Source organism: Serratia sp. 25CWL12, from assembly GCF_055790885.1.
On record NZ_CM147698.1, the window covers coordinates 2,824,041 to 2,939,383 of the forward strand.

At 49.8% G+C, this 115,343-nt stretch carries 108 protein-coding genes, 10 tRNA genes, 2 pseudogenes and 1 riboswitch (2 of these 121 cut by a window edge); of the genes and pseudogenes, 70 read left to right on the top strand and 50 right to left on the bottom strand.

Features of this window, described 5'->3' with window-relative positions; all coding sequences use genetic code 11:
• The 5 genes from ACX9GV_RS12080 to gpmA form a co-directional block, all read left to right on the top strand.
• Positions 1-745, top strand: partial view of a lysostaphin resistance A-like protein gene (locus tag ACX9GV_RS12080; protein ID WP_473195695.1) — the 3' portion only. The gene continues 77 nt to the left of window position 1, outside the view; 745 of the gene's 822 nt are visible here — the last part of the coding sequence; its start codon lies beyond the left edge, outside the window; it ends in the stop codon at positions 743-745.
• 265 nt (positions 746-1,010) lie between these two features.
• Complete coding sequence (gene galT, locus ACX9GV_RS12085) at positions 1,011-2,057, top strand: galactose-1-phosphate uridylyltransferase (RefSeq protein WP_023489204.1); 1,047 nt, start codon at positions 1,011-1,013, stop codon at positions 2,055-2,057.
• A gap of 2 nt (positions 2,058-2,059) precedes the next feature.
• The gene (gene galK, locus ACX9GV_RS12090) at positions 2,060-3,211 is read left to right on the top strand and encodes a galactokinase (protein ID WP_023489203.1); all 1,152 of its coding nucleotides are present in this window, start codon (positions 2,060-2,062) and stop codon (positions 3,209-3,211) included.
• Positions 3,205-4,260, top strand: coding sequence for a galactose-1-epimerase (gene galM, locus ACX9GV_RS12095; RefSeq protein ID WP_473195696.1), 1,056 nt, complete (start codon positions 3,205-3,207; stop codon positions 4,258-4,260). Before galK ends, galM begins: the two co-directional genes overlap by 7 nt.
• A 78-nt stretch (positions 4,261-4,338) precedes the next feature.
• Positions 4,339-5,091 carry a 2,3-diphosphoglycerate-dependent phosphoglycerate mutase gene (gene gpmA, locus ACX9GV_RS12100; protein WP_473195697.1) on the top strand — a complete coding sequence of 251 codons (753 nt, stop codon included), beginning with the start codon at positions 4,339-4,341 and terminating at the stop codon, positions 5,089-5,091.
• Positions 5,092-5,412: 321 nt separating this feature from the next.
• Here gpmA and aroG read toward each other — a convergent pair whose 3' ends face one another.
• From aroG to sdhC, 25 genes are all read right to left on the bottom strand, one after another.
• Positions 5,413-6,465 carry a 3-deoxy-7-phosphoheptulonate synthase AroG gene (aroG, locus tag ACX9GV_RS12105; RefSeq protein ID WP_473195698.1) on the bottom strand — a complete coding sequence of 351 codons (1,053 nt, stop codon included), beginning with the start codon at positions 6,463-6,465 and terminating at the stop codon, positions 5,413-5,415.
• 155 nt (positions 6,466-6,620) lie between these two features.
• The gene (gene nadA / locus ACX9GV_RS12110; RefSeq protein WP_023489199.1) at positions 6,621-7,667 is read right to left on the bottom strand and encodes a quinolinate synthase NadA; all 1,047 of its coding nucleotides are present in this window, start codon (positions 7,665-7,667) and stop codon (positions 6,621-6,623) included.
• Positions 7,668-7,936: 269 nt separating this feature from the next.
• Positions 7,937-8,012, bottom strand: a tRNA-Lys gene (locus ACX9GV_RS12115).
• Between the two features lie 7 nt (positions 8,013-8,019).
• Positions 8,020-8,095: transfer RNA gene (locus tag ACX9GV_RS12120), tRNA-Val, on the bottom strand.
• Between the two features lie 33 nt (positions 8,096-8,128).
• A tRNA-Lys gene (locus ACX9GV_RS12125) sits at positions 8,129-8,204 on the bottom strand.
• Between the two features lie 89 nt (positions 8,205-8,293).
• Positions 8,294-8,395: transfer RNA gene (locus tag ACX9GV_RS12130), tRNA-Lys, on the bottom strand.
• A 176-nt stretch (positions 8,396-8,571) separates the two neighbouring features.
• Positions 8,572-9,375 carry a cell division protein CpoB gene (gene cpoB / locus ACX9GV_RS12135; RefSeq protein WP_023490669.1) on the bottom strand — a complete coding sequence of 268 codons (804 nt, stop codon included), beginning with the start codon at positions 9,373-9,375 and terminating at the stop codon, positions 8,572-8,574.
• Between the two features lie 9 nt (positions 9,376-9,384).
• Positions 9,385-9,894: a peptidoglycan-associated lipoprotein Pal gene (gene pal / locus ACX9GV_RS12140; RefSeq protein ID WP_023490670.1), complete on the bottom strand. Its 510-nt coding sequence runs from the start codon at positions 9,892-9,894 to the stop codon at positions 9,385-9,387.
• A 44-nt stretch (positions 9,895-9,938) separates the two neighbouring features.
• Positions 9,939-11,231 carry a Tol-Pal system beta propeller repeat protein TolB gene (gene tolB, locus ACX9GV_RS12145; protein WP_023490671.1) on the bottom strand — a complete coding sequence of 431 codons (1,293 nt, stop codon included), beginning with the start codon at positions 11,229-11,231 and terminating at the stop codon, positions 9,939-9,941.
• A gap of 126 nt (positions 11,232-11,357) precedes the next feature.
• Complete coding sequence (tolA, locus tag ACX9GV_RS12150) at positions 11,358-12,446, bottom strand: cell envelope integrity protein TolA (protein WP_473195699.1); 1,089 nt, start codon at positions 12,444-12,446, stop codon at positions 11,358-11,360.
• Between the two features lie 78 nt (positions 12,447-12,524).
• Complete coding sequence (gene tolR / locus ACX9GV_RS12155; protein WP_023490673.1) at positions 12,525-12,953, bottom strand: colicin uptake protein TolR; 429 nt, start codon at positions 12,951-12,953, stop codon at positions 12,525-12,527.
• 12 nt (positions 12,954-12,965) lie between these two features.
• The gene (gene tolQ / locus ACX9GV_RS12160; protein ID WP_023490674.1) at positions 12,966-13,649 is read right to left on the bottom strand and encodes a Tol-Pal system protein TolQ; all 684 of its coding nucleotides are present in this window, start codon (positions 13,647-13,649) and stop codon (positions 12,966-12,968) included.
• The gene (ybgC, locus tag ACX9GV_RS12165; RefSeq protein WP_023490675.1) at positions 13,646-14,050 is read right to left on the bottom strand and encodes a tol-pal system-associated acyl-CoA thioesterase; all 405 of its coding nucleotides are present in this window, start codon (positions 14,048-14,050) and stop codon (positions 13,646-13,648) included. The genes tolQ and ybgC overlap by 4 nt, the downstream gene beginning before the upstream one ends.
• A 163-nt stretch (positions 14,051-14,213) precedes the next feature.
• Positions 14,214-14,510 (bottom strand): cyd operon protein YbgE, encoded by a 297-nt coding sequence (ybgE, locus tag ACX9GV_RS12170; RefSeq protein WP_473195700.1) that lies wholly within the window; start codon positions 14,508-14,510, stop codon positions 14,214-14,216.
• The gene (gene cydX / locus ACX9GV_RS12175) at positions 14,510-14,623 is read right to left on the bottom strand and encodes a cytochrome bd-I oxidase subunit CydX (RefSeq protein ID WP_116728220.1); all 114 of its coding nucleotides are present in this window, start codon (positions 14,621-14,623) and stop codon (positions 14,510-14,512) included. Before cydX ends, ybgE begins: the two co-directional genes overlap by 1 nt.
• Before the next feature lie 17 nt (positions 14,624-14,640).
• Positions 14,641-15,780, bottom strand: a complete 1,140-nt coding sequence (gene cydB, locus ACX9GV_RS12180) for a cytochrome d ubiquinol oxidase subunit II (RefSeq protein ID WP_473195701.1) — start codon at positions 15,778-15,780, stop codon at positions 14,641-14,643.
• 15 nt (positions 15,781-15,795) lie between these two features.
• Positions 15,796-17,364, bottom strand: a complete 1,569-nt coding sequence (gene cydA, locus ACX9GV_RS12185) for a cytochrome ubiquinol oxidase subunit I (RefSeq protein WP_023490679.1) — start codon at positions 17,362-17,364, stop codon at positions 15,796-15,798.
• A 733-nt stretch (positions 17,365-18,097) separates the two neighbouring features.
• Positions 18,098-18,970: a succinate--CoA ligase subunit alpha gene (gene sucD, locus ACX9GV_RS12190; RefSeq protein ID WP_023489825.1), complete on the bottom strand. Its 873-nt coding sequence runs from the start codon at positions 18,968-18,970 to the stop codon at positions 18,098-18,100.
• Between the two features lie 2 nt (positions 18,971-18,972).
• On the bottom strand, positions 18,973-20,139 hold the full coding sequence (gene sucC / locus ACX9GV_RS12195) for an ADP-forming succinate--CoA ligase subunit beta (RefSeq protein ID WP_023489826.1): 1,167 nt from the start codon (positions 20,137-20,139) through the stop codon (positions 18,973-18,975).
• Between the two features lie 222 nt (positions 20,140-20,361).
• Positions 20,362-21,579, bottom strand: a complete 1,218-nt coding sequence (odhB, locus tag ACX9GV_RS12200) for a 2-oxoglutarate dehydrogenase complex dihydrolipoyllysine-residue succinyltransferase (RefSeq protein WP_023489827.1) — start codon at positions 21,577-21,579, stop codon at positions 20,362-20,364.
• 18 nt (positions 21,580-21,597) lie between these two features.
• Positions 21,598-24,405: a 2-oxoglutarate dehydrogenase E1 component gene (sucA, locus tag ACX9GV_RS12205; protein ID WP_473195702.1), complete on the bottom strand. Its 2,808-nt coding sequence runs from the start codon at positions 24,403-24,405 to the stop codon at positions 21,598-21,600.
• 413 nt (positions 24,406-24,818) lie between these two features.
• A complete protein-coding gene (locus ACX9GV_RS12210) occupies positions 24,819-25,535 on the bottom strand; it encodes a succinate dehydrogenase iron-sulfur subunit (protein ID WP_023489829.1) in 717 nt (238 codons plus the stop codon).
• A 16-nt stretch (positions 25,536-25,551) separates the two neighbouring features.
• Positions 25,552-27,318, bottom strand: a complete 1,767-nt coding sequence (sdhA, locus tag ACX9GV_RS12215; protein ID WP_473195703.1) for a succinate dehydrogenase flavoprotein subunit — start codon at positions 27,316-27,318, stop codon at positions 25,552-25,554.
• The gene (sdhD, locus tag ACX9GV_RS12220) at positions 27,319-27,666 is read right to left on the bottom strand and encodes a succinate dehydrogenase membrane anchor subunit (RefSeq protein ID WP_023489831.1); all 348 of its coding nucleotides are present in this window, start codon (positions 27,664-27,666) and stop codon (positions 27,319-27,321) included. It abuts the gene before it with no gap.
• A complete protein-coding gene (sdhC, locus tag ACX9GV_RS12225) occupies positions 27,660-28,049 on the bottom strand; it encodes a succinate dehydrogenase cytochrome b556 subunit (RefSeq protein WP_473195704.1) in 390 nt (129 codons plus the stop codon). Before sdhC ends, sdhD begins: the two co-directional genes overlap by 7 nt.
• Positions 28,050-28,654: 605 nt before the next feature.
• Between sdhC and ACX9GV_RS12230 the strand changes: the two genes are divergently transcribed.
• Positions 28,655-29,941, top strand: a complete 1,287-nt coding sequence (locus ACX9GV_RS12230) for a citrate synthase (RefSeq protein WP_023490662.1) — start codon at positions 28,655-28,657, stop codon at positions 29,939-29,941.
• Between the two features lie 83 nt (positions 29,942-30,024).
• Here the strand turns inward: ACX9GV_RS12230 and pcp are convergent, their stop codons facing one another.
• The 7 genes from pcp to ACX9GV_RS12265 all read right to left on the bottom strand — a co-directional run bounded on the left by pcp (position 30,025) and on the right by ACX9GV_RS12265 (position 35,784).
• Positions 30,025-30,669, bottom strand: a complete 645-nt coding sequence (gene pcp / locus ACX9GV_RS12235; RefSeq protein WP_023490661.1) for a pyroglutamyl-peptidase I — start codon at positions 30,667-30,669, stop codon at positions 30,025-30,027.
• Between the two features lie 12 nt (positions 30,670-30,681).
• The gene (locus tag ACX9GV_RS12240; protein ID WP_473195705.1) at positions 30,682-31,689 is read right to left on the bottom strand and encodes a DUF979 domain-containing protein; all 1,008 of its coding nucleotides are present in this window, start codon (positions 31,687-31,689) and stop codon (positions 30,682-30,684) included.
• The gene (locus ACX9GV_RS12245) at positions 31,686-32,417 is read right to left on the bottom strand and encodes a DUF969 domain-containing protein (RefSeq protein WP_023490659.1); all 732 of its coding nucleotides are present in this window, start codon (positions 32,415-32,417) and stop codon (positions 31,686-31,688) included. The genes ACX9GV_RS12240 and ACX9GV_RS12245 overlap by 4 nt, the downstream gene beginning before the upstream one ends.
• Positions 32,418-32,506: 89 nt before the next feature.
• On the bottom strand, positions 32,507-33,244 hold the full coding sequence (gene pxpA / locus ACX9GV_RS12250; RefSeq protein ID WP_473195706.1) for a 5-oxoprolinase subunit PxpA: 738 nt from the start codon (positions 33,242-33,244) through the stop codon (positions 32,507-32,509).
• Complete coding sequence (gene pxpC, locus ACX9GV_RS12255) at positions 33,222-34,166, bottom strand: 5-oxoprolinase subunit PxpC (protein WP_473195707.1); 945 nt, start codon at positions 34,164-34,166, stop codon at positions 33,222-33,224. Before pxpC ends, pxpA begins: the two co-directional genes overlap by 23 nt.
• Positions 34,160-34,816, bottom strand: coding sequence for a 5-oxoprolinase subunit PxpB (gene pxpB / locus ACX9GV_RS12260; protein ID WP_023490656.1), 657 nt, complete (start codon positions 34,814-34,816; stop codon positions 34,160-34,162). Before pxpB ends, pxpC begins: the two co-directional genes overlap by 7 nt.
• 224 nt (positions 34,817-35,040) lie before the next feature.
• On the bottom strand, positions 35,041-35,784 hold the full coding sequence (locus ACX9GV_RS12265) for a type 2 GTP cyclohydrolase I (RefSeq protein ID WP_473195708.1): 744 nt from the start codon (positions 35,782-35,784) through the stop codon (positions 35,041-35,043).
• A 224-nt stretch (positions 35,785-36,008) separates the two neighbouring features.
• Between ACX9GV_RS12265 and ACX9GV_RS12270 the strand changes: the two genes are divergently transcribed.
• Positions 36,009-36,686 carry an AzlC family ABC transporter permease gene (locus ACX9GV_RS12270; protein ID WP_023490654.1) on the top strand — a complete coding sequence of 226 codons (678 nt, stop codon included), beginning with the start codon at positions 36,009-36,011 and terminating at the stop codon, positions 36,684-36,686.
• Positions 36,679-37,002, top strand: a complete 324-nt coding sequence (locus tag ACX9GV_RS12275; protein ID WP_473195709.1) for a branched-chain amino acid transporter permease — start codon at positions 36,679-36,681, stop codon at positions 37,000-37,002. The genes ACX9GV_RS12270 and ACX9GV_RS12275 overlap by 8 nt, the downstream gene beginning before the upstream one ends.
• On the opposite strand, the gene phrB is transcribed toward ACX9GV_RS12275, so the two are convergent.
• The 7 genes from phrB to ACX9GV_RS12310 form a co-directional block, all read right to left on the bottom strand.
• On the bottom strand, positions 36,979-38,430 hold the full coding sequence (gene phrB / locus ACX9GV_RS12280; protein ID WP_473195710.1) for a deoxyribodipyrimidine photo-lyase: 1,452 nt from the start codon (positions 38,428-38,430) through the stop codon (positions 36,979-36,981). The two genes, ACX9GV_RS12275 and phrB, sit on opposite strands and share 24 nt — an antisense overlap.
• A gap of 15 nt (positions 38,431-38,445) precedes the next feature.
• Complete coding sequence (locus tag ACX9GV_RS12285; RefSeq protein WP_473195711.1) at positions 38,446-39,399, bottom strand: YbgA family protein; 954 nt, start codon at positions 39,397-39,399, stop codon at positions 38,446-38,448.
• A gap of 227 nt (positions 39,400-39,626) precedes the next feature.
• A complete protein-coding gene (locus ACX9GV_RS12290; protein WP_473195712.1) occupies positions 39,627-40,229 on the bottom strand; it encodes a tyrosine-protein phosphatase in 603 nt (200 codons plus the stop codon).
• A gap of 322 nt (positions 40,230-40,551) precedes the next feature.
• Positions 40,552-40,758 (bottom strand): YbfA family protein, encoded by a 207-nt coding sequence (locus tag ACX9GV_RS12295; RefSeq protein WP_023490649.1) that lies wholly within the window; start codon positions 40,756-40,758, stop codon positions 40,552-40,554.
• A gap of 485 nt (positions 40,759-41,243) precedes the next feature.
• Entirely contained in the window at positions 41,244-41,774 is a 531-nt protein-coding gene (hutZ, locus tag ACX9GV_RS12300) for a heme utilization protein HutZ (protein WP_023490648.1), read from the bottom strand.
• 67 nt (positions 41,775-41,841) lie between these two features.
• Positions 41,842-42,381, bottom strand: a complete 540-nt coding sequence (gene hutX, locus ACX9GV_RS12305) for a heme utilization cystosolic carrier protein HutX (RefSeq protein ID WP_473195713.1) — start codon at positions 42,379-42,381, stop codon at positions 41,842-41,844.
• 212 nt (positions 42,382-42,593) lie between these two features.
• Positions 42,594-44,645, bottom strand: a complete 2,052-nt coding sequence (locus ACX9GV_RS12310) for a TonB-dependent hemoglobin/transferrin/lactoferrin family receptor (RefSeq protein ID WP_473195714.1) — start codon at positions 44,643-44,645, stop codon at positions 42,594-42,596.
• A gap of 193 nt (positions 44,646-44,838) precedes the next feature.
• Here ACX9GV_RS12310 and ACX9GV_RS12315 point away from each other — a divergent pair, with 193 nt between their 5' ends.
• From ACX9GV_RS12315 to ACX9GV_RS12340, 6 genes are read left to right on the top strand one after another with little or no spacing between them, the layout of a single operon-like run.
• A complete protein-coding gene (locus tag ACX9GV_RS12315; RefSeq protein ID WP_473195715.1) occupies positions 44,839-45,654 on the top strand; it encodes an energy transducer TonB in 816 nt (271 codons plus the stop codon).
• A gap of 26 nt (positions 45,655-45,680) precedes the next feature.
• On the top strand, positions 45,681-46,319 hold the full coding sequence (locus ACX9GV_RS12320) for a MotA/TolQ/ExbB proton channel family protein (RefSeq protein ID WP_473195716.1): 639 nt from the start codon (positions 45,681-45,683) through the stop codon (positions 46,317-46,319).
• A complete protein-coding gene (locus tag ACX9GV_RS12325) occupies positions 46,316-46,738 on the top strand; it encodes an ExbD/TolR family protein (protein WP_023490643.1) in 423 nt (140 codons plus the stop codon). Before ACX9GV_RS12320 ends, ACX9GV_RS12325 begins: the two co-directional genes overlap by 4 nt.
• Positions 46,735-47,577: a heme/hemin ABC transporter substrate-binding protein gene (locus tag ACX9GV_RS12330; protein ID WP_023490642.1), complete on the top strand. Its 843-nt coding sequence runs from the start codon at positions 46,735-46,737 to the stop codon at positions 47,575-47,577. Before ACX9GV_RS12325 ends, ACX9GV_RS12330 begins: the two co-directional genes overlap by 4 nt.
• Positions 47,577-48,623 carry a FecCD family ABC transporter permease gene (locus tag ACX9GV_RS12335; protein WP_473195717.1) on the top strand — a complete coding sequence of 349 codons (1,047 nt, stop codon included), beginning with the start codon at positions 47,577-47,579 and terminating at the stop codon, positions 48,621-48,623. The genes ACX9GV_RS12330 and ACX9GV_RS12335 overlap by 1 nt, the downstream gene beginning before the upstream one ends.
• Positions 48,620-49,396 (top strand): heme ABC transporter ATP-binding protein, encoded by a 777-nt coding sequence (locus tag ACX9GV_RS12340; protein ID WP_473195718.1) that lies wholly within the window; start codon positions 48,620-48,622, stop codon positions 49,394-49,396. The genes ACX9GV_RS12335 and ACX9GV_RS12340 overlap by 4 nt, the downstream gene beginning before the upstream one ends.
• A gap of 180 nt (positions 49,397-49,576) precedes the next feature.
• Here the strand turns inward: ACX9GV_RS12340 and pgm are convergent, their stop codons facing one another.
• Together pgm and seqA are read right to left on the bottom strand one after the other, a co-directional pair.
• On the bottom strand, positions 49,577-51,220 hold the full coding sequence (gene pgm / locus ACX9GV_RS12345; protein ID WP_473195719.1) for a phosphoglucomutase (alpha-D-glucose-1,6-bisphosphate-dependent): 1,644 nt from the start codon (positions 51,218-51,220) through the stop codon (positions 49,577-49,579).
• A gap of 78 nt (positions 51,221-51,298) precedes the next feature.
• Positions 51,299-51,832 (bottom strand): replication initiation negative regulator SeqA, encoded by a 534-nt coding sequence (gene seqA / locus ACX9GV_RS12350; protein WP_473195720.1) that lies wholly within the window; start codon positions 51,830-51,832, stop codon positions 51,299-51,301.
• Between the two features lie 270 nt (positions 51,833-52,102).
• On the opposite strand from seqA, the gene ybfF reads away from it, so the two are divergent.
• The 4 genes from ybfF to fur all read left to right on the top strand — a co-directional run bounded on the left by ybfF (position 52,103) and on the right by fur (position 54,892).
• Complete coding sequence (gene ybfF, locus ACX9GV_RS12355; protein WP_473195721.1) at positions 52,103-52,876, top strand: esterase; 774 nt, start codon at positions 52,103-52,105, stop codon at positions 52,874-52,876.
• A 208-nt stretch (positions 52,877-53,084) separates the two neighbouring features.
• Positions 53,085-53,372, top strand: a complete 288-nt coding sequence (ybfE, locus tag ACX9GV_RS12360; RefSeq protein ID WP_473195722.1) for a LexA regulated protein — start codon at positions 53,085-53,087, stop codon at positions 53,370-53,372.
• A gap of 170 nt (positions 53,373-53,542) precedes the next feature.
• On the top strand, positions 53,543-54,082 hold the full coding sequence (gene fldA / locus ACX9GV_RS12365; RefSeq protein ID WP_473195723.1) for a flavodoxin FldA: 540 nt from the start codon (positions 53,543-53,545) through the stop codon (positions 54,080-54,082).
• A gap of 363 nt (positions 54,083-54,445) precedes the next feature.
• On the top strand, positions 54,446-54,892 hold the full coding sequence (gene fur / locus ACX9GV_RS12370) for a ferric iron uptake transcriptional regulator (RefSeq protein ID WP_023490634.1): 447 nt from the start codon (positions 54,446-54,448) through the stop codon (positions 54,890-54,892).
• Positions 54,893-55,034: 142 nt separating this feature from the next.
• On the opposite strand, the gene glnS is transcribed toward fur, so the two are convergent.
• The gene (glnS, locus tag ACX9GV_RS12375; RefSeq protein ID WP_473195724.1) at positions 55,035-56,699 is read right to left on the bottom strand and encodes a glutamine--tRNA ligase; all 1,665 of its coding nucleotides are present in this window, start codon (positions 56,697-56,699) and stop codon (positions 55,035-55,037) included.
• 188 nt (positions 56,700-56,887) lie between these two features.
• On the bottom strand, positions 56,888-58,921 hold the full coding sequence (nagE, locus tag ACX9GV_RS12380; RefSeq protein ID WP_473195725.1) for an N-acetylglucosamine-specific PTS transporter subunit IIBC: 2,034 nt from the start codon (positions 58,919-58,921) through the stop codon (positions 56,888-56,890).
• A gap of 392 nt (positions 58,922-59,313) precedes the next feature.
• Here nagE and nagB point away from each other — a divergent pair, with 392 nt between their 5' ends.
• The 11 genes from nagB to ACX9GV_RS12435 all read left to right on the top strand — a co-directional run bounded on the left by nagB (position 59,314) and on the right by ACX9GV_RS12435 (position 66,660).
• Complete coding sequence (gene nagB / locus ACX9GV_RS12385) at positions 59,314-60,114, top strand: glucosamine-6-phosphate deaminase (RefSeq protein WP_023490631.1); 801 nt, start codon at positions 59,314-59,316, stop codon at positions 60,112-60,114.
• A gap of 18 nt (positions 60,115-60,132) precedes the next feature.
• Complete coding sequence (nagA, locus tag ACX9GV_RS12390; RefSeq protein WP_473195726.1) at positions 60,133-61,287, top strand: N-acetylglucosamine-6-phosphate deacetylase; 1,155 nt, start codon at positions 60,133-60,135, stop codon at positions 61,285-61,287.
• A gap of 270 nt (positions 61,288-61,557) precedes the next feature.
• Positions 61,558-62,796: a DNA-binding transcriptional regulator NagC gene (gene nagC / locus ACX9GV_RS12395; RefSeq protein WP_473195727.1), complete on the top strand. Its 1,239-nt coding sequence runs from the start codon at positions 61,558-61,560 to the stop codon at positions 62,794-62,796.
• A gap of 246 nt (positions 62,797-63,042) precedes the next feature.
• Positions 63,043-63,795 (top strand): HAD-IIA family hydrolase, encoded by a 753-nt coding sequence (locus ACX9GV_RS12400; protein ID WP_473195728.1) that lies wholly within the window; start codon positions 63,043-63,045, stop codon positions 63,793-63,795.
• 288 nt (positions 63,796-64,083) lie between these two features.
• The gene (asnB, locus tag ACX9GV_RS12405) at positions 64,084-65,748 is read left to right on the top strand and encodes an asparagine synthase B (RefSeq protein WP_023490627.1); all 1,665 of its coding nucleotides are present in this window, start codon (positions 64,084-64,086) and stop codon (positions 65,746-65,748) included.
• A 202-nt stretch (positions 65,749-65,950) separates the two neighbouring features.
• Positions 65,951-66,027, top strand: a tRNA-Met gene (locus tag ACX9GV_RS12410).
• A 9-nt stretch (positions 66,028-66,036) separates the two neighbouring features.
• Positions 66,037-66,121: transfer RNA gene (locus ACX9GV_RS12415), tRNA-Leu, on the top strand.
• 28 nt (positions 66,122-66,149) lie between these two features.
• A tRNA-Gln gene (locus ACX9GV_RS12420) sits at positions 66,150-66,224 on the top strand.
• A 38-nt stretch (positions 66,225-66,262) separates the two neighbouring features.
• Positions 66,263-66,337 (top strand) — tRNA-Gln (locus ACX9GV_RS12425).
• Positions 66,338-66,492: 155 nt separating this feature from the next.
• Positions 66,493-66,569: transfer RNA gene (locus ACX9GV_RS12430), tRNA-Met, on the top strand.
• A 16-nt stretch (positions 66,570-66,585) separates the two neighbouring features.
• A tRNA-Gln gene (locus ACX9GV_RS12435) sits at positions 66,586-66,660 on the top strand.
• A 58-nt stretch (positions 66,661-66,718) separates the two neighbouring features.
• Here the strand turns inward: ACX9GV_RS12435 and ubiF are convergent.
• A complete protein-coding gene (gene ubiF / locus ACX9GV_RS12440; RefSeq protein WP_473195729.1) occupies positions 66,719-67,900 on the bottom strand; it encodes a 3-demethoxyubiquinol 3-hydroxylase in 1,182 nt (393 codons plus the stop codon).
• Between the two features lie 300 nt (positions 67,901-68,200).
• Between ubiF and miaB the strand changes: the two genes are divergently transcribed.
• The 10 genes from miaB to ACX9GV_RS12490 all read left to right on the top strand — a co-directional run bounded on the left by miaB (position 68,201) and on the right by ACX9GV_RS12490 (position 78,230).
• Positions 68,201-69,625 carry a tRNA (N6-isopentenyl adenosine(37)-C2)-methylthiotransferase MiaB gene (miaB, locus tag ACX9GV_RS12445; RefSeq protein ID WP_023490625.1) on the top strand — a complete coding sequence of 475 codons (1,425 nt, stop codon included), beginning with the start codon at positions 68,201-68,203 and terminating at the stop codon, positions 69,623-69,625.
• A 189-nt stretch (positions 69,626-69,814) separates the two neighbouring features.
• The gene (locus tag ACX9GV_RS12450; protein ID WP_023490624.1) at positions 69,815-70,150 is read left to right on the top strand and encodes a zinc ribbon domain-containing protein YjdM; all 336 of its coding nucleotides are present in this window, start codon (positions 69,815-69,817) and stop codon (positions 70,148-70,150) included.
• Between the two features lie 179 nt (positions 70,151-70,329).
• Positions 70,330-71,385, top strand: coding sequence for a PhoH family protein (locus ACX9GV_RS12455; RefSeq protein WP_473195730.1), 1,056 nt, complete (start codon positions 70,330-70,332; stop codon positions 71,383-71,385).
• A complete protein-coding gene (gene ybeY / locus ACX9GV_RS12460) occupies positions 71,382-71,855 on the top strand; it encodes an rRNA maturation RNase YbeY (protein WP_473195731.1) in 474 nt (157 codons plus the stop codon). Before ACX9GV_RS12455 ends, ybeY begins: the two co-directional genes overlap by 4 nt.
• A 207-nt stretch (positions 71,856-72,062) precedes the next feature.
• A complete protein-coding gene (gene corC / locus ACX9GV_RS12465; protein ID WP_023490621.1) occupies positions 72,063-72,941 on the top strand; it encodes a CNNM family magnesium/cobalt transport protein CorC in 879 nt (292 codons plus the stop codon).
• Between the two features lie 7 nt (positions 72,942-72,948).
• Complete coding sequence (lnt, locus tag ACX9GV_RS12470) at positions 72,949-74,478, top strand: apolipoprotein N-acyltransferase (protein ID WP_473195732.1); 1,530 nt, start codon at positions 72,949-72,951, stop codon at positions 74,476-74,478.
• A gap of 404 nt (positions 74,479-74,882) precedes the next feature.
• Entirely contained in the window at positions 74,883-75,779 is an 897-nt protein-coding gene (locus ACX9GV_RS12475; protein ID WP_473195733.1) for a glutamate/aspartate ABC transporter substrate-binding protein, read from the top strand.
• Between the two features lie 311 nt (positions 75,780-76,090).
• Positions 76,091-76,831, top strand: a complete 741-nt coding sequence (locus ACX9GV_RS12480) for an amino acid ABC transporter permease (RefSeq protein ID WP_473195734.1) — start codon at positions 76,091-76,093, stop codon at positions 76,829-76,831.
• Positions 76,831-77,505 carry a glutamate/aspartate ABC transporter permease GltK gene (gene gltK, locus ACX9GV_RS12485; RefSeq protein WP_023490617.1) on the top strand — a complete coding sequence of 225 codons (675 nt, stop codon included), beginning with the start codon at positions 76,831-76,833 and terminating at the stop codon, positions 77,503-77,505. Before ACX9GV_RS12480 ends, gltK begins: the two co-directional genes overlap by 1 nt.
• Positions 77,505-78,230, top strand: a complete 726-nt coding sequence (locus ACX9GV_RS12490; protein ID WP_023490616.1) for an amino acid ABC transporter ATP-binding protein — start codon at positions 77,505-77,507, stop codon at positions 78,228-78,230. The genes gltK and ACX9GV_RS12490 overlap by 1 nt, the downstream gene beginning before the upstream one ends.
• Before the next feature lie 37 nt (positions 78,231-78,267).
• Here ACX9GV_RS12490 and ACX9GV_RS12495 read toward each other — a convergent pair whose 3' ends face one another.
• The gene (locus tag ACX9GV_RS12495; protein ID WP_473195735.1) at positions 78,268-78,750 is read right to left on the bottom strand and encodes a zinc ribbon-containing protein; all 483 of its coding nucleotides are present in this window, start codon (positions 78,748-78,750) and stop codon (positions 78,268-78,270) included.
• Between the two features lie 392 nt (positions 78,751-79,142).
• Here ACX9GV_RS12495 and ACX9GV_RS12500 point away from each other — a divergent pair, with 392 nt between their 5' ends.
• From ACX9GV_RS12500 to crcB, 16 genes are all read left to right on the top strand, one after another.
• Complete coding sequence (locus tag ACX9GV_RS12500; protein WP_473195736.1) at positions 79,143-79,805, top strand: type IV toxin-antitoxin system AbiEi family antitoxin domain-containing protein; 663 nt, start codon at positions 79,143-79,145, stop codon at positions 79,803-79,805.
• A 415-nt stretch (positions 79,806-80,220) separates the two neighbouring features.
• On the top strand, positions 80,221-82,803 hold the full coding sequence (gene leuS, locus ACX9GV_RS12505; RefSeq protein ID WP_473195737.1) for a leucine--tRNA ligase: 2,583 nt from the start codon (positions 80,221-80,223) through the stop codon (positions 82,801-82,803).
• Positions 82,804-82,817: 14 nt separating this feature from the next.
• Positions 82,818-83,402 (top strand): LPS assembly lipoprotein LptE, encoded by a 585-nt coding sequence (lptE, locus tag ACX9GV_RS12510; protein WP_473195738.1) that lies wholly within the window; start codon positions 82,818-82,820, stop codon positions 83,400-83,402.
• Positions 83,399-84,433 (top strand): DNA polymerase III subunit delta, encoded by a 1,035-nt coding sequence (gene holA / locus ACX9GV_RS12515; RefSeq protein ID WP_473195739.1) that lies wholly within the window; start codon positions 83,399-83,401, stop codon positions 84,431-84,433. Before lptE ends, holA begins: the two co-directional genes overlap by 4 nt.
• A complete protein-coding gene (gene nadD / locus ACX9GV_RS12520; RefSeq protein WP_473195740.1) occupies positions 84,423-85,088 on the top strand; it encodes a nicotinate-nucleotide adenylyltransferase in 666 nt (221 codons plus the stop codon). Before holA ends, nadD begins: the two co-directional genes overlap by 11 nt.
• 166 nt (positions 85,089-85,254) lie before the next feature.
• Positions 85,255-85,572 carry a ribosome silencing factor gene (gene rsfS / locus ACX9GV_RS12525; protein WP_037387077.1) on the top strand — a complete coding sequence of 106 codons (318 nt, stop codon included), beginning with the start codon at positions 85,255-85,257 and terminating at the stop codon, positions 85,570-85,572.
• A gap of 3 nt (positions 85,573-85,575) precedes the next feature.
• A complete protein-coding gene (gene rlmH, locus ACX9GV_RS12530) occupies positions 85,576-86,046 on the top strand; it encodes a 23S rRNA (pseudouridine(1915)-N(3))-methyltransferase RlmH (protein ID WP_473195741.1) in 471 nt (156 codons plus the stop codon).
• Between the two features lie 57 nt (positions 86,047-86,103).
• Positions 86,104-87,999 (top strand): peptidoglycan DD-transpeptidase MrdA, encoded by a 1,896-nt coding sequence (mrdA, locus tag ACX9GV_RS12535; protein WP_023490230.1) that lies wholly within the window; start codon positions 86,104-86,106, stop codon positions 87,997-87,999.
• 8 nt (positions 88,000-88,007) lie between these two features.
• Entirely contained in the window at positions 88,008-89,120 is a 1,113-nt protein-coding gene (mrdB, locus tag ACX9GV_RS12540) for a peptidoglycan glycosyltransferase MrdB (RefSeq protein WP_023490231.1), read from the top strand.
• Between the two features lie 10 nt (positions 89,121-89,130).
• Entirely contained in the window at positions 89,131-90,213 is a 1,083-nt protein-coding gene (gene rlpA / locus ACX9GV_RS12545) for an endolytic peptidoglycan transglycosylase RlpA (protein ID WP_473195742.1), read from the top strand.
• A 215-nt stretch (positions 90,214-90,428) separates the two neighbouring features.
• On the top strand, positions 90,429-91,640 hold the full coding sequence (gene dacA / locus ACX9GV_RS12550; protein WP_473195743.1) for a D-alanyl-D-alanine carboxypeptidase DacA: 1,212 nt from the start codon (positions 90,429-90,431) through the stop codon (positions 91,638-91,640).
• 103 nt (positions 91,641-91,743) lie between these two features.
• Positions 91,744-92,010 carry a DUF493 family protein YbeD gene (gene ybeD, locus ACX9GV_RS12555; protein WP_023490234.1) on the top strand — a complete coding sequence of 89 codons (267 nt, stop codon included), beginning with the start codon at positions 91,744-91,746 and terminating at the stop codon, positions 92,008-92,010.
• 121 nt (positions 92,011-92,131) lie between these two features.
• On the top strand, positions 92,132-92,803 hold the full coding sequence (gene lipB, locus ACX9GV_RS12560; protein ID WP_023490235.1) for a lipoyl(octanoyl) transferase LipB: 672 nt from the start codon (positions 92,132-92,134) through the stop codon (positions 92,801-92,803).
• A complete protein-coding gene (gene lipA, locus ACX9GV_RS12565; protein WP_023490236.1) occupies positions 92,796-93,761 on the top strand; it encodes a lipoyl synthase in 966 nt (321 codons plus the stop codon). Before lipB ends, lipA begins: the two co-directional genes overlap by 8 nt.
• A gap of 322 nt (positions 93,762-94,083) precedes the next feature.
• Positions 94,084-95,148 (top strand): diguanylate cyclase, encoded by a 1,065-nt coding sequence (locus tag ACX9GV_RS12570; protein ID WP_473195744.1) that lies wholly within the window; start codon positions 94,084-94,086, stop codon positions 95,146-95,148.
• 115 nt (positions 95,149-95,263) lie between these two features.
• Positions 95,264-95,326, top strand: a riboswitch (Fluoride riboswitch).
• Between the two features lie 197 nt (positions 95,327-95,523).
• Positions 95,524-95,907 carry a fluoride efflux transporter CrcB gene (gene crcB / locus ACX9GV_RS12575; RefSeq protein WP_023490238.1) on the top strand — a complete coding sequence of 128 codons (384 nt, stop codon included), beginning with the start codon at positions 95,524-95,526 and terminating at the stop codon, positions 95,905-95,907.
• Between the two features lie 99 nt (positions 95,908-96,006).
• Here the strand turns inward: crcB and cspE are convergent, their stop codons facing one another.
• Positions 96,007-96,216: a transcription antiterminator/RNA stability regulator CspE gene (gene cspE, locus ACX9GV_RS12580; RefSeq protein ID WP_023490239.1), complete on the bottom strand. Its 210-nt coding sequence runs from the start codon at positions 96,214-96,216 to the stop codon at positions 96,007-96,009.
• Between the two features lie 291 nt (positions 96,217-96,507).
• Between cspE and ACX9GV_RS12585 the strand changes: the two genes are divergently transcribed.
• The 8 genes from ACX9GV_RS12585 to ACX9GV_RS12620 all read left to right on the top strand — a co-directional run bounded on the left by ACX9GV_RS12585 (position 96,508) and on the right by ACX9GV_RS12620 (position 103,523).
• Positions 96,508-96,996: a cold-shock protein gene (locus ACX9GV_RS12585; protein WP_473195745.1), complete on the top strand. Its 489-nt coding sequence runs from the start codon at positions 96,508-96,510 to the stop codon at positions 96,994-96,996.
• A 194-nt stretch (positions 96,997-97,190) separates the two neighbouring features.
• Positions 97,191-97,892: a Crp/Fnr family transcriptional regulator gene (locus ACX9GV_RS12590; RefSeq protein ID WP_473195746.1), complete on the top strand. Its 702-nt coding sequence runs from the start codon at positions 97,191-97,193 to the stop codon at positions 97,890-97,892.
• Between the two features lie 38 nt (positions 97,893-97,930).
• Positions 97,931-98,683 (top strand): nucleoside phosphorylase, encoded by a 753-nt coding sequence (locus ACX9GV_RS12595; RefSeq protein ID WP_473195747.1) that lies wholly within the window; start codon positions 97,931-97,933, stop codon positions 98,681-98,683.
• A complete protein-coding gene (gene pnuC, locus ACX9GV_RS12600; RefSeq protein ID WP_473195748.1) occupies positions 98,683-99,399 on the top strand; it encodes a nicotinamide riboside transporter PnuC in 717 nt (238 codons plus the stop codon). The genes ACX9GV_RS12595 and pnuC overlap by 1 nt, the downstream gene beginning before the upstream one ends.
• A 213-nt stretch (positions 99,400-99,612) precedes the next feature.
• A complete protein-coding gene (locus ACX9GV_RS12605) occupies positions 99,613-100,473 on the top strand; it encodes a MurR/RpiR family transcriptional regulator (protein WP_473195749.1) in 861 nt (286 codons plus the stop codon).
• A 52-nt stretch (positions 100,474-100,525) separates the two neighbouring features.
• Positions 100,526-101,347 carry an alpha/beta fold hydrolase gene (locus ACX9GV_RS12610; protein ID WP_473195750.1) on the top strand — a complete coding sequence of 274 codons (822 nt, stop codon included), beginning with the start codon at positions 100,526-100,528 and terminating at the stop codon, positions 101,345-101,347.
• A gap of 108 nt (positions 101,348-101,455) precedes the next feature.
• Positions 101,456-102,826, top strand: coding sequence for a C4-dicarboxylate transporter DcuC (gene dcuC / locus ACX9GV_RS12615; RefSeq protein ID WP_473198033.1), 1,371 nt, complete (start codon positions 101,456-101,458; stop codon positions 102,824-102,826).
• 208 nt (positions 102,827-103,034) lie between these two features.
• The gene (locus ACX9GV_RS12620) at positions 103,035-103,523 is read left to right on the top strand and encodes a YbaK/EbsC family protein (RefSeq protein WP_473195751.1); all 489 of its coding nucleotides are present in this window, start codon (positions 103,035-103,037) and stop codon (positions 103,521-103,523) included.
• A gap of 109 nt (positions 103,524-103,632) precedes the next feature.
• On the opposite strand, the pseudogene ACX9GV_RS12625 reads toward ACX9GV_RS12620, so the two are convergent.
• From ACX9GV_RS12625 to ACX9GV_RS12640, 4 genes and pseudogenes are all read right to left on the bottom strand, one after another.
• Positions 103,633-103,757, bottom strand: a pseudogene (locus tag ACX9GV_RS12625) (CcdB family protein); the annotation flags it as partial.
• A 2-nt stretch (positions 103,758-103,759) separates the two neighbouring features.
• A pseudogene (locus ACX9GV_RS12630) lies at positions 103,760-103,864 on the bottom strand (type II toxin-antitoxin system CcdA family antitoxin); the annotation flags it as partial.
• Positions 103,865-103,900: 36 nt separating this feature from the next.
• Positions 103,901-104,386: an MgtC/SapB family protein gene (locus tag ACX9GV_RS12635; RefSeq protein WP_473195752.1), complete on the bottom strand. Its 486-nt coding sequence runs from the start codon at positions 104,384-104,386 to the stop codon at positions 103,901-103,903.
• Between the two features lie 177 nt (positions 104,387-104,563).
• A complete protein-coding gene (locus tag ACX9GV_RS12640; RefSeq protein WP_473195753.1) occupies positions 104,564-105,685 on the bottom strand; it encodes a ribosomal protein uL16 3-hydroxylase in 1,122 nt (373 codons plus the stop codon).
• Positions 105,686-106,087: 402 nt separating this feature from the next.
• Here ACX9GV_RS12640 and ACX9GV_RS12645 point away from each other — a divergent pair, with 402 nt between their 5' ends.
• The 7 genes from ACX9GV_RS12645 to ACX9GV_RS12675 all read left to right on the top strand — a co-directional run.
• Positions 106,088-107,701 carry an FGGY-family carbohydrate kinase gene (locus ACX9GV_RS12645; RefSeq protein WP_473195754.1) on the top strand — a complete coding sequence of 538 codons (1,614 nt, stop codon included), beginning with the start codon at positions 106,088-106,090 and terminating at the stop codon, positions 107,699-107,701.
• Between the two features lie 492 nt (positions 107,702-108,193).
• On the top strand, positions 108,194-108,991 hold the full coding sequence (locus ACX9GV_RS12650; RefSeq protein WP_037387047.1) for a DeoR/GlpR family DNA-binding transcription regulator: 798 nt from the start codon (positions 108,194-108,196) through the stop codon (positions 108,989-108,991).
• Positions 108,992-109,139: 148 nt separating this feature from the next.
• Positions 109,140-110,213: a zinc-binding dehydrogenase gene (locus tag ACX9GV_RS12655; protein ID WP_023492630.1), complete on the top strand. Its 1,074-nt coding sequence runs from the start codon at positions 109,140-109,142 to the stop codon at positions 110,211-110,213.
• Between the two features lie 101 nt (positions 110,214-110,314).
• Complete coding sequence (locus ACX9GV_RS12660) at positions 110,315-111,229, top strand: ABC transporter substrate-binding protein (protein WP_473195755.1); 915 nt, start codon at positions 110,315-110,317, stop codon at positions 111,227-111,229.
• A gap of 180 nt (positions 111,230-111,409) precedes the next feature.
• The gene (locus ACX9GV_RS12665; RefSeq protein WP_473195756.1) at positions 111,410-112,891 is read left to right on the top strand and encodes a sugar ABC transporter ATP-binding protein; all 1,482 of its coding nucleotides are present in this window, start codon (positions 111,410-111,412) and stop codon (positions 112,889-112,891) included.
• A 69-nt stretch (positions 112,892-112,960) separates the two neighbouring features.
• Positions 112,961-113,887, top strand: coding sequence for an ABC transporter permease (locus ACX9GV_RS12670; RefSeq protein WP_051791322.1), 927 nt, complete (start codon positions 112,961-112,963; stop codon positions 113,885-113,887).
• A 40-nt stretch (positions 113,888-113,927) separates the two neighbouring features.
• A protein-coding gene (locus tag ACX9GV_RS12675; RefSeq protein WP_473195757.1) for an FGGY-family carbohydrate kinase crosses the window boundary here: on the top strand, positions 113,928-115,343 show its 5' portion. Its footprint extends 60 nt past the window's final position; only the first 1,416 of its 1,476 coding nucleotides appear in the window; it begins with the start codon at positions 113,928-113,930; its stop codon lies off the right edge, out of view.

Genomic DNA, 115,343 nt, shown 5'->3' on the forward strand with positions numbered 1-115,343 from the left:
GATAGGAATGGGGGTTCACCACCAGATCCTCACCCCAACCAGTCTGGGTTGCCTGGCGATAATCGCCATCGGTATCTGGCTTCGACAACACTATCGCCAACAGCGCATGGTTTCTGTTGTACTCGAACTCTTTTTAGTCGCTTGCTCACTCGCCTTGTTTTATCACCTGATGCCTGGATTCAATAACCCCTTGATGGTGGAAAAGGCAAAACTGGGGCCACTGAGTTCTACTTATTCTCTGTACTACAACTTCGACAAGGCACTGGTGCCCTTCCTGCTAATGGCCTGCTTGCCAACGCTGTTCAATACTGACCAGCCAGACCGAGTTGTGGGTGTCAGTGCCTGGGTGGTCCTGGTGTTGTCTATCCCGGCGCTGCTGCTATTGGCGGTAGCTCTGGGTGGGCTGAAAATTGAACTGCATATGCCGCCGTGGATCCTGGCCTTTATCATGGCTAATCTGTTTTTTGTCTCCCTGGCTGAAGAAGCCCTGTTTCGTGGCTATTTACAACAACGTTGCAGCCGCTGGTTAGGCGCCTACCCGGCGCTGATCATCACCGCGTTACTGTTTGGCGCTGCACACTTTGCCGCCGGTTGGCTGATGGTGGTGTTTGCCACATTGGCTGGGTTGATCTATGGCCTAGCCTGGATGTGGAGTGGACGCCTATGGGTACCGGTACTTTTCCATTTTGCGCTTAATCTGACCCATCTCCTGTTTTTTACTTACCCCCTCTATCAGCACCCATAATCAGAGCTGACTGGCGATATCTCGCTAGTCACTGCCTCTTGAGTGGAAGCGCTACCAAATATCTGTACAAGCCAGCGTTATAATAGCGCTAACTCAGCGAGTGCAATGCGTGTAAACGCTCTCTTTTTTAGTGTTAGATCACCTTTTATCAGCGCTAATTATGCTATCTTTACGCCATCTTTTTTAACCTAAACCAGACGATAACTCATCATACCGAAAGTGAAAGCGATTACATTCAATCTGATGAGTGATTAAAAGGATCGTTATGAACTGTTTTAACCCGATTGATCATCCGCACCGTCGTTTTAATCCGCTCACTGGCCAATGGGTATTGGTTTCACCGCACCGGGCCAAGCGTCCATGGCAAGGCCAGCAGGAATCCGCAATGGCGCAAACATTGCCAGCCCATGACCCAGACTGTTTTCTTTGCCCGGGCAATACTCGAGTCACAGGCGATAAAAATCCTGACTACCTAGGCACCTACGTATTTACTAATGACTTTGCTGCCCTGATGCAAGACACCCCTGCAGCCCCAGAAAGCCATGATCCGCTGCTGCGTTGTCAAAGTGCACGTGGTACCAGCCGCGTGATCTGTTTTTCTCCCGATCACAGTAAAACGCTGCCGCAGTTGACCATTCCTGAGCTAGAACAGGTGGTCGCTACCTGGCAACAGCAGACTGCTGATTTAGGGCGCAGCTACCCATGGGTACAAGTTTTTGAAAACAAAGGGGCCACCATGGGGTGCTCTAATCCTCATCCACATGGACAAGTCTGGGCTAACAGTTTCCTACCCAATGAAGCTGAGCGTGAAGACCAACTACAGCAGGAGTACTTCACTCAGCATCACTCCCCGATGCTGTTCGACTATGTCCAGCGTGAACAAGCTGATGGTAGCCGCACAGTGGTGGAAACTGAGCACTGGCTAGCCGTAGTGCCTTACTGGGCTGCCTGGCCATTTGAAACCCTGTTGCTACCAAAAGCAGCCGTACAACGGCTTAGCGAACTCTCGGCAGCACAAAGCAGCGATCTGGCTATCGCGCTGAAGAAACTCACCAGCCGTTATGACAATCTGTTTCAGTGCTCTTTTCCTTACTCTATGGGTTGGCATGGAGCCCCGTTCAATCATGCCGATAACCGCCACTGGCAATTGCACGCCCACTTCTACCCACCGTTATTGCGCAGTGCAACAGTACGGAAATTTATGGTGGGTTATGAAATGCTGGCGGAAACCCAGCGTGACTTGACGGCAGAACAAGCCGCAGAACATTTGCGCGCAGTCAGTGATGTCCATTTTCAATCTGTCGGAGCCTAATAATGAGTTTGAAAAAACATACCCACGACCTTTTTAACCAGCATTTTGGCTATGCCCCTACGCTGACGATTCAGGCTCCAGGTCGGGTCAACCTGATTGGTGAACACACTGACTATAATGACGGTTTCGTTCTCCCTTGTGCGATCGATTACCAGACGGTGATCAGTGCGGCACCACGCCATGATCGCCAAATCCGTGTGTTAGCTGCCGACTATCAAAATCAGCAGGATCAGTTTTCGCTGGATAGCCCGATCATCAAACATCCTGACCTCCGTTGGGCTGACTATGTACGCGGTGTAGTAAAACATCTGCAAACACGTAATACCGAGTTTGCTGGTGCCGACCTGGTCATTAGCGGCAATGTACCGCAGGGGGCCGGGCTAAGTTCATCAGCATCATTGGAAGTCGCCGTTGGTCAGGCATTGCAAGCACTTTATCAGTTACCGCTTGATGGTGTTGCCTTAGCGCTTAATGGCCAAGAGGCGGAAAACCAGTTTGTCGGCTGTAATTGCGGCATTATGGATCAGTTGATTTCGGCACTGGGCAAGCAAGACCATGCCCTATTGATCGACTGCCGCTCACTGGAAACTCAGGCGGTATCAATGCCAGCCGAGGTGGCCGTTGTCATTATCAATTCCAACGTCAAACGGGGGTTGGTGGACAGTGAATACAACACGCGCCGCAAACAATGTGAGGAAGCAGCCCGTTTCTTTGGTGTTAAGGCGCTACGCGATGTCACTTCAGCACAATTTTTAGCAGCTCAGCATCAACTGGATCCTACCGTCGCCAAACGTGCGCGCCATGTGATCAATGAAAACGAGCGTACCTTGGCGGCTGCCGCCGCATTAACCGCCGGTAACCTGAGCTTGATGGGGACACTGATGGCTGAATCGCACGCTTCAATGCGTGATGATTTTGAAATCACTGTACCGCCAATCGATACCTTGGTGACAATCGTGAAACAGGTGATTGGTGACCGTGGCGGGGTGCGTATGACCGGTGGCGGTTTTGGCGGCTGCATTGTGGCACTGATGCCCGTAGATTTAGTCGAGCCAGTGCGTGCCACTGTCGCCCAGGAATACCCACGGCAAACCAATGGGCTGAAAGAAACTTTTTATGTCTGTAAACCATCACAAGGATCTGGCTTATGTTAACCAATAAACCTGCACTAGCCCCTGATGGGCAGCCATTCACCCTCACGACCCTGCGTAATAGCGGGGGAATGACTATCACCCTCATGGATTGGGGTGCGACTTGGCTTTCTGCCGTGTTGCCGCTGAAATCAGGCGAGAAACGCGAACTGCTATTGGGCTGCCAATCTCCAGAACAGTATTTGCATCAAAGTGCTTATCTAGGGGCAACTGTCGGCCGTTATGCCAACCGCATTGCTAATTCCAAACTGTTGATCGCAGGCAAAACTTACCCCTTGATTGCCAATCAGGGACCTCACCAGTTACATGGCGGGCCCGGAGGTTTTCATGCGCGCCGCTGGCAAATTGTGGCACAAGATGAACAACACATCGTATATCAATTATATTCTCCCCATGGTGACCAAGGGTTTCCTGGGAATCTGGACGTCACACTCACCTATCGGTTGACCGACAACCATCGGCTGGAAATTGAGTATCAGGCGCAAACTGATCGCACTTGCCCCGTCAATCTGACCAACCATGCCTACTTCAACTTGGATGGTGCAGGACAAGACGCCAGGCAACAGCGTTTGCAACTGTTCGCCGACAGCTATCTGCCGGTAGACAGCGAAGGGATCCCTTGTGCCGACCTGACCCCGGTCACTGATACCGGCATGGATTTCCGCCAACCGAAAACCATTCAGCAAGACTTACTGCGTGATCGCTGCCAACAACGGGTTAAAGGTTATGACCATGCCTATCTGCTGTCTCCTTCTTGTCAGACATTGAGCAACCCTGCCGCCCATTTGTGGTCAGCTGATGGTCAGGTCAAAATGACGCTATTCACAACGGCACCTGCAATACAGTTTTATGGTGGAAATTATCTAGCGGGAACACCAGCACGTGATGGCGGCAGCTACGATATTTACGCTGGCGTGGCGCTGGAAAGTGAATTTTTGCCCGACAGCCCGAACCACCCTGAATGGCCGCAACCTGACTGTTGGTTACAACCCGGACAACGGTACCAGAGCGCCACACATTATCAGTTTGAGCCAATCGGTCACTCAGCTTGATTTAGCGTTAAAGGTTGACTGCTATAGTATAATGATTATCGTTATTATTATGATGACGCGTGATTAAGGAGTCAGGCTATGGCAACAACCAAGTTGGTACTGGTACGTCACGGTGAAAGTCTGTGGAACAACGAGAACCGCTTTACCGGTTGGTATGATGTTGATCTTTCAGATAAAGGCCGTAGCGAAGCCAAAGCAGCAGGTAAACTGTTAAAAGAGGAAGGTTTCACTTTTGACTTTGCTTATACCTCGGTACTCAAGCGGGCTATCCACACATTGTGGCGTATTCTGGACGAACTGGACCAAGTCTGGTTACCCACCGAAAAAACCTGGAAGCTGAATGAGCGCCACTACGGCGCATTGCAAGGGCTCAATAAAGCTGAAACCGCAGAGAAATATGGTGACGAGCAGGTGCTACAATGGCGTCGTGGTTTTGCCGTCACCCCACCAGCATTAACCAAAGCAGATGAACGCTACCCAGGGCATGACCCACGCTACTCAGCACTGAGCGAAAAAGAGCTGCCCCTAACCGAAAGCCTGGCATTAACAATTGAACGTGTGATCCCTTACTGGAACCAAGAGATCCTGCCGCGAATCAAACGCGGTGAACGCGTTATCGTTGCCGCCCACGGCAACTCGTTACGCGCCTTGGTGAAATATCTCGATAAGATGAGCGAAGATGAGATTATCGAGCTGAATATCCCAACGGGCGTCCCTTTGGTGTATGAATTCGATGAGCACTTCAACCCAGTTAAACGCTACTATCTGGGTAATGCTGACGAGATCGCCGCCAAAGCAGCGGCGGTAGCCAATCAGGGTAAAGCGAAGTAATCCCCGCTAACCAGCAGGACGTGCCCAGTATTGGCTGGGCACGGACACTGACGTTGACCACGTTTAGGCCCAGTTCGGTGACCTCGTTATGCTGATGAATTTTGGCAGCTGCTTTGAGCACTAACCGAGCTGCCTAACTGGCAGCCCCGCCAGGGGATCATTGAACCTCATCCATAAGGCTCACCTTGCGGGCCAGCACCAGTGCTGGCTGCCTACAGGCAACTCTAATTATTTTGGGTATATACATGCTGTTGGTGACCGTTTTACCGATCATCTCATAAAGTCCAGACCCTGCTAGTGCGGGGCCTGGAAAACTAACTATCAGCTACGGCGTACTTTTACCGCTGCGGCCAATTCACGCAGGACAGTTTCGGTATCTTCCCAGCCAATGCAAGCATCGGTCACGCTTTTACCATAAACCAGCGGCTCACCACTTTCCAGATTCTGATTCCCTTCCACCAGGTGACTTTCGATCATGACACCAATAATGGCTTGATCACCCGCACATAATTGATTGCAAACATCGGTATTGACGTCCAACTGCTTTTTAAACTGCTTGCTACTGTTAGCATGGCTGAAATCGATCATCACTCGTGGTGGCAAACCCGCTTTAACCAGGCCATCCTTCACTTGCTTCACATGTGCTGCACTGTAGTTTGGCTCCTTGCCACCACGCAGGATGATATGGCAATCACCATTCCCCCCCGTGTTCACAATGGCAGAATGCCCCCACTTGGTGACAGACAGGAAGCAGTGCGCGGCACTCGCTGCATTAATGGCGTCAATGGCAACTTTAATCGTACCGTCAGTACCATTCTTAAAACCAACCGGACAAGAGAGGCCAGAGGCCAGCTCACGGTGCACTTGAGATTCAGTCGTCCGCGCACCAATAGCCCCCCAACTCATCAGGTCTGCCAGATATTGAGGCGTGATCATATCGAGAAATTCACCCGCCGTCGGTAAACCAGCATCATTAATATCCAGCAATAACTTACGTGCCAGACGCAAGCCTTCATTGATCTGGAAGCTGTTATCCATCTGTGGATCATTAATCAACCCTTTCCAGCCAACGGTGGTGCGTGGCTTTTCAAAATAGACGCGCATCACTATCTCTAACTCACCACCAAGCTCCTGGCGCAGTTTCAGCAGACGTGTCGCATACTCTTTTGCTGCATGAGTATCGTGAATAGAGCAAGGGCCAATCACCACCAGCAGACGATCATCATTGCCACGAAGGATGTTGTGGATAGCATTACGCGCTTGTGACACCGTTTCAGCCGCTTGTAGAGTGGCAGGAAACTTCTCCAACAGAGCCACCGGTGGCAGGAGTTCCGTGATTTGTTTAATACGTAAATCGTCATTTTGATAATTCATAGCTTTTCCATTAGGTATCGGTGTATTGCACAATGCGCAGAGACTTACCAATCTAGCGGCTGTAGCTGTTGCTGTAAATCATCTTTATGTCGCCGTTGGCATTGTGGCAGCTACCGTGCTGCCGTCTCAATGCCGAGAGATATTGATGCTATCTGTCAGCGACCAGGTAAATGTGCAGCAAACTCCAACATGCGGTTAAGCGGGATAAGCGCCTTATCACGCAGTGTTTCATCCACCAGGATCTCATGCTGTGCACCCATCTGCTCCAACCCTTCAGCAATGGCTTGCAAGCCGTTCATCGCCATCCATGGACAATGTGCGCAACTGCGACAGGTTGCCCCTTCCCCCGCCGTAGGGGCTTCGAATAGCTCTTTATCCGGGCAAGCCTGTTGCATCTTGTAAAAGATACCGCGATCAGTAGCCACAATCAGTTGCGGGTGAGGTAGTTTGGTTGCCGCTTGAATCAACTGGCTGGTTGACCCAACCGCATCAGCCAGTTCGATCACCGCATGGGGAGACTCTGGATGCACCAATATTGCCGCATTGGGGTAGAGCGCCTTCATACGCAACAGCGCTTGCGTTTTAAACTCATCATGAACGATACAAGCCCCTTGCCAGCACAGTACATCCGCCCCTGTTTGCTTTTGTACATAATGACCAAGATGCCGATCCGGTGCCCAGATAATTTTCTCACCGAGGCTATCAAGGTGTTCAATCAATTCAACCGCAATACTGGAAGTGACAACCCAATCGGCACGGGCTTTGACTGCCGCTGAAGTATTGGCATAAACCACCACGGTCCGCTCAGGGTGACTGTCGCAAAAAGCGTTAAACTCCGCCGCTGGACAGCCAAGATCCAGTGAGCATTCGGCATGCAATGTTGGCATCAATACCTGTTTTTCCGGGCTGAGGATTTTAGCTGTTTCCCCCATAAAACGCACCCCAGCAACCAGTAACGTTGAGGCCGGATGTCGGCTGCCAAAACGCGCCATTTCCAGTGAATCTGCAACACATCCCCCCGTTTCCTCTGCGAGAGCCTGGATTTCAGGATCAGTATAGTAATGAGCCACCATCACGGCATCCCGTTGCTTGAGTAACGTTTTAATCTTTTGGCGATAAAATGCTTTTTCTGCTCCATCTAACGGTTGCGGTTTTGGAGGGAATGGGTACACCGCAGCATTGATATCAAACATTTCACTCATTACTTTTATCTCTTCAACGGGTTGGATGTTTGCTTATTGGTACTCGCTTACTCTTGGCAAACAACCTTGTTTGTTATACTAAACAAAATACCGCAATTTTTGTATTGAGTCGCTGTTATTTTCAGTAAAAATTGATTTCTGTTTAATAGATTAAAATTTGGGTGTTTGAAGGGGGTGGAACAATGGCAATACTTGGGTGTGGTCAGGTATGACTTGGTGGGATTTGAGTGATTGAATGTTTGGGGATGGTTCAGTGCTATATGAGGAGATGGTGGGTCGTGCAGGATTCGAACCTGCGACCAATTGATTAAAAGTCAACTGCTCTACCGACTGAGCTAACGACCCATGTTAGTGGTGGGTGATGACGGGCTCGAACCGCCGACCCCCTCCGTGTAAAGGAGATGCTCTACCAACTGAGCTAATCACCCACTGCATGGTTACTGCTTACTAGATACTTAAATTGGTGGGTCGTGCAGGATTCGAACCTGCGACCAATTGATTAAAAGTCAACTGCTCTACCGACTGAGCTAACGACCCATCATTGTGAGCTAACTACTCAAAACATGGTTACTACTTATAAAGCCACATCTGTTATTGAGTGGTGTAGGATTGATTCGTCCTTCGTCCTCACCCTACGGGCAACGCTGCGCGTTGTCGTCTCGCTTCGCTCGGCTCGAACCTGCGAGCAATTGATTAAAAGTCAACTGCTCCACCGACTGAGCTAACGACCCAATTTTCTGTCACTTTGACACTTAACAAGATGTCTTGGCAACGGCGGCATATATTACTAATTTATCTTGGCAGCGCAACCTAAATTTTTACTTAAAAGGTTCAACTGCTTGTTCTTCACGCGAATGAGCCCAGAATTCAACCAAATCGACTAAATTCCGGGCTCAAATTTTGCTTATAAACTCGCTTCGCGTTTCTTGGCCTGTTTGGCCGCATCGCTGGTTGGGTATAACTTAATCACCTGCTGGTAAACGGCTTTGGCTTTATCCATTTGCCCTTTTTCCTGCATGATCACCCCAACTTTATACATCGCATCCGGTGCCTTCGGCGATTTAGGATAATTCTTTACCACTACTGCAAAATAGTAGGTCGCATCATCCTTTTTACCTTTGTTGTAAAGCAACTGCCCTAGCCAATAGTTGGCGTTAGGTTGGTAAGTCGACTGCGGATACTGCTTAATAAAAGCCTGAAAGGCGGTGATCGCCTCATCATACTGTTTTTTTTCCAGCGCCAGTGAAACCGCTGAATTGTAGTCGCTGTTCTCATCGCCACTACTTGCTGGAGCCGCAGTGGTGCCGGTAGAAGAATTGCTTGCGCTATCCCCAGATGTGGCAGCCGTTGCCCCTACGGCGGCCCCAGCGGCAGCACCCGCTGAACTCTGCGCACCATTCTGGCCAAGACTATCAATTTGCTGATAGAGCTGTTTCTGACGTTCAACTACCTGATTCAGCTGATACTGATTTTCCTGAATCTGCCCACGCAGTGAATCTATATCGCGTTGATTATCAGAGAGTTGTTGCTGAAGTTGATTTAAGAGCTGACTTTGAGCATTGCTAATCCGCTCAAGTGATGTGACACGGTCTTCGACCGAGCCTGAGCCGACATTACTGATTGGCGCTTGGGCAGTAGCGGCCCATGGAGCCGCTACGCCAACCAGTAACGACAGACTCAACAGGTGATGTCTGAAGTTACTGTTCATGCGATTCTCTTAGTAAACCAGAACGGCACGACGGTTTTTAGCCCAAGCCGCTTCATCGTGGCCCAGTACTGCTGGTTTCTCTTTACCGTAGGAAACGATAGAGATCTGGTCAGCAGAAACACCTTTACCTTGCAGGTACATTTTGACGGCGCTAGCACGACGCTCGCCCAAAGCGATGTTGTATTCTGGCGTACCGCGCTCATCCGCGTGACCTTCAACAGTCACTTTATAAGATGGATTGTTACGCAGGAATGCCGCATGAGCATCCAGCATCTGAGTGAAATCAGAGCCAATGTCATATTTGTCAAAAGCAAAGTAAACAATATTGTTTCTCTGCAGTTCTTGCATCTGCAAACGAGCTTGGTCTTCAGAAGACAGGTTGCTGCTGCCATTTTCTGTGCCGTTGCCAGCGCCCATACCAGATTGGTCATTGTTTGCGCTTTTGTTAGAACTACAAGCCGCTACCGCCAAAATTGGCAATGCCAGCATAAGCCCCTTCAGCATTTTATTGAGTTGCATTTCTTTGATCCTTTTATAGTTTGCCATACATATTTGTATATGCATTACAGATACGGCGACCAGGCAGGAAATTTGACCTGTCCATCAGTTGCCGGAAGACGCGCTTTGAAACGCCCATCAGTCGACACCAACTGCAGCACGGAGCCCATACCTTGCGTGGAGCTAAAGATCACCATGGTGCCGTTTGGAGCGATACTGGGTGTTTCATCCAGGTACGTATCCGTTAATACTTGAACGGCACCCGAACCAAGATCTTGCTTGGCAATATGCTGAGCACCACTATTGGTACTTACCATTACCAAGAATTTACCGTCAGCACTCACATCAGCGTTCTGATTCTGAGCCCCTTCCCAAGTCAGGCGTTGTGGTGTGCCACCACTGGCACTGACTTTATAAATCTGAGGACGCCCCCCCTGATCAGAGGTAAAGGCCAACGATTGACTATCCGGGAACCAAGTGGGTTCAGTATTATTGCTGCGACCATCAGTAATCTGAGAGATCTGACCTGACCCCAGATTCATCACATACAGGTTAAGGCTACCGCTCTTGGAAAGTGCAAAAGCCAAGCGCGAACCATCCGGCGAAAATGCTGGCGCGCCATTATGGCGTGGGAACGAAGCAACCTGGCGGATAGCGCCGCTAGCCAACGTCTGGATAACCAGAGCTGAACGGCCGCTCTCGAAGGTCACATACGCCAATTTACTTCCATCAGGTGACCAGGCAGGTGACATCAGTGGTTCAGGTGAGCGGTGCACTACGAACTGGTTATAGCCATCATAATCGGCTACACGCAGCTCATGTGGGAATTTGCCACCATTAGTATGGACAACATAAGCAATACGGGTCCGGAACGCACCTTTGATACCCGTCAGCTTTTCAAACACTTCATCACTGGCGGTATGTGCAGAATAACGTAACCACTGCTTGGTGATCTTATATTGGTTCTGCGCTAGAACAGTACCAGGAGCCCCTGATGTATCAACCAGTTGATAGGAAACCAGGTAACTGCCATCGGCACCAGGCTGAACCTGGCCAACCACCACCGCATCAATACCCAGTGCAGTCCAGGCTGCTGGCGTTACTTCAGCTGCCGTAGAGGGCTGTTGCGGCATACGGGCCACATCAATAGGGTTAAACTTGCCGCTATTGCGTAGATCCGCACCAATAATCTGACCAATATCTTCTGGAGGGCTACCGGGCCCCGCCCATTTGAACGGTACCACGCCAATAGGGCGAGCAGAGTCGACGCCTTGGGTGATTTCAATGCGAACTTCCGCGTGTAACACGGATACCCACAGTACTAAAAAACTTAATACTACTCGAAGTGCCTGCTTCATCTCATCTCCCTTATCCAGGCAGGATGCCTACGATAAATTAGCAGAATTTTAACAAACCAACAAAACGATAGGATCCCTGTTGGTTACCTTGATTCATTCTTGGGGTATGACTCAATTAAAAAATCATTATTCTGGCTTAAATGTAATGGGTACATTCTTGAACACTTCATACACTGCCGGAGTCGGTGGTTTGGGAATATGAGCCTGCTTAGCCGCAGCAATTGCTGCCTGGCACAGAGCGGGATCACCCCCTTCAGACTTAATATCAATCAACAAACCATCGGGTGCCAGTTTAATCCGTAAATCGCACGTTCTTCCTTTGTAAAGATCAGCATCATAAAACTTGCTCTGAATGGCTGCGGTAATCTGCCCCAGATAGCCACTAATATCGGCACCACTAGCCCCAGCGGTCTTGGCGTTACCTTGACCAGCAGGTTTACCATCCCCTTGCGCTTTAGCACCGCCACCTTTCGGCGCGTTCTTGCCATCAGCCAAGCCACCAAATAAATCATCGACTTCAGCCGCCTTTTTCTTATCATCAGCGGCTTTTTTAGCTGCAGCGGCCTTCTCTGCGGCGGCTTTTTTCTCTGCTTCTGCTGCCGCTTTCTTCTCAGCGGCAGCAGCAGCGGCTTGCTTCTTCGCCTCTTCTGCCTGCTTTTTAGCTGCCTCAGCAACAGCCGCTTCTTTTTTAGCTTCCGCTTCCGCTTTCTTCTGCGCCTCTGCCTGTGCTTTGGCTATTTTATCTGCCTCGGCTTTGGCTTTCGCTGCAGCCTCCTCGGCTGCTTTCTGTTGTTCTTTCGCCTTAGCAACCGCCACCTCGGCCACTTTTTGCTGTTCAGCTTGAGCCTTGGCGTCCTGCGCCGCTTTTTCCTGCGCCGCCAAACGCTCCTGTTCCAGTTTCTTCAGGCGTTGTTGTTCTACTGCCTGCTTCTGCTGTAACTCTTCCGCCTGCTGTTCCGCTTTCTTCTGGCGCTGTTTTTCTGCACGCTGGGCATCGCTACTCTGCTGCTGCTGGCGATTATACTGCTCGACGACAGCACCCGGGTCGACCATCACTGCCCCTACTACAGAACCATCACCGCCACCGCCAGCACTCATTTCGGCGTTTTCTTGCAGTGATCCCCAAATCAACAGGGCAATCAATAGGATGTGCAGAACCACCGATACAATAACGGCGCGATTCAGCTTATCGTTTTGCTCAGTTGCCTTTACCAAAATAGATTCCCAAAAACTGGTGCTTAAACGTGTTCCCGCCAAATAAAAGCAGGAACTGGGTTACCTCTGACCTCAGGGTCAAATTGGCTGAGTCATCAGCCCTACAGAAGTTACCCCCGCTTGATGAAGAATATTTAACGCCTTGATAATCTCATCATAGGGTACTTCCTTGGCCCCACCGATCAAAAAAACCGTCTTCGGGTTAGCCGCCAAACGTGATTTGGCTTCTGCCGCCACCTGCTCTGGTGGCAACAGTTCCATGCGGTTATGATCAGCCACCAGAGTGTATTGCCCTACGCCAGAAACTTCGAGGATCACCGGTGGATTATCATCACTGGACACTGTCTTGGAATCAGTTGCATCCGGTAAATCCACCTCAACACTTTGGGTTATGATTGGCGCAGTTGCCATAAATATCAACAGCAACACCAGCAATACATCCAGCAACGGAACTATGTTGATTTCCGACTTGAGCTCCCGCCGGTTACGACCACGAACTTTCGCCATGCTACCCCCTACTTATTTGCTGTCGCTGGAGAAGGCCTGGCGATGCAGAATAGCGGTAAACTCTTCCATAAAGTTGTCGTAATTCTGGTCAAGCTTGTTAACCCGCTGGTTAAGACGATTGTAAGCCATGACGGCAGGGATCGCGGCGAATAGACCTATCGCGGTGGCAATCAATGCTTCCGCGATACCGGGTGCCACCATTTGTAAGGTTGCTTGCTTAACCGCCCCCAAGGCAATAAAAGCATGCATGATCCCCCACACCGTACCAAACAACCCAATATAGGGACTGATGGAACCCACGGTACCGAGGAATGGAATATGCGTTTCCAACATTTCCAGTTCACGATTCATGGAAATACGCATCGCTCGCGTGGCCCCTTCAATCACCGCTTCTGGCGCATGATTATTGGCACGATGTAAACGAGCAAACTCCTTGAAGCCCGAATAGAAAATTTGCTCTGAGCCAGTCAGGCTATCACGGCGCGACTGACTTTCTTGATACAAACGCGAAAGCTCGATGCCCGACCAAAACTTGTCTTCAAACGCTTCGGCGTCACGCGTTGCCGCATTCAAAATGCGTGTCCGCTGGATAATAATCGCCCAAGATGCCACTGAAAAACATATCAAAATCAACATGATAAGCTTAACCAGCAGGCTCGCCTTCAAGAATAAATCCAGGATGTTCATGTCAGTCACTGCTTAAACTCCGCGACAATAGACTTAGGAAGCGCTATCGGCTTCATTTGGTGTTGATCAATACATGCAATCAATACATCGGCCTTACTCAAAAGAGTACCATCAGAATTTATAATGCATTGAGCAAACGTAAGAGAAGCCCCGCGTATTGAGGTGATTTTACTTTTCACTTCCAGCATGTCATCAAGACGAGCGGGGTGTAGATAATCCACCGTTATACGCCGGACAGCAAAAGCGATATGTTCACTGAGCAACTGCTGTTGATGAAAGTTACGCTGGCGCAACATCTCAGTGCGTGCTCGTTCATAAAAGGCGACATAGCGAGCATGGTAAACCACCCCACCAGCATCGGTATCTTCATAGTAGACCCGAATTGGCCATCGAAATAACGTATTACTCACAAGACTTCCAAACCAATGCGATTTAACGATATTACTATACGCAAGAGAGATCGGGTTTGGAATGGGTTACTCGGGGAGAATGGAAATAATTATGGGTAAATACGGCCCATGGCATAGAGACTTAGCCCGTCAAAGGGGCTTACACCATGCTTGGGCCAGCTATTTATAAAGAAACGTAAAGTAATGCTGCCACTAGGATGATTATTGCTGGTAATGGCGCAAAAAAGGCACGCCAAAACAGCGTATGAGGCCGGAACCCAACACCGTGAACCAGACCGGCACACACTGCCCACATCAGCAACAGCCCCTGCCAAATCGCCAATGAACTGGTACGTGCGGCAAAAAGTGTGGGATCCCAAAAAATACACCCAGCCAAAATCAACGCCAACACCAATGAAAGGGCCCTTAACGGGCCCTTATCTGTGACGGCATACAGCTTATCTATCAATGCTGAACTCATCACTTACTGTCTTGCTGTGCTTTTGAATCTTCAATGTGCTCAAGCGCCAGAGCTGTAATAATACCGAAGGAACAAGCAAGAAGCGTTCCGAGGATCCAGGCAAAATACCACATGGTTTAGCTCCTTTTGCTTAGTACAGTGAATGCTTGTTGTTTTCAATAAAATTCTTATCCAAGCGACCAAACATTTTGTAGTACGACCAGATGGTGTACGCCAGAACGATAGGCACGAAGATAATCGCCACAACAGTCATCACTTGCAGCGTGAACAGGCTGGAGGTGGCATCCCACATCGTCAGACTGACATTAGGCACAGTGCTTGATGGCATAACAAACGGGAACATGGTGACACCCGCCGTCAGGATCACACAAGCACAGGTCAATGACGAGGTCACAAATGCCATTGCACCTTTCCCGAACCGCGAGAACAGGATAGTCAACAGTGGCAAAATCACCCCAAGTGCTGGCAGAGCCCACAGGATCGGATACTTGTTGTAGTTAATCAACCAGGCACCCGCTTGATGAGCAACCTCTTTGCGCAATGGGTTGGACTGCGCTGCCGTATCCAGTGCTGAAGTCACCACAAAACCATCAATACCGTACACCAACCAAACACCGGCCAGCAGGAAACATACCCCCATCACCAACGCAGAAATCTGTGCTGCTGCGCGTGAACGCAGGTAAATTTCAGCCGTGGTACGCATTTGCAGGTAAGTTGCCCCCTGAGTGACCAGCATGGTCAGGCTGACAATACCGGCCAATAGAGCAAACGGATTCAATAATCCGAAGAAGCTGCCGGTATAGAACAGGCGGGCAGTCGTGTCGATATGGAACGGCACCCCTTGCAACAGGTTGCCAAATGCCACACCAAATACCACTGCAGGCACAAAACTACCCGCAAAGATGCCCCAGTCCCACATATTACGCCAGCTGTTGTTTTCCAACTTAGAACGGTAATCAAAACCAATAGGGCGGAAAAACAACGCAGCCAACACCAGAATCATCGCAATATAGAAACCAGAGAACGCAGCAGCGTATACCATTGGCCAGGCAGCAAACAATGCACCACCGGCGGTAATCAACCATACCTGGTTACCATCCCAGTGTGGGGCAATGGCGTTGATCATTATCCGACGCTCATTATCCGTTTTACCGATAATGCGCACCAGTATGCCGACACCCATATCGAAACCATCGGTGACGGCAAAACCGATCAGCAATACGCCAACCAGGATCCACCAGATAAATCGCAATACTTCATAGTCAAACATATCTTGGACTCCTGTTTAGTGCGCTTCCTGCATGGCAGCAGTCGGTTGTTCAAAGTGATAGCGGCCAGTTTTCAAGCTGCTTGGACCCAGACGCGAATATTTGAACATCAGGTACATTTCAGCCACCAGGAACAGGGTATACAAGCCACAAATCAGCACCATCGAGAACAGGACGTCACCCGTACTCAAGGAAGAAGTAGCCAGTGCAGTAGGCAGCACTTCACCTATTGCCCATGGTTGGCGACCATATTCTGCCACAAACCAACCGGCTTCTGAGGCGATCCAAGGTAATGGAATCCCGAACAGCGCCGCACGAAGTAGCCATTTCTTCTCGCCAATACGGTTACGCAACACGCTCAAGAAAGACATACCAATGATAAACAGCATGATTACGCCACAGGCCACCATGATACGGAAGGAGAAGTATAATGGGGCTACACGTGGAATAGAGTCTTGAGTCGCTTTCTGAATCTGTGCTTCCGTGGCGTCAGCCACATTATCGGTATAACGCTTAAGCAGCATACCGTAGCCCAGATCCTGTTTCTTCTCATTGAAAGCGTCACGAACAGCAGGGTCGGTATTGCCACCACGCAGCTCTTCCAACAACTGATAAGCCTTCATACCGTTGCGGATACGTACCTGATGTTCAACCATCAAATCCTTCAGGCCGATAACCGGGGTATCAATAGAGCGGGTAGCAATCAGGCCAAGCATCCATGGAATCTGAACAGTGAACGAGTTCTCCATCTTCTCTTGATTCGGAATACCGAACAGAGTAAATGCCGCAGGTGCGGGTTGCGTTTCCCATTCAGCTTCAATAGCAGCCAGTTTGGTTCTTTGCACATCCCCCATTTCGTAACCAGATTCGTCACCCAGTACGATAACAGACAGGATCGCGGCCATACCGAAGCTGGCAGCAATAGCAAAAGAACGCTTGGCAAAAGCAATATCACGCCCTTTCAGTAGATAGTAAGAACTGACACCCAGGATAAACATCGCACCGGTGGTATAACCTGCTGCGACAGTATGGACAAATTTTACCTGTGCAACCGGGTTAAGCACCAGTTCGGAGAAGCTCAGCATCTCCATTCGCATGGTTTCAAAGTTGAATTCAGAAGCAATCGGGTTCTGCATCCAACCGTTAGCCACCAGGATCCACAACGCAGACAGGTTAGAGCCTAGGGCTACCAACCAGGTTACCGTCATGTGCTGTATCTTGCTGAGACGATCCCAACCAAAGAAGAAGAGCCCAACCAGCGTTGACTCCAGGAAGAACGCCATCAGCCCCTCAATAGCAAGTGGGGCCCCGAAGATATCACCGACGTAGTGTGAAAAGTATGACCAGTTAGTCCCGAACTGGAACTCCATAGTCAAACCGGTGGCCACACCCAGAGCAAAGTTGATTGCGAACAACTTGCCCCAGAATTTGGTCATATCTTTATAGATTTGTTTGCCTGACAGCACATATACCGTTTCCATAATTGCCAACAAAAACGCCATCCCCAGCGTTAATGGGACAAATAGGAAGTGGTACATCGCCGTTAAAGCAAACTGTAAGCGCGACAGTTCGACAATATCAAACATCTTGACTCCTTGCTCCTCGCAGGAAGACTACAATTTGCGGTTATCGGTATGACTTAATCAAGAATAGCCGATAATACTTCGCAGTGAATGCCTTTAAACACAACAAGTTTTATTCAACCTTGCCGTTTTCACTCCTGGATTGTTACCCCCCATAAAGGCGAGCAAAAACACAGCAATGAAAACCAACAGTAGGTAACAAATGCAACAAGATCAACCATTCCTAATTACACAATGGCATGATACTCGTCAAAGCACACACAATAAATAGGTTTTTACGTGACCTGTGTTAGAGTTTTGGTGACAGGTCAAAAACCAGTCCAAAGCGAGCGCTGGGTTTATTTTGATCTAAAACAATTTAAGCCATTCTGAATATGATTACCAGATTAATTACCTAATTAATAGAACCCGCACTACAGACAGTAAATCAATGCGTTAATTGTTCTTTATTGATATATCATTGTTAATTTGATGTGAATGAAAATACATTTTATTGTACTTTCAATTAAGTAATACACGTCATTATTCACGTCTGCTTATACTTCACAGTTTCTGCATACGGCCCATATCCAAACTGTCAGTAATAATAATTCCTATTAAGATAAATGCATCGTTAAAAAAAAGGCCACCTCAATGGGTGGCCAGTCAGAAAATTTATCCGTCATGATTCAAGCAGCCAAGGTGAGTGGCTAATGCTTACGCTGTCATATAAATCAAACGGAATATTGTCATCCGATCAACGCATTAGCACCGCTTTCACTGCATCACCAATATCAGCCAGGCTGCGTACTGTTTTCACCCCTGCGGCCTCTAGAGCAGCGAATTTCTCATCAGCAGTCCCTTTGCCACCGGCAATAATTGCACCCGCATGGCCCATACGCTTACCTTTAGGCGCAGTAACACCAGCAATGTAACCAACAACCGGCTTGGTTACATGCGCTTTGATATAAGCTGCAGCATCTTCTTCCGCACTACCACCAATCTCACCGATCATCACTATCGCTTCTGTTTGCGGATCTTGCTCAAACATTTTCAGGATATCGATGAAATTAGATCCCGGAATCGGATCACCACCGATGCCGACACAAGTAGACTGACCGAGGCCTGCATCAGTGGTCTGTTTTACCGCCTCATAAGTCAGCGTACCGGAACGGGAAACAATCCCCACTTTGCCAGGTAGGTGTATATGGCCAGGCATAATACCAATCTTGCACTCCCCTGGTGTGATCACCCCAGGACAGTTAGGGCCGATCATCCTGACACCCGCTTCATCAAGCTTCACTTTCACCGTCAACATATCCAGGGTTGGGATACCTTCTGTGATAGTGATAATCAATTTGATGCCAGCATCAATCGCTTCCAGAATCGAGTCTTTACAAAATGGTGCAGGAACATAAATTACCGATGCCGTCGCGCCAGTGGCTGCCACAGCTTCACGTACGGTGTTGAATACGGGCAAACCAAGGTGCTGAGTTCCCCCTTTACCCGGCGTCACCCCACCGACCATTTTCGTGCCATAAGCAATTGCTTGCTCTGAATGGAAGGTCCCTTGGCTACCCGTGAAACCCTGGCAAATGACTTTGGTGTTTTTATCGATCAAAATGGACATTATTATTTCCCCTCCACGGCAGCAACAACTTGCGAAGCCGCATCACTCAGGCTAGTTGCAGCAATGATATTCAGCCCACTGTCTGCCAATTTCTTGGCACCGAGCTCTGCGTTGTTCCCTTCCAGACGGACCACCACCGGGACATTAACACCCACTTCAGCTACCGCACCAATGATGCCTTCAGCAATCAGATCACAACGCACGATACCGCCGAAAATGTTCACGAAAACCGCTTTCACCTTCTCATCAGAGAGGATGATTTTAAACGCTTCAGTCACACGCTCTTTGGTTGCTCCACCACCCACATCAAGGAAGTTAGCGGGTTCGCCACCGTGTAACTTCACAATGTCCATGGTCCCCATCGCCAGACCGGCACCATTCACCATGCAACCGATGTTGCCATCAAGAGCAACATAATTCAGCTCCCATTGGGCAGCGCGGGATTCACGCTCATCTTCTTGGGAAAGATCACGCATTTCACGTAGCTCAGGTTGGCGGAACAACGCATTGCCATCCGCCCCCAGTTTGCCATCCAGGCACACCAGGTCACCCTGTTTGGTGATCACCAGCGGGTTAATCTCCACCATCGCCAGGTCACGCTCCAGGAACAACGTCGCCAATCCCATAAAGATCTTGCTGAATTGACCGACCTGCTTGCCACTCAAACCCAGTTTGAATGCCAGCTCACGGCCTTGATATGGCTGCGGGCCAGCCAGTGGGTCAATGATGGTTTTGTGGATCAGCTCTGGCGTTTCTTCCGCCACTTTCTCGATCTCAACACCACCTTCGGTGGAAGCCATAAACACGATACGGCGACTTGCACGATCAATGACCGCACCTAAATAGAGTTCTTTATCAATATCAGTGGCGGTTTCTACCAGGATCTGGTGCACCGGTTGCCCCAACGCATCTGTCTGATAAGTCACCAAACGTTTGCCTAACCAAGCTTCGGCAAACGCGCGGATCTCTTCCTTTTTGCTTACCAGTTTAACGCCACCTGCTTTACCACGGCCACCAGCATGAACCTGACATTTCACAACCCACGGACCGGAGCCAATTTTAGAGGCGGCTTCTTCTGCTTCACGCGGTGTATTACAGGCATAACCGGTTGGTACTGACATGCCATACCGAGCAAATAGCTGTTTTGCCTGATATTCGTGTAAATTCATGATGTTCTATCCATTCAGATCTGAAAATTTCAGCCGAGTCACTTTCGCGGAAGCCCGCATGATCTATCGGCCACGTAGCACAGAGTTTGGGATCAGTCTCCTTCTCCCATAGATACCCGTCGCCATTTGAACTGCTGAGACATTAATTTCTCCACGACAGCTCATCCTTGAGCCTTGCTACATCACCTTCTGCGGCAATGTAAATCCGTTTACGTCGAGGGATTAAACGTCCAGCAACAGACGGGCCGGATCTTCCAACATCTCTTTTACCGCCACCAGGAAGCCCACAGACTCTCTTCCATCAATCAGGCGATGGTCATAAGAAAGCGCCAGATACATCATCGGTAGGATCACGACCTGACCATTAACCGCCATTGGACGATCTTTGATGGCATGCATCCCTAGAATGGCACTTTGTGGTGGGTTGATGATCGGAGTGGACATCAATGAACCGAATACCCCGCCATTGGTAATAGTGAAATTACCTCCGGTGAGCTCTTCCACTGTCAACTTGCCATCACGGCCTTTAATCGCCAGTTCTTTAATTTTCTTCTCGATGTCCGCCATGCTCAGCGTATCGACATCACGCAGCACAGGGGTAACCAAACCACGAGGTGTCGATACCGCGATACTGACATCAAAGTAGTTGTGATAAATCACATCACTACCATCAATTGAAGCGTTGACTTCCGGGAAGCGTTTCAACGCTTCAACCACCGCTTTAATGTAGAAGGACATGAAACCCAGACGAACCCCATGACGTTTTTCAAAGGCTTCACCGTACTGGGTACGCAGATCCATAATCGGCTGCATGTTGATTTCGTTAAAGGTAGTCAGCATTGCGGTGCTGTTCTTCGCCTCCAGCAAACGTTCTGCTACACGTTTACGCAGGCGAGTCATTGGTACACGCTTTTCACTGCGCCCAGTCAGCACAGGTTGCGGAGCTACCACTGGAGCAACAGGCTCTGCCGCACTTTTTTGCTGAGTTGCCAGGTGAGCTTCCACATCTTCACGGGTGATTCGCCCCCCAACCCCACTGCCTTTAATCGCGGCTGCGTCAAGGTCATTGGCCGCAATCAGGCGGCGAATCGCCGGGCTCAGTGCCTCATTGCTCTCGTCATTCAGGCTGGCAGTGGCGCGTTGCGCCGGGGTAGGTTGCACGCTCTGACTCTTCTCTTCAGTCGGCATACCGGAACTATCACCCAAACGGATACGGCCAAGAATCTGGCGTGAGGTCACTGTCGCCCCTTCATCCTCCAGTAATACATCAAGGATGCCCGCTTCACTGGCAGGAACTTCCAACACCACTTTGTCTGTTTCGATTTCAACCAACACATCATCACGGTTGACTTTATCACCTGGTTTTTTATGCCAAGTGGCCACCGTGGCATCGGCAACCGATTCAGGCAGGTCAGGAACCAGAATATCTACGCTACTCATTAGCTTTCCTTTAATTTTTTAATCAATATTCAGCGCGTCATTCACCAGCGCCTGTTGCTGCTGCTGGTGTACGGACAAGTAACCTACGGCCGGAGAAGCAGAGGCTGGGCGTCCGGCATAACGTAACGAAGCCCCGGACGGAATCACGTCACGGAAGTTATGCTGGCTGCAATACCATGCCCCTTGATTCAATGGCTCCTCTTGGCACCAGACAAAATCATGCACATGAGCATATTGCTTCAACACCGCTTGCACAGCTTGGTGCGGGAACGGGTACAACTGCTCAATACGCACAATCGCAACATCTTTCTGGTCATTCTTGCGGCGTTGTTCCAGTAGATCGTAATAAACCTTACCCGAACAGAGCACCACACGTTTAACGGCTTTCGGTGCCAGTTCGTCGACTTCGCCAATCGCCAACTGGAAAGACCCATTTGCCAGTTCATCCAGAGAGGAAATGGCTAATGGATGGCGCAATAGAGACTTCGGTGACATGACCACCAATGGGCGGCGCATACTGCGCAGCGCCTGACGGCGTAACATATGGTAAACCTGTGCTGGCGTAGACGGAATGCAGACCTGCATATTCTGTTCTGCACAGAGTTGCAGGTAACGTTCCAGACGAGCTGACGAGTGTTCCGGCCCCTGCCCCTCATACCCATGAGGCAACAACATCACAAGACCACACATACGGCCCCACTTCTGCTCACCCGAACTAATGAACTGGTCGATCACTACCTGAGCACCATTGGCAAAGTCACCAAATTGCGCCTCCCAGATAGCCAGCGTACGGGGCTCAGCGGTGGCATAACCATATTCAAATGCTAAAACAGCCTCTTCAGACAGAACGGAGTCCCAGACATTGAACACCCCCTGTCCGCTGTGAATATTAGCCAACGGTATATAAACAGAGCCATTTTTCTGGTTATGGACCACAGCATGACGGTGGAAGAAAGTTCCACGACCGGCATCCTCACCGGAAATACGGATCGGAGTACCCTCATCCAGCAGCGTTGCATAAGCCAGGGTTTCTGCCGCTCCCCAGTCAAATGGTTTATTGCCCGCAGCCATCTCGGCACGATCACCGTAGATTTTTGCCACCCGTGACTGCATTTCGATCGCTTCAGGTACTGTGCTGATACGCTGTGCCAGTTCCTGCAGACGTTTCATCTCGACCTTGCTAGGATAATCAGCATCCCATTCATGGTTCAGGTAGGGCGACCAGGTGAAAGAGTGCAGATTCATCGGACGCCACTCTTCAACCACACAGTCACCACGATCAAGTGCATCACGGTATAGGTTGACCATTTCCGTGGCATCTTCCAGGCTGGCAATGTTCTCTTCCGCCAGAACATCGGCGTAGATTTTACGTGGTGTTGGGTGTTTCTTGATCTTTTGATACATCACTGGCTGGGTAGCACTTGGCTCATCCGCTTCGTTATGCCCATGACGGCGATAACAGACCAGATCGATCATAACGTCACGCTTGAAGGTATTACGGAAATCCAACGCCAAACGGGTCACAAAGGCGACTGCCTCTGGATCATCAGCATTCACATGGAATATCGGCGCCTGCACCATTTTGGCGATATCGGTACAGTATTGTGTCGAACGGGCATCTAGCGGGTTCGAGGTAGTAAAACCAATCTGATTGTTGATCACGATACGCACAGTGCCGCCGACTTCATAGCCACGAGCCTGCGACATATTCAGGGTTTCCTGCACTACCCCTTGGCCGATGATAGCCGCGTCACCATGGATGGAGATTGGCAACACCATATTGCTGCGTGCCTCATCTAAACGATCACGACGCGCACGTACCGAGCCCATAATCACCGGGCTGACAATTTCCAGATGCGATGGGTTAAACGCCAACGCCAGGTGAACCATCCCCCCCTCGGTTTCGACATCAGAGGAGAAGCCTTGGTGATATTTAACATCACCGGTGCCTAAGTGTTCATTATGCTTACCAGCAAACTCATCGAATAAGTCCGCTGGTTTTTTGCCCAACACGTTAATCAGCACGTTCAAACGGCCGCGGTGTGCCATCCCCAGTACCACTTCTCGGGTACCATTTTTGCCGGCATGACGTATCATTTCTTTCAACATCGGTACCAGCGCATCACCCCCTTCCAGCGAAAAACGTTTGGCCCCTGGGAATTTTGCCCCCAGGTAACGCTCCATCCCTTCAGCGGCAGTGAGTTCACTCAGGAAACGACGCTTTTCATCTGCGGTAAAGCTCGCCAGCCCTGCCACAGATTCAATGCGTTGCTGAATCCAGCGTTTCTCTTCGGTATTGGTGATATGCATGTATTCAGCACCGATGGAACCACAATAGGTCTGTTTCAGTGCTGCATACAAATCACTTAATTTCATGGTTTCTTTGCCAATAGCAAAAGAACCCACATTGAACGTTTCCTGAAAATCGGCCTCGGTCAAATTGTGATACGCTGGCTCGAGATCCAGCACCCGCTCCTGTTTCCACAAGTCAAGTGGATCAAGGTTTGCGTGCTGATGCCCACGGAAACGGAAGGCGTTAATCAGTTGCAAAACCTTAACTTGTTTAGCATCTGTTTCCGGGTCATTGATTGATGAGTTATAACGTGCGGGTTCTTTCGCCAGGCGGCGGAAATAATCTCGCGTTTGGGAGTGGAGCTGGTCGGGTTTGACACCCGCGGTGGGTAGCTGTTGAAAAATGGACCGCCAGCTATCTTCAACGGAACTCGGATCGGTCAAAAAGTCTTCATAGAGCTGTTCTATGTACGACTGGTTCGCGCCCGCTAGATAGGAGGAATCCAGCCAGGCCTTCATTGCGCCGTTCTGCATTATGATCCCTTAAGCTTTTAAAGCTTCAGTTTTCGCCGTGGTTAACATAATTACCGTACTAATACGGTTCGTCATAAAAACGGTTCACTCGACGTGCTTGTACCCTGGATTTTCTTACTCACAACCCTGAAACACCACCCCTTGTGGAGCAACTGGCTACGACCGGAAATTCATCGGGTAAAAACGTATAAACACTCACTGCACGTTCTGTTTTGGACCTTACGGCCCAGCAAGGAACCTCTAAAAACTGGCGGAAAACGTCGGTTGCCGATCGCCAGCCCCTAAGTCAGCTTTTAGAGATCCCCTTCCTTGGAATGTAAACCGGAAATAAGCTCGGCGTTACATCTATTTCCATCGCCATTCAAGCTGGCAGGGGGTAAAGCCCCTGCCGCTGGAATCAGCTTAGGCCTCTGTTATGCACCACGCTGCAGTAACATCGACTTGATATGACCAATTGCACGCGTCGGATTCAAGCCCTTAGGACAAACACTGACACAGTTCATAATACTGTGACAACGGAAAACACTGAAAGCATCATCCAAAGAATCCAATCTTGCTGCCGTTTCTGTATCGCGGCTGTCAATCAGGAAGCGATAGGCTGCTAACAGACCGGCAGGGCCGATAAATTTATCCGGATTCCACCAGAACGACGGGCAAGACGTTGAACAACAAGCGCAGAGAATACACTCGTACAAGCCATCCAATTTTGCCCGATTTTCCGGTGACTGCAAATGCTCGCGAGCGGGTGGATTCGTACCATCATTCAGTAAAAACGGCTTAATTTTTTCATACTGAGTATAAAACTGCCCCATATCAACCACCAAGTCACGTACAACGGGTAACCCAGGTAGTGGACGGATCACTATCTTATTGTTGCCTTTACGCAACGATGAGATCGGCGTGATACAGGCCAAGCCATTCTTGCCATTCATATTGACGCCATCTGAGCCACAAACCCCTTCACGGCAAGAGCGGCGAAACGACAAGGTCGGATCTGTTTCTTTCAGTTGGATCAACGCATCCAGCAACATCATATCGCGCCCCTCTTCCGCTTCGAGGGTGTAATCCTGCATATGCGGGGCGTTATCAACATCCGGATTATAGCGATAGATAGAGAACTCGAGTTTCATCAGTCTGGCTCCGCAATTAGTAAGAACGCACTTTCGGCGGGAATGCTGCACGCAGTTTCGGCTGCATGTTCACTTCACGGCGCGTCATGCTTTCAGAGTGCGGCAGATAGAGCGAATGACACAACCAGTTGTTATCGTCCCGATCCGGGAAGTCAAAGCGGCTATGCGCACCACGGCTCTCAGTACGGAAATTGGCTGAAACCGCAGTAGAATAAGCCGTCTCCATCAGGTTATCCAACTCCAGGCACTCAATACGCTGGGTATTGAATTCGCTAGATGTATCATCCAACCGGGCATTCTTCAGGCGTTCACGTAGCACATTCAACTCTGCCAACCCTTTCGCCATAGCATCACCTTCACGGAACACCGAGAAATTATTCTGCATACAGGATTGCAACGCTTTACGGATTTCAACCGGATCTTCACCAGATTGGGTATTGTTCCAACGGTTCAAACGCTCTAGCGAGGCTTCAACATCGGATTCACTGGCATCGCGGCTTTCGCCCTGCTCAGCCAAGGACTCTTGCAGATGCATACCCGCAGCACGGCCAAACACCACCAGGTCCAGTAATGAGTTGCCACCGAGGCGGTTGGCACCGTGTACTGAGACACAGGCAATTTCACCCACAGCGAACAAACCAGGCACCACGACATCTTCACCATTTTCATTGACTGTTAACGCTTGGCCAGTAACTTTGGTTGGAATGCCGCCCATCATATAGTGGCAAGTTGGGATCACTGGGATAGGTTCTTTCACTGGATCGACATGGGCGAACGTACGAGAAAGCTCTAAAATGCCCGGCAGACGTGATTCCAGAACCTCTTTGCCCAGGTGGTCCAACTTCAACTTGGCATGTGGCCCCCACGGACCATCACAACCGCGCCCTTCCCGGATTTCGATCATAATCGAACGGGCTACTACGTCGCGTCCTGCCAAGTCTTTGGCGTTGGGCGCATAGCGTTCCATAAAACGCTCACCGTGTTTGTTCAGCAGGTAGCCACCCTCACCACGGCATCCTTCGGTAACCAGCACACCCGCCCCGGCAATACCTGTTGGGTGGAACTGCCACATTTCCATATCCTGCACCGGTACACCGGCACGCAGTGCCATACCAACACCATCACCGGTGTTAATGTGAGCGTTGGTGGTGGATTGATAGATACGCCCGGCACCGCCCGTCGCCAAGATAGTTGCTTTGGCTTTGAAGTACACTACTTCACCGGTTTCGATACAGATAGCGGTGGTACCTACCACGGCACCATCCTGATTTTTAACCAGGTCCAGAGCGTACCATTCAGAGAAAATAGTGGTGTGGTTTTTCAGATTTTGTTGGTACAGCGTATGCAGCAACGCATGACCGGTACGGTCTGCGGCGGCGGCGGTACGAGCAGCCTGCTCACCGCCAAAATTCAATGACTGCCCGCCAAATGGACGCTGATAAATACGGCCATCATCCAGACGTGAGAATGGCAACCCCATATGTTCCAGCTCCAGAATCGCTTCTGGACCGGTTTTACACATATACTCGATGGCGTCCTGATCACCAATATAATCAGAACCTTTCACCGTATCGTACATGTGCCATTCCCAGTTATCTTCATGGTTGTTACCCAAGGCTACGGTAATACCACCTTGAGCCGATACCGTGTGGGAACGGGTCGGAAATACCTTTGAAAGCAGAGCACAGGTTGAGCCTGCTTGGGAAATCTGCAATGCCGCGCGCATACCTGCACCACCGGCACCAATAACAACAGCGTCAAACTCTCTGACTGGCAGTTTCATTTAAGCTCCCCACACGACGATGGTTCCGTACAGTAAATAAACCAGCAAAACCACAACAATAGCCAGTTGCAGTACCAGGCGTAACGCCAACGGCTTGATATAATCAGTCAGCACCTGCCACATTCCCACCCAGGCATGTACCAGAACCGACAATAATGTCAGCACGGTGAACACTTTGGTGATGGAACTGGCAAAGAAACCGCGCCAGACTTCATAGGTTATCGCTGGGGCGGTGATAAAAAAGCCCAGGATATAGAGAACATACAGGGTAATGACAATGGCAGAAGCACGCAGTAATAACCAGTCGTGTACGCCGTTACGCCCTAATGCAGAAACATTGTTTACCATAGGAGGACTCCAGCCAGAATTGACAGCACAACCGTCAACACGAACGCCACTTGGGCTGAACGTATACCGGTGGCTAAATTCTCTTCGATACAGCCAAAATCCATTAACAAGTGACGAATGCCACCGCAAATGTGATAGGCCAATGCAGTGAGGATCCCCCAGAAGATGAATTTCACGAAGAAGCTATTCATAATGGCAGCCGCTTGCAGGAATCCCTCTTGAGAACAGAGTGAAATGCCCAGCAGCCAGAGGAGAATACCTACGGCAACGAAAGTAATTACGCCAGAGACTCGGTGTAAGATGGACGCTATCGCAGTTACAGGAAACTGAATCGTTTGCAGATCAAGATTGACAGGTCTTTGTTTTTTCACATTTAGGCCCACACAGCTCTCATTATCTTCCTTCCTCCGGGCCTGGACAAGGTTCAGACAGCATCAAGGGTAACAAGCCCCTATACGTCAAATGGTTAAGCATCACTATCCTTTATGCTCAAACCATACGTACTTATACCCACCACATTGATACCTAGCTGCAACTTTAAATACGGGGTATATAACGCTGGGTGCTCCTACTTCAGGGTAACCCGGAGACCTGGCGGCAGTATAGGAGGTTCACATTCCCATTACAATTCCAATACAATAGCTTTAGTAACATTTCCCTCGAACAGTGATTCAGCTCACGATTATCACATTCTGTACAAAATTAATTATCTGATTTGACAATGAATCAACATCTAAATTACAAATAGTGTAAAAATCGAACCTACGATGACTGAGAGAACCTGCAGAGACGCTTTCCTTGATGCATAAGATATGCAACAGTGAATCATCATGCTGCGCATCGGGCGACGACTCGGTGCTCTACCTGCACATTTGCGTAGTGGCTCACAGAGTTAGCATTGTCAGCACTTTATTGTGAGCTACTGGCAGAGATTTAAGGTATTTCAGTAATTAATGGTTTTTAAATTAAAGCGCTAAGGAGACGGTAAATGACTGATAAGAAAGCGACGCTTAACATCAATAATGGCAAAGATCCGATCGAACTGGGTATACTCACCCCCACGCTGGGCCCCGATGTTCTTGACGTTCGCACGCTGGGCTCTAAAGGTTATTTCACCTTTGATCCCGGTTTTACCTCTACCGCTTCTTGTGAATCGAAAATAACCTTTATCGATGGCGATAAGGGCATTTTGCTGCACCGTGGCTTCCCGATTGAACAGTTGGCAAAAGAGTCCACCTATCTGGAAGTGTGCTATATCCTGCTTTATGGTGAAGCACCAACCGCAGAACAACTCGAAACCTTCATCACCACGGTAACTCGCCACACCATGATCCACGATCAGATCACTCATCTGTTCAGAGGGTTCCGCCGTGACTCACACCCAATGGCGGTGCTCTGTGGGGTAACCGGGGCATTAGCCGCGTTCTATCACGATGCGCTGGATGTTAACAACGAACGCCATCGTGAAATCACCGCATTCCGCTTACTATCAAAAATGCCAACCGTGGCGGCGATGTGTTACAAGTATTCTATCGGGCAACCCTTTGTTTACCCACGTAACGATCTCTCTTATTCCGCCAATTTCCTGCGTATGATGTTTGCTACCCCTTGTGAGGATTATGTGGTGAACCCGGTGCTGGAACGTGCCATGGACCGCATTCTTATCCTGCATGCTGACCACGAGCAAAACGCCTCCACCTCAACGGTGCGTACGGCAGGTTCCTCGGGCGCTAACCCGTTTGCCTGTATCGCGGCAGGTATTGCTTCCCTATGGGGACCGGCTCACGGTGGTGCTAACGAAGCGGCACTGAAAATGCTGGAAGAGATCAAAACCGTTGAGCATATTCCGGAGTTTATCAAGCGTGCCAAAGATAAAAACGACTCTTTCCGTCTGATGGGCTTTGGCCACCGGGTGTACAAAAATTACGATCCGCGTGCCACCGTAATGCGTGAAACCTGCCATGAAGTGTTAAAAGAGTTGAACAGGAAAGATGACAATCTGCTAGAAGTGGCAATGGAGCTGGAGCATATCGCGCTGAACGACCCCTACTTTATTGAGAAGAAACTCTACCCGAATGTTGATTTCTACTCAGGGATTATCTTGAAAGCGATGGGGATCCCTTCCTCAATGTTTACCGTTATCTTCGCTATTGCCCGGACCATCGGCTGGATCGCTCACTGGAACGAAATGCACGACGAAGGCATTAAGATCGCCCGTCCGCGCCAGTTGTATACCGGTTATACCGAACGGCAGTTTAAGCCTCAGGTAAAATAAAAAGCCATGAAAATGAGCCTCAGCAATGAGGCTCATTATTTATTGCTTATGGGTAAACCAACATCACAAGTGTATCAATAACCTCAATGTATTGTGCCGCCAGCCACTTTCAAATCCTGCTCCACGCGCAGCGTCAGGGAAATAGCCAATTTCAGTGCGGCCAAGACCGTTTCAGCGGCCATACTCGGTTGCCCTGGGTGATGTGCGGCTTGTTCTGGCAGGTAAGGGATATGAATAAACCCGCCCTTGATTTGCGGTTGGCTGCTTAAACGATGTAACAGGCCATACATCACATGATTACAAACATAAGTACCCGCAGTTTGTGATACCGAAGCAGGAATACCGGCCTGCCGCAACGCATTGACTATCGCCTTGATCGGCAAAGTACTGAAATAGGCCGCCGGGCCATGTTCAACAATCGCCTGGTCAATCGGCTGCTGACCCTGATTATCGGCAATGCGCGCGTCATCAACGTTGATCGCCACCCGCTCAACGCTAATATCGCTGCGCCCTCCGGCCTGACCAATTGCTAATACGCGTTGAGGCTGCAGTTCATCAATGGCCGCATTCAGCACTGTTAACGCCTCACCAAATACACAAGGTAATTGGCGTGCAATAATCTGTGCCCCGGCTATTTGCAATCCATCAAGCTGCTTGACCACTTCCCAGGACGGATTCACCTGCTCGCCACCGAAGGGTTCAAAACCTGTAATCAATACTTTTTGCATACCTTGATTCTCCTACAGGAACATCAGGAAATAGAGCAGGAATACGTTAACCAGCAGCAACGCCAGCCCGGTGGGGACCTGCGCCTTGATCACCGCATTCTTATCCGGTAATTCCAGTAACGCGGCGGGAACAATGTTAAAGTTGGCTGCCATAGGCGTCATCAAGGTGCCGCAATAACCAGAGAACATCCCAATTGCCGCCATCACCGCCGGATCCCCGCCATGTTGCAGTACCAAAATTGGAATACCAATCCCTGCGGTAACAATGGGGAAAGCCGCAAAGGCGTTACCCATCACCATGGTCAGCAGTGCCATGCCAATGGCGTACACTGCCACCGCGACAAAACGGTTATCCACCACCAGATATTCTTGGGTCAGATGGGAAATGGCGGTGCCGACCCCGGCGGTGGTAAATAACAAACCAAGCGTCGCCAAGATCTGCGGTAAAATAAAGGCCCAACCAATGGAGTCCAGCAGACGACGCGCTTCCTGCACCGGTTGCAATACCTTCTCGTGGGTCATTTTCACCGCAATAATCAGCCCCAACAGGCAGCCAACGGCCATCGAAAACAAGGTAATCAAGGTAGAATGATTACCACTGCCAAATAACGCATTTTGCAATGCCGGAATATTGCTAAACAGCAATACGCCAATCACAGTGCCCACAGGGATCACCAGGGCCGGAATAAACAGCCGATTCCCCAAGCGCTGGGCACTGGCTTCACGTTCCTGCTGGCTACGCTGATGATAACTGCCGAGGCGCACGCCACCAAAACCGGCGATCAAGGCCATCAGCACCACCAGCCCACCCACCACCATATGCAGTTGGCGTTTGGCTTCAGCACCACTACCAAATAGCCCGTAGGTCCAGTCACCCACCAGAAAGATCAGCCCGTATAACCCCCAGAATAGCCCGGTGGTAATGCGACGAGGATTGGCCCTGTCACGCCATGACATGACTGCGACGGCCAACAACACCACGCCGGCCAGCCAGTAAAGATATTGTTGCTGGAAAGTCATTGTTTACCTCCCTTCGCCTGCATGGCTGCCTGGTTAAGTTTGTTCAGTTCAGCGGTTAACTGCTTGTCCATGCGGTGCAAACGGAAGGCGTGGATCAGGAAAGCAAAAATAGCCGTTGGGATCCCCCACAGCGCAATATGCAACGGTTCGGTCTGAATCCCCGCCGATTCCTGCATAAAGTTATGCATAAAGATAATTGCACCGAAAGCGACAAAAATATCTTCGCCAAAAAATAGCCCCACGTTATCCGTTGCGGCAGACATAGCACGTAACCGATAGCGTACAGAGTCAGGCAGGTCGCCGTAACGGTTTTCCGTCGCCCCTTCAGCCATCGGTGCCAACAAGGGACGCACCATCTGGGGGTGCCCCCCTAGGCTGGTCAACCCCATTGCTGCCGTCACTTCACGGGCAAACAGGTAAACAATCAGCAAACGCCCGGCGGTGGCACTCTTGATTTTGGCAATCCACGCCTGAGCATGCTCCTTCAAGCCATGGCGCTCTAGCAAGCCAATGACCGCCAACGGTAACAGCAGGATCAGGGGTAAATTGCGTGTATTAAGAAAGCCTTCGCCAAGCTTTTCCAAAATGGTTGCCAACGGCATCATTGCCGCCAGCCCGGTGATAATACCGGCGACAATCACCACCAATACTGGGTTAAAACGCAAAAAAAATCCTACCACAATGACGGCAATACCGATCAGTGGCCAGAGATTGACAACTTGTTGCATAGCAAAGTCCCCCTTTTCCCTTCAGCCTTCCAAGCGATAGCTCAAAAATGCGTCGGGGTAATATGTGATTAGCTAAATAGTGGTTATTTTTATTGCGCGCTAACACTTATCTGATGCGCAGCAAAAAGCTCACGCAGTTTATGCGCGTAAACCAGTGCATGTTCACCATCACCGTGCAGACAAACGGTTTCCGCCTGAACCTCAACCCAACTGCCTTGCGCGGTACGCACCCGCTGATGGCGCACCATCTCCAGCGTTTGTGCCAACGCCTGTTGTTCATCAGTAATCAATGCGCCGGGTTGCCCACGCGGCACCAGCGTGCCATCAGCCTGATAACCGCGATCAGCAAATACCTCTTGGCGCGTTACCAACCCCAGTTTTTTACCCGCCCGGATCAACTCGCTGCCCGCTAACCCCACCAGGCACAATTTGGGGTCCACCGCTAATACAGCGCGGGTAATCGCGTCAGCCAATGCAGGCTCTATAGCCGCCTGGTTATATAACATGCCATGCGGTTTTACATGAACCATGCGCCCGCCCTCCGTATGAGCAATCGCCGCCAGCGCTCCCAACTGATACACCACCTGGGCGTAAACGGTTTCTGCTGGTAACTGCATCGGCGTGCGGCCAAAGTTTTCCCGGTCAGGAAAACTGGGATGAGCGCCAATAGCAACACCATACTGCAATGCCCAACGCACCGACTGACGCATGGTTTGCGCATCACCAGCATGAAAACCACAGGCGATATTCGCGGAACTCACCAACTGCAGTAATGCCTGATCATGAGCGCCGCCCTCCCCCAAATCAGCATTTAAGTCGATGTTCATTTAACCCCCAGGCAATTTGTTGAACATAGTGATCTTGCTCGGCTTTGGCTTGTTGTGCTGCGGCCAGCGTACAAGGTGTAAAGTGGATCACATCCCCCAAACGGGTTTGCGCTAAATGGTAGAGATCGGCCTCAATCACGCAGGCAATACGCGGGTATCCCCCGGTGGTTTGAGCATCCGCCATCAACACGATGGGCTGACCACTGTGCGGAACCTGAATCACCCCCGGTAATAAACCATGGGACAGCATTTCACGCTCGGTGGTCCGCGTTAGGGCATTACCACCATGAAGGCGATAGCCCATTCGGTTACTTTGCGGGCTGAGTTGCCATGGGGTACGCCAAAAATCCTCTTGTGCCGCAGGGCTAAACTCATCATATTCCGGGCCCGGTATAGCGCGAACCCGGTTACTGAACAGTAATTGTTTCACGCCAACGCTACGGGTGGGGGCCGCTTGAGGTTGGCCTAAAGGTAAGATATCGCCATCTTTCAACTGGCGCCCTTGCCAACCACCAAAACCGGCAGTGAGATCCGTGCTGCGCGACCCCAACATACCAGGGACATCAATGCCGCCAGAAATAGCCAGATAACTACGCATGCCATATTTAGGCGTTTTCAACGTCAGCCGTTGACCCTTTTTCACCGGATAACACCAGCCGGTCCATAACGATTTACCGTCCAGGTGAGCATCACAACCCGCCCCGGTCAACGCTATCCAGCCATCACGGGTCAATTCAGCGCTGAACTGCCCTAAGGTAATTTCCAGCCCAGCGGTTTCCGGCGCATTCCCCACCAACAGATTGGCAATTTTCAGCGCGGGTATATCAAGCGCGCCCCCTTGGCTGATGCCTAACCGACGGAAACCATTACGCCCTAAATCCTGCACGGTGGTGTAGATACCGGCTCGCGAGATCTTCAACATACCCCCTCCTTCTGCGGTACAAAACGCACATTATCACCAGGGCGCAATAGCGTCGGCGGCATTTCATGGGGATTAAACAGTGCCAGTGGCGTGCGGCCAATCAATTGCCATCCCCCAGGGGTCACAAGGGGATAGATGCCGGTTTGCCCGCCACCAATACCCACTGACCCAGCAGCCACCGACAAACGAGGAACCGCCCGGCGCGGTGTTGCCAACCGTTCTGGCATCCCCCCCAGATAAGTAAAACCGGGTTGGAACCCGAGAAAATAGACCACATAAGTCACCGATGAGTGGCATTCCACCACCTGGCGCATAGTCAGGCCAGTATGCTGTGCCACCTCTGCCAGATCCGGACCATACTCACCACCATAAACCACCGGAATATCCACCTCACGGGACTCTGGTACCAGACACTCCTTCTCTTCCCACCCCTGACGTAATAACGCCAGCATCGCTTCGGCATCGGCCTGTGGTGTATACAGTAACAACATCAGGTTATTCATCCCCGGGACTACTTCCCGAACATCCTGATGGTGGTTTAGTTTTTCTGCCAATGCCCAGATACGCTGCTGGCTCTGCAGCGTCACCGGGGGGGCCAATTCAAGCACTACAGCGCGTTCCCCTAGCAGGTAATATCGTGCTCGTTGCACCTTAATCTCCTTATCCCCAGCATTTTTCCAGCGGAAAACCGCCTGTCTATCACTTGCAATGCTTAGGGGGTTAATGACTTACAAAACTTGACAGTTATGCGCGAGCAGAGGCCCGCTGTCAATATGTCAGTGGTCGCTCAAGCTGCGGGGTATTGGCGCTTTGAGTGAATGGGGATATCAACGCACAGCATATTAAACAGGGGCATATTGCCCCTAACCGGTTGTCAGGCAGGATTGGGGATATCAATAAAGCGAACATCAAAACCGTGCTGTTGTGCCAACCACTCACCCAGCGCCTTGATGCCCACCCGTTCAGTGGCATGATGACCCGCAGCAAAAAAGTGGATACCCATCTCCCGGGCGGTATGAATGGTTTGTTCAGACACTTCACCACTGATAAAGGCATCAGCACCAAACTGTGCAGCGCTGTCGATAAACCCTTGGCCACCACCAGTGCACCAGGCCACACTGCGGATAAGTTGCGGTGCATGATCACCACAGTGCAATATTGCCCGGCCAAGGCGAGTTTCCAGCCGCTGTTGCAGTTCACTGGCGGTTAACGGCGGTTCAAATTCACCGTATGGCACTAACGGCTCTATTTGACCCCGTTCCCGAATGCCTAACAATTGAGCCAACTGGGCGTTATTGCCCAATGTAGGATGGGCATCCAACGGCAAGTGATAACCATACAGATTGATGTCATGGCTCAGTAAGGTTTTCAGCCGGTTGCGTTTCATGCCACGCACCGCTGGCGCTTCGTTTTTCCAGAAATAGCCATGATGCACAATAACCGCATCAGCTTGCTGTTCCACTGCTGCATCCAGCAACGCCTGGCAAGCGGTGACCCCGGTGACAATGCGCTGCACTTGTGAACGCCCTTCTACCTGCAGGCCATTCGGCGCATAATCTTGAAACGCCGCACAATTGAGCTCAGTGTTGAGCAGATTTTCCAGATCCAGGTTATGCATATCATTCTCACTTTTGGTTATAGCCAAATTACCCAAGATTAGAGCATATTGGTTGGGTTAAAGAAAAATATCCTCACCAATTAATTGATCCGTATACTGGTGAACTCAGTCAGGGAGCATTTGGACGCCATCATGAAACAAACACGGAAAACCATCGCTGTATCACGCTATAAACCCACCAATAACCCGCAACCTGTCGTCAATTACTGTCGGTATTTATTCAAATGAATACAGCAAGTTACTATTTCAAACTAACGCTACCGGTGATGTTGGGCTATATCCCTTTAGGGATGGTTTTTGGCTTCCTGATGTCCACTGAGGGGATACCATGGTACTTTGCACCGCTATTCAGCCTGTTGGTGTTTGCTGGTGCCATTCAGTTTCTAGCTATTCCCATGGTACTGGCGGCCAACTCGTTACTCGATATCGCTATCGCGACGTTATTGGTCAACTTCCGCCACCTGTTTTATGGCATGTCCCTGATCAACCTGATGCCTGACACCTGGTTAAAAAAACTCTATTTCATCTTCTGCATTACTGACGAAAGTTACTCCCTGCTCACCAGTTATAAGACGCTTAACAAGCGAGAAGCCTTGATTATCGTCATGCTGAATCATGGTTACTGGGTGCTGGGTACAGTGTTGGGAATCATGCTGGCGGATCAGATCCCGCCGATCGCTGGTCTGGATTTTTCTTTAACTGCGCTGTTTATCGTGCTTTTTATTGAACAACTAAAAAACAATTTCTCGTTCAGTGCGTTAGTTATCGCTGGTGGCAGTTGCTTGTTTGCCTGGCTATTTTTCCCCGATACTTTCCTGATTTGCGCCAGTTTGTGCGCCTTGGTGATGTTCTATCTGCAATACAAAATTACCGAAAGAAACGGAGTGATACTCAGTGAGTAATTATTATATTTTGTCAGTGATCCTGGTGATGGGGATAGTGACCTTCTTGCTGCGCGCGCTGCCTTTCGCGTTTGAAAAAAAATTAACCATGAATGGCTTTGCCATTTATATTCGACAGCGCTTCCCACTGGTGATGATGTTTATTCTGGTGATTTACTCATCCGGCATGATTAAAATGCACCAGATCCAGCAAAGCATACATTTTATTATCCCGGCGTTGCTTATCACCGTAGTACACCTGATGCTACGTAATGTGCTGCTAAGTATCACGCTTGGCGTGTTGTCCTATGTTTTAATCCTTCATTTCTGGCCTTAATGCCTGCGTCTCTTGGCTTTTCGCTGCCTCAAAGCGGGCCAAGGTATTCAACCTGGCCTGCTGATGATCGACTATCGGTTGCGGGTAGTCCAACACCACCCGTTGCTTTTGTGCCCAACGATGGGGGTGGTGGATCTCACTGTCGGGTACCTGTGCCAGCTCTGGGAGCCATTTACGGATAAAAACACCTTGGGGATCAAAACGTTTCCCCTGCGTGGTCGGGTTAAAGATGCGGAAATAGGGTGCAGCATCGGTTCCTGTTGATGCCGCCCACTGCCAACCACCATTATTGGCCGCCAGGTCACCATCCAACAATTGCGACATAAAATAACGTTCACCAGCACGCCAGTCGATCAACAGATCTTTAACCAGAAAACTGGCGCTGACCATCCGTAACCGGTTATGCATCCACCCCGTTTGATTAAGCTGACGCATAGCGGCATCCACAATCGGATAACCGGTCAGGCCTTGCTGCCAAGCCTGTAACGCGGAGGGGTTATCGCTCCAGCTCAGGTTATCGGTCCATGGGATAAAAGGACGATGTTTACATAACGCGGGATAGGCAACGATCAAATGGCGATAAAACTCCCGCCAGATCAATTCATTTAACCAACAAAAAGCGCCACTTTGCGGGTTTTCCAACACATCCGGGCACTCCACCCGCAAGCGGTTAAGACACTGACGCGGAGAGAGCACACCGATCGCCAGATAAGGCGACAAATTGCTGGTGCCATTAATGGCGGGCAAGTCGCGCTGTTTAGCATAGTCAGACACTTGCTCACGGCAAAATGCACGTAACCTTTGTAGTGCTGCCTGTTCACCCACCGGATAGCCGTCACTCACCTCCTCAAAGGGATAATCAAACTGATCAGGCAGCGTAAACTGGCATGCAGGCCCCCGTGAGGAGGGGGCTGGTAATACCGTGGTTTCCGACGCCAGCAGCCGCTGAATAAAGGTATGACGAAATGGGGTGAAAACCTGATACATCTCGCCCTTAGCGGTTTGCACACTACCGGGCGGCAGTAACATGCTGTCATCAAAACCATGACAACTCACCTGCCCTTGCAATGCTTGTTCAACCCCGCTATCGCGCTGGCGTTCATTGAACTCATATTGGCGGTTATAAAACAGGGCTGAAACTTGTTGCTGCTGGCAAAACTCCACCAGCCACTGTGCCGACTCAGCAAAATTACCGCATTGGTGGCAAACCAGTTCTATCCCACGAGCCGCCAGCACCTGCTGCAGTTGCCGTAGATGGGCGTGAATAAAAGCCGCCTGACGCGGGGACATATTGTGTTGCCGCCACTGTTGCGGTGTCGCGATATACAGCGCCATCACCCGCGCTTGTGGATCAGCGCAGGCGGCATACAGAGCTTTATTGTCGGTAATGCGCAGATCATTGCGCAACCAAACCAGATGCGTGGTCATCACACTCCTTGCTTATTAGTGGCCATAACGCAGGCGCAGTGCTTCTGGGTAAGGATCAAAATAGCGCTGCTGTGCCAGATAGCTATCAGGAAATTCAGCCATATAGTGTTTCAACAGTGTTATTGGCGCCAATAACGGCTGTACCCCCTGGCGATAACGCTCAATCAACTGAGCCAATTCCTGGCGTTGCGCGGTATTAAGGTGCGGACGGAAATAGCCTTGCACATGCATCAGCACATTGGTGTGATTACGCCGGGTTGCCTTGTGTTGCAGTATCGCCATCAGGCGTTGGCGGTACTCCACAGCAAACTCCTCCAGTTTATCCCAGCGTTCAATCTCTGCCACAAAACGCCCTAACTCTCGGGAACCGGGCTGTGAATGTGCCAGTAATATCAGTTTATAACGGCTGTGATAGGCAATCAGGCCCCCACGGGTCAATCCCTGACGCCACAATAGATTCAACTCATGTAGCGCAAACACCCGTTCGGCAAAGTTTTCCCGCAACTCGGCGTCATTCAAACGGCCATCTTCCTCTATCGGTAACCAAGGCATCTGGCGCAATAACTCAGCGGTAAACAGCCCCACGCCACTTTTACGCGCCCCTGAGCCATTTTCATCATAAACCTTGACTCGCTCCATCCCACAACTGGGGGATTTTGCACAGACAATATAACCACACAGATGGGTTAAGTTAGCGACACGCTGCTGTGAAAATTGCTGCATTTTGTCCGTGACATCCACCTGATGATCACTGCTATGACACAACAGAGTTTGTTGCTGTTTTTTAACCAAACGCAATGCCGGGCGGGGAGTAGGCATACCAATGGCCATTTCCGGGCAAATAGGCTCAAACTGCACATAGGGTGACAGTTGATCAATTGCAAACTCACAGCGCTTATGACCACCGTCAAACCGTACCGGATTACCCAGCAGGCAAGCACTGATACCAATAAGGATCTTGTCGCTCATGTTGTCTCTCTCCCTAGCCAAAAAATGTTAATACCTATCGCCATTTAAAACAGCAATTTGAATGAGTGTGGATAGAGAAGTGTAGAAGAGTTCGGGCAAGAATACGAAATAGCAATCGCGCTGATGGTGATATTGTTATGTGCTTAAGGCAATAATAGCTGGGGAAGAAGGACCATTTCCGAACTTTTTGGGGTAAAGGGGCGAATCCCCCTCCCCCTGCTAGAGAATTAAGACTGCCGAGGATTATCGGCCAGAACCCGTTGCCGGATCTGCTCAACATTAACGCTACTGATATAACGAGCAATATTTGGATAATAACTTTCATGGTAACCGAATTGTGGCTGGCGTAACTCGGCTAACACCTCGGCTTTGCTGGCCTGTTCAAATACCAGGCGATACATGGCAACTACCAGGCCGGTGCGGTCACTACCATGCCAACAATGCACCAGTAGCGGTTTTTGAGCAAAACGGACTTCCCGCAAGGCGCTCACCACCTTATCGTCATTGATCACTGCCGCATTGATCGCCACGCGGCGCAACATCAGATGGGTACCTTTGGCTTCACTGTCATCATCATTCCACTGGCGCAGGTTGAGCACGGTTTTGATCCCCTGCTGCTCAATGGCCTTCATCTGAGCTGCGTCAGGCTGCGCTGAACGGTAGATTTCAGGTGAAACTTGGTGGAAGTTCAGTGGCAAAGCGGTATTCGCCAAGGCAGTGACGCTGCTAAAAAGTAAGATGCTGAACATCATGACGTTCAGCAACAGGCGTAGCCGCTGTGTCGCCTGCGCCACAGGTGCCACTATCAGGGGTGGGGTTATCCAATTCATATTCTGTTCTTTATATTCCGTTCTTACCGGGGTTGGTCAGGCTGGCAATGTCAATCTGCCGCCGCATCGCGTTTCAATGCTACCCAGTATGGGCCATTTGCTTACCCATGGGAATATCTTGGTTGGTATTGGTAAATTAAATTTTATAACGCCGTGCTGGTATATAACCGTCACCATTCAAGCTGTTGGCGCGTTGGCTGCAACTTAAATAAGCCTGGGTCTACCTTGCACTAAAGCCACCACAGAAATGACAACTAACGGCACACTGGATAATAAACAGCATTTTGCCAAGGTTGAAAATAATCGCCGACACTGAAAAGTGTTAGTAAAAATCAACCGGGGCGCTTTCAGCCTGTTGCAACCAGACGGGTTTATTACTGGTCTTTGACCATACGCGATGTAAATAGCTGTAAAAGCGGGCGCGATCATTACGGAACAACATCACCGGAAAGGCAAGAACACCCACCAGAATCACTGCACTACGGCGCAGGAAGATACGATGTAACGGATATGCGTGATAGTAAGACATACAAACTCCTTTAAAACAGCACCCTACGCTGTCAGAGCCGAGCGTGAGGCGAAAATTCAAACCAGATGAGTTAAAAACTGAGCAAAATAATACCGCAATATGTATAATTTTTCCACTCATCAGACCACTTAATGATCAAATAATCGCATCGACAGGCATTACTAAATCACGTTGTTACAGAACGGTTAATTTAATACGGCTTAAGTTAATTTTTAACTGCATATTTAAACCATTTTTATACTTTCTTTATATTTGGGTGCGTTATTTTTCAGTTTCTTTCCAGTATTCCGCCTAGACTTCGGCTATCAAAAATAACGCTTCTGGCGGTGTGCCGTGAGTTTCAGGGTTATTGGTGGTGCGTTGCTGGTTTTACTCTGGCTAAATTGTGGGTGAATTCTGGCAAAGTGCAGCCCCAGAGTCTGTCGCTCAACACTGTCTGGGGACACACTTACATTAAACACGGTGACTACTGGCAGACATGACCTTTATGCTGGCTCAGAGGTCATTTTATGGCCATCTTGCAAATGCACCATATCGATGTGGTCATCACCGCTCACCTGAAATGCCTGACCAAATCCTTTGACATATAACCCTTGTTCCGGGTGCAAGCGGAATAAAATAAAGTCGGTCATTTGGGCTAAGTCCACAATCCGTTCCCCATGACGCTGCTTGAGAGCGCTGACCACGATCGGCCACTGCGCACCATCCCGCGCCACTATGTCAGCCGTGACATCAAACGTTAAACGCTGACGGGCAAAAATTTCACGACTTTCAGCTTCATCAGCGATCATCATCATTGATGCCCGTGGTACTTGCTGCAAATTACGCGCATGGCGGGCAATTTCTGAAATAAGCACATAATAATGGCCATCCACCAGCACAAAAGGCGCATAACTGACATTCGGCCTACCTGCCGTGTCCACCGTTGCCAACAGTACACATTGGCAGTCTTGACGAAATTGCTGAATTTCTGGCGCTAAACGGGTTTGCAAGCGTTCCTGACGAGGGGTAGTCATGGTGGATATCCTTCAGTATTAATTGGCTACGAAATAAGCAGTGAAATAAGAACAAAACAATGAGTGATCAAGCCATCGCCCATTGCTGACGTAAGGTATTAAAGCGGTCTATCTGTGCCGGGAACAGGCGACGTTGCGCATCACGCCCCAAGTAAATCTTAAATTGGCAACGGCCATCAGCAGCAAAGAACAACATGCTGTAACTGGCCTGCCCACGGAATGGTTTATCCAGCAACGCGATATGCGTGATTGACGATAACCGTAAATGCCCATGTAATCCTTCCGGTTCAGGGCTAGCGAGGTTGTAATAGCCATAGCCCATTTTCCCTGGGGGAAAGGCTCCTTTAAATTCAAAAATGCTGTCACCCGCCATCACAATCGTCGTCAATGGGCCCCATTCAGCAAGCTGCTCCAGCAATGGCTGAGCCTGCGAGCCCGCCAGGAAAGTGACGAGCGTTGTCGGTAAGGCCGCCACTAACTGATATTCCGTCACGGCAAAGCGCTGTGCCAACTCTTGGGTGGTTTTTCCCAACTCATCAGCACTTAGATTGGCTAATTGAACAGTTAACTCAGGGTTAGATATAGATTCAGTTGATATAACAGTCATCGCCATTCTCCATATACTCTTCATACTTCAAGCTGCTTGGGTGTTAGCTACACTCTGTCACCCCAGTCACATAGTTAGCTATGCTCCTGGGGACTCAATCGCTTGCTGCCTACAAGCAACTCGAATTATTTTGGGTATAACAAGGCATAAAATAATTATTCTGCGCGGTCTAATACCCGCGCATCGGGACATCCTGCTTGAAATACTGACCATCAGAATGAGTATTTCAGGCTCACTTTGACATTGCGCCCTGCGGCATAAAGCTGACTAAAAGCGGGGCGATAATAGCGGTCGGTCAGGTTATCGACGGCAAAATCAAGTTGAACATCTTTCAATGCCGCTTGCTGTGGATGCCAAGTCGTATAGAGGTCGACCAGGGTATAACCGGGATACTGTTCCGTGACGTTGGCAGGTAGATCATCTTGAGTTTGATAGTGGCGTAGCGTGGCACCGGTTTTCAGGCTGTCGTGGAACCAGTGATAGCCCACATCTGCGACCCATTTACGAGCGGGAATATTTTGCAGGGCCTGACCACTCTGCCGGTCTTTCCCCTCGGTTTGCGCGTAGCTCAAGGCGGTTTCCAGCGCTTGCCAACGATAACGTGCTGCAAGTTCAACCCCTTGCAAGCGGGCATTGCTCACATTGACATATTGGGTAGTGGTGCGATTAACCTGCTGATCGATATAGTTACTGACCCGATTATGGAAATAGGTGGCATCAAAGGTCAGCGTGTCATGACCGAGCAAATCATCGAAGGTCATCTGGGCCGTTACGCTGCTGTTTTTAGCGGTTTCTGGGCGTAAATCAGGATTAGGCAGGAAACTGTTACACCCCATCGGCCCCATGCAGAAATGCGTGCCTCGGGTATACATTTCTTCCATTGATGGCGCACGAAATGCTTCATCGTAACGGGAGCTCAGCACCAACCAGTCACTGGCCTGCCAGCGTAATCCCACTGAGGGAGATAACCGTTGTTCGGTTCGTTGGCTGTCGGCAATGCTGTTATCACGGGTGGTATAATGATCGTAACGAACACCCGGTAACAAGTTCCAGTGTTGCGCCAATGGCAAATCGGCCTGCCAATAAGCACCGGTTACTTGGCTACGGCCATCTGGCGGTAATGGGCGGTTTTTCCCTTCACGTTCCCCTGTGGAGCGATCTTGGTAAAAATCGACACCATAAGTAAAAGCAGCACGCTCAATATGGCTATGATTGCTGAGATTAAACCCCACCGTCTGATAATCTACCGCATCATGCTGTTGCTGACGGATACGCCACTCATCGAAACGGGTCTGGTTGATATAGGCGGTAAGGCGGGCATCCAGCCAGTCATTGCTCTGCGGGTTAAGGTGATAATCCAGCGTAACATTGCGATCACGGCTGTGCTGATTGATCAAAGGGACTGAGGAACTGACATTTTCTGCCGGATTGCTGGGGGCCGTCTGATTATTTTCTGCCTGACGGGCGATTAACTCCACCCGTTGCGCCTCATCAAACTGCCAGCCGACTTTCACCATGCCCCCTTGATTGCGGTAGGCAGAATCACTCAGATGCTGGCCGTTGCCCAGCCTTAAATTAGCGGCATCGGCATAATAACCATTCAGCAAGAAGTCAACGGAATCCCCCAGCAAACCATACACACCTGCACTGGTTTTAGTTTCATTATTTGCCCCGGCATAACCCTGCTTCAGGTAACCACCAAAGGGATTGTCAGTGAGTAAATCAGCCGCTGATAATGTGCGTTGTGCCACCACACCGCCAAGCGCCCCACTCCCCCATAACGATCCACCCGGCCCTTTAATCACCTCAATGCTGGCCAGCAGTTCGGGGTCCATCAGATAGCTGTTGCGATGACCCGACTGGGTATTTTGGCGTACACCATCAATGACCTGCAAAATACGATTGCCATCCAACCCACGGATCACCGGGGACTGGGCATTGGCACGCGGCCCGCCAGTGACATCGACATTCGGGATATGTTGCAAGACTTCAGCCACACTACTGGCTTGCTGGCGGGTGATCTGCGCACGATCAACCACCGCCACCGAGCGTGTTTCCTGTGATAACGCTTTACGTTCACGGGTTGCTGTCACCACCACTTCATCCAGGTCACTGGCTGATTCCGACGGCCGTAAATTCTCAGCTGATGTCAACGCAGGAAAAGCCAGCGATGACAGCAAACACCACCACACGGCATGGTGTCTGGTTGAACGCTTCTGCTTATAGGCACCAGCAGAACGGGACTTGGGCCAATATTGCGCCATGATGATGTCCTTATAAAAAACGTCGGAATCAAAATACCAACGGAGTAAATGAGTGAGTTAATCACTCAACCTTGGGCCGAAATCCTACTTTAAATGATAATGCGAATGCAAATGATTTTCATTTGATCTTATTAAGAGAGATAAGATATAGTCCGTGCTAATTGTTGGTCAGATGAAATGCAGAGACATCATCATGTTGCTTGTTACTCTTAACGCCGAGCAAAAGCGCTTGCTAGTTATCAGCACTGTCTGTTTCAGTGCTCATCTGGCGCTGTTACTGTCGGCCTTCCCCGTTGCGCGTAGCCATGCGGAGGCGCTGGCATTAACCCCCGCACCGGCTTACAGCTTAAGAGTCAAACTGACGAACTTGCCCGCCAGCACACCGTTAGACACCACCGCGCAGGTGTCGCTGGTGAATAAATCTGTGGCAGAAAGTGCCCCACCGCTGGCAAAGAAAACCGAGCAGGGCAAATCGGTTGCAGAACCGGTTCGCTCAATAGCCAAGCAGAAAAATACGGCAAAAGAAAAGGCTGACATCACCGTCAATGAGGGCGTAATCACAAAAAACAGAGCAAGACCTGCCGCACCTTCCAGCGACTCTGCAAGTCCCTCAATTGCGGCCAAAGCAGCATCTGCCAAACCAGCCGCTACCGAACCCGCAATAAACACACCGCCAACTGCGACCAAGCCGAGTGGTTCATCCCAGCCGGTACTCAGCCAAACCACAAACAGCCATGATGCGGCACCACGCTTTCGGCGCCCCCCTGAGCCCCCGGTTTATCCCGCCGCAGCACGTCAGCGCAAGCAGGAGGGAACGGCCATTATTGAAGTCGAACTCAGTGCCTCTGGTAACGCAGAACGTATTTCGCTGGTACGCAGCAGTGGCTTTCCTTTATTGGACCGTGCCGCACTCCAGGCGGTTAAACGCTGGCAATTTTTACCCAAACAAATCGACGGCGTTGGTATGGCACACCAAGTGCGCATTCCAGTGCGTTTCCAATTAACTTAACCAACTGATGTAGCAGGATAATCAATATGATCTTTTCTCAGCTTGAGCAACAGCTAGGGGCGATGACATGGCCTTTGCTCATCTGCTCTTTTGTCACCAGTGTGATCCTGCTTGACCGGGTTTGGCGCTTATTGCTGATCAGCCGTTTGCAACGTCATGCGTTGCATCAGCAACTGGCACTTAACCGCCCGGTGGAAGAAAGCACGCTGCAAGCCTTATCCGGAAATTACCGGCGTTCGCTGCTGTGGCAAGGTATTTACCTGTTGATTAATCACCGTCGTACCGGAAAAGCATTACGGGAGGAGATTGCCGGGTTGTGGTTACAACAGCAACGTAAGCAATTAACCCATGGCATTAAAATTTTGTCGTTAATGGGGGCAGTCAGCCCATTATTAGGTTTGCTGGGGACCATTTTAGGTCTGATTCAGATGTTCCAGGATCTCAGTACCAGCATCCAGCCTGTTACACCGGCATTACTTGCCAATGGGCTCGGTATCGCCATGTATACCACTGCGGCGGGTTTGTTTATTGCGTTGCCTGCACTGATTGGCGCGCATCTGCTCACTGCCTGGGTGGACCGCATCATGCACACCACCGAGCTGGAAATGAATCACTATAATTTGTGGCTGGACGGGATTACCCTGCACGGGGAGTCAATGGCATGATTCGCTCTCATACCCCCCAGCAACAAAACCCCATCGCCATTGATCTGACCGCCTTGTTGGACATCATTTTTATCGTTCTGGTGTTTCTGTTGCTGACGGCCAATATGCCATTACGCCAGATGAATATCGATCTGCCCCAGGTGGATAATGCCCAACCTGCCACGGCACCCGCCAGTCACACCATGACCTTAAATCTGTTTGCTGACCCACCTTACTGGGGTATTGATGAACAGCGTTACAGCGACTGGGATCAGTTTCGCTCACAAATTACCACTCTCGCCGCCTCGTCAACGGCACGGCCTGAAATCGTGATTATCACCGACCGTAATGCACGTAATGAAAATTTATTAAATCTGCTCAATCTATTACAGCAGCAACAAATTCCAGCCGCCCATATCTTAACCAAAGGCACACCATGAGACATTCACTGATTTTAATCATAACCTTCGTTTTCAGCAGTTCACTTTATGCCCAGCGCCTGATCACCGCCGGACCCGCGATCACTGAAATTGTGGTGGCGCTTGGGGCACAACAAGAGATTGTCGGCACCGATAACAGCAGCGTGTTACCCAAAGAAGTCTCCGCCGCTAAACTCGGTTATATCCGCCAATTGCCGGCAGAAGGTATTCTGGCACTACGCCCTGACCTATTGATTGGCAGTAGCGAAATGGCCCCGACTTCCACGCTGGACAGCGTCCGCCAGGCGGGCGTGACCGTCACGGTGTTACCAGACAGTGACAACATTGATGGTGTTCTGTCTAACATTGATCTGATTGCCCTGCAGATCAATCAGCCCGCAGCGGGTGAACGCCTGCACCAACAGACACAACAACAACTCAACACCCTGAAAGCAAGGGCCCAACAACTGGCCGATAAAAAGCAGCCACGGGTTATTTTCCTGCTGATTCATGAAGGGCGCCCGGCAATGATCGCTGGTCAGGGCAGTACTGCTAATACGTTAATCACGCTGGCAGGCGGGGTGAATCCGGCTCATCACCTGCGCAATTACCAGACCATTTCCGCTGAAAACTTACTGCAGATGCAGCCGGATGTGATTTTAATCAGTGCGCGCCATGGCAACCACGGTGCCACGGAGGTGTTCAAACACTATCCGCTGCTGGAAGCGACTCCTGCCGGAAAAAATAAAAATGTCATGCTCGTCAATGGTAAAGCCTTATTGGGTGGCGCGGGGCTGAGTACCATTGATGAAGCCCAGCGTCTGCAAGAGCAATTACTGCAAGTGGTCGGGGCACAATAATGCGTCGCGCCTCTACTCCACTGTTGTTACTGGCAGGATTGGCGCTGCTCGTGGTGGTACTGTTTGTCACGCTATTGTATGGCCCGGTGGTGCTCCCTCTGAAAGATGCCCTACAGGCGTTACTGCCCTCCGGTACTGAAAATGAGATGGCAACGCTGATCGTACAAAACATCCGCCTGCCGCGGGCACTCTTAGCCATCAGCGTCGGGGCATTACTGGCACTCTGTGGTGCCGTTCTGCAAGGCTTGTTTCGTAATCCGTTAGCGGATCCGGGCATTATTGGGGTCAGTGGTGGGGCCGCGCTGGGGGCTGGGGTAGCTATTGTGTTATTGCCGCTGTTTAGTAGCAAACTTCCCCCCCTTGCTCAGCTACCTGAATGGGTAAGCTTGGGTTACAACGCACTGAGTGCCTTCATCTGCGGTATGCTTACCACCTTGCTGGTCTATCGTATCGGGCGCTCGCCTTTTGGTACTTCCATGACGCTGATCCTGCTAGCCGGTATTGCTATCAGTGCTATGGCCTTTGCCGGGCTAGGACTGTTGAGTTACCTCGCCAGTGATCAGCAACTGCGTGATTTGAGTTTGTGGCAAATGGGCTCCCTGGCGGGTGCTCGTTGGCATTCGGTAGCACTTGCAGGTAGCACCGCGCTGCTGCTGTTGGTTTATTTTCAGCGGCAGGCACCGGCATTAAATGCGTTACTGCTCGGGGAATCTGAAGCACGCCATCTGGGCATTGCGGTTGAACCGCTGAAACGGTATCTGATCGTCAGTTGTGCCATGGGCATCGGTATCGGTGTTGCCGTTGCTGGCATGATCGGGTTTGTCGGGCTAGTCATTCCGCATCTGGTCCGTCTGGTTTGTGGCCCAGATTACCGCCACTTACTGCCATTAAGTGCCTTATGGGGTGCCATTTTGTTGTTACTGGCTGATGTGGGTGCTCGTTTGCTGGCACCTCCGGCAGAAATTCCGATCGGTATTATCACCGCCCTACTCGGTGCACCTTTCTTTCTCTGGTTATTATTGCAACAAAAAAGGAGCCTGCCATGACCACTGCGCTTAGCGTACGTAATCTGAGTCTGCGTCGTGGCAACCGGCCAATCCTGCAAGAGATTAACTTAACGTTACAAGCTGGCACCCTAAGTGCCATCCTCGGCAGTAACGGCGCTGGCAAGTCGAGTCTATTCAATAGCATTGGCGGTGAGTTGCCCTATGAGGGAGACATCGAAATCCTCGGGCAACCACGCCAACATTGGCAACGTGCTGCGTTAGCCAAACGGCTGGCTATTTTACCCCAGTCATCTTCGCTGAATTTCGATTTTTTGTGTCATGAAGTGGTGCAGTTAGGGCGCCTGCCACACCGTAGCGGACAACAAGCAGACCGGCGTATCGCCGATCATTGCCTGGCACAAGTTGGGGCCACACATCTGGCTGATCGCCCTTACCCCGCGCTTTCCGGAGGGGAAAAACAACGGGTGCATTTAGCCCGGGTCTTGGCGCAATTACAGGATGACACCGCCACCGGGCAGCCCAATTTACTGTTACTGGATGAACCTACCTCTGCGCTTGATCTGAAATACCAGCATCAGATACTGCAACAGGTGAGCGACTATGCGCGCCTGGGGCATGCCGTGCTGGTGATCCTGCATGATCTGAATCTGGCTGCCCGCTATGCTGACCGCTTGATCCTGCTCCATCAGGGGCGCTGTTATGCTGAGGGTTCTCCAGAACAGGTATTGACGCCTGCGGCAGTGAAGACGGTATTTGGTATCGAAGTCAGCCTGATGCGGCATCCCCAGTCAGGGGTGATTCAGGTGTTTTGATTTCATGTATACCCAAAATAATTCGATTTGCTTGTAGGCGGCAAATGAGCGAATCCCCGGGAGCATAGATAACTATGTGACTGGGGTGAACGAAGGCAGCCAACACCCAAGCAACTTGAAGTATGAGAGGTACAGGTTACAGCATTGGGGCTGCAACCTGCATAGTCAGAAAGATAGACTCTATTTCGCGCCAGCCAATACTGCGCTAACAATTTCAACCGCTTCGTGTTCGATCTTCTCGCGATGCTGAGCACCTAGGAAACTTTCACAGTAGATTTTGTAAGCCTCTTCTGTACCGGAAGGCCGAGCCGCAAACCAGCCATTGTCGGTCATCACTTTCAGGCCGCCAATGGAAGCGCCGTTACCCGGTGCCGTAGTCAGGCGCGCGGTAATAGGGTCTCCCGCCAAGGTACTGGCTTGCACCATTTCTGGTGACAACTTGGAGAGTGCCGCTTTCTGCGCGGCAGTTGCCGGTGCCTGAATACGGTTATAACTCGGAGCACCAAAGCGTTTGGCTAACTGGTTATAATGATATTGCGGGTTCTCACCGGTGACGGCGGTGATTTCTGCTGCTAGTAAGCACATGATAATGCCGTCTTTATCTGTCGACCAAGGCGTACCGTTAAAGCGCAAAAATGAAGCCCCGGCACTCTCTTCACCACCAAAACCAAAGCTGCCATCAAACAAGCCATCAACAAACCATTTGAAGCCGACTGGCACTTCCACCAGCTTGCGGCCCAGATCTGCCACCACGCGGTCAATCATAGCGCTGGAAACCAAGGTTTTGCCCACTGCAACATCGGCTCCCCACTGTGGACGGTGCTGGAACAGATAATTAATGGCAACCGCCAGGTAATGGTTAGGGTTCATCAAGCCAGCCGGGGTGACAATACCGTGGCGGTCATAATCGGGATCATTGGCAAACGCCAGTTCAAACTTATCGCGCAGGGCCAGTAAACCCGCCATGGCAGACTCGGATGAACAGTCCATACGGATGATGCCATCATGGTCGAGATGCATAAAACGGAATGTCTGGTCGATGGAGTCATTAACCAGCGTGAGATCCAGTTTGTAGTGTTCAGCAATGCGTTGCCAGTAGGCGATTCCAGAACCACCTAACGGATCAACACCTAGCTTCAGACCCGCACGCTGAATCGCTGGCATATCAACCACATCCACCAACCCGGCGACATAAGGCTGTACCAGATCCTGCGCATGCAGATGACCACTGTTCCAGGCTTTTGCCAGCGATTGGCGCTGCACACCTTGCAAATGATGGGCTAACAGCTCGTTGGCACGTTTTTCGATCACTGACGTCAGGTTGGTATCCGCTGGGCCACCATTAGGTGGATTATATTTAATGCCGCCATCTTCTGGTGGATTGTGCGAAGGCGTGATGACAATACCATCAGCCTGCGCTCCGCCCTGGCGGTTGTAGCATAAAATGGCGTGAGACACCGCTGGCGTTGGGGTAAAGCCATTATTTTCCTGCACCACCACATCCACACCGTTGGCGGTTAAGACTTCCAACACGGAAATAAACGCTGGCTCAGACAAAGCGTGGGTATCCTTGCCCACATAGCAAGGGCCATGAATATCCAGTTGCTTACGCATTTCAGCAATCGCCTGGGCGATAGCCAAAATATGGGCTTCGTTAAAACTCTGACGTAACGCACTGCCACGATGCCCTGAAGTACCAAATTTTACCGCATGGGCTGGGTTACCGGCTTCCGGTTGCAGCACATAGTATTGCGATGTCAGTTGGGCAACGTTGATCAAATCACTTTGTTGGGCTGGTTGCCCAGCACGTGGGTCATTCGCCATAGACTCTCTCCCTAATATGCCAGTCTGTGGCCGGGCAATAAGTCGCTTGCAGACCACCATGACGGGCTGATTGCTAAATTAGATGGTATCGCAAACTTTTTCGATCAGCTCCACCGGGAACTGCATGGCTTGCATGATATGTTCGATCATACTGCGTTTGCGGCCAGTATTGGTGTTGGTGATCACCCAATAGGGTGTCCCTGGAACCTGTTTTGGTTTGGTATGCGTACCATTGGCCAGCAAAGTTTGCTGATCGCCAGCAAAATAAGTGCGGGTACGGCCGCGCAGGGCTTCCGTTGCGGCGGAAAAATCAGCCGCATCCAACCGGTACAAAGTGGACAGTAGTAGCAGAAAGCGATTTACTGCTTTGTGTTGTTGTGCATATTCCTCTGACCGCAACAGTTCGCGCATCACACGCAGCGGATCAAGCGAGCGTTGCTTCTGAGTGGCAACCACCACCGGCTGGCCTGCAGTAATGGGAGCGATAGGCTCAGGCTGCTCGCCAGTAAACTTCAGCATACGCCGTAAAATATCAGACGCACTTTCCCCAATATGCTGCGTATGGCTGGCAATATAGCGGTAAAGATCCTCGTCGACTTCAATCGTTTTCATTTTCACCCAATACAGTGATTCTATTAGATTTTATAATTTTTCATGTTCGTTTTATTGCAAACCGCCGGGGTGGCAGCACAACGTTATTACCTCGCATATTGCAATATGCCAAGGCGTAAAACCTACCATTTGGTAACCATCTGGTTTTATAGTGTTTCACCAACTTGAATTAGAGTAACAGACTCTAGACTGACATCCAACTTTACCCACGGCAATTGTGAGTGAGGTTATGATAAGCTGACCCCCTATTTCTAATGCACCGGTTTTCCCATGAAATTACACTATCAATTGCTCACGGCAGAGGTGGCAACCCCCACCAATCTGCCAGTGATACTCCTGCACGGCCTGTTCGGTAACCTGGATAATCTTGGCATATTGGCACGTGACCTCAATCATCAACATAACGTCATTAAAGTCGATCTACGCAATCATGGGCTTTCTCCCCGCGCGGCAGAGATGACTTATCAGGCCATGGCGCAAGATCTGCTCACGCTGTTAGACGATTTGCAAATAGAGAAAGCCATTATCATCGGCCACTCCATGGGGGGAAAGGTGGCTATGGCACTGACTGCGCTTGCCCCTAAGCGAATTGACCGCTTGGTGGTGATTGATATCGCACCCGTCGACTACCAGCACACCCACCGCCACGATAAAGTGTTCCATGCACTACAGGCCGTCAGCGAGGCGGGGATAACCCAGCGCCAACAAGCGGCTCAGCGGATGCGCGAGATATTGCCGGAAGAAGGAGTGATCCAGTTCTTGCTAAAGTCTTTCCAGGCTGGTAGTTGGCGCTTCAATTTGCCGGTACTCATGGCGCAATATCCCTCAATTATCGGCTGGCAGGAGGTGCCCACCTGGCCGCATCCTATCCTGTTTATCCGTGGTGCACTCTCCCCTTATATTCAGGATAGCTATCGCGACCACATCGCCAGCCAGTTTCCGCAGGCCCGTTCTTATGTGGTCGCGGGTTGCGGCCATTGGGTACATGCAGAAAAACCCGAAGCCGTATTAAGGGCCATCCACCGTTTTATTGACCAACCCTGAAGGACGATGACGATATCTCTTCAGCCCAATGAACTAGGCTGTTGCAAGCCAAGTTAAGCATTGTCGTCATTCCCCCTGCTAGGGTAAGATGGCGCGCTATCCTAGGTATAATTCAATTTGTTGAATAAACCAGGGTATTGGTGTTAACCAAACCGTCTGGAAGCGTGAAAACGTTTTTTGATACCAACTCCTTTGCAGTAAAGCAATAATGGCAAAAGAATATACGGACCGTACAACGCTAGATCTGTTTGCAGATGAACGCCGCCCGGGACGCCCGAAAACCAACCCGCTTTCCCGTGATGAACAGCTTAAGATCAATAAGCGCAATCAACTACGGCGTGACAAAGTACGGGGATTACGGCGTGTAGAACTGAAAATCAACGCCGAGGCCGTGGATGCGTTGAATAAACTGGCGGATCTGCGCAATATCAGCCGCAGTGAGTTAATTGAACAAATGCTGTTAACACAACTGGCAGAAGAACAGCCTGAAGCATGAACGGTGATGCCAGTACCCCTATAGCCCAGAGCATCACATAAATGTGATATAACCGCAGGGTAAATCTCTGGCATGATAGGGGTCTATTTACGGGTGGAGACGATGCCTCAGGTAAATCTCACACCACATTTAAGCAACACAACAAATTGAATTAAAAGGTTATTCGCAATATGGCTCATGTAGGTATTTTCTTTGGCAGCGATACTGGCAATACCGAAAACATTGCCAAGATGATCCAGAAGACCCTCCATCAAAAATACGGTAACGATGTTACAGAACTTCACGACATCGCCAAAAGCAGCAAAGAAGATCTGGCCGCATTTGATATTCTGCTGTTCGGGATCCCCACTTGGTATTACGGCGAAGCGCAATGTGACTGGGATGATTTCTTTCCCACACTGGAAGAGGTTGACTTCAACGGTAAGTTGGTGGCGCTATTCGGCTGCGGTGATCAAGAAGACTATGCAGAGTATTTCTGCGATGCGATGGGAACACTGCGCGATATCATTGAACCACGCGGTGCAGTGATTGTCGGTAACTGGCCAACCAAGGGTTACCATTTCGAAGCCTCTAAGGGGTTAGCAGACGACAACCACTTTATTGGTCTAGCCATCGATGAAGATCGTCAACCTGAATTAACCAACGAGCGCGTAGCAGCTTGGGTCCAACAGATCTGTGAAGAACTCAGCCTGGCGGAGATCATCGGTTAAGCCTGGATTGCACCAAACCGGTTCTACAATAACAGGTTCAACAATTGATACGTTGACCGCACCAAGAGGCTCTACAGGGCCTCTTGGCGTAAGATGACCGCTGCGATAAAGCCAAAAACCACCACTTTGTCGGTTAAATCAACCAAGTCACGTGCAGAGGCCTAGGTGAGCCATACCTTGGTGAACAACTAGGCCTTTGTGAACAAGCAGACCTTTGTGAACAACCAGCGGTTCCTATTTACGTCAACCGGTTCTATAATGAGACGCAATTACGTCTTTGCGCCAGCCCGGCATCATAAGCGGGAACTGCTCAGCATTGATTAGTACCGTGTTTGATTAGCATAATAACAGGACTGAACCCGCATGACTGATAACAATAGCGCATTGAAAAAAGCCGGCTTAAAAGTCACGCTTCCACGACTTAAAATCCTTGAAATACTGCAGGATCCAAAATGTCATCACGTCAGTGCTGAAGACCTGTACAAAAAACTGATCGACCTCGGGGAAGAGATTGGTCTGGCTACGGTTTATCGGGTACTCAATCAGTTTGATGATGCCGGTATTGTCACCCGTCACAGCTTTGAAGGTGGCAAGTCAGTCTTCGAATTAACCCAGCAACATCATCACGACCACCTAATTTGCCTGGATTGCGGCAAAGTGATCGAGTTTAGTGACGAGTCCATTGAGGCACGCCAACGGGATATCGCCAAACGGTATAATATTAAACTCACCAACCACAGTTTATACCTGTATGGTCATTGTGAAACCGGTGATTGCCGTAACAACGAAGCACTGCACAGCGAGAAATAACCAAGCTCTATCAGGTTGTTCCCAATAAGCAAGCAGCGATGCTGTTTGCTGTTCCATTTAAGATGCCCTTTAAACCGCAAGCCTATTGACTGAATGACAGCGCAGCCCATAAGGGACCGCGCTGTTACCCGTTTCAGCCGGATTATATATCCATCTTGGCCCAGGTATCACGCAAACCCACCGTCCGGTTAAATACCAGATGATCCGCTGAGGAATAGCGGCTATCAGCACAGAAATAACCTTCACGTTCAAACTGATAGGCGTTTTCTGGCTCGGCAGTGCACAGACTGGCTTCAACAAAACCTGGCTTGATCACCAGTGACTGCGAATTAATGGTAGAGAGGAAATCCTCTGCCGCCCCCGGGTTAGCCACACTGAACAAGCGATCATACAGGCGAATTTCTGCGGGTATGGCATGGGCTACAGAAACCCAATGAATCACCCCTTTCACCTTGCGGCCATCAGCAGGATCTTTACCCAGGGTTTGCGGGTCGTAGGTACAAAAAATGGTGGTGATCTCACCCGCAGCATCTTTCTCTATACGCTCCGCTTTGATGACATAGGCGTTACGCAGGCGAACCTCTTTCCCCAGTACCAGGCGCTTATACTGCTTATTGGCTTCCTCACGGAAGTCAGCGCGATCAATATAAACTTCACGGCTGAACGGCACTTCCCGTGAGCCCATTTCCGGTTTGTTCGGATGGTTAGGTACGGTCAGCGTCTCCACAGCATCCGACATGTTTTCAATCACCACTTTGACCGGATCCAGCACGGCCATGGCGCGCGGCGCATGTTCATTGAGGTCTTCACGGATACAGGACTCCAGTGCTGCCATCTCAACGTTATTATCCTGCTTGGTTACGCCAATACGCAGGCAAAACTCGCGAATAGAAGCGGCGGTGTAACCACGACGGCGCAACCCGGAAATAGTCGGCATGCGAGGATCATCCCAACCTTCCACCACTTTCTCTGATACCAGTTGGCTCAGTTTGCGCTTGGACATAATGGCGTACTCAAGATTGAGCCGCGAGAACTCATACTGACGCGGATGGCATGGGATAGAAATATTATCCAGCACCCAGTCGTACAACCGGCGGTTATCCTGGAACTCCAGTGTACACAGCGAATGCGTGATCTCCTCCAGTGCATCGGAAATGCAGTGGGTGAAATCGTACATCGGATAGATACACCACTTGTTCGCGGTCTGGTGGTGATGGGCAAATTTGATACGGTAAATGACCGGATCGCGCATCACGATAAATGGCGATGCCATATCGATTTTCGCGCGCAAACAGGCTTTACCCTCGGCAAACTCGCCATTGCGCATTTTTTCAAATAGCGCCAGGTTCTCGGCAACCGAACGGTTGCGATAGGGGCTGTCTTTACCCGGTGCGGTCAAGGTACCGCGATATTCACGGATCTGTTCTGGCGTTAATTCATCAACATAGGCTAAACCCTTGTTGATCAGTTCAACGGCATACTGATGCAGTTGATCGAAATAGTCTGAGGAATAACGAATCGCCCCGTCCCATTTAAAGCCCAACCACTCGACATCCTGCTTGATAGAGTCAACAAACTCGATATCTTCTTTGACCGGGTTGGTGTCATCAAAACGGAGATTACATTGGCCTTGATAATCTTTGGCAATGCCAAAGTTTAGGCAAATGGATTTAGCATGGCCGATATGCAAATAGCCATTCGGCTCTGGCGGGAAACGAGTATGTACCGACTGGTGCTTCCCGGTCGCCAGATCTTCATCAATAATCTGACGGATAAAATTGGTTGGGCGGACTTCTGCCTCACTCATATCATGATTCCTCAAATACAACGCACCACTGATAACCGCATATATTCCAACAAGCCACGGTTGGAAACAACCGTTTGTTGCACAAGAAAGCAGGTTATCAGCAGCAAAAATAAAAAAACGGGAAAAGATCGCTCTTTTCCCGCCAAGGTTATCGGCACCTTATGAGGTGCCCAACACGATTAACCCACTTATTTTTGGATTTCGAACAGTTTGGTCTCACCTGCAACCACATGGCCGCTGGCCAAGGCCGTCAACCCAGCATAATCATCAGCATTGCTGACCACCACCGGGCTTATCATTGAGCGGGCATGGGCATTCAGGTAATCCAGGTCCAGTTCCAGAATCGGCTGACCGGCTTTCACTACCGCCCCTTCTTCGACCAGGCGTTTAAAGCCCTGACCATTGAGCGCCACGGTGTCGATACCCATATGCACCACGATTTCTGCACCTTTTTCAGTTTCCAGGCAGAAGGCATGATTGGTATTGAAAATCTTCACCACGGTGCCATCTGCAGGTGCCACCACGGTTTTATCCGTTGGGCGAATCGCCACACCGTCACCCACCGCTTTACTGGCGAAGGCTTCATCCGGCACTTGGTCCAGTGCCACAATTTCACCGGTAACCGGGGCAACCAGCGCTTGGAACAGAACTTTATTGGTATTAAGTACCGCTTGCGGTTTGACTTCAGCCGTAGCAGCGGCCACTGCGGGGTCAGCCGCTGCCGCAACTGGGCCTGCAGCCACCACCTGACCCATCGCGCTGGCGATCAGTTCGGCACGAGTACCAACGATAATCTGCACGCTTTGCTTATTCAGGCGAATCACACCCGAAGCACCCAAACGTTTTGCCATAGCATCATTCACCCGTGCTGAATCTTTTACATTCAGACGCAGACGAGTAATACAGGCATCAATGCCAGTGAGGTTTTCAGAGCCGCCAATGGCGCTCACATAACGGCGTGCCAAAGTGGTGATTTCATTTTCATCTTTATTTACACTGGTATCCACGTCATAACCATCAGCCTCATCACCGGCAACCGCCAGTTCACGACCCGGAGTCAGCAGATTAAACTTGCTGATAGTGAAACGGAACACCACGTAATAGATAGCAAAGAACACCAAACCTTGCGGTATCAGCATATACCACTGAGTTGCCAGCGGATTGCGTGTTGACAAGAACATATCCACCAGACCCGCACTGAAGCCGAAACCGGCAATCCACTGCATACTGGCGGCAATAAATACTGAAATACCCGTTAGCACTGCGTGGATCACATACAGTACTGGGGCAACAAACATAAAGGAGAATTCCAGCGGCTCGGTGATACCGGTGAAGAAAGAGGCAAACGCCCCTGCCAGCATAATCCCCAGCACTTTGGCTTTATTCTCCGGGCGAGCACAGTGGTAAATGGCCAAGGCGGCGCCCGGCAAACCAAACATCATGATCGGGAAGAAACCAGCCTGATAACGCCCAGTAATTCCGACAATGCCCTTGCCAGATTCAATGGATTGCTGACCACCCAGGAAGTTAGGAATATCATTGATGCCAGCCACATCAAACCAGAACACCGAGTTCAGTGCATGGTGTAAGCCAACCGGAATTAATAAACGGTTAAAGAAGGCGTAGATACCCGCCCCCGCTGAACCCAGCTTCTGGATATGCTCACCAAAGTTCACCAGGCCACCAAACACTACCGGCCAGACGTACATCATGATAAAGGCAACCAGAATCATCAGGAAGGAGATCAAAATAGGTACTAAACGGCGGCCACTGAAGAACGACAGTGCTTTGGGCAGTTCAACACCGCTGAAACGGTTATAAACCTCCGCAGAGATGATCCCCACCAGAATACCCACAAACTGGTTCTCAATTTTACCAAATGCCACCGGTACTTGATCAACCGGGATTTTCTGGATCATCGACACCGCAGCCGGTGAACACAGGGTGGTTAATACCAGGAAGCCGACAAAACCGGTCAGCGCCGCTGCCCCGTCTTTATCTTTTGACATGCCATAAGCCACACCCACAGCAAACAGCACCGCCATATTGTCGATAATCGCCGCACCCGATTTGATCAGCAATGCGGCCAGTGCGTTGTCACCGCCCCAACCGACAGGATCAATCCAGTAGCCCACCCCCATCAAGATGGCGGCGGCTGGCAATGTCGCCACCGGAACCATCAAGGCCCGGCCAATTTTTTGTAGATAACTAAGAATATTCACCCTTCCCCCTATTTGGTCCGCAAACGGACCTGATTTAGTAGTTTATTAAGCAAGTTCACTACTTTTTAGAAATCATTTTGTATGGTGCTAATTACGCATGATGGAGTGTAAAAAAAATATTTCGCATCGCAAATTAAAACCGCTGTTTTTGTGATTTGAATCACTTTAAAGCACGCTTTAATCCGCAGAATGCTAGCCATAATACAAAACTTATTTTATCATACAAAAAATCACTGAGCGTAATGCCTACGCGAACGTCATAAAGCTAAGTTACGCTTACAGAGTATTATACCCTAGTTCATTCACGTTGCAGGAAAGCAATAGCAAAGTCAGGTGCTGCAACTTGAATAACCACGGGTCTGGCTAAGGTTTATTCTACCAAGAGGTGTACAATGAGACTGATCCCCCTACAAGATACCGCACACGTCGGCAAATGGGCTGCACGCCACATCGTCCAGCGGATTAATGCATTCAACCCAACGGCTGATCGCCCATTCGTACTTGGCCTACCGACTGGTGGCACCCCGTTGGAAGCCTATAAACATCTGATTGCGATGCATAAAGCGGGTGAAGTCAGCTTCAAGCACGTGGTCACTTTTAATATGGATGAATATGTCGGCCTGCCGCAGGAACACCCGGAAAGCTATCACTCATTCATGTATAATAATTTCTTTGATCATATTGATATTCCAGATGAAAATATCAATCTGCTGGACGGTAACGCGCCAGATGTTAACGAAGAGTGCCGTCTGTACGAAGAAAAAATGAAATCCTACGGTAAAGTTAACCTGTTTATGGGGGGCGTGGGGGTTGATGGGCACATTGCTTTTAACGAACCCGCTTCTTCTCTAGCTTCGCGTACCCGGATCAAAACACTGACCGAAGAGACGCGTATTGCCAACTCACGTTTCTTCGGCGGTGATGTCAGCCTGGTACCCAAGTATGCCCTGACGGTGGGTGTGGGTACGCTGTTGGATGCGGAAGAAGTGATGATTCTGGTGACTGGCCGTGGCAAAGCTCAGGCGCTGGAAGCTGCTGTGGAAGGCTGTATTAACCACCTGTGGACCATCAGTTGCCTGCAACTGCATCCTAAGTCTGTAGTGGTGTGTGATGAACCTTCCACTATGGAACTGAAAGTGAAAACCGTGAAATACTTCCGCGAATTAGAAGCGGAAAGCGTTAATAGTCTTTAAATTTTTATAGGGGGCTACATGTTTGCTTTAACCCAATGCCGGATCTTCACTGGTCACGATATACTTGATGACCATGCCGTGGTCGTTGCTGGTGGCCTGATTGACCGGGTCTGCCCACTGGCTGAGTTACCGGAAGGTATCGAAACTCGTGATCTGGGTGGTGCCATGTTAGCCCCCGGTTTTATTGACGTGCAGCTTAATGGCTGTGGCGGTGTGCAATTTAACGATTCCCTTGACGCTATTTCAGAAGAAACACTGGAAATCATGCAGCGCGCCAACGAGAAATCCGGTTGTACCAGCTATCTGCCTACGCTGATCACCTGCAGTGACGATTTTATGAAGCACGCCGTCAATGTTATGCGTGCTTATCTGCAAAAGCATCCCAATCAAGCGCTGGGTTTGCACCTGGAAGGCCCCTACCTGAGCCCGGTAAAAAAAGGCACACACAACCCGGCGTTTATCCGCCAGCCAACCACTGAGATGATCGACTATCTGTGGGCCAATGCCGATGTCATCACCAAAGTGACCTTGGCTCCGGAAATGGTTGAGCCCCAAGTGATTAAACAACTGGCGGACGCCGGTATTGTAGTTTCTTCCGGGCACTCTAATGCCACTTATCAGCAAGCGCGTAACGGCTTCGCGGCTGGGTGTACCTTCGCCACCCACCTCTACAATGCCATGCCCTACATTACTGGCCGTGAACCTGGCTTGGTCGGGGCCATTTTTGATACGCCAGACGTCTATACCGGTATCATAGCCGATGGCCACCATGTCGCCTGGGCGAGTATTCGTAATGCCAAACGGCTCAAAGGTGACAAATTGGTGCTGGTGACAGATGCCACCGCACCTGCCGGAGCGGATATAGACCAATTTATTTTTGCTGGCAAAACCATATACTATCGTGATGGATTATGTGTTGATGAAAACGGTACGCTAAGTGGTTCCGCTCTGACGATGATCGACGCGGTGCGTAACACCGTGGAGCATGCGGGTATCGCTCTGGACGAAGCACTGCGTATGGCAACACTGTATCCGGCACGGGCCATTGGCGTAGAGCGGCGTTTGGGTTCTATCACCGCCGGCAAAGTGGCCAACCTGACCGCCTTCACCCGCGATTACCAGGTAACGCAAACCTGGGTTAACGGCCATGAGGTTTATACTCAAGCCCAATGAAGTTGCGAGACAAAACGCGCTGCGTTTTGAACAGCGCTTGTGCTGGCTCTTTAGAGCGAGGCCTGGCTTAGGCCGAGTAACGCGGCAAAGCCAGGCCCGAAGGGAAAATCACAGAGAAGTGATTTCTAACGGATTTTAACGCTGCTTGCAGCGACCCCACAACGGGGTGGGCCTTAGGGAAGAGGCGAATAACTGTAGCCAACACCGCTTCAGCTTCATTGGTGACGGGTATAATTGATATCCAGCGACAAATAGCGAGCAAATCTATTGATGAAGAGTGGCGGACAGACGCAGATAGGGAATATTGATTTAGTTAAGCAACTTAATGGCGCCGCAGTTTATCGCCTGATTGACCAGCAAGGCCCTATTTCACGCATTCAGATTGCTGAACTTAGCCAACTTGCTCCCGCCAGCATCACTAAAATTACTCGCCAGCTATTGGAGCGTGGGCTGATCAAAGAAGTTGAACAGCAAGCCTCTACCGGTGGACGCCGTGCTATTTCCATTGTGACTGAAACCCGCCATTTTCATACGGTGGCGGTCCGCCTTGGTCGGCACGATGCCACCATCACCTTGTATGACATGAGCGGCAAGTCCCTCGGTGAGGAGCACTATCCTTTGCCGGAACGGACACAGGAAACACTGGAAAATGCCCTGTTCCATGCCATTGAGCAGTTTCTCGCCAGTTATCAGCGCAAATTGCACGAGCTGATCGCCATTGCGGTTATTCTGCCCGGTCTGGTGGACCCCGCTTTAGGCGTCGTTCACTATATGCCACATATCACAGTCAACAAATGGGCACTGGTTGACGGCCTGCAACGGCGTTTTAGCGTCACCAGTTTTGTCGGGCACGATATCCGCAGCCTAGCCCTTGCCGAGCACTATTTTGGCGCCACTCGCGATTGTGAAGACTCCATTCTGGTGCGTCTGCACCGGGGGACCGGGGCCGGGATCATCGTTAACGGCCAGATATTTCTCGGCAACAATGGCAACGTGGGTGAAATTGGTCATATCCAAATCGACCCGTTGGGGGAGCGCTGCCACTGCGGTAATTTCGGTTGTCTGGAAACTGTCGCGGCCAATGCCGCTGTCGAAAATCGCGTGCGCCACTTGCTGGCACAGGGCTATCCCAGCAAACTGACGCCGGATGATTGCGGTATCAGCGCTATCTGCAAAGCAGCCAACCAGGGTGACCCCCTAGCCAGTGAAGTCATCGAACATGTTGGCCGTTACCTGGGTAAAGCGGTCGCCATCGCCATCAACCTGTTTAATCCGCAAAAAGTGGTGATTGCTGGCGAAATTATCGAAGCTAAGAACGTGTTACTACCGGCTATTCAGCGCTGTATCAACACCCAGGTGCTAAAGGCGTTCCGCAAGGATCTACCGGTGGTCACTTCAGCACTCGATCACCGTTCCGCCATTGGTGCTTTTGCCCTGGTTAAACGGGCAATGCTCAATGGCGTACTGCTACAACGGTTACTGGAAGGCCACGCCATCTGCGATGACTAATTCAGGTTACAGCCATGCCCCGTGCCGACAAATCGATTAAACCATTGTCGAGGGCATATAGACCCGCTATGCTCTGCTCTTTCCGCCTTGATGACCCGCTATTGTGGCTACCGCTGCATGGCTTCTCATCAATATTTGTATACCCAAGTTCATCCACGTTGCGGCCAATACCGTATAGCTTGAATGCCGATAGGTATAGCAACTCTGTTGCCGGGGGAAGATCCATCACTATGAGAACCAGCCACCATGACGATTAAAAATGTGATATGTGACATCGACGGCGTGTTATTGCATGACAATACTCCGATTGCCGGTGCCGATCTGTTTCTTGCGCGCATTCAGGAAAAAGGAATGCCGTTGGTGGTGTTGACTAACTACCCTTCGCAAACCGCACAAGACCTGGCTAACCGTTTTAGCGCCGCCGGGTTGGAAGTACCAGAAAGCGCGTTTTACACTTCAGCCATGGCCACGGCGGATTTTCTGCGCCGTCAGGAAGGTAAAAAAGCCTATGTGGTCGGTGAAGGCGCGCTGATCCATGAACTCTATAAAGCCGGTTTTACCATTACCGACATCAATCCGGACTTTGTTATCGTTGGTGAGACTCGCTCCTACAATTGGGACATGATCCATAAAGCCGCCTACTTCGTCAGTAATGGGGCGCGCTTTATCGCCACCAATCCGGATACCCATGGACACGGTTTTGTCCCTGCCTGTGGCGCACTCTGCGCCCCTATTGAGAAGATCACCGGGCGTAAACCTTTTTACGTGGGTAAACCCAGCCCGTGGATTATCCGTGCGGCACTGAATAAAATGCAGGCGCACTCAGAGGACACGGTGATTATTGGCGATAACCTGCGCACCGATATTCTGGCTGGCTTCCAGGCGGGTTTAGCCACCGTATTGGTGTTATCGGGGGTTTCTACACTGGACAATGTTGAAAACATGCCATTCCGTCCCAGCTACATCTACCCTTCTGTCGCTGATATCAGCATCTTTTAGTCAGGCTGGCTTGATGGCTTATGGCGGCATGGCTGCACCATAGGCAATCAGGTCACCCCACTTAAAAATTAACGATTCAATAGTTTTTTAGCTTAAAAACTGAATATTCGCTAATTATAAATCCTCTCTGGTAAATTTTTTCCGTCATAAAGTTAAATCTCTTGCATTCACCCCAGGTTTAGCCGCATTTTCATCATCAGTAAAGCCATGGGGTGATCATCATGCCCACGGCCCAGCCAGATGAATAACATCAGGTATCAATTTATCAAGAGTATGAGGAGAGTCATTATGTGTTCTATTTTTGGCGTGCTCGATCTGAAGTCTGATCCGCTTGAATTGCGTAAAAGAGCGTTGGAGTTGTCGCGCCTGATGCGCCACCGCGGCCCTGACTGGTCCGGTATCTATGCCAGTGATAAAGCGATTCTTGCTCATGAACGCCTGTCGATTGTTGATGTGAATCATGGCGCTCAACCGCTCTACAACGCGGCAGGTAACCATATTTTGGCAGTGAACGGGGAAATTTATAATCACCAGGCATTGCGCCAGCAATTAAGTGACCGTTATGCATTCCAAACCGCTTCCGACTGTGAAGTGATCCTGGCCCTGTATCAGGAACAAGGACCGGGCTTTCTGGATGAACTGCAGGGCATGTTTGCCTTCGCCCTCTATGATGCAGAAAAAGATGCTTATCTGATTGGTCGTGACCATCTGGGTATCATCCCGCTCTATATGGGGCATGATGAACATGGCAACCTGTTTGTGGCTTCTGAAATGAAAGCGCTGGTACCGATATGTCGCAGCATCAAAGAGTTCCCGGCGGGTAGCTATCTCTGGAGCCAAGAGGGAGAAATTCGCCAATATTATCAGCGCGACTGGTTCGACTTTGCTAATGTGGCCGATAACACCACTGACGCCAATGCACTGCGTGATGCATTGGAAGAGTCAGTGAAAAGCCACCTGATGTCCGATGTCCCCTATGGGGTGCTGCTTTCTGGCGGGCTGGATTCCTCCGTGATCTCAGCCATTACCAAAAAATATGCCGCCCGTCGTGTGGAAGATGATGAGCGCAGCGAAGCCTGGTGGCCGCAACTGCACTCCTTTGCCGTTGGCCTGGAGGGTTCTCCGGATCTGGCAGCGGCACAACAGGTGGCTAATCACCTGGGCACGGTACACCATGAGCTTCACTTCACGGTACAAGAGGGGCTAGATGCCATCCGTGATGTGATTTACCATATTGAAACTTATGATGTGACCACGATTCGCGCCTCAACACCGATGTACCTGATGTCCCGTAAAATCAAGGCAATGGGCATTAAAATGGTGCTATCAGGGGAAGGTGCCGATGAAGTGTTTGGCGGTTATTTGTACTTCCATAAAGCCCCCAATGCCAAAGAGTTCCATGAAGAGACGGTGCGTAAGCTATTGGCACTGCATATGTACGACTGCGCACGTGCCAACAAAGCCATGTCGGCCTGGGGAGTCGAAGCCCGTGTTCCCTTCCTGGACAAAAAATTTCTCGATGTGGCCATGCGCATCAACCCGAAAGACAAAATGTGCGGCAACGGCAAAATGGAAAAACACATTCTCCGTGAATGTTTCGAGTCTTATCTGCCAGCCAGCGTCGCCTGGCGCCAGAAAGAGCAGTTTTCTGATGGGGTTGGCTACAGTTGGATTGATACTTTAAAAGAAGTGGCCGCCAAACAGATCAGCGATCAACAGTTGGAAACAGCTCAATTCCGCTTCCCATACAATACGCCGACGTCAAAAGAAGGTTACCTGTATCGTGACATTTTCGAACAGTTATTCCCTCTGCCCAGCGCCGCCGAATGTGTTCCCGGTGGCCCCTCCGTCGCCTGTTCTTCGGCCAAAGCCATTGAATGGGATGAGTCCTTCAAAAAAATGGACGACCCGTCTGGCCGAGCGGTAGGGGTACACCAATCCGCCTATCAGTGATATCTCATGGGGGAGACGACTCCCCCTTTTGTTGATGTTTTTCAGCAGTAATTCTTTTATTTGGCTATTTTATAGACAGACTGTTCACAACCCAGACAAACAACACACTCAGTCGCTTTTTCGGGAAAAAATTAGTTGACGCAAAACGACCATATACGCATAATGCGCCCCGCAACGCCGATGAAGGTAACGCAAAAAAGATGGCTACGTAGCTCAGTTGGTTAGAGCACATCACTCATAATGATGGGGTCACAGGTTCGAATCCCGTCGTAGCCACCACTTTTTTTTGCGGGAGTGGCGAAATTGGTAGACGCACTAGATTTAGGTTCTAGCGCCGCAAGGTGTGCGAGTTCAAGTCTCGCCTCCCGCACCATCTCTTTCGTCGTTGTGTATACAGCAGGTGGGGTATCGCCAAGCGGTAAGGCACCGGTTTTTGATACCGGCATTCCCTGGTTCGAATCCAGGTACCCCAGCCATCTTTCCCGATGAAGCTGTAAAAAATTAATTGTGTTATTGGGGTATCGCCAAGCGGTAAGGCACTGGTTTTTGATACCAGCATTCCCTGGTTCGAATCCAGGTACCCCAGCCATACAACACCATTGATTTATAGCACCAGATAGTCTCCTCATACCTCAAACTGCACCAAATTGGCGACATCATTCGCACCAGTAATATCGTTTTTCACTACATTTGGTGACTTTCGATTTAATGACCAATAGGTAGGCAGTTAAAGTATGTGGATATGGCTACGTAGCTCAGTTGGTTAGAGCACATCACTCATAATGATGGGGTCACAGGTTCAAATCCCGTCGTAGCCACCATTCAAAAAATGATAATTGGGGTATCGCCAAGCGGTAAGGCACTGGTTTTTGATACCAGCATTCCCTGGTTCGAATCCAGGTACCCCAGCCAAATTTAGAACAGCTCGCTACGGCGAGCTGTTTGCTTTTCAGTGTTCTCTGGCAGGAAATCATAAACCTAACGCATACTTCAGCGCTTGTTCCTTCAACTTGCCCGCCTGTTGTGCGGCCATCAAGGCCAGATTGCGTGCCACTCTCAGCGGGGGAAGATCGTTGCTGAAGGTGGAGTAAAACAGATCCATACCATTTTGCATCATCAGGTTATCCCGACGACGACGGCGTTGATAGCGCATCAGCACGGCTTCACTCGCCCAATCCTCGCCCTGAGCCACCGCATCCGCCACCACCGCCAACAGCGCGCCAACATCACGGTAGCCCAGATTCACCCCCTGCCCAGCCAGCGGATTGATGGTATGTGCCGCATCACCGAGTAATGCCAACCCCGGTTTGACATAACGTTGTGCATGGCGGCGTACCAGAGGAAAAGCGCCCACGCCATGAACCTTCACCGCCCCTAGACGGGATGGAAACGCGGCGGCGATTTCACGTTCAAGCGCCGCCAGCGGCAAGCCTTGCAATTGCCGGATACGCTGTGGGCTGTCATACCAAGCCAGCGACGCCCAGTGATCATACAGCGGCAAAAATGCGCGCGGCCCAGAAGGGAAAAATTGCTGCCAGGTGACATCCTGCTGTGGCGCGCCAGTTTCAACGCTAATCAGCATACAGCTCTGGCGATATTGCCAACCATTGATACCAATACCGGCCAGCTTACGCACCGGTGAGTCGGCACCATCTGCCCCCACCAGCAAACGCGCCTGTATCGTCTGTGACGAGTTTAAGGTCACTTGCCAAGTGTCATCGATACGTTGCATTGATTGCAGCATGGCGGGGCAATAGAGCTGCAAATTTTCGCATTGTGCCAATTGCTGCCACAACGCGAGTTGCAAAATACGGTTCTCAACCATAAAGCCAAGTTCAGGCAAGCCGAGTGAGGCGGCATCAAACACCACTCGCGAGGCATCCCATTCCCAAGTTTCTAACCGGCGGTAAGGTGCCGACCTCATTTGTTGAACTAACGGCCAGGCATCCAATTGCTGCAACAGTTCAACCGAGGTACAGCTGATAGCCGAAACACGTAGATCCGGAGGGCTTTGTGCATCGAAGGCCTCAGGGGTATGCGCCTCCAGTAAGGCGACCGATAACCCGGTTCGTGCCAGCCCTAAAGCGGCCGCCGCCCCTACCATGCCGCCCCCCACCACCAGGACATCAACCTGTTTTTGCGAAGTTTTCATTTTCGTTATGCTTATTGATTCGTTGAGTGCCATGCCGCCCAAAATCCCCCGCATCATGCTGTCTAGCTGAGTATTGCTGGGGCTGCGTCATCGCGGTACGCGAACTTTAGTGTACCGGATCTGGCTTCGGGCCGCATGCTGCTTTCACGTCACTGGTCACAGCCGCATCAAATGATTACAATACCCCACCTATATACTCTGATTTATTGAGATCGCAGCCAGCACGGCTGTAGATTGAAGCAATCTGAGTATCTATGGCACATAACACATTTTTCTCTCTCCACGGGTAATGACAAGTCAATGACGAAAAAACTACATATCAAAACCTGGGGCTGCCAGATGAATGAGTATGACTCATCAAAAATGGCGGATTTACTGGGTAGCACACTGGGTTACCAACCAACCGAAAACGTTGAAGAGGCGGACCTGTTGCTGCTGAATACCTGTTCTATTCGCGAAAAGGCACAGGAGAAAGTTTTCGATATGTTAGGCCGCTGGAAGCGACTGAAAGAGAAGAAACCTGACCTGATTATTGGCGTCGGTGGCTGTGTTGCTTCACAAGAAGGCGCGCATATCCGCCAACGCGCACCCTGTGTCGATATTATCTTTGGCCCGCAGACCTTGCATCGTCTACCAGAGATGATCGCACAGGTGACTGGCACCCGTAGCCCGGTTATCGACATCAGCTTCCCGGAAATCGAAAAATTCGATCGGTTACCCGAACCCCGCGCTGACGGCCCCACGGCGTTTGTTTCAATCATGGAAGGCTGCAATAAATACTGCACTTTTTGTGTTGTGCCTTATACCCGTGGTGAAGAAGTCAGCCGCCCATGCGATGACATCCTGTTCGAAATCGCCCAACTTGCGGCCCAAGGGGTACGCGAAGTCAACCTGCTGGGGCAGAACGTGAATGCTTATCGTGGTGCGACTTACGATGGCGATATCTGTTCGTTTGCTGAATTGCTGCGTCTGGTGGCGGCCATTGACGGTATTGACCGTCTGCGCTTTACCACCAGCCACCCAATAGAATTCACCGACGATATTATTGCGGTGTATGAAGATACCCCTGAGCTGGTGAGCTTCCTGCACCTGCCGGTACAAAGTGGTTCAGACCGCATCTTGACCATGATGAAACGTGCTCACACCGCGTTGGAATATAAGTCTATTATTCGCAAGCTGCGTAAAGCCCGGCCCAACATACAGATCAGTTCTGATTTCATCGTTGGCTTCCCAGGGGAGACTGCAGCCGACTTTGAACAAACCATGAACCTGATTGCCGACGTCAATTTTGATCTCAGCTACAGCTTTATCTACTCCTCACGCCCCGGAACACCGGCCGCGGATATGGTTGACGATGTCACCCTGGAAGAGAAAAAGCAGCGGCTCTATATTCTGCAAGAGCGCATTAACCAACAGGCGTTGCAGTTCAGCCGCCGTATGCTTGGCACTGAGCAACGCATTCTGGTGGAGGGAGTTTCCCGCAAGAGCGTGATGGATCTGGCTGGCCGCACCGAATGTAACCGGGTGGTCAACTTTGAGGGAACACCGGATTTAATTGGCCAGTTTGTTGATGTGGAAATTACCGAGGTACGCAGTAACTCACTGCGCGGCGCGTTGGTCCGTACTGAACAACAGATGGCGTTACGGGTACATGAATCCCCGCAATCGGTGATCGCTCGCACCCGTAAAGAAGATGCTCTGGGTGTGGGCAGCTATCAGCCTTGATGCGGATTGGCGTCTATAGCCTCGCCGATTCAAGTTGCCGTTAGGCGGCCAAATGCGCCAGCAACTTGAATGGCAGTGAAACGAATAGACAGCCTAGACGCTGGTGCCCAATACCGTCACTTTGCTATTTTTTACCAGGCAGATATTGCCTGGTCATTTTTTTTATTTTAATAAAGAGGCAATAATCTAATGCAACTGCCACACTGCCCGAAGTGCAACTCCGAATATACCTATCAGGATAACGACCTGTTCATCTGCCCCGAGTGCGCCTATGAGTGGAGCGACAACGCCAGCGCTGAAGATGCCGATACCCTGATTGTCAAAGATGCCAATGGCAATCTGCTCGCTGATGGTGATGCTGTGACGGTCATTAAAGACCTGAAAGTGAAAGGCAGCTCTTCCATGCTGAAAATTGGCACCAAAGTGAAAAACATCCGTCTGGTGGAGGGTGATCACAACATCGATTGTAAAATTGATGGTTTTGGCCCAATGAAGCTGAAATCGGAATTTGTGAAAAAGAACTAATCTGCTCTTCTGGGCCGAACGATTTGCCCGGATTGCATGTGTCACAGGTGTAAGGACTTGCACCTGTGACACAGGGCATGAATAATTCAAGGTATTCCCGTCAAAGGGGATATACACTGAAATTACATTACTTCATATTGTCGCATTAACCAGGCCCAGAATGAGCCTTGAGGAATCGTTTGAACGTCGCAACACAAGAAATCCTGTTAGAGCCTGCAGATAACCAACGCTTGTTGAGCCTCTGTGGCCCGTTTGATGACAATATCAAACAACTCGAACGTCGGTTGGGGATTGAAATCAACCGGCGGGATAATCGCTTCAAGTTGGTCGGTAAAAACCTTTGTGTTGCTGCCGCAGCGGATATTCTGCGCCATCTGTATGTGGATACCGCCCCGATTCGTGGCGTGACCCCAGATATCGATCCAGAGCAGATCCACTTGGCTATCAAAGAGAGCCGGGTACTGGAGCAGGTTGCCGAAAGCGTACCAGATTATGGTAAAGCGGTTACCATCAAGACCAAACGTGGCATGGTAAAGCCCCGTACCCCCAATCAGGCGCAATATGTCGCCAATATTTTCGCTCATGACATCACTTTTGGTATTGGCCCTGCCGGTACCGGGAAGACCTATCTGGCGGTTGCCGCCGCGGTTGATGCCCTCGAGCGTCAAGAGATCCGCCGTATCCTGCTTACTCGCCCAGCGGTGGAAGCGGGTGAAAAACTTGGCTTCCTCCCTGGGGATCTCAGCCAGAAAGTTGATCCCTACCTTCGCCCACTGTATGACGCCCTGTTCGAAATGCTCGGCTTTGAACGAGTGGAAAAACTGATCGAACGGAATGTGATCGAAGTGGCACCATTAGCTTATATGCGTGGCCGCACATTGAATGATGCCTTTATCATTCTCGATGAAAGCCAGAACACCAGCATCGAACAGATGAAAATGTTCCTGACGCGTATCGGTTTCAACTCGAAAGCGGTAATTACCGGTGATGTGACGCAAATCGATCTGCCACGTAACCAGAAATCTGGCCTGCGCCATGCGGTGGAAGTGCTCTCTGAAGTGGAAGAGATCAGTTTCAACTTTTTCCACAGTGAAGATGTGGTACGGCACCCGGTGGTCGCCCGCGTGGTGATCGCCTATGAAGCTTGGGAAGCCGCCGAACAGAAACGCAAAGATGCCCTCGCCGAGCAACGCAAACGTGATGCGTTAACCGCCCCCGAGCAGGAGATGCCATGAGCCCTGTGATCCTCGATTTACAACTGGCCTGTGACAACAGTGAAGGGCTACCCCCTGAAAGCCAATTCCAGCGTTGGCTGGACGCGGTCTTGCCACAGTTTCAGGAACAGTCGGAAGTCACTGTCCGCCTGGTGGATGAAGCAGAAAGCCAGCAGTTGAATCTCACTTATCGCGGCAAAGACCAACCCACCAATGTGCTGTCATTCCCGTTTGAAGCCCCGGCGGGAATCGAATTACCGCTGTTGGGGGACTTGGTTATTTGCCGTCAGGTGGTGGAACGGGAAGCCGTTGAACAACAAAAAACGCTGGAGGCCCATTGGGCACATATGGTTGTTCACGGTAGCCTTCATCTGCTAGGGTATGACCATATTGAAGATGAGCAAGCCGAAGAAATGGAATCTTTGGAAACCGAGATTATGCAGGAGATGGGCTACCCAGACCCTTACCTGGCGGAAAAAGATCCCATCTGATGTTAGCAAACAGCCCTTGCCCTGCATGGGAACTGTACTCAAAATAATTCGAGTTGCTTGCAGGCGGCAAGTCCGAAAGTCGCCAGGAGCATAGATAACTATGTGACTGGTGCGAACGAACGCAGCCAACACCCAATCAACTTGAGGAATGAAGAGTATGTTGCTAATTTTGATCCCTCTGACCTGAGTGATATTAACTAAAACGCCATGAGCGACGACCATTCACAAAGCAATGACAGCCCCAGTCCCAAAAAGGGGTTCTTTACTCTTATCCTTAACCATTTGTTCCATGGTGAACCTAAAAATCGTGACGATTTGGTTGAGCTGATCCGCGACTCTGAGCAAAACGAGCTGATTGATCCCGATACCCGTGACATGCTCGAAGGGGTGATGGATATCGCCGGGCAACGGGTACGTGACATCATGATCCCGCGTTCCCAGATGGTCACCGTAAAGCGTAACCAGACCCTTGAAGAGTGCCTGGACGTGATTATTGAATCTGCACACTCCCGCTTCCCGGTAGTCAGTGAAGACAAGGATCACATCGAAGGTATTCTGATGGCTAAGGATTTATTGCCGTTTATGCGCGCAGATTCCGAGCCATTCAGCATCGACAAGGTGTTGCGCCCTGCCGTTGTGGTCCCTGAGAGCAAACGGGTTGACCGGATGCTGAAAGAGTTCCGCTCCCAGCGTTATCATATGGCGATTGTCATTGATGAATTCGGTGGTGTTTCTGGCCTGGTCACCATTGAGGATATTCTGGAACTGATTGTGGGTGAAATCGAAGATGAATACGACGATGAGGAAGATCTCGATGTTCGCCAACTGAATCGCCACATGTTTACCGTGCGCGCTCTGGCCCCTATCGAAGATTTTAACGAAACATTTGGTACTCACTTCAGTGATGAGGAAGTTGACACCATTGGTGGTCTGGTGATGCAAGCCTTCGGTCACCTGCCTGCGCGGGGGGAAACCATCGAAATCGAAGGTTACTTGTTTAAAGTGACCATGGCCGACAGTCGACGTATCATCCAGGTTCATGTCAAAATTCCGGACGACTCGCCACCACCGAAACTGGAAGAATAAATCATTTATGGCTAAAGCCCCCTTACTTGAACGCCAGTGGGTTCGTACCCTGCTGGCGCTGTTGTCCGGTGCCTGCGGCACATTAGCATTCTCACCTTACGATATCTGGCCAGCGGCGATTGTTTCCCTGGTCGGTCTATTAGCGATTACGCTTAATCGCACCACTAAACAGTCTGTTATGCTGGGCTTCTTCTGGGGCATGGGGCTGTTTGGCACTGGCGTGAACTGGGTCTATGTCAGTATTGCTGATTTCGGTGGTATGCCCTTTGCCATCAATCTCTTTCTGGTGGTACTGCTGGCCGCCTATCTCTCACTCTACACCGGGCTATTCGCTGGGCTCTTGACCCGTATCTGGCCACAGACCAGTTGGTGGAAACTGGCCATTGCCGCCCCAGCCGTATGGCAACTGACCGAGTTCCTGCGCGGTTGGGTGCTCACTGGCTTCCCCTGGTTGCAATTTGGCTATAGCCAGATTGATGGTCCGCTGCAAGGTATCGCGCCATTACTGGGCGTGGACGCCATCACCTTAATTTTAATGTCTCTCAGTGGGTTATTGGTTTTTGCCATTAACCAGCGGCGCATTACCCCTGGGGTGATTGCGCTGGCAATGTTACTGCTGCCCTGGCCACTGCGCCAGTTGCAGTGGTTTACCCCACTGCCGGAGAAGGCGGTGAATATCGCCATGGTGCAAGGCAATATCGAACAATCGCTGAAATGGGACCCCAGTGCATTGCAAAATACGCTGCAAACCTATCTGGATGAGAGCCGGCCCTATATCGGTAAAGCCCCCATTATCATCTGGCCGGAGTCCGCCATTCCGGATGTGGAAAGCAACCAACATGGCTTTCTCACCATGCTTGATGAGATGATGCGAGCTAACAACAGCAGCCTGATCACCGGGATTGTCGATGTCCGCGCCACACCACAGGGCAGAGAGATCTTCAACAGTGTGATCGTCCTTGGGGAAGAGGAACCCTACCGTTACCCCGCCAGCAATCGTTACGACAAACACCATCTGGTGCCCTTTGGTGAATTTGTACCGCTGGAAACTCTGCTGCGGCCATTAGCGCCACTTTTTGATTTGCCAATGTCCTCATTCAGCCGTGGTAATTATGTGCAGCCACCGTTGAGTGTGCGCGGTTACAACCTGACTGCGGCCATCTGCTATGAAATTGTGCTGGGTCAACAAGTACGGGATAATTTCCATCCAGATACCCATTTCCTGCTGACCATCTCGAATGATGCCTGGTTCGGCAACTCTATTGGCCCATGGCAGCACTTCCAAATGGCACGGATGCGAGCACTGGAATTAGGCCGGCCGTTGCTACGCGCCACCAATAACGGCATTACTGCAGCGATTGGGCCGACAGGCGAAGTGCAAGCTTCCATCCCACAATTCACCCGAAGCGTGCTGGAAGTGACTGTCACCCCCACCAGCGGGATCACCCCTTACGCGCGTTTTGGTTCAGCCCCCATTTGGCTGTTCAGTGCGCTGTTAGGTGCTATTGCCCTGGTCGCTCGTTGGCGCCGCAAATAACCTTCCACTCTTAAGCACGGCGCCTTGCCGTGCTTTTCTCACCACGTCGTAACATTTCATGATGCCAATTTTCTGGCACGTTCTTGCTCCAATAAAATCATATCCAACCCCAGGTTATGGCCTGGTGGCCACTAAGTTCAAGCAGCACAGCCCCTGAATAGCCCGAAAGAACGTGGATATATGCACAACTCCAGCGCATTGCGCGCACTTTACTGGTGTGCGGTGGGTTTATTGCATTAATTAGGTGCGTGTGATGTCGCAAAAAATAAAACAATTTGATTACATTATATTTACATTGAGCTATTTTTTAGCGGTTTCATACTCTAATAACTCAAGCCTCGAATAGTCGCTTTAGCTCAACACTCCCTGAGTACGGACTATTACAACAACAAAGGAGTTAAACCATGCAACTACGTAAATTGGCGTTATCGTTACTGTTTTTCGGTATGGCGGGTAGCGTAGCCCATGCGGAAGAATTGACCGGTACACTAAAGAAAATCAACGATAACGGCGTGATTGTTGTCGGCCACCGTGAGTCTTCGGTCCCCTTCTCTTACTATGATAATCAACAGCAAGTGGTCGGCTACTCCCAGGACTATTCCAACCAAATTATTGATGCCATCAAGAAGAAATTGAACCAACCCAATCTGCAGGTGAAAATGATCCCCATCACCTCGCAGAATCGTATCCCATTGTTGCAAAACGGGACTTACGACTTTGAGTGTGGTTCGACGACCAACAACCTTGAACGCCAACAACAAGCCACATTCTCCAACACCATTTTTATTGTCGGCACTCGTCTGCTAGCGAAGAAAGACTCCGATATCAAAGACTTTAAAGACCTGGCGGGTAAAACCGTGGTGGTCACTTCGGGGACAACGTCTGAAGTCCTGCTCAACAAACTCAATGACAACGGGCAGATGAAAATGCGCATCATCAGTGCCAAAGATCATGGTGACTCTTTCCGTACCTTGGAAAGCGGCCGTGCAGTGGCATTCATGATGGACGACGCCCTACTTGCAGGCGAACGGGCCAAAGCCAAGCAGCCTGACCAGTGGGAAATCACCGGCACTGCGCAATCCAGAGAAGCCTATGGCTGTATGATGCGCAAAGATGACCCGCAATTTAAACAATTGATTGATGAGACCATCAGCCAAGTTCAAACCTCGGGTCAGGCTATACAATGGTTTGATACCTGGTTCAAACAACCTATCCCACCGAAAAACCTAAACTTGAACTTCGCACTGTCTGATGACATGAAGCAATTGTTCAAAGAGCCGAATGACAAAGCATTAAATTAATAACAATAAGGCCAGTATACCCAAGTTCAATGGAGTGGCAGGTAGGCGACAAGTGAGCGAGTCCCTAGGAGCATAGATAACTATGTGACTAGGGCGAAAGAGCGTAGTCAACAACCCTGCAGCTTCATTGGTGACCGGGATATCACTGGCCATGTTGATGGCTGACTGAGAGCAGACAGAAATGCGGGGGGTAGTTCCCCTCCCGCATTGCTCCAGACAAGTTCAGGGTCTCATACGCAAAAAACAACCTGACCCGTGCGTGAGAGCTACCGCAGAACCCCCATCATGCTCGATGTTTAATGGAGTTTGTTATGTCAATTGATTGGAACTGGGGTATCTTCTTGCAGCCGGCCCCCTTCGGCAATACCACCTATCTGGGCTGGATGTGGTCCGGTTTTCAGGTCACGATCGCCCTCTCCATGTGTGCCTGGATGATTGCTTTCTTTGTGGGATCACTGTTTGGCATCTTGCGCACCGTGCCCAACCGTTTCCTTTCCTCGCTGGGTACCTGTTATGTAGAGCTATTTCGTAACGTACCGCTGATCGTCCAATTTTTCACCTGGTATCTGGTGATCCCCGAACTGCTGCCGACAGAGATCGGTATGTGGTTCAAAATGGAGCTGGATCCTAATGTTCAGTTCTTTGTTTCCTCCATGCTGTGCCTTGGCTTGTTTACTGCGGCACGCGTCTGTGAACAAGTACGTGCAGCCATTCAATCACTACCCCGTGGCCAGCAGGCTGCGGGGTTAGCCATGGGCCTGACATTGCCACAAACCTATCGCTATGTGCTATTGCCCAATGCTTACCGGATCATTGTGCCGCCGATGACCTCCGAAATGTTGAACCTGGTGAAAAACTCTGCCATCGCCTCCACTATCGGTCTGGTGGATATGGCGGCGCAAGCGGGCAAACTGCTCGATTACTCAGCTCATGCGTATGAATCATTTACTGCTATCACCTTGGCCTATGTCGCTATCAACGCTGTCATTATGCTGTTGATGCGTCTGGTGGAGAAGAGAGTGCAGTTACCTGGCAATATGGGGAGCAAATAATGTATCAATTTGATTGGGGATCGATTGTCCCAAACCTCCCTTACCTGCTGCAGGGCCTGGGGATCACGCTGAAAATCACCGTGGTCGCCATCGTATTTGGCATTCTCTGGGGTACCGTGCTCGCGGTTATGCGCTTGTCACCGATCAAACCCCTCAGTTGGTTTGCGGCGCTGTATGTCAACCTGTTTCGCTCTGTCCCGTTGGTGATGGTATTGCTGTGGTTCTACCTGGTGGTTCCCAGCTTCTTACAGCAGGTCCTTGGCTTATCACCGAAAAACGATATTCGCCTGATCTCGGCGATGGTCGCCTTTTCGTTGTTTGAAGCGGCTTATTACTCGGAAATTATTCGGGCAGGCATCGAGAGCGTTTCACGCGGCCAATCTGCGGCTTCACTGGCGTTGGGGATGACCCGCTGGCAATCAATGCAACTGGTGATCTTGCCACAAGCTTTCCGCGCCATGGTCCCCTTACTCTTGACGCAAGGGATTGTGCTTTTCCAGGATACCTCACTGGTTTATGTGTTGAGCCTGGCTGACTTCTTCCGCACGGCCACCAATATTGGTGAGCGTGACGGTACGCGGGTAGAAATGGTGCTGTTCGCCGGTTTTGTCTATTTTATTATCAGTCTGGCCGCTTCGGCACTGGTAAGCTATTTGAAGAAAAGGACAGTTTGATGATATCCCTGAAAAATGTTTCCAAGTGGTACGGTCAGTTTCGGGTGTTAACCGATTGCACCACTGAAGTCAAAAAAGGTGAAGTGGTGGTGGTTTGTGGTCCTTCTGGTTCAGGCAAATCCACCCTGATTAAAACAGTTAACGGGCTAGAACTGATCCAACAAGGGGATATTCTGGTTAATGGCATACAAGTTAACGACAAGAAGACCAATCTGGCACAATTACGTTCCAAGGTGGGCATGGTATTCCAGCATTTCGAACTGTTCCCCCACTTATCGATCATTGAAAACCTGACACTGGCACAAGTCAAAGTTCTCAAGCGAGACAAAGCTGCATCCCGTGAGAAAGGCCTGAAATTACTGGAGCGAGTCGGCCTGTCCGCCCATGCCAATAAGTTCCCTGGTCAACTTTCCGGTGGTCAACAACAGCGCGTGGCCATTGCTCGCGCACTATGTATGGACCCTATCGCCATGCTGTTTGATGAACCGACCTCGGCCCTTGATCCTGAAATGATCAATGAAGTGCTGGATGTAATGGTGGAACTGGCGCAAGAAGGGATGACCATGATGGTGGTTACCCACGAGATGGGCTTTGCCCGTAAGGTGGCTCACCGGGTGATCTTTATGGATGAAGGCAAGATTGTCGAAGATCGCAATAAAGATGACTTCTTCAACAACCCCACCTCCGAACGCGCCAGAGACTTCCTGGCCAAAATTTTACATTAATGCGGCTACCCACCACTGCTGCAAGCCCGGGGTACCATCAAGGTTCAAAGGGCTTGCGCTGGAACTGGTCATGCCCACATTTAGGGCAGCGGGGTAAAATCTCCGGGGTATAGAAGGCAAGGTGATAGTGGCATTTTTCACAAACCAGATTGCCTAGCCCAACCACTTCACCACTGTGATAGACGCCATGGTGGCTGACATCCTTGAACACCTCACGCCATTCCAACTGCGTTTTGTCAGTGATATCGGCCAGTTCCTGCCATAGACTCTCTTTGATCACCCGCATAAAGACACTGTCAGTAAAGGCCTCACGACTCTCTTCATAACTACGGGCAAACTCCTCCAAGTCACGTCGTACTGCCAGAACCAGTTGTTCCACCTCATGACGGGTCAACTCCTCCACCTCATTGAGGTATTTTTCGGCACTGGCCACCAACTCATCAATATCACGTTCGCCATTCTTTAGGCGTTCTGTCAATGATGCAACCAACTCACGATAGTATTGAGTAACTTTGCTCATAGCCTCTCCCGGGTCAATGACTGTGACAAGCGTGTTCTCTTAAGCTACCTGTTATTATTCTAGCCGTAAATCACTGATTGCAATTTGACCTGCTGCGAGATCTGCAGATTGTGAGTGATATCATGGCTCTTGACATTCACCCTCTCAAACTAACCAGAATTCTTGCGAGACTTACCACTCATTTTGTCGATAACAAAAGAAACCGATATTCGTTGAGGAAGATACAGTACTTTCCTGATGAAAACTCACTACATATGTTAGTTATCTATACTGACAGTTTATGCCGGTTCGCAAGCCTTTGATTAACACGCAACTTATTGTAATTTAATATAAATTGTGACTTTTTAGCTTTCCTGCTAAAATTATAAAGTCACTTTGCTGTGGGAGTTGTCATGAAACTCGAAACCCGTATGCGTCAGTCGATCAAACGCCGTGCTGGAATCGTCCTGTCTCGTTCGGATGTTGCTTCCTTGGGAAGCAAGACTCAAGTCACACATGTGCTTAATTCATTAGTACAGAAAGGGGAACTTCTTCGTCTTTCTCGTGGAGTCTATGCTAAAGCCAAACGAGTCCCTGATGGCAATGTAAGACTTCTGGGAAGTCTTGAGGTAATCATTAGTCAAACTGCCGATAAACTGGGGTTTGTCCTTCATAAAAATGACTTTTCATTTACGAATGATAGCGCTTTGGAAAATGAGATAGTCGTCGAGACTGAAACGCCGCGAATTTCACGTAAAATGACGATTAACGGCAAGAGTATATGGTTCCGCAGTTACCGCCAGAAGCTTAGAAATCAGGATGATACCTGCCCCCTTTCTCAAAAAATTCCGACGCAAGGGGTTGCCAAATATGTCATGAAACTCGCTCGCCGTCATAAAGTGTCTTACTCCTATAACTCAATGGATCAGTGGGCTAATGCCGTCACACGCTTAGCTGGTGATGAAGTGAAACATGACTGTATTGAAGATCTTCTTATCGCGTTGAAACGTGCAGGTAAAATCTCTAAAAAGGATGTTGCTATGTTAGCTGTCAATTACCTGAGAGAGCGTAAGTAACGTGTTCGATCCCTTTAATGACTTTGACCAAGCCGGTTACCTACGTAATCGCTTTGCTGAAAAAGACCCTGAAATTGTTCGAGAGATAAAACGAAGTCGTTCAACTGCTGGCCGCTCTTAGGATTTGTGACTGTTTGAACGCGCGTTAAAACATAACGCGGAACTACCCCATAAAGTTGGACGAACGTTACACCACACTGGGTAAAATAAACCCATCGTCATTGCGTGCTAGGGATACTATCTATCCCATCGCAGATACTTGAATCGGGAACGCTTAGTGTTGTTGTCAAGCAGCCTTATCAGCTATGCTATGCGGATCTATCAGATATGCCCGTTATCTTTCAAATTTCATCGAGCATAGACAAATAAATGCTACGGATGTAGCTGTTAAACACCTACAGGACCACTGGCCACCATGCAAGAGCAATATCGCCCCGAAGAGATAGAATCAACTGTACAACTTCACTGGCAACAGAAACAGACATTCAAAGTTACCGAAGACGCAAGCAAGGAAAAGTATTACTGCCTATCCATGTTGCCATACCCTTCGGGTCGTTTGCATATGGGCCATGTGCGTAACTACACCATCGGCGATGTGATCTCCCGCTACCAGCGGATGCTGGGTAAAAATGTGCTGCAGCCGATTGGCTGGGATGCCTTTGGTCTACCCGCGGAAGGGGCCGCAGTAAAAAATAATACCGCGCCTGCACCCTGGACCTATGACAACATCGAATATATGAAGAACCAGCTTAAATTGCTGGGCTTCGGCTATGACTGGGATCGTGAAATTGCCACCTGTAAGCCTGACTATTACCGTTGGGAACAGTGGTTCTTCACCAAACTGTATGAAAAAGGCATGGTTTATAAAAAAACCTCCGCGGTGAACTGGTGCCCACATGATCTCACCGTATTGGCCAACGAGCAGGTGATTGACGGCTGCTGCTGGCGCTGCGACACCAAAGTTGAACGTAAAGAGATCCCGCAATGGTTTATCAAGATCACCGCTTATGCTGATCAACTGCTCAACGACCTGGACACACTGGAAAGTTGGCCTGAGCAGGTAAAAACCATGCAGCGCAACTGGATTGGCCGTTCTGAAGGGGTGGAAATTACCTTTGACGTCACCGATAGCGATGAAAAAGTGACCGTCTATACCACCCGCCCGGATACGTTTATCGGGGCAACCTATTTGGCGGTGGCTGCTGGCCACCCGCTGGCACAGCTAGGTGCAACAAATAACCCCGCCCTGAACGCTTTTATTGATGAATGCCGTAACACCAAGGTTGCCGAAGCGGACATGGCGGTGATGGAGAAAAAAGGCATGGCCACGGGCCTGTTTGCCATCCATCCTCTCAACGGTGAAAAGCTGCCTATCTGGGTTGCCAACTTTGTGTTGATGGAATATGGCACCGGAGCGGTGATGGCAGTTCCCGCTCACGATCAGCGCGACTGGGAATTTGCCACTAAATACCAATTGCCGATTAAGCCGGTGATACTGAATCTCGATGGCAGCCAGCCCGATATCAGCACCGAGGCAATGACCGAGAAAGGCGTTCTGTTCAATTCAGGTGAATTTGATGGTCTGGATCATCAGGCCGGGTTTAATGCCATTGCAGATAAACTGGTGATGCAGGGAGTCGGCCAACGTAAGGTCAACTACCGCCTGCGCGATTGGGGCGTTTCCCGCCAGCGTTACTGGGGAGCGCCGATCCCGATGGTCACACTGGAAGATGGTACAGTGATGCCAACCCCAGAAGACCAACTGCCGGTGATCCTGCCGGAAGATGTGGTGATGGATGGTATTACCAGCCCAATCAAAGCAGATCCGCAATGGGCGAAAACCACCGTTAACGGTCAACCCGCGTTGCGTGAAACCGACACCTTCGATACCTTTATGGAGTCTTCCTGGTATTACGCGCGTTATACCTGCCCACAATATGACCAAGGGATGTTAGATCCAGCCGCCGCCAACTACTGGCTGCCAGTGGATCAGTATGTGGGGGGGATCGAACATGCCATCATGCACCTGATGTATTTCCGTTTCTTCCACAAGTTGATGCGGGACGCCGGGCTGGTGGATTCAGACGAGCCAGCCAAGCGCCTCTTGTGCCAAGGTATGGTGCTGGCTGATGCCTTTTACTACAGCGGCAGTAATGGTGAGCGCATTTGGGTCTCCCCGGTTGACGCCATTGTTGAACGTGACGAAAAGGGGCGTATTGTCAACGCCACCGACTCACAAGGCCATCAATTGGTTTATGCTGGCATGAGCAAAATGTCGAAGTCGAAAAACAACGGCATCGACCCACAAGTCATGGTGGAAAAATACGGCGCGGATACCGTTCGTCTGTTTATGATGTTCGCTTCTCCGGCTGAAATGACCCTGGAATGGCAGGAGTCAGGTGTAGAAGGGGCGAATCGCTTCCTGAAGCGCGTATGGAAACTGGCTTACGATCACCTGGAGCAAGGTGCGGTTCAGCCACTGAATGTCGCTGCGCTGAATGAAGATCAGAAAGCGTTACGCCGTGATGTGCATAAAACCATCGCAAAAGTGACCGATGATATTGGCCGCCGCCAGACCTTTAACACCGCCATTGCCGCAGTAATGGAGTTAATGAATAAACTGGGCCGTGCACCGCAAGAAACCGCGCAGGATCGTGCATTGCTGCAGGAAGCGTTGCTGGCGGTAGTGCGGATGCTCTATCCATTTACCCCGCATATCTGCTTTACCTTGTGGCAAGCGTTAAACGGTACCGGTGATGTGGATACTGCACCTTGGCCGGTAGCAGAAGACGCCGCGATGGTAGAAGACTCCAAGTTGGTGGTGGTACAAGTTAACGGCAAAGTCCGTGCGAAAATTACCGTACCTGCTGACGCCACTGAAGATCAAGTCCGTGAACAGGCCGCACAGGAACATTTGGTGGCCAAGTATCTGGAAGGGGTTACAGTGCGTAAAGTGGTTTATGTTCCAGGCAAATTGCTTAACCTGGTTGTGGGTTAACACAAGGAGACTTTGTGCAACATCGCATTCTAACGTTATTACTGGGGTTAGCGGTGCTGGTCACCGCCGGTTGTGGGTTTCATCTGCGTGGTAACACCCAGGTGCCCACGGAATTGCATACCCTGATCCTGGACAGCTACGATCCCTTTGGTCCACTGACTCGGGCAGTGCGTGAGCAATTACGTCTTAGCGGTACTAATGTGGTCAAATATGATCCGGCCCAAAAAGAGGTTCCTTCTTTACGTATCGTGAGTTCGACACAAAGCCAAGACACGGTGTCAATCTTTCAGGATGGTAAAACAGCGGAATTTCAAATGGTGATGACGGTTCAGGCGCAGGTGTTGCTGCCTGGGCATGACCTCTATCCGATCAACGTCAAGGTCTTCCGCACGTTCTTTGATAACCCATTAACCGCACTGGCGAAAGATTCTGAGCAGGAGATAATCCTGCAGGAAATGCGCCGACAGGCCGCGCAACAAATTCTGCGTAAATTCCAGTCGGTGATCCAAGCCGCTCAATTAAGCGAGCAGCAAAAGGCCGTTGCTATGAGTAAAAAAACGGCTATGGATAAAAATACGGTAAGTGCTAACGCACCATGATGCGTATCTATCCTGAACAACTTGCCGCGCAACTCCGAGAGGGGTTGCGCGCTTGTTATTTATTGAGTGGCAATGAACCGTTGCTGCTGCAGGAAAGTCAGGATTTAGTCCGCCAGGCTGCCCAACAACAGCAGTTTAGCGAACATTACTCAATAACTCTGGACGCCCAAACCGATTGGGATGCCATCTTCAGTATCTGCCAAGCGATGAGTCTGTTTTCCAGCCGGCAAACCCTGCAATTGACCTTGCCAGACAACGGCCCAACTGCGGTGATGGCTGAACACTTAACCAAACTGGCCAGTTTGCTACATCAGGATATCCTGTTGGTACTGCGCGGCCCGCGTTTGACTAAAGCACAAGAAAACAGCGCCTGGTTCAAAGCCGTTAGCCCTAATGGGGTTTTAGTCAGTTGCCAGACGCCAGAACAGGCACAACTCCCCCGATGGGTAACACAGCGGGCCAAATCGATGTCGCTTGAGCTGGATGATGCCGCGAATCAACTGCTGTGCTACTGCTATGAAGGCAATCTTTTGGCACTCGCTCAAGCGTTGGAAAGACTGGCGTTACTGCACCCTGATGGCAAACTGACTTTGCCTCGAGTGGAGCAAGCCGTGAACGATGCGGCTCATTTCAGCCCATTCCACTGGCTGGATGCGCTGCTGGCGGGCAAAAGTAAACGTGCCTGGCATATTCTCCAGCAATTGCAACAAGAAGATATGGAGCCGGTGATCCTGCTGCGAACCTTGCAACGGGAGCTATTAACATTACTCACGTTGCAGCGTCGGATGGCAACCACCCCACTGCGTACCCTGTTTGATCAGCAAAAAGTCTGGCAAAACCGGCGTAACCTGATCACCCAAGCATTGCAACGCCTGTCTAGCCAGCAATTACAGCAGGCCGTGCACCTGCTGGCAAAAATCGAAGTTCTGCTTAAACAAGAGTACAGCCAATCGGTGTGGTCAGAGCTGGAAACCTTGTCGATGTTGCTGTGCGGTAAACCGTTACCCACGAGTTTCGCCGATGCCCACTAACCAGCCGTTACACGCACTGACCTTACATGCTCTGTTTGGTGGCACTTTTGACCCGATCCACTACGGCCATCTGCGCCCGGTGGAAGCCTTGGCAAACGAGGTGGGACTGCAGCAGGTGACTCTGCTACCCAATCATGTGCCGCCACATCGCCCACAGCCGGAAGCCAACCCGCAACAGCGGTTAGCCATGGTCAAGCTGGCGATAGCGGATCACCCGTTGTTCACCGTGGATGAGCGCGAATTACAGCGTACAACACCTTCTTACACCATCGATACGTTAGAAATGATACGTAAAGAACGTGGTGCTGCATTACCTCTGGCATTTATCATCGGTCAGGATTCATTGCTGTCTTTGCATAAGTGGCATCGCTGGCAAGATCTGCTGAATGTCTGCCATCTGTTAGTGTTAGCTCGCCCTGGCTACCAGCAGCAAATGGACAGTACCGAGCTACAAGGCTGGTTGGAGCAACACCAGATTAGTGATCCGACCTTGCTCAGCCAGCAACCCAGTGGTTATATCTACCGGGCGAATACCCCATTACTGGAGATATCTGCCACCGAAATACGCCAACGTCTTCATCAGGGAATGGGTTGTGATGATCTATTACCGCACTCGGTGCTGCGTTATATCGAGTTACAGGGTTTATATCGCTAGGCCGCATGCTATACTGCCCCGCTATTTTTCGGGTATCCACTGAAGCCTCCGCAGACCGTTGTCAAGGTCATGCTCAACCCGCTTTCAGTGAAATCCAGCCGACACCACCATAATTCGCGCTATTATTAAGCAGCCGGATAAACAGAACATCCTCAAGGGGGAACCTTTGCAAGGCAAAACGCTCCAAGATTTCGTGATTGATAAAATCGATGATCTAAAAGGTCAGGATATTATCTCCCTGGATGTCCAGGGCAAATCCAGTATCACCGACTGCATGATCATTTGCACGGGCACTTCTACCCGCCATGTCATGTCAATCGCCGAATATATCGTGCAGGAAGCTCGTGCTGCAGGTATAGAATTGTATGGTATGAAAGGCCGGGAAGCTTCCGACTGGGTCGTGGTCGATCTGGGTGAGGTGATCGTGCATGTGATGCAAGAAGAGAGCCGCCGCCTATACGAACTGGAAAAGCTCTGGAGTTAACTGGTGAAACTGCAATTGGTTGCAGTCGGTACTAAAATGCCAGACTGGGTGCAGATTGGTTTTATGGATTATCTGTCTCGCTTCCCGAAAGATATGCCACTTGAGCTGACCGAAATCCCGGCAGGTAAACGCGGCAAAAATGCGGATATCAAACGCATTTTGGACAAGGAAGGTGAGCAGATGCTAGCAGCAGTCGGTAAAGGTAACCGCATTGTCACGCTGGATATCCCAGGTACGCCCTGGGAAACGCCTCAGTTGGCGCAACAGCTTGAACGATGGAAGCAGGATGGCCGTAACGTCAGCCTGTTAATCGGTGGTCCTGAGGGATTGTCACCGGCCTGTAAATCAGCGGCGGAACAAAGCTGGTCGCTCTCGCCATTGACGTTGCCACATCCTTTAGTACGAATACTGGTTGCCGAAAGTCTCTACCGTGCCTGGAGTATTACGACCAATCATCCTTACCACCGCGAATGATCGCAGGTGGCTGTAACCGAGTAAAATGACCGCCATAGAGTGAAATAAAGCAACGGGATGAAAATAGAACGTAACCCTTTTCGCGACTATACCGCGGAAGCTGCCCTGTTTGTACGCCGTGCCCTGGTGGCACTGCTGGCTATTCTGATCATGACAGGCATCCTGATTGCCAATATGTATAACCTGCAAATCGTTCGCTTTGAGGATTATCGCACTCGCTCCAACGAAAACCGCATCAAGCTGGTCCCTATCGCTCCCAGTCGTGGCATGATTTATGACCGCAACGGTACTCCACTGGCACTGAACCGAACCATTTACCAGTTGGAGCTAATGCCAGAGAAAATCGACGATCTGAAAGCCACCTTGCAGGAATTACGTCCGGTGGTCGATCTGACCGATGAGGATATCGCCAACTTTGAAAAAGAGCGCAAGCGTTCACGTCGTTTCGTCTCCATTCCGGTAAAAACAGCGCTTAGCGAGGTTCAGGTCGCCCGTTTTGCGGTCAATCAATTCCGTTTCCCAGGGGTTGAAGTCAAAGGCTATCAACGCCGCTACTACCCTTATGGCTCCGCGCTCACTCATGTTATCGGTTACGTATCAAAAATTAATGACCGGGATGTCGAACGCCTGGATAAAGACGGTAAACTGGCTAACTATGCCGCCACCCATGATATCGGCAAATTGGGTATTGAACGTTTCTATGAGGATACCCTGCACGGCAAAACCGGCTATGAAGAAGTCGAGGTCAATAACCGTGGCCGAGTGATCCGTCAATTGCATGAACAACCGCCGGTTGCTGGTCAGGATATTTATCTGACACTGGATCTCAACCTGCAGCGCTATATTGAACAATTACTGGTAGGCAGCCGTGCTGCGGTGGTGGTTAGCGATCCACGTACCGGCAGTATTTTAGCGATGGTTTCCAACCCCAGCTATGATCCCAACCTGTTTGTGGATGGTATCTCCAGCAAGGATTACCAGGGGTTACTCGATGATCCAAACCGCCCACTGATCAACCGCACCACACAAGGTATCTACCCCCCGGCTTCGACAGTGAAACCTTATATTGCTGTCTCAGCGCTCAGCGCTGGGGTCATTACCAAAAATACCGTGGTTTTTGATCCTGGTTGGTGGCAATTACCGGGTTCAGAAAAACGTTTCCGTGACTGGAAAAAGTGGGGGCATGGCCGCCTTAATGTCACCAAAGCCATCGAAGAATCTGCGGATACCTTCTTCTACCAGGTGGCTTATGATATGGGCATTGATCGGTTATCGAGCTGGTTAAGCAAATTCGGTTACGGTGACTACACCGGTATTGATCTTGCTGAAGAGCGCGCCGGCCTGATGCCAACACGTGAGTGGAAACTCAAACGATTTAAAAAACCCTGGTATCAGGGTGACACCATTCCGGTGGGGATTGGTCAAGGTTACTGGACGGCAACCCCGATCCAGATGTCAAAAGCACTGAATACCCTGATTAACGATGGTAATGTCATTATTCCGCATCTGTTACAGAGCACCAGAGTCAATGGTGCATTAGTACCGTTCCGTCAGGAAGAACATAAACAGATCGGTGATGTTCGTTCTGGTTACTGGGAAATCGTCAAAGATGGTATGTATGGCGTCGCCAATCGGCCTAATGGTACGGCACGTAAATACTTTGAAGGCGCCCCCTATAAAGCGGCAGCAAAATCCGGTACGGCACAGGTATTCGGCTATGAAACCTATAATGCTCACAAGCTCGCGGAGCATCTACGTGACCATAAATTAATGACCGCCTTTGCGCCATTCGATAACCCAACCGTGTCGGTCGCCGTCATCCTAGAAAATGGAGGAGCTGGTCCAGCGGTGGGGACCATTACTCGCCAGATCCTCGACCACATTTTGTTGGGCGACAATAACACGCAATTACCCGATGCTGCGCCACTGCCACCGGGTGTAGAAGGTGATTAAGGTATAACATGACTGAAAGCCAACAAAAAAACTCTATCTGGACCAAAATCCATATTGACCCGCTAATGCTGTTATTTATTCTGGCCTTGCTGGTTTACAGTGCCTGTGTGATATGGAGTGCTAGTGGCCAGGACATGGGGATGATGGAGCGTAAAGTCGGTCAGATGCTGATGGGGTTGGTCATTATGGGCGTGATGGCCCAGATCCCACCACGAGTTTATGAAAATTGGGCGATTTATCTGTATATTTTCAGTGTGATCCTACTGGTACTAGTGGATGCGTTCGGTCAGATCAGTAAAGGTGCACAACGTTGGCTGGATCTCGGTTTTGTCCGTTTCCAACCCTCAGAGATTGCTAAAATTGCCGTGCCATTAATGGTGGCGCGCTTTATGAACCGCGATGTCTGCCCCCCTTCTTTAAAACATACCGCTATCGCGTTAGTGCTGATTTTCCTGCCTACCTTACTGGTTGCCGCACAACCCGATCTGGGAACGTCAATTTTGATTGCCGCTTCAGGTCTGTTTGTGCTGTTTTTATCCGGGATGAGCTGGAAGCTGATTGGCGTTGCAGTGATCCTGGTAGGCGCTTTTATTCCTGTACTGTGGTTTTTCCTGATGCATGACTATCAGCGGGACCGCGTGATGATGCTACTCGATCCAGAGAGCGACCCTCTCGGGGCCGGCTACCATATTATCCAATCGAAAATCGCCATTGGTTCTGGTGGTCTTTTCGGTAAAGGCTGGTTGCACGGTACCCAGTCCCAACTGGAGTTTCTGCCTGAACGCCATACTGATTTCATCTTCGCAGTCTTGGCCGAAGAACTTGGGCTAATGGGTGTTCTGCTACTGATAGGGCTGTATCTGCTGGTCATTATCCGTGGGCTGGTGATCGCCGCACAAGCACAGACCACCTTCGGCCGTGTAATGGTGGGTGGGCTGATGCTGATCTTGTTTGTCTATGTATTTGTTAACATTGGCATGGTGAGTGGTATTTTACCGGTAGTTGGCGTACCTTTGCCTTTAGTGAGTTATGGGGGGTCAGCACTGATTGTCCTTATGGCTGGGTTCGGCATTGTCATGTCGATCCACACACACCGAAAAATGCTGTCTAAAAATTTATAGGGGGTCGTTAATGCGTAAGGAGTGGCTTTGGGGTGGCGCTGTTGCCGTTGCAGTATTACTTTCAGCCTGTACCACCACAACAGAACCAACACAGGCGCCCTATAATGGCCAAGCAACTGAAATCGGTGGTGCCGAACCGCATTATGAGCCTTATAACCCACGGAATATGCAAGATTATACGGTAAATGGCACCACCTATGAGATTGTAAAAGATCCGCAAAATTTCTCACAAACCGGTCTGGCGGCCTGGTATGGTGAAGAAGCCAGTGGTAATACCACCGCCATTGGTGAGCAATTTGATCCCAATGCATTAACGGCAGCGCACCCTACATTGCCAATTCCGAGTTATGTCCGCGTCACCAATCTGGCTAATGGCCGGCAACTGGTGGTACGTGTTAATGATCGTGGCCCTTATACCCCAGGGCGCATTATCGATCTGTCGAAAGCCGCCGCCGACCGCCTCAACCTGTCGAATAAGACCAAAGTGCAAGTGGACTTTATCAGCGTGGCTCAGGATGGCACATTAAGCGGCCCGGGTACGGTAGGTACCACGGTGGCTAAACAGAGTTATGCACTCCCCGCACGCCCAGAGCTCAGCTCTGGTAGCATGGGCACCCCCATACAGAAGGATGTTTCCGCCCCACCGGAGGCTAACGTCAGGCCCATTGACAACAGCAGCCTAAACATTGATGAGGCGAGTCTAACCCCATCGGCTGCCGGCAGCCCCCGTCAGGGCGGTTTTATTGGTGCACCTAGCCCCTTGCCGACCGGCGTGCTGGAAGGTTCTGAACCTCAACCAGCAGCCCCTACTGCTAGTGTTTCCAACGTTGCCCCTGCAGTGGCAACCCACGCGGAAACGAGTGCCAGTGGCCACTTTGTCGTACAGGTTGGGGCACTGAGCAATGCGGAACGTGCACAGAGTTGGCAACAACAATTGAGCCAACAGTTTGGCGTTCCCGGCAAAGTCGAAGCCAATGGCAGTGTCTATCGTGTGCAATTAGGCCCATTCAGCAATCGCCAACAGGCCGAACAATTGCAACAACGTCTGGCCAATGAAGCGCAACAGCAATCCTTTATTGCTGCCGTGCCTTAAGTCAATTGTCAGGTTCATTCCGGTTGCTGCCCTCAGTCAGCAGCTTGAATGAACCTGGATAGAGGCCCTCCGTACCGATGTCTGAAACATTTTCTTGCAGGTAAATGTGTGTAAACCCGCTGCTGTCAGATGAATGTCTAATGCCTGTCCGAGTCCCATCTGCTATAGTATGGCTCGTTTTATCACTTACTTTTACGGATGTTGTCGTCCTGATCATGAAACATGTAACTTCTTTCCGCTTAATCAAGAGCCTAACCCTCGGCGTAGTTATCGCGATAAGTGCAGCGCCAGTTGCCCAGGCTGATGATACTAATATTCAAACCATGATCCCCGGTGTACCGCAAATTGATGCGGAAGCTTACATCTTGATCGATTACAACTCCGGTAAAGTATTAGCGGAATCAAACGCTGACACTCGCCGTGATCCCGCCAGCCTGACCAAAATGATGACCAGCTATGTCATCGGGCAGGCATTGAAATCTGGCAAGATTGGTCAGGAAGATCTGGTTACTATCGGCCCAGATGCTTGGGCAACCGGCAACCCGGTGTTCAAAGGCTCCTCGCTGATGTTTCTGAAACCCGGTGATCGTGTGCCAGTTTCCAAACTGACGCGCGGCATCAACTTGCAGTCCGGTAATGATGCCTGCGTGGCGATGGCTAACTACGTCGCCGGTAGCCAGGATGCGTTCGTTAACCTGATGAATACCTACGTCAAACAATTCGGTCTGCAGAATACACATTTCCAGACAGTGCATGGCCTGGATGCCCAGGGGCAATACAGTTCAGCCCGCGATATGGCGTTGATCGGCCAAGCCTTGATCCGCGATGTTCCGGATGAATATGCCATTTACAAAGAAAAAGAGTTCACCTTTAACAATATTCGCCAATTAAACCGTAACGGTCTGTTGTGGGATACCAGCCTGAACGTTGATGGTATTAAAACCGGCCATACCGATGCCGCTGGTTATAACCTGGTCGCTTCGGCAACAGAAGGTGAAATGCGGCTGATTTCTGTCGTGCTGGGTGGGCGTACTTATAAAGGCCGTGAGGCCGAAAGTAAAAAATTGCTGACCTGGGGCTTCCGCTTCTTTGAAACGGTTGCACCATTAAAAGCAGGGAAAGAGTTTGCTTCAGAGCCGGTCTGGTTCGGTGATGCTGACCGCGTAGAGTTGGGTGTCGACAAAGATGCTTACCTGACCATCCCACGCGGCCGCATGAAAGACCTTAAAGCCAGCTATGTACTCAACACCCCGGAAATTCATGCTCCGCTGGCAAAAAACCAGGTGGTTGGCACTATCAACTTCCAGTTAGATGGCAAAACCATCGATCAGCGCCCCTTAGTGGTTCTGAAGGAAGTGAAAGAAGGGGGTATCTTCAGTCGTCTATTTGATTATATCCGCTTGATGTTCCATCACTGGTTCGGCTAACCCTTGAAACCGGGTATTACAGCCCCATATTTGATTTAACATCAGCTCCCGCTCCGGCGGGAGTTATGATTTATACAATAACCACACCTGGAGCGCCTTTCTAATGCAAAAGACTAAACTAAATGAACTACTCGAATTCCCCTGCTCCTTTACCTATAAGGTGATGGGGCTGGCCCAACCTGAATTGGTCGACCAAGTGGTTGAAGTGGTACAACGCCATGCGCCGGGGGATTATAACCCGCAAGTTAAACCCAGCAGCAAAGGCAATTATCACTCGGTTTCTATCACCATTAACGCCACGCATATCGAGCAGGTAGAAACGTTATACGAAGAGTTGGGTAACATTGACATTGTTCGCATGGTGCTGTAACCCTTCGACTCCACCAGCCTTTACCGCACGACTTATAGGTATAGGCAACCGTCCCCATGGGGATAACTGCTAGTCGCGGAGCGGTGTGCCCGCTATAATGCTCTACCACTTGTGTAACCTGATGATGCCACGTTTGCAACATAACAAGATCATTCTGCGCCAATTGGGGTTACAGCCCTATCAGCCGGTATCCCAAGCCATGCACTGCTTTACTGATAATCGCAGTGACACCACGCTGGACGAACTCTGGCTGGTTCAGCATCACCCGGTATTTACCCAAGGCCAGGCAGGTAAAACAGAACATCTCCTGACACCGGGTGACATTCTGGTGATTCAGAGTGACCGTGGTGGGCAGGTGACCTACCATGGCCCAGGCCAACAAGTGCTCTATGTAATGATCGATCTAAAACGCAATAAAATGGGCGTTCGACAATTGGTTACCGCGCTGGAACAAACGGTGATCAATACCCTGGCTCACTTCAACATTGAGTCACGTGCCCGACCTGATGCGCCCGGTGTTTACGTTGGCGAAGAGAAAATTTGCTCACTGGGTTTACGCATCCGCAAAGGTTGCTCCTTTCATGGTCTGGCTTTGAACGTCGCCATGGATCTTTCCCCATTCCAACGCATTAACCCCTGTGGTTATGCGGGAATGAAAATGACACAAGTGAGCACACTTGCCCCAGGAATCGGCATCACCGATGTACACCCTATCCTGATACAACAATTTGTTCATTTACTCGGCTACCAGACAGTCGAGCTTGGTGACTGGAACCTGCACAATTATGAGTAAACCAATTCAGATGGAACGCGGCGTCAAATACCGCGATGCAGACAAAATGGCGTTGATCCCAGTGAAAACGGTGGTCGCCGAACGGCAGGAGCTGTTACGCAAACCCGAGTGGATGAGAATAAAACTCCCCGCCGACTCTACCCGTATTCAAGGTATCAAGGCGGCAATGCGTAAAAATGGTCTACATTCGGTATGTGAAGAGGCTTCTTGCCCCAACCTGGCTGAATGTTTTAACCACGGTACCGCCACCTTTATGATCCTCGGGGCAATCTGTACCCGCCGCTGTCCGTTCTGTGATGTTGCTCATGGCCGCCCTATGGCTCCCGATGCTAACGAACCAGAAAAACTGGCACAAACCATTGCTGATATGGCTCTGCGTTATGTGGTAATTACCTCGGTTGACCGTGATGACCTACGTGACGGTGGCGCACAACATTTTGCTGACTGCATTACTGCCATTCGTGCTAAAAGCCCAACCATCAGAATTGAAACCCTGGTACCTGATTTCCGTGGCCGGATGGATCGCGCACTGGAGATTTTGACTGCTACCCCACCTGATGTTTTTAACCACAACTTGGAAAACGTCCCGCGCCTTTATCGTCAGGTGCGTCCGGGGGCCGATTACGGATGGTCACTGAAATTATTGGAACGCTTTAAGCAAACCCATCCCGATATCCCCACCAAATCGGGCCTGATGGTTGGCTTGGGGGAAACCAATGCAGAGATCATCGAAGTAATGCACGACTTGCGCCGCCATGGGGTAACCATGCTGACGTTAGGGCAATATCTACAGCCCAGCCGCCACCATCTACCGGTACAACGCTATGTCAGCCCGGCAGAATTTGATGAAATGAAACAAGAAGCCATGGCGATGGGGTTCACTCATGCCGCCTGTGGTCCGTTTGTCCGCTCTTCCTACCATGCTGACTTGCAGGCCAAAGGGCTTGAAGTTAAATAAAAAATTACTTTTTGTTACGCTTCAACGAACAAATGCAAAAACGGGTGCCAAACAGCACCCGTTTTTATCAAACAGACTATCAACACCGTAATAACCAGTAGCTTGGTCATGCTGATACCTGCCATATTCGCCTTCATTATTTATCTATGGCAGCCAAGCACAGTCGGGTAATAAACCTTGCCTATTATTATAGATTGAATGCCACTTTAGCATTTTAAACACACCGCAAGTTTGTAACAGAGTAAGAAGTTGTCAGGATGTTCTATGCTAGATGATAGGAAAGATACTTTCCGCAACCGCATGACGCAAAGGGAGATACTTGATGGCCTATACCCCATTGATCATTGATAGCAAATTTGCAGGCCTTAGCTTCGCCAAGCGTACTTACCTGCCACGCATTGTTGGTCTGGGACTTGGGCTCTTTGGTCTATCCGCCACGATTTATCCCCTGCATTCATCGCCTTTCATTTGGGGTTTACTGATTATTTATACCTTGATCTGGCCACATATCGCCTATCAATGGTCAATCCATTCTGAAAAACCATTAGTAACTGAAACCCGTAATCTATTGATTGATTCCTTGCTAGCTGGCGTCTGGATAGCCGTGATGGGCTTCAGTGCACTACCCACTATCGTATTTCTGGCGATGATGGGCATGAACAATACTGCCGCTGGGAGTTATAGCCTGTTTCTCAAAGGGGGGGTTGCGCAGATTGTTGGGGCAATATTGACCAGTGCACTATTAGGGTTTCCTTTCACCCCGCAAACCACACCACTGCAACTCTACTTCTACCTGCCGGTACTGTTTATTTATCCGGTTCTGTTTGGTCTGGTGACCTATCGTACCGCCAAACACCTAGTAGAAAAGAAACGCGAAGTGGTTCGTATCAGCATGCGTGATGGCTTGACGGGTGTTTATAACCGCCGCCATTGGGAACACCTGTTACGCAATCAGTTCGACAGCTGCCGACGTTATAATCACACCGCAACGCTGATCTTGATCGATATAGACCGCTTTAAGGCTATCAATGATACATTCGGCCATGCCCTCGGTGATGAAGCGCTCATTGTGCTTGCAGAGGAACTGGTGCTCGGGTTGCGCACCATGGATATTGTTGGCCGCTATGGGGGCGATGAATTTGGTGCATTGCTACCCAATACCCCTCCAGAGCAAGCCAGCCAGGCTTTAAGCCGGATCCAGGAGCACCTGAGGGAAGTCACCTTCCGTGATGCCCCTGACTTAAAGCTGTATATCAGCGCGGGAGTAGCCGATTACCAACCGGAAATGAAAAGTTATCAGGAGTGGCTGAAAGCCGCTGACAATGCCCTCTACCTGGCTAAAAGCCATGGTCGTAACCGCATGGAACGCGCGGTTCCTCAAAGTTAGCCGTTCCCTGTAACGTAAATGCACTTGGCTAGTGACAGCGGGGGAAATCAACGGTGAGACTACAAAATCAAATCGGTAAGGTGTAAAATTCCGCCGCACGCCAGGGATAAACTGGCTGACAAACGGAGATGACATGCCTCCATAACCGCCCCATTAGGCTGATGATGTCTACGCTACCTCGCAGAGAGCAACGTAGCTTTATACTCTTCATTCTTAAAGTTGCTTGGTTGTTTGCTACGCAATGTCACCCCAGTCACATAGTTGGCTATGCTCCTGGGGATTCCACTGCTTGCCGCCTACAAGCAACTCGAATTATTTTGAGTATAGCCTGTACCTTTCTGAGTCTTTACCCATTTTTATGAAAGGGTTTCATTGATGTTCAATTCTTTGCTGGCAGTGTTTATTGGTGGTGGCTTAGGTAGTGTGCTGCGTTGGGCAATCAGCCTACGGTTAAACCCACTGCACCCGCACATTCCTGTGGGTACTTTAGCGGTCAACCTGGTAGGGGGCTTTATTATCGGGCTCGCTCTGGCGCTATTAAGCCGCATGACGCAGCTTGATCCTACCTGGAAGATACTGATTACCACTGGGTTCTGTGGTGGGTTGACCACCTTCTCTACCTTTTCGTTTGAGGTAGTTTATCTGTTGCAAGATGGCCGCATTGCTTGGGCTCTCGCCAATATATTTCTCAACTTGGCGGGTTCACTGTCAATGACCCTGCTGGCCTTTATGCTGGTCTGGTGGTTCTGCGGGCAGTAACCGTCGCTCAACAGCGCATTTTCCCTGTACGACCCCGCATTAAAAACAGACAAAAAAACCCGCTCATAGAGCGGGTTTCAGAATTTAAGCTACTGTAGCTTAGATAGCAGTAACGTTTGCAGCAGATGGCCCTTTGGCACCATTGGTGATTTCAAACTCTACGCGCTGACCTTCAGCCAGAGTTTTAAAACCATTGCTGGTGATGGCAGAGAAGTGAACGAAAACATCTTTGCTACCATCTTCAGGAGTAATGAAACCGAAACCTTTAGATTCATTAAACCACTTAACGCTACCTTTAATCTTTGACATCAAACTTACCTTTAACGTGAATGTATGACACAAACTCTGTGTCATATACAGTACAGCAATTAGATGGAGTTTTGTCCATAGTCGAGATCACATAAAGGCGATAAAAAGTAAAAAAGTTTGCTGCTCAAACGCAATCACCGCTGACACCCGGCCAAACCTTAGCCTGCCAACCCGAACCACCGAGCTGAACTCTGGCTGCTCTTTCGCCCTGTCTGATTGACTTTGCCCTGTCACCGCAACGCATTCCACGCTATCATTAACACAGTAACCAAAGACTTAATGAGAATGACCATGAACGGCAAGATAACGACTTTTTTTGCAGACAAAGGCTTCGGCTTTATCACCGATGAAAACGGGGAAAATCGTTATTTTCACGTGATCAAAGTGCAAAACCCAGAACTGATTAAGAAAAATGCGCTGGTGACATTTGAGCCCACCAACAATACCAAAGGCCCTTCCGCTTATGCAGTAAAAGTACAAGCCATCAGTAAGCACATCATTATTGCCAATGAGAAAATCAGGATTACCAGCATCAAGTCTTACCAGACTTTCACTAAAGAAGTCCCACTCAAAACTGAAGTAGATAAAGAAAATACTGTGCTTTCCGTGGGGTTACTGATGAACCGCATCCGGCCACAAGTGGCGCAAACACCTGAGGCGACAGAAACACTCAACATGATATCGATCACCACTTTTCAAGGGCAGGTCTACACTTTCTCTGAACATGAGGTCGATATCACCAGTACCCTGCAAACCTTGAACTCCCTGCGCCCTAAATAAGTTAAGAAACTCTGGATATATCACCAGGGTTTCTACTTTCTATGATGCCACTGCAAAAAATCAAGCCACCGTGGGACAGATGTCCCACACAATCTTCTAATGTATGAAGCTGCTTACAGTTTTATACTATCTTTGATGTTGCCCCAGGACCGATGTCCTGTCCTTTCTTTACAGAGAACCTTATAGTTATCACTATGCAGAACGAACCAAACAACAGCGAATGGTTACGGATCGTTGAACTGATTACTGGCAACACCCTTCTGTATGACCTGCTGAAATACTGCCCATTGGCGATTTTACGTCAGTGGAAATTAGAGCAAGTCAAACGTGGCTCATTGATTTGCCAGCAAAATGAAATTTGTCATCAGTTTCATTTGATCGTTCAAGGGAATGTGGATGTTTTTATCAATGCCAATGATGGGCGAAAATATCTACAGGCACGTTATCACGCAGGCGATATGCTCGGTGAGCTAGAAATTTTTGAACAACGGCCCTATATCTGTTCCGTTGAGGCAATTAGTGACGTCACGCTGTTGACGTTGTCACGCACCGACTTTTGCCATTGGTTGAGCGTAGATAACCACTTCAATCAGAAAATTATTAAAACGTTTAGCAGTCAGTATTATCAATTATCTAAAAAAGCAGGCGAAGATAATCTCTATTCCTTGCACCAGCGTGTTTGTCTGGTGCTCTGGGAAAGCTACCAACACCAGGGAGCCCAACATCACGGAGAGATTACCGTCAATAAACTACAGCTCAGTGAGCAATTTGCCGTAGCCCAACGCAGTATTAACCGTATTCTGTTTGACCTACGGGAACAGCAGATTATTACCGTCAATGGTGAGCAAATCAGGGTCATTGACCCTAGGCGTTTACAGCGACAGGCGGTATGTTAACGGTTCACCGCAATAGGTTAATAAAACAGGTTAGTAATATGAACTCACCTCAACCCCATATCCGGCTGAGCCGGCAGATGACCGACGCGTATTATGCACTATTACCCGGTGATCCACAGCGGGTGGAACATGTCGCGCGGTTTTTGCAACAAGTAGAAAACTTTGGGCAACACCGTGAGTATCGCGCCTTGCGGGGATGGTACCGCGGTATGGAAGTGTTGGTCGTATCCACCGGGATGGGAGGGCCTTCTACCGCTGTTGCTGCAGAAGAACTGCACCAAATCGGTGTCGACTGCCTAGTGCGCATTGGCAGTTGTGGGGCTTTACAGCCGTCAATGAAACTCGGCGATCTGGTGATTGCCAGTGCCGCAGTGCGGGATGACGGTACCGGTAAGGCTTATGTCCCCACCAGCTACCCCGCCAGTGCTGACAGTGATCTGGTCTATTTACTACGCCAACAGGCCAGGAAATTAGGCTACACTACTCACTGCGGTTATGTTCGCAGTCATGACAGCTTCTACACTGACCGGGAACAGGAAATCTGCAATTATTGGTCAGCCAAAGGTATTCTTGCCGCCGATATGGAGACAGCACCACTCATGGTGGTGGGCGCGTTGCGTAACATGCGTATCGCCTCCATCCTCAACGTCGTGGTAGAACATGAAGGTTGTCTGACGGAAAGCATTAACGATTATCAACAGCAAGAGCACTGTTGCCAACAAGGCGAGGAGCATGAAATTTTACTCGCACTGGAAGCCATGTATCAGGATCATCTTGAGAGGACGCAATAATGGATTTCTTCAGTATCAATAACGTTATGGTCAATATCCCTTTGGGTACCGGGGGTTATGCGCTCTCCTGGATTGAGGCTATCGGTACTATCTTTGGCCTGTTGTGCATCTGGTTCGCCAGCAAAGAAAAAATCATCAATTATCTGTTTGGGTTGATCAACGTTACCCTGTTTGCAGCTATCTTCTTCCAGATCCAGTTGTATGCCAGCCTGTTACTCCAGGTGTTCTTCTTTGTCGCCAACCTGTATGGCTGGTATGCCTGGAGCCGTCAAAACGAAAACCATGAAGCAGCACTAAAAATTCGCTGGTTGCCCCGGCAAAAAGCGTTCACGTTGCTGGCGGTCTGTGTGGTCGCTATCGCCTTGATGACCAAATTTATCGACCCAGTATTCTCGGTGCTGACCGGTATTGCTATTTCCATCATGCAGGCTATTGGGCTCTCAGTCGTCATGCCTGAATTGCAGCCGGATGCCTTCCCATTGTGGGATTCCACGATGCTGGTGCTCTCTATCGCTGCAATGATCTTGATGACCCGTAAATATGTCGAAAACTGGTTACTGTGGGTGGTGATCAATGTGATCAGTGTGGTGATTTATGCCATTCAAGGGGTCTATGCCATGTCGCTGGAGTACATTTTACTGCTGGCGATCGCCTTGATGGGGTCATTTGCCTGGATCAACAGTGCACGCCAGAATGGCTCACAGCCCCTGGCTTAAGCGGATAATGTCAAAGCACCGTCTTAATCGCCATAGAACATGAATTTGCCCCCACTGATGCCCGTTGCCGTTCTGGCAATGGTCATCTGCCTGGGGGCTTTAACGTAATGTGGGGTAACTCCCATTTCTGGTAAGGGAACTGAGAATTCCCCTTTTCTCTCCTCTTGGTTTGGTTATTAATGGGTAATCAAATTACGCAGGGGGAAAGATGACATGGATCGGGCAGAGTTCTCTCAACGTATTAACGCATTAACTGGCCTGACCGCAACAGACCAACGAATCATCAACTACTTCAATAAGCATTTCGAATCCATCCCCTACAGTACCGTGATTGATATTTGCAATGAGATCAATATAGCCAAATCAACCCTGGGTAGATTTATGGTGAAGATAGGTTTCAGCGGTTTTCGTGATTTCAAAGAGTCAGCCATTGAACCGGATCTGCATAAAAACCGCTCCCCCATTGAACGTTTTCATAACCATAAAAGCAGAAACAGCAATATCGCGTTTATTGAGAAACACTGCAGCGATACCATTAGAAATATCAATAACACGCTAAAAAACCTCAATGTGGAAGAGCTGGAAAAAGCCATTGCACTCATTGGTGATCCCAAAAAGAAACTTTATGTTATCGGCAGTGCAACGGCACATGCCCTCGCGGAGTATTTTTATTTACTTGGCCGCTATATTAAGAAAGACATTGTATTACTGGATGCCAATATTGCTAACCTACCCCATAAGTTAATTGACTCTCAACCCGGTGATGTCCTGCTGGCCATTTCTTATTATCGTTTTTCCAGTGTTACCACCCGCCTAATCAAATGGTTCTATCAAAACCGTGGCGATACCGTGGTTATCACTGACAATGCTGTTAATCCATTCAGCCATTTTGCCACTGCCATGCTGTTGATGGAAAGTCAAAACAGCGGACTCTTCAGCAGCCGTAGCGCAGGGTTTGTCTTAATTGAAGCCTTGGTTAATTATATGGGTGAAGTCAATGCGGATGAATTAAATGCTAACTTCCAGGTAATGGAGTCTTTATTTGAGGCATTTAATGTCTTTAATAAAAAATAATATCGCCATGTAATGGCTAACATTGAGTATTGGTGTTGTAAAGAGGTTTAATATGAGTAGTGAATCCCAGCTCGTCCCCGCCTGCCCAGAGCAACAAATAATGGCGACCACCCAAGGGAATTTATCATTCCGCACCGGTGGTGAAGGTGAAACCATTGTCTTTTTGCACGGTATCCTAGGCAGTTCCAAAGCCTGGGCATTCCAGTTTGCCGCCTTCTCACCGAGTCACCGCGTTATCGCCTGGGATGCCCCCGGTTATGCCAGCTCTGCCCTGGTCCCTGCAGATATCAGCGCCTATGAGCAGATGCTGCATGAACTGATTCAAACCAGTACCACTGGAAAAGTTATCCTGGTCGGGCATTCAATGGGCGGGACCATCGCCAGCCGCTATGCCGCTCGCCACCCGGATAAGGTCAAAACGTTGGTACTCTCTTGTACCCACCCGGGCTATGGCGCACCAGAATCTGCCCCAAGCTCAGAAAAACTGGAAAAACGGCTGAAAGAGCTCGCCGAAATCGGCCGGGAAGCCTATGGCAAAAACCGTGCTCGTGACCTGTTACCCTTTGCCAATGTCCCTACTGCGGTATTAGATTATGCCGCAGAAATTGCGGCAGAAACCAATCTGGAAGGGTTAAGGCGCGCAACCCGTATGCTGCAACTGGCGGACAACCGCGCGCTACTGCCACAACTCAAAATGCCAACCTTGATCCTTACCGGCGAAGAAGACCGCGTGGTGCAGCCTCAATTGAAAGCCGAGCTATTAGCACTGGTGCCCTATAGCCGGCATGTCGAGATGCCCGGCTTGGGCCATGCTCCTTATTTCCAGGCGCCGGATTATTACAATAGGCTGTTGCGCGAATTTATCGCTCAATAAATTCGACTTCACGTTAAGCCCAAGGGGTGAGCGTGAAGTGGAACTCGATGACAGGTAGATAACCCCTAATGGGGTAAATTAAATGGACCTGAATAAAAGAGAGGCATGATGATTGAATTTATCATAGGCATGGTTATTACCGTGATAGCCGCCTGGTTTATTATCAAAAACTATCAACCACAGACCATTTTACTCTTGGCCGGGTTGAGTTTATTACTGATTACAGCACTCTTCTTCCCTGAAAAATCGATTTTGTACGGTAAAGCAAAATCCATTGGTTGGGTAGGTGGGGATATTTTTGCCTTTGTTAAAGAGTCTTTAACAACCCAAGTAGCGGGTATTGGTTTAATCATCATGGCCGCTGGTGGCTTTGCTGACTATATGGATCGTATCAAGGCATCCAATGCGATGGTCAACTTGTGTATCAAGCCATTGCAAATGTTCAAAGCCCCTTACCTGATCCTGGCGATTGGCTACATTTTATCTCAACTGCTACATGTGGCGATTTCCAGTGCGGCGGGTCTGGCCATGCTGTTATTGGTGACGTTCTTCCCGGTGTTAGTCCGGCTAGGGGTGAGCAAAGCGGCTGCGGCTGCCATGATCGGGATGTCAGCATTTATGGATCTTGGCCCTGCGGTAGGTACTGCTAACTTGGCGGCGAAACATGCCAATATGGAGACCGCCATTTACTTTGCCCACTACCAGATGCCAGTAGCGATAGGTGTCATGCTGGTGGTATCAATCCTGATCTTTTTCAGCGCACGCTATTTTGATGCTAAAGATGGCCATCGCGTCACCCCAGTATCACCAGAGTCTCTCACCAGTGAAGATAATGCCAAGGTACCGGCATTTTATGCATTCTTGCCTATCTTCCCGGTAATATTGGTGATTGTCTTTAGTCCACTGGTGGTCAGCAGCATCAAGATGGATGTGGTGACCGCGATGATTATCGGTACCCTGCTGGCATTTTTCTGTGAATTGCTGGTAAAGCGCGATTTCAAAGCGGCGTGTAAAGGCATCATGGCCTTTTTCCAAGGCATGGGCACCATGTTTACCAGCATTGTTTCACTGCTGGTTTGTGCCGATATTTTTGCACAGGGCCTACAAATCATTGGTGCCGTTGACTTTATCATCCAGACGGTGCAATCCGCCGGTTTTGGCTTTGGTAATATGACCGTGGTTATGGCACTGCTGGTTTGTGTAACCGCAGCGCTTACTGGCTCCGGTGTAGCCGCTTTCTTCTCTTTCTCAGGGTTGGCACCCGGCATTGCCGCCAAATTTGGTGAAAGTGCAGTCAGCATGCTCCTGCCAATGCAATTAATGGCGGGAATGGGAAGAGCCATTTCCCCGGTTTCGGGTGTGATCATTGCGGTGAGTAAAGCGGGTGAGTGCTCACCCTTTATGATCGTCCGCCGTACACTGATTCCGGCTGTCGGGGGGATGATTACCATGTTGGTGTTAAATGGTATGCTAAACTGATTCCAACCCTGGTTTACTCAAGTTGCCGCTTTTTACGCGGCAGCTTGGAGGGCGACGGGTTTATACCCAAGTTCATTCCAGTTGCAGGTAGGCGGCAATCGAGTGAATCCCTGGGAGCATAGCCAACTATGTGACCAGGGTGAGTAAGAGCAGCCAACAACCCCGCAGCTTGCAGGGCGACGGGTAGATATAATCAGGAGCATAGCGCGTGTCTACTACCACCTTTAACCTGTTAACCACCCTTCTCGACCAACAACAGGCTCGTTACCGTGTCGTTGAACACCCAATGGCGGGAAAGTCTGAAGAAGTCGCTAAAATCCGCGGCACCCAATTGGGGCAAGGCGCAAAAGCGTTGGTGTGCCATGTCAAGGGTAACGGCATCAAACAACATGTTCTGGCGGTATTACCTGCTGACCAGCAAGCAGACCTGGTGGCCTTGGCACAAGGCGTCGGTGGTAGCCGGGCCTCATTAGCCAGCCCTGTGGAAGTCACCCAACTGACCGATTGTGTTTTTGGTGCCATTCCCCCCTTCAGTTTCCATGCCGATTTGATGCTGGTTGCCGACCCATTGCTGTTCCAACGTTTTGATGAATTGGCCTTTAATGCGGGCACACTGGAGCGCTCATTAATCCTCAATACTCATGATTATCAGCGTATTGCCCAACCCAAGCTTGTGAGCTTTATTCGTCAGAGGTAGCGTTCTGGCAGTGGTTATTTTCGGAAGATGACTGAACCACCGCGGGAATTAACCTGTCATCAAATCGTATAAGGGGGATCATTCGATCTGGGCGATTATCACCCGGTTATTTTTCAACAGGCAACAACAGGATCACCAGTCGGCGGTTTAACTGTCCGATAATATCGCTAGTTACATCAAGCAACAGGGGATAGTGCTGCTTTTTCCAGTATTACAGTATACGGTGAATAGCAGCGTTAAAACGTCCTGTACTCATCGCTAAAACAACCGTGCTCATCATGAAAACCGTTTAACGCCTCAATAGCCTCTCGGTTCTCTTCCTGCCATTTTCTCGTTGCATGATGACGTTGCTTCACAGACATGGGACGCGCCCTCGATCAATGCTCATCATGCTCCTCAGTTTTATGTTTTCGCTGATAGTAAATGCCCCGCTGCAGCGATTTAAAGCTGGTTTCCAACCAGTTGATACCCACCAATACCGCCAGAGTAATCAACGTCATGGCGATTGACTGGCGCAGCATATCCAGGCCGATCATCGCCCCCAGTGCTGCCAGCATCCACACCGTCGCAGCAGAAGTCACCCCGGTCACTTGCCCATTCTGAGTCATCATCACACCGGCTCCCAAAAAACCAATACCGGTTATCAATTGCCCCAAAACCCTGGCCTGATCTGCGGCTTGACTACTGAGATGTGTACTAGTTGCCAGAAAACAGTAACTCCCCAAAACAATCAAGGTGGAGGTTCTCATTCCCACTGGTTTGCCATGCAGTTGCCTTTCCAAGCCAATAAATGAACCACAGATCAAACAAGCAAAAATGTGGTTCCATCCAAAGGGGGTAATATCAAACCAATCAAAAGGCATAAAAGGTGTATTCACGGTGATAGGGTAAAAAAGAGGTGTGGATTCTAACCTAACCACCACTCACCACAAAGCGCCAAGCAATAAGAGTGGTCATTATTTAGTTGACCCTCTGTGCCCTAAAAGCCATGGGCAGGCCCATTGGCCTGCCCATGATTATTCAAGCGACTTAAACCCTGATTACTCGTCAAAGAACCAATAACCCTGATTAACCAGCGCAGTTAACTCAGCCACGAAGGCCGGATTTTGTAACGCCCCAGCTAACTCTTTTTTACCCAGTGTGGTGTATTGGCACAAAGCCTCTGCAGCAATCGGATCAACAGTGGCCAATCTTTCACTATTGATAAAGAAGCCATCTCCCACTTGCAGCACTCGTAGCCCGCTAAGACGCATCAAGCGTTCGCCATCCATCAAAGCACCGAGGATCTCATCGGGTTGATAAGGAGGTTCTGCCGGGGCAATATCCAACTCATGGCGTGGCGTGGTGGCAAAGCGGCCAAACCACTGCTTAAAATCTTCCGGCTGATTAATCACATCGATCATCATGCGGCGCAGACGATCCAACTCGTAATCCTCAACCCGGCCCGGATGTTCGCGGCAGGTTAAATCTGGATCACTGTAATGCTCACTACCCAGGTCATTTTCCAGGGCATAGTCAGCAAAACTACTGATTAGATCCCTGCCATTCGGCCCACGGAAGCCAACAGAATAGTTGAAGGCGGTTGTGTGGGTTAAACCATCATGGGGGAAACCCGGTGGGATATACAAAATATCACCAGGTTCAAGATCTTCATCAATGATCGGCTCGAAAGGCTCAACATGCAGCAAGGCAGGATGTGGGCAAAATTGCTTCAGTGGTAATTTATCGCCAACACGCCAGCGACGGCTCCCCATCCCCTGGATAATAAAGACATCATACTGGTCAATATGCGGCCCCACCCCGCCACCCGGCACGGAAAAAGAGATCATCAGATCATCCAACCGCCAATCCGGCAAGACACGAAACGGACGCACTAATTCGGCTGATGGAGCATGCCAATGATTCACTGCCTGCGCCAACAGAGACCAACCGGTTTCCCCCAGATGGTCAAATTGCTCAAACGGCCCATAACTCGCCTGCCACACCCCGTTGTGCTGACTCACCAGACGGCTATCAACTTCAGGCTCCATCGTCAGGCCAGCCAGTTCATCCGGCGTAATCGGGTCAATGAAGTTTGGAAAGGCATTCTTCAATACCACTGGCTTTTTCTGCCAATATTGTTCTAAAAATTCCGGCCAATTGAGGTTAAGTTGATAAGCCATGCTTACATACCAGTGAAAAGAAAATGGGCTCAATTATAGTGAGGGTAAGCACTCGGTTACCTTGTCATTAATCAAAGGAGTCGATCTATACCCATCGCTATGTAAGTTGTAGCCGCGAGAGACGCTCTATTTCTTCGAGCTGATTCACAAATTTAACGCCCCTCCTGACGCTGACCTTGATATCGCCATTGCTCGGTGATAATGCTGCTCCATCGATTGAGCTACACAATAAAAGTTAACGCGACCTATCGCTATCCCCAAGTTCAATGAAGTTGCAGGTAGGCGGCAACTGAGCGAAGCCCCAGGAGCTTACAAGAGTAAGTGACTGGGGTGAGTAAAAGCAGCCAACACCGCTGCGGTTTCATTGGCGACGGGTATATATCGTTACCGAGGAACTGGGTTATGACTAATAACAATAAAACTATTATTGGCGTGGATGTGGGTTCAGGAAGTGTCCGGGCGGGTGTTTTTGACCTTGCAGGTACCTTACTGGCCCATGCTACCCAACCGATCACGCTATATCGCCATACGGGCCATATCGTCGAACAGTCAAGCCAGGAGATCTGGCAAGCGGTTTGCCACTGTATCAAACAAGCGGTGGCCACTTCCGGCATTGAGCCCTCTTCGGTAGCCGGGGTCGGCTTTGACGCCACCTGTTCTCTGGTGGTGGTGGGTGAAAATGGCACACCGTTGGCGGTCGGCCCTTCAGAAGAGGCTGAGCGTAATATCATCGTCTGGATGGATCACCGAGCCACTGAGCAAGCCGAACGCATTAACGCCACCCAGCATCCCGTGTTGCAATATGTCGGTGGCAAAATCTCCCCGGAGATGGAAACCCCGAAAATAGCCTGGCTGAAAGAACACCGCCGGGAAATCTATGACCAGGCCTGGCAATTTTTTGATCTGGCAGATTATTTAACCTGGCGAGCCACTGGCGATCTGGCACGTTCTATCTGTACCGTCACCTGCAAATGGACCTATCTGGCGCATGAAAAACGCTGGGATGAAAGCTACTTCCGTACCATTGGGCTCGAAGAGTTGGCTGATGAACACTTCGCCCGCATCGGCCAGCATATCGTTGAACCCGGAACCCCTTGTGGTCAGGGCTTGGCAGCAGCAGCAGCCAAAGAAATGGGTTTGCCCGTAGGTACTCCCATTGCTGTAGGCATGATCGACGCGCACGCCGGGGGCATTGGCACCGTTGGGGTTAATGCCGGCGCCACCAGCCATCTAGCTTATGTTTTCGGTACTTCTTCTTGCACCATGGCCACCACACAGGATCCTATTTTCGTCCCAGGGGTTTGGGGGCCTTATTATTCCGCAATGGTGCCGGGTTACTGGCTAAACGAAGGGGGGCAAAGTGCCGCTGGTGCCGCCATCGACCAGTTGTTGACACTGCACCCGGCAACCCCCAAGGCATCAATACTGGCGAAAAATGCCGGGGTACCCTTGCCGGTATTCCTCGCCGACCTGGCATTGCAAAAAGTCACCTCGGCATCTGAGGTGGTTAACCTGGCTGAGGGTATCCATGTTGTCCCAGAGTTTTTGGGCAACCGAGCCCCATTTGCCGATCCTCATGCACGCGCCATTATTGCCGGTCTGGGCATGGAACGGGATCTGGATAGCCTGATCGCCCTGTATGTTGCTGGCCTTTGCGGAATCGGCTATGGCTTACGGCAAATTATTGATGCGCAGAGCAAACAGGGCCTGATGACTGAAAATGTGGTTATCAGTGGGGGGGCGGGTCAACATCCGTTGGTCAGGCAAATTCTGGCCGATACCTGTGACCGCCCGGTGTTGACCACCCAATGCAGCGAACCGGTTTTGCTGGGGTCAGCGATCCTGGGTGCGGTTGCCGGTAAAATATCCGCATCGGTTGCCGAGGCCATGCAGCACTTTACCCATCTTGACCGTGAATATTATCCAGAAGAGCAACTCAAACACTGTCATGCTGAGCGTTATCAAGCCTACAAGCTGCTACAACAGTGTGCGAAATCAGTGAGGAAAGCACACTAATTGGCGTACCTCAGGGGTGCCGCGCCAAACTCAGCGGCATCCCCCTTCGTTGCACTTATTATCTGAATTCGCGCCCCCAATGATCACCCTAAGGTGGGTAACCGCCCTCAACATTTCACAACATAATCAGCGCCAATAGTGTATTGCTCAACCTGCTGTATAAATGTGTTTTTTAGCTGCAATTAGGGCATTGATGCTCAAAAACCGTCAAAACACCCAACAACTCGGTCACAATCGGTCATAAAAATATGCCCGATTATGACCGAAGCCGTTTTACCTCGATTTTTTGCAACATTAAAAACGGGATAATTTGAGATATTAATCACAAAAAAATGTACACGGACTGTAAGATAAGAGCATGAAGAAACGATCAGTCTCAAATGAAAGGGGATCAACATCATTGATATGATATTGTATGAGGCCAGTCACTTAACAGTATGGACAAAATTAGGTATTGTAGTCGTACACAAAATATAATAATCGAGAGCACTAATGCTGCAGGTTGAACGTCATATATTAATATTCAACCATATACAAAAAAATGGTTTTGCCCAGGTTAAAGAATTATCAAATATATTTAACGTTTCTATTGAGACTATTCGTAGAGATTTAACCGTATTAGCAGCCAATAAGAAAATTGTTCGTAGTTTCGGCGGAGCGGCACTCCCTGAAAATAATGCGTTTACTGTTGAAGGTGACCATCCAACAGGGCTTAAACATTTTGTTGATAAAGCCGAATCTTTTCTTAAACGGACTCATGAAGGAACTGATTTTAAAACTAAAATAGCCAAGGCCGCGCTGCAACTTATTAAAGAAAATGATTGTATCATGATGGATAACAGTACGACCTGCTGGTTTATCGCCCGACAGATGCCAGATATTGATATCACCGTGATCACTAACTCTTTGAATATCGTGCAGACATTGGCCTGTCGTAAGAAAGTCAGGATCATCAGCGTGGGTGGTGAGTACTCTGAACGACATGGTGACTTCCATGGGCCAGTGGCAGAAATGACAATTAAAAGTTTTAAAGTCAGTAAATTTTTCTTTTCCTGTCAGGGGATTGACTCTGAATATGCCATTAGAGATGGCAGTGAACTCAATGTCCGTTTAAAACAGGAAATGTTAAAGGTGACAGATAAAAAAATATTGCTCGCTGACTCCAGGAAATTTGACCAACACTCAATTTATAAAATTTGCAACCTGAGTGATATTGATGTGCTAATAACCAATAAACTACCAGCGGAAAAGTATCGATGTAAAGAAATTGAAACCATTGAAACAGATTAATCACTGAGCCAAATAGATTAATTTACTTGTAGTCTAAATTGCAGTCTGAATAATTCGAGTAGCATATATTCGTAAGGATATGGTGTTACCCGCTATATAGCCCATTCATTCGCTAAATAAAATGTCATCTGTGGACAAGAGGCTTGCTATGGAAAAATTACCTGAAAATATGAAAGCGGTTGTATGTCATGGTCCAAAAGATTATCGCTTTGAAAAAATTAACCGCCCAGTGGCAAAAGAGAGAGAAGTGGTCATAAAAGTCGATGGCTGCGGGATTTGCGCCGGTGACTGTAAAGCCAATGATGGCGCACCGATGTTTTGGGGGGATGATCCTTGGGTAAAAACCCCGGTGGTGCCTGGCCACGAATTTTATGGTCGTGTGGCCGAATTAGGCCCGGGAGCCGCTGAAAAACATAAACTGAAAATTGGCGACCGTATTCTTGCTGAGCAGATTGTGCCTTGCAATGAGTGCCGTTTCTGTAAAACCGGCAAATATTGGATGTGTGAAGTTCATGATATTTACGGTTTCCAGAAAGACGTGGCAGACGGTGCGATGGCGGAATATATGCGCTTCTCTGAGCGGGCCATTATTCACCGCATTCCAGATAGCTTATCCGAAGCAGATGCGGCACTGATCGAACCGATGGCCTGTGCCATTCATACCGTGCGTCGCGGTGATATCGACCTGAACGACGTGGTGGTGATCGCCGGTGCCGGGCCACTGGGCCTGTGTATGGTACAGATCGCCCACCTGAAAACACCGAAAAAGCTGATCGTTATCGACACCATGGAAGACCGCCTGGCACTGGCGAAAAAGTTTGGTGCTGATGTGGTTATCAATGCAGCCAAAGAAGATGCCGTCAGCCTGGTCAAATCCATGACGGAAGGCTACGGCTGTGATGTCTATATTGAAGCCACTGGCGCCCCCATTGGTGTCACCCAAGGGCTAGAAATGATCCGCAAGTTAGGGCGTTTCGTTGAGTTCAGCGTATTTGGTAAAGAAACCACCGTTGACTGGTCAATTATCGGCGACCGTAAAGAGCTGGATATTCGTGGTGCTCACCTGGGCCCTTACAGTTATGACGTGGCGATTGACCTGTTCAGCCGTGGCTTGGCTACCGCTGAAGGCATTGTCACTCACTTCTACCCGATTGATGAATGGCAGCAAGCCTTTGATATGGCCAAATCACTTGATTCCATCAAAGTCGTTATAAACCCGTAAGTTGTTCAATCAGCCCAAGGAAGGGTACATAACCAAGCTCTCATTTATCGAGAGCGACAACAATAAACTCAATACCGCGTAGTGATATAAGGAGAAGTTACATGTTCAAGAAATTCAAATGCAAAACGTTATTGGTCGGCTTAATGTCCCTGGGGTTAATTTCAGGGGTCAATGCCAAACAATTAACTGTGGGTATGTCATTTCAAGAATTAAACAACGAATACTTTGTCACCATGAAGCAGTCCCTTGAGGCAGCCACCAACGATATCAATGCCAAATTATATACGGCTGATGCGGCGCACGATGTCTCCAAGCAAATCAGTGATATCGAAGATATGATTCAGAAAAAAATCGATATCCTGTTAATTAACCCTGCCGACAGTGTTGGCGCTGAAGCTGCCGTCCTTGCCGCGAAAAAAGCCGGGGTAGTGGTCGTCGCCATTGATGCACAAGCCAACGGCCCGATTGATTCCTTTGTCGGTTCCAAAAACTACGATGCTGGCTTTATTGCCGGTGAAAGCCTGGCTGCTGCATTAGGTAACAAAGGTAACGTCGCCATTCTGGATGGCATCCCGGTAGTCCCGATCCTTGAGCGTGTGCGCGGGTTTGAAGCGGCGATGAAAAAGCATCCCGATATCAAAATCCTGACCAAGCTGAATGGCAAACAAGAACGTGATACCGCCATGAGTGTCACCGAAAACATGCTGCAATCCAACCCTACCCTGAACGGTATTTTCAGCGTGAACGATGTCGGCTCTCTGGGCGCATTGGCAGCGATTCAGTCTGCTGGCCGTGATGTGAAACTGGTGAGTGTTGACGGCTCACCAGAAGCCGTGTCTGAAATTGCCAAAGGTAACACGCCATTTATTGCCACCGCAGCGCAATTCCCACGTGATCAGGTGCGCATTGGTTTAGGCATTGCACTGGCTAAATATTGGGGTGCTAATATCCCAGCCACTATTCCCGTCGATGTTAAACTGATCGACAAAACCAATGCTAAAGATTTCCACTGGTAATTAATACATTGTCTGTCATAAACCAATAAGGTTGCGAGCCACTCGCAGCCTTATATAAAAACATTAGATTAAGGCAATGAAACCTACACTCTAAATAATTCAAGTGAATAATATCGCCAACACCAGGGCAACTTAAAACTTGAATTATGAAGAGTATATTCTGACGGAGTGATATGTGTCATGAATTTACTGGAGATCAAGAACGTAAGTAAAGCGTTCCCCGGCGTAAAAGCGCTTGATAATATCAACATAACGCTAAAGCGTGGGGAAATTCATGCGCTGATCGGTGAAAATGGTGCCGGTAAATCAACGTTAATGAAAGTGCTTTGCGGTATCTATCAACCAGATAGTGGCGCTATTTTTATCAACGATGAAGAGCAACACTTTAAAAACTATCGTGATGCTATTCGCGCCGGGGTGGGGATTATTTTTCAGGAGTTCTCTTTAATTCCTTACTTGAATGCCTACGAAAATATATTCTTGAACCGCGAAATAACCAATAGTCTTGGTTTACTTGATCGTAAAAAAATGCGTCAGGAAGCGCTAAGAATTTTTAATGAATTGGGTGTTACGCTCAATCCCGATGAGCAAATCTGTCATCTCAGTGTTGCCGAGCAGCAATTCGTTGAAATAGCCAAAGCCTTGTCACTGGAGGCACGCATTCTGGTACTTGACGAACCTACCGCCACCTTAACCCCCAGTGAAGCCGAACACCTGTTCCGCGTGATGCGAGATCTCAAAGCCAAAGGGGTGGGGATGTTCTTTATCTCACACCATTTGGAAGAGATTTATGAGATCTGCGACAACCTGAGTATCCTGCGTGACGGCCAATATATTGGTTCCGCCCAAGTAGATAATGTCGATATTGCCACCATGATTCAAATGATGGTGGGCCGTGAGGTGGCGAATATTTATCCAGAAAAACGCACCCTGGGGCCGCGGGAAGTGATCCTGGATGCGGCAATTCAACTCACCAATGACAGCCCACAGAACCGGCTGACGTTACGCAAAGGGGAAATATTAGGTCTGGCGGGGTTGGTCGGCTCAGGGCGTAGTGAAACTATTCTGGCGATGACCGGGGCCGATAAATGCTTTAATAAGAGCATTACCTTGTATGGTAAACCGACCACCATTAATTCCACCGCCCAGGCATTAAAACTGGGGATTGGTCTATTACCGGAAAGCCGTAAAACACAGGGGCTCATTCTGCCCTTTTCAGTTAAAGATAATATTTGGCTGAATAAACATTCGCTACACCGTTTGCTGATTAACGACTCACAAGAGTTAGCAACCACCAATAAATTAATCTCACATGTGGGGGTAAAAACCCCCGATGCCTGGACCATGGTCGGCACATTAAGTGGTGGCAACCAGCAAAAAGTGGTGATCTCTCGCTGGCTCAATCATGACATTAACATTCTTGTTTTCGATGAACCCACACGGGGTATCGATGTTGGCGCCAAGTCAGAAATATATCAGATCATGCGCAAACTCACGAAGCAAGGGATTTCTATCATCATGATTTCGTCTGAGTTACCGGAAATTATTGGGGTCAGCGACCGGGTAATGGTTTTCCGTGATGGCAGTATCGCCGCTGAATTGGAAGGCGATGATATCAATTCGACATGCATCATGTTACATGCCGCCGGTAATATTATTTAGGGAGTAAAAATGAGTAATATCAATGTTTCTACTGAGAATATCGTCAAACCCCATAAACAAATTGGGGTGATGGCTCGATTAATGAAAACCCCGGCCTTCTTACCTTTTATTGGGTTGGTGCTGTTATTCGGCTGCATGTCGATATTTAATGACTATTTCCTTACCATTGAAAACTTATCCACCGTTGCACGCCAAGTGTCGATTAACGCAATTATTGCGATTGGCATGACCTTCGCCATTTTAACTGGGGGGATTGACCTGTCAGTGGGTGCGGTGATGGCCTTATGCGGCACATTAATGGCTGGCTTAATGAAGTTCTATGGCCTTGACCCTTGGATGGCCATTTCACTTGGCTTATTAGCCGGTGTCGCATTTGGTTTCCTCAATGGCTTTTTAACTGCTTATGGGAAAATGCCCCCGATCATCGTTACCTTGGGGGCGATGATTATTGCCAAAGGGTTAGCACTGATTTACACCGGAGGTTATCCCATCGCCGGTCTGCCGGATTCCTTTGCCTTCTGGGGGCGGGAATATATTTTCGGTATCCAGGTTCCCATCGTGTTGATGGCACTGCTGTATATCATTTTCTATATCGTACTCAACCATATGCCTTTCGGCCGTTATGTTTACTCACTGGGTGGCAACGAAGAAGCCGCCAGGCTGAGTGGCTTGCGGGTTAATTATTATAAATTGATGGTGTATGTCATCAGTGGTTTTACTGCCGGGTTCGCCGGGTTGATATTTACCTCCCGGGTGATGAGTGGTCAGCCCAATGCTGGCGTTGGCTTTGAACTTGATGCGATTGCTGCCGTGGTATTAGGGGGAGCGTCCATTGCCGGTGGTCGGGGCATGATTATTGGTACTTTGATTGGTGCCATGATGCTCGGTGTACTAAACAACGGCCTTAATCTGTTAGGTATTTCACCTTATGTTCAATATTTGGTTAAAGGCCTGATTATTTGGGGTGCGACCTTTATTAGCTCCAGTCGGCGTTAATCACGCTTTTTCCTAACAGCATCCAATTAAGGAAAAAATAATGAATTTCATCGGGATCGACATTGGTGGCACGGTGACCAAAGCAGGCATCTATGACGAAAAAGGTAACGAGGTGCATGTGGTCGCACAGTACGCCGAGGTTCTGTCAGAACAACCTGGGTTTACCGAACGCAATATGGATGAACTGTGGCAAACGGTCTGCCATGTGGTGAGAAAAGTAATTGAACAAAGCCAGGTGGGTACCGACAGTATTAAAGGCATTAGCTTTTCCTCACACGGTAAAGGGTTGTATGCCATTGATAAACATGGCGCGCCAGTGCGCAACGGTATTATCTCTTCCGATACTCGGGCACTTGATTATGTAAAAAAATGGTATCAAACCGGCATTGATAAACAGGCCTACCCTAAAGGTCTACAGCAGTTATGGACCGGGCACCCGGTCTCTTTACTGGCTTGGCTGAAAGATCATGAGCCCGCCAATTACGATAAAATAGATGCTGTTTTGATGGTGCATGATTATATCCGCTTTAAATTTACTGGCGAAGTTAATGCAGAAATCACCAATATTTCTGGCAGCAATTTTTATAATCAACTCACTTCGCGTTACGACAGCGGCATGATGGCGTTATTTGGCATCCCTGAAGTGGTGGATAAAACCGCCCCGGTGGTCAACTCCACAGATTGCGTCGGCTATGTGACCCCAAGTGCGGCACAAGAGAGCGGGTTATGCCCCGGTACCGCAGTTTTTGGTGGCTTCTTTGATGTGGTTTCATCAGCCATCGCCTCCGGCATTGATGATGATAAAACCTTAAGTGCGGTAGCCGGAACCTGGAGCATTGCCACCTCAGTTACCGACCGTATTGTCGAAAGTGACTACCCCTATATTTGGGGGAAATACTGTATCCCGGACAAATATTTTGTTCATGAAGGCAGCCCGACCTCTGCCAGCAATTTAAGCTGGTTTGTAAAACAATTCTTTAGCGACCAAGCCAACTGCTATCAAGAATTTGAACAGTGGATTGGGGAGAGCAGTGATAGCAACCTGGTCTTCCTGCCCTATCTGTTTGGTTCAAATTTAGCCATGGATCTGCAAGGTGGGTTAATTGGCTTAAGTGGTCATCACACCAAAAAAGATGTGCTCGCCGCTATTTATCGCGGCATTACCTTCTCTCATCTGGTGCATCAGGACCGGATTATCGCCCTCAATCCGGCTATCAATAAAATCCGTTTTACCGGTGGGCCCAGCCAGTCGAAAAAATGGACGCAGATGTACGCTGATGCCGCCAATCTGCCTCTCGAAGTGGTGGATATCGAACAAGCTGGCTGCCGAGCAGCCGCGTTATGTGCCGCAGTGGGCAAAGGTGTCTATGCCAGCTTCAGTGAAGCGATCGCCCAAACTCAACCTGAAGTGGTGATATTTGAACCTGACCAGCAACGCCACCAGCAATTGCGCGAA

Coding starts and splice junctions, on each gene's coding strand:
- galT (WP_023489204.1), top strand. CDS start 1,011: ATGAACTGTTTTAACCCGATTGATCATCCGCACCGTCGTTTTAATCCG.
- galK (WP_023489203.1), top strand. CDS start 2,060: ATGAGTTTGAAAAAACATACCCACGACCTTTTTAACCAGCATTTTGGC.
- galM (WP_473195696.1), top strand. CDS start 3,205: ATGTTAACCAATAAACCTGCACTAGCCCCTGATGGGCAGCCATTCACC.
- gpmA (WP_473195697.1), top strand. CDS start 4,339: ATGGCAACAACCAAGTTGGTACTGGTACGTCACGGTGAAAGTCTGTGG.
- aroG (WP_473195698.1), bottom strand. CDS start 6,465: ATGAATTATCAAAATGACGATTTACGTATTAAACAAATCACGGAACTC.
- nadA (WP_023489199.1), bottom strand. CDS start 7,667: ATGAGTGAAATGTTTGATATCAATGCTGCGGTGTACCCATTCCCTCCA.
- cpoB (WP_023490669.1), bottom strand. CDS start 9,375: ATGAACAGTAACTTCAGACATCACCTGTTGAGTCTGTCGTTACTGGTT.
- pal (WP_023490670.1), bottom strand. CDS start 9,894: ATGCAACTCAATAAAATGCTGAAGGGGCTTATGCTGGCATTGCCAATT.
- tolB (WP_023490671.1), bottom strand. CDS start 11,231: ATGAAGCAGGCACTTCGAGTAGTATTAAGTTTTTTAGTACTGTGGGTA.
- tolR (WP_023490673.1), bottom strand. CDS start 12,953: ATGGCGAAAGTTCGTGGTCGTAACCGGCGGGAGCTCAAGTCGGAAATC.
- ybgE (WP_473195700.1), bottom strand. CDS start 14,510: ATGAGTTCAGCATTGATAGATAAGCTGTATGCCGTCACAGATAAGGGC.
- cydX (WP_116728220.1), bottom strand. CDS start 14,623: ATGTGGTATTTTGCCTGGATCCTCGGAACGCTTCTTGCTTGTTCCTTC.
- cydB (WP_473195701.1), bottom strand. CDS start 15,780: ATGTTTGACTATGAAGTATTGCGATTTATCTGGTGGATCCTGGTTGGC.
- cydA (WP_023490679.1), bottom strand. CDS start 17,364: ATGTTTGATATTGTCGAACTGTCGCGCTTACAGTTTGCTTTAACGGCG.
- sucD (WP_023489825.1), bottom strand. CDS start 18,970: ATGTCCATTTTGATCGATAAAAACACCAAAGTCATTTGCCAGGGTTTC.
- sucC (WP_023489826.1), bottom strand. CDS start 20,139: ATGAATTTACACGAATATCAGGCAAAACAGCTATTTGCTCGGTATGGC.
- odhB (WP_023489827.1), bottom strand. CDS start 21,579: ATGAGTAGCGTAGATATTCTGGTTCCTGACCTGCCTGAATCGGTTGCC.
- sucA (WP_473195702.1), bottom strand. CDS start 24,405: ATGCAGAACGGCGCAATGAAGGCCTGGCTGGATTCCTCCTATCTAGCG.
- ACX9GV_RS12210 (WP_023489829.1), bottom strand. CDS start 25,535: ATGAAACTCGAGTTCTCTATCTATCGCTATAATCCGGATGTTGATAAC.
- sdhA (WP_473195703.1), bottom strand. CDS start 27,318: ATGAAACTGCCAGTCAGAGAGTTTGACGCTGTTGTTATTGGTGCCGGT.
- sdhD (WP_023489831.1), bottom strand. CDS start 27,666: ATGGTAAACAATGTTTCTGCATTAGGGCGTAACGGCGTACACGACTGG.
- ACX9GV_RS12230 (WP_023490662.1), top strand. CDS start 28,655: ATGACTGATAAGAAAGCGACGCTTAACATCAATAATGGCAAAGATCCG.
- pcp (WP_023490661.1), bottom strand. CDS start 30,669: ATGCAAAAAGTATTGATTACAGGTTTTGAACCCTTCGGTGGCGAGCAG.
- ACX9GV_RS12240 (WP_473195705.1), bottom strand. CDS start 31,689: ATGACTTTCCAGCAACAATATCTTTACTGGCTGGCCGGCGTGGTGTTG.
- ACX9GV_RS12245 (WP_023490659.1), bottom strand. CDS start 32,417: ATGCAACAAGTTGTCAATCTCTGGCCACTGATCGGTATTGCCGTCATT.
- pxpA (WP_473195706.1), bottom strand. CDS start 33,244: ATGAACATCGACTTAAATGCTGATTTGGGGGAGGGCGGCGCTCATGAT.
- pxpC (WP_473195707.1), bottom strand. CDS start 34,166: ATGTTGAAGATCTCGCGAGCCGGTATCTACACCACCGTGCAGGATTTA.
- ACX9GV_RS12265 (WP_473195708.1), bottom strand. CDS start 35,784: ATGCATAACCTGGATCTGGAAAATCTGCTCAACACTGAGCTCAATTGT.
- ACX9GV_RS12270 (WP_023490654.1), top strand. CDS start 36,009: ATGAATACAGCAAGTTACTATTTCAAACTAACGCTACCGGTGATGTTG.
- phrB (WP_473195710.1), bottom strand. CDS start 38,430: ATGACCACGCATCTGGTTTGGTTGCGCAATGATCTGCGCATTACCGAC.
- ACX9GV_RS12285 (WP_473195711.1), bottom strand. CDS start 39,399: ATGAGCGACAAGATCCTTATTGGTATCAGTGCTTGCCTGCTGGGTAAT.
- ACX9GV_RS12290 (WP_473195712.1), bottom strand. CDS start 40,229: ATGAATTGGATAACCCCACCCCTGATAGTGGCACCTGTGGCGCAGGCG.
- ACX9GV_RS12295 (WP_023490649.1), bottom strand. CDS start 40,758: ATGTCTTACTATCACGCATATCCGTTACATCGTATCTTCCTGCGCCGT.
- hutZ (WP_023490648.1), bottom strand. CDS start 41,774: ATGACTACCCCTCGTCAGGAACGCTTGCAAACCCGTTTAGCGCCAGAA.
- hutX (WP_473195713.1), bottom strand. CDS start 42,381: ATGACTGTTATATCAACTGAATCTATATCTAACCCTGAGTTAACTGTT.
- ACX9GV_RS12310 (WP_473195714.1), bottom strand. CDS start 44,645: ATGGCGCAATATTGGCCCAAGTCCCGTTCTGCTGGTGCCTATAAGCAG.
- ACX9GV_RS12315 (WP_473195715.1), top strand. CDS start 44,839: ATGTTGCTTGTTACTCTTAACGCCGAGCAAAAGCGCTTGCTAGTTATC.
- ACX9GV_RS12320 (WP_473195716.1), top strand. CDS start 45,681: ATGATCTTTTCTCAGCTTGAGCAACAGCTAGGGGCGATGACATGGCCT.
- ACX9GV_RS12325 (WP_023490643.1), top strand. CDS start 46,316: ATGATTCGCTCTCATACCCCCCAGCAACAAAACCCCATCGCCATTGAT.
- ACX9GV_RS12330 (WP_023490642.1), top strand. CDS start 46,735: ATGAGACATTCACTGATTTTAATCATAACCTTCGTTTTCAGCAGTTCA.
- ACX9GV_RS12335 (WP_473195717.1), top strand. CDS start 47,577: ATGCGTCGCGCCTCTACTCCACTGTTGTTACTGGCAGGATTGGCGCTG.
- ACX9GV_RS12340 (WP_473195718.1), top strand. CDS start 48,620: ATGACCACTGCGCTTAGCGTACGTAATCTGAGTCTGCGTCGTGGCAAC.
- pgm (WP_473195719.1), bottom strand. CDS start 51,220: ATGGCGAATGACCCACGTGCTGGGCAACCAGCCCAACAAAGTGATTTG.
- seqA (WP_473195720.1), bottom strand. CDS start 51,832: ATGAAAACGATTGAAGTCGACGAGGATCTTTACCGCTATATTGCCAGC.
- ybfF (WP_473195721.1), top strand. CDS start 52,103: ATGAAATTACACTATCAATTGCTCACGGCAGAGGTGGCAACCCCCACC.
- ybfE (WP_473195722.1), top strand. CDS start 53,085: ATGGCAAAAGAATATACGGACCGTACAACGCTAGATCTGTTTGCAGAT.
- fldA (WP_473195723.1), top strand. CDS start 53,543: ATGGCTCATGTAGGTATTTTCTTTGGCAGCGATACTGGCAATACCGAA.
- fur (WP_023490634.1), top strand. CDS start 54,446: ATGACTGATAACAATAGCGCATTGAAAAAAGCCGGCTTAAAAGTCACG.
- glnS (WP_473195724.1), bottom strand. CDS start 56,699: ATGAGTGAGGCAGAAGTCCGCCCAACCAATTTTATCCGTCAGATTATT.
- nagB (WP_023490631.1), top strand. CDS start 59,314: ATGAGACTGATCCCCCTACAAGATACCGCACACGTCGGCAAATGGGCT.
- nagA (WP_473195726.1), top strand. CDS start 60,133: ATGTTTGCTTTAACCCAATGCCGGATCTTCACTGGTCACGATATACTT.
- nagC (WP_473195727.1), top strand. CDS start 61,558: ATGAAGAGTGGCGGACAGACGCAGATAGGGAATATTGATTTAGTTAAG.
- ACX9GV_RS12400 (WP_473195728.1), top strand. CDS start 63,043: ATGACGATTAAAAATGTGATATGTGACATCGACGGCGTGTTATTGCAT.
- asnB (WP_023490627.1), top strand. CDS start 64,084: ATGTGTTCTATTTTTGGCGTGCTCGATCTGAAGTCTGATCCGCTTGAA.
- ubiF (WP_473195729.1), bottom strand. CDS start 67,900: ATGAAAACTTCGCAAAAACAGGTTGATGTCCTGGTGGTGGGGGGCGGC.
- miaB (WP_023490625.1), top strand. CDS start 68,201: ATGACGAAAAAACTACATATCAAAACCTGGGGCTGCCAGATGAATGAG.
- ACX9GV_RS12450 (WP_023490624.1), top strand. CDS start 69,815: ATGCAACTGCCACACTGCCCGAAGTGCAACTCCGAATATACCTATCAG.
- ybeY (WP_473195731.1), top strand. CDS start 71,382: ATGAGCCCTGTGATCCTCGATTTACAACTGGCCTGTGACAACAGTGAA.
- corC (WP_023490621.1), top strand. CDS start 72,063: ATGAGCGACGACCATTCACAAAGCAATGACAGCCCCAGTCCCAAAAAG.
- lnt (WP_473195732.1), top strand. CDS start 72,949: ATGGCTAAAGCCCCCTTACTTGAACGCCAGTGGGTTCGTACCCTGCTG.
- ACX9GV_RS12475 (WP_473195733.1), top strand. CDS start 74,883: ATGCAACTACGTAAATTGGCGTTATCGTTACTGTTTTTCGGTATGGCG.
- ACX9GV_RS12480 (WP_473195734.1), top strand. CDS start 76,091: ATGTCAATTGATTGGAACTGGGGTATCTTCTTGCAGCCGGCCCCCTTC.
- gltK (WP_023490617.1), top strand. CDS start 76,831: ATGTATCAATTTGATTGGGGATCGATTGTCCCAAACCTCCCTTACCTG.
- ACX9GV_RS12490 (WP_023490616.1), top strand. CDS start 77,505: ATGATATCCCTGAAAAATGTTTCCAAGTGGTACGGTCAGTTTCGGGTG.
- ACX9GV_RS12495 (WP_473195735.1), bottom strand. CDS start 78,750: ATGAGCAAAGTTACTCAATACTATCGTGAGTTGGTTGCATCATTGACA.
- ACX9GV_RS12500 (WP_473195736.1), top strand. CDS start 79,143: ATGAAACTCGAAACCCGTATGCGTCAGTCGATCAAACGCCGTGCTGGA.
- leuS (WP_473195737.1), top strand. CDS start 80,221: ATGCAAGAGCAATATCGCCCCGAAGAGATAGAATCAACTGTACAACTT.
- holA (WP_473195739.1), top strand. CDS start 83,399: ATGATGCGTATCTATCCTGAACAACTTGCCGCGCAACTCCGAGAGGGG.
- nadD (WP_473195740.1), top strand. CDS start 84,423: ATGCCCACTAACCAGCCGTTACACGCACTGACCTTACATGCTCTGTTT.
- mrdA (WP_023490230.1), top strand. CDS start 86,104: ATGAAAATAGAACGTAACCCTTTTCGCGACTATACCGCGGAAGCTGCC.
- mrdB (WP_023490231.1), top strand. CDS start 88,008: ATGACTGAAAGCCAACAAAAAAACTCTATCTGGACCAAAATCCATATT.
- rlpA (WP_473195742.1), top strand. CDS start 89,131: ATGCGTAAGGAGTGGCTTTGGGGTGGCGCTGTTGCCGTTGCAGTATTA.
- dacA (WP_473195743.1), top strand. CDS start 90,429: ATGAAACATGTAACTTCTTTCCGCTTAATCAAGAGCCTAACCCTCGGC.
- ybeD (WP_023490234.1), top strand. CDS start 91,744: ATGCAAAAGACTAAACTAAATGAACTACTCGAATTCCCCTGCTCCTTT.
- lipB (WP_023490235.1), top strand. CDS start 92,132: ATGATGCCACGTTTGCAACATAACAAGATCATTCTGCGCCAATTGGGG.
- lipA (WP_023490236.1), top strand. CDS start 92,796: ATGAGTAAACCAATTCAGATGGAACGCGGCGTCAAATACCGCGATGCA.
- ACX9GV_RS12570 (WP_473195744.1), top strand. CDS start 94,084: ATGGCCTATACCCCATTGATCATTGATAGCAAATTTGCAGGCCTTAGC.
- crcB (WP_023490238.1), top strand. CDS start 95,524: ATGTTCAATTCTTTGCTGGCAGTGTTTATTGGTGGTGGCTTAGGTAGT.
- cspE (WP_023490239.1), bottom strand. CDS start 96,216: ATGTCAAAGATTAAAGGTAGCGTTAAGTGGTTTAATGAATCTAAAGGT.
- ACX9GV_RS12585 (WP_473195745.1), top strand. CDS start 96,508: ATGAACGGCAAGATAACGACTTTTTTTGCAGACAAAGGCTTCGGCTTT.
- ACX9GV_RS12590 (WP_473195746.1), top strand. CDS start 97,191: ATGCAGAACGAACCAAACAACAGCGAATGGTTACGGATCGTTGAACTG.
- ACX9GV_RS12595 (WP_473195747.1), top strand. CDS start 97,931: ATGAACTCACCTCAACCCCATATCCGGCTGAGCCGGCAGATGACCGAC.
- pnuC (WP_473195748.1), top strand. CDS start 98,683: ATGGATTTCTTCAGTATCAATAACGTTATGGTCAATATCCCTTTGGGT.
- ACX9GV_RS12605 (WP_473195749.1), top strand. CDS start 99,613: ATGGATCGGGCAGAGTTCTCTCAACGTATTAACGCATTAACTGGCCTG.
- ACX9GV_RS12610 (WP_473195750.1), top strand. CDS start 100,526: ATGAGTAGTGAATCCCAGCTCGTCCCCGCCTGCCCAGAGCAACAAATA.
- dcuC (WP_473198033.1), top strand. CDS start 101,456: ATGATTGAATTTATCATAGGCATGGTTATTACCGTGATAGCCGCCTGG.
- ACX9GV_RS12635 (WP_473195752.1), bottom strand. CDS start 104,386: ATGCCTTTTGATTGGTTTGATATTACCCCCTTTGGATGGAACCACATT.
- ACX9GV_RS12640 (WP_473195753.1), bottom strand. CDS start 105,685: ATGGCTTATCAACTTAACCTCAATTGGCCGGAATTTTTAGAACAATAT.
- ACX9GV_RS12645 (WP_473195754.1), top strand. CDS start 106,088: ATGACTAATAACAATAAAACTATTATTGGCGTGGATGTGGGTTCAGGA.
- ACX9GV_RS12650 (WP_037387047.1), top strand. CDS start 108,194: ATGCTGCAGGTTGAACGTCATATATTAATATTCAACCATATACAAAAA.
- ACX9GV_RS12655 (WP_023492630.1), top strand. CDS start 109,140: ATGGAAAAATTACCTGAAAATATGAAAGCGGTTGTATGTCATGGTCCA.
- ACX9GV_RS12660 (WP_473195755.1), top strand. CDS start 110,315: ATGTTCAAGAAATTCAAATGCAAAACGTTATTGGTCGGCTTAATGTCC.
- ACX9GV_RS12665 (WP_473195756.1), top strand. CDS start 111,410: ATGAATTTACTGGAGATCAAGAACGTAAGTAAAGCGTTCCCCGGCGTA.
- ACX9GV_RS12670 (WP_051791322.1), top strand. CDS start 112,961: ATGGCTCGATTAATGAAAACCCCGGCCTTCTTACCTTTTATTGGGTTG.